Source organism: Actinoplanes sp. NPDC048988, from assembly GCF_043197815.1.
In the GTDB taxonomy this organism is placed as follows: Bacteria; Actinomycetota; Actinomycetes; order Mycobacteriales; family Micromonosporaceae; genus Actinoplanes.
Window position 1 is genome coordinate 597,319 of sequence record NZ_JBICTW010000004.1, and the last position, 112,200, is coordinate 709,518.

The following is a 112,200-nucleotide window of genomic DNA, read 5'->3' on the forward strand; positions in this document are numbered from 1 at the left end:
GCCGGCCACCGTCGCCGAGTAAAGCTCGATCCGCCCGCTCGGCGTGTCCAGCGGCTCGCCGTCCCGGAAATCCGCGAAGAGCACCGTGTCGTCACGCCGCTCCATTTCGCCCGCCGCCCAGAACTCGTCGAAGGACTTCTTCGGCTCGGCCCGCCACCGCCCGTAGAGGTGACGCAGCCACTCCCGACTGGAGCGCCCCTGGGTGAAGGCCTCGGCGTAGCCGGCCCAGAGGGGCTGCTCGCCGAACGGGGCGCGCTGCAGCGACCAGCTCACGGTGATGAACGTGCGGCCGGCGGCCATCCGCCGGGCCAGGGCGAACATCAGCGCCACATCGGTGCCGGGTTTCAGCGGCAGCCACCCGCCCCGGGAAGAGGGCAGGTCGTCGCCCAGCGGTGAGATCGAGACGATCTCACCCCGGGCCGCCGCCACATGACGCTCGACGTCGTGGGTAGCCCGGCCGCCGGCCGTCACGCCGACCAGGTCAAGGGCGAGATCCCAGGAGATTTCCTCGTACGAGTCGTAGCCGCGCCCGGCCGAGCGACGGCGCACCGAGCGACGGCGCACCGAGGGGCGCGCCACCCGGGAGCGATGACGCCGGGCACCCGGGATGTGGCCGAGCAGGGGCGACGGATGGGCGTCACCACGATGCCACTGCCGTACGACAGGAATCGTGGGAGCGGACATGGACCAACCTTGCGGGCCGCAATGCCGCCATGTCAACCATACTCCCTAGGTTTACTAGGATATGAGAACACCATTGACATCACGACAAGGCGGGACGCACGGTGGGGTCATGCGCGTTCGCCATCTCAATCTGTGGACGCGACGTTCTTAGGAGACTTCCGTGACCGTCAGTTCGCTCGTGGACGCCGATCTCTTCCGGGCCCTGCTGCGCCGCCACGCCGCTGCCGTCGTGGTCATCACCGCTCCGGGCGCGCCCGGCCAGGCCCCCGCCGGATTCACCGCCACCTCGTTCACCTCCGTCTCCCTCGACCCGCCGCTGGTCTCGTTCTGCCTCGCCCACAGCGCCTCGGCCTGGCCGGCGATCGCCGCCTCGGCGACGGTCGCCGTGCACGTGCTGACCGAGGAGCAGGAACAGGTCGCGCGAACCTTCTCGACCAAGAACATCGACCGCTTCGCCACCCACGGCGCCTGGGAGCGCGGCCCCGGCGGGGTGCCGCTGCTCGACGGCGTGCTGGCCCGCATCGTCTGCCGCGTCGACCAGCGCGTCGAGGCCGGCGACCACACGATCGTGCTGGCCACGCCCGAACACGGCTGGCATCACGAGGACCACACCGCGGCCCCGCTCGTCTACCACGACGGGCGATACACCCAACTGGGCCGTGCCGCTTGACCACCTCTCGCTAGGAGAATCATGAGTCGCATCGTCGTCGTGTCCGGCAATCCCCGTCCGGGCTCGCGCACCTCGGTGCTCGCCACCGCCGTCGGCGCCGCCCTGGCCGGCACCGGGACGCCGGAAGTCATCGAGGTGGGCGCGCTCGGCCCGGGCCTGCTGACACCCGGGGACGCGGCGACCGCCGCCGCCCTCGACGCCGTCCAGGGCGCCGACGTGCTGGTCATCGCCACCCCGACCTACAAGGGCAGCTACACCGGCGTCCTCAAGGTGCTGCTGGACAACCTGCCGGCGCGGGCCCTGGCCGGCAAGCGGGCCGTGCCGGTGGTCACGGCCGGCGTCGCCCCGCAGGCGGCGGCGGCCGAGGCGCTGCTGCGCCGGCTGCTCACCGAGCTCGGCGCGGACGTCGCGGCCGGCCTGCCGGTGGTCGAGTCGGACCTGCCGGAGACCGCCGCGATCGCCGAGAAGTACGCGGCCACCTTCACCGCGTGAATGATTTTCAGCTTTTACCCAGCTCGGTCCTAGCTTTCTGAGAGCCGGGATCCGTAACCTCGTTATCGGTTCGGCCGAAGGCATCCGCCCCGCCCACGCCGAGCCGGGCAACACACCGCACCCGGCCCCCGTCCCGCTCGTCGATGCCGTGCCCCCGGTCGTCGAGCGGGACGGGCCGGCCTGACCCTCAGGCGACCTCGATGGTGTAGGTGCGGATCACCCTGTTGCCCCAGCCGTCCGCGAAGGCCGCCGTGAAGGTTCCGGCGCCCGCGACCGCCGGCACACCCTCGATGACACCGTTCGCGCGCAGCGTCAGTCCCTCCGGCAGCGAACCCGCGGTCACCGACCACGACCCGGCACGCCCGTCGGCGACGCTGAGCGCCGCCTCGAAGCCGGCGCCCACGACGCCCTGGGGCATCGCGACCGGGTTGATGACCGGCACGGTGTTGCGGATCGTCACCGCGAGGGTGCGCGTGACCGCGTACGGAACGAAATCGGTGAATTTGACGGTGACCTTCGCCGTGCCCCGGCCCGTCGGCGTGCCGGTGATGACGCCGCCGGCGGAGAGCTTGAGGCCGGTCGGCAGGCGGCCCGCGGTGAGGCTCCACGTGCCCTTGCGGCTCGCCGACAGCGTGATCTTCGCGGCGCGGTTGGCGGCGACCACGACGGCGGCCGACCTGATGACCGGCTTGGCCGGCGGCCCGGGCACGAAGAGCAGCCGGTTGGGCGAGCCGTGGGCGTCCTTGACCTTGTTCTTGGTGGAGTAGGTGACCAGGTAGTTGCGGACCTGGGCCGGGCTCATCCCCGGGTTGGCGTCCAGGGCCAGCGCGGCCGCGCCGGCCACGTGCGGCGAGGCCATCGAGGTGCCGTCCATGACCGCGGAGGCGGAATTGCTCCAGGCGTACGCGGAACGGATGCCCACGCCCGGCGCGAACAGGTCGAGCGACGCCCCGAAGTTGGAGAAGCCCGCCCGGCGGTCCCTGCCGTCGGTGGCGCCCACGGTGATCGCGGCCGGCAGTCCGGCCGGGCTCGTGTTGGTGGCGTTGGCGTCCTCGTTGCCGGCGGCCACCACGTAGGTGACACCCGCGTTGATGGATTTCTGGATGCTGGCCTCGAGCGCCGGGCTGAACGCGCCGCCCATGCTCATGTTGGCCACGGCCGGCTTGACCGCGTTGGCCGTGACCCAGTTGACGCCGGCGATGACCTGCGACAGCGAGCCCTCGCCGGCGCAGTCGAGGACCCGGACGGCGACCAGGCGCACCCGCTTGGCGACGCCGAAGCGGGTGCCGCCGATGGTGCCGGCCACGTGCGTACCGTGCCCGTTGCAGTCGGCGGCGAAGCCGTCGCCGTCGACCGCGTCGTAGCCGTAGGTGGCCCGGCCGCCCGCGAACTCGGCATGGGTGATCCGGATACCGGTGTCGATGACGTACGCGTGGACGGCGCTGCCGTCGTCGGTCGGCGTGAACGACTTGGACAGCTTGACCGGCCGCTGGTCGATGCGGTCGAGGTTCCAGCTCGGGTTGCGCTGAGTTCCTTCCAGGCGCAGCCGGCGGTCCTGCTCGATGGAGCGGACCTCGGGGTCGGCGGCGAGGCGGCGGGCCTGTTTCGCGCTCATCTCGGCCACGAAGACGCCGTCGCCACCGGCGGCCATCGCCGCGACGTCACCCTTGGGGGCGTGCTCGTCGAGCGTGACGATGTAGCGCCCGGGAATCGCGCCGGGCGCGCCGGCCCCGATGACCGTCCCTTCGCCGGTCGCGCCCAAGGCGGGAACGGCCGTACCGGACACGGCGACAACGGCGGCGGTGACCAGGGTCCCGAGGGTTCGCTTGCGCATGCCCGTCGGATCGGCCGCCGCGCGGCCCCACCTGATGCCCGCCCGATGATCACTCCGAGACCGCAACCAGCAGCCCGGACCGATCGGTCCGAATTCCTCGCCCGTACGGAAATAGGGGGCTCACCAGTGGCGTTACCTCCATTGCGTCTGGCGAACCGCAAGCCGGCGCGGAAAGAGGGAGATCCCATGAAGGTCCGCAACTCGCTGCGTTCGCTGAAGAGCAAGCCGGGCAGCGTCGTCACCCGTCGCCGCGGCCGCCAGGTGGTCATCAACAAGAAGAACCCCCGCTGGAACGGCCGCCAGGGCTGACCGGCGCGCTGGCGCGACAGCGTTGCAGTGATCGTATAGCTTGACAGCCGCAGGGCCGGAGATCCGCCGCCACGGATCTCCGGCCTTTCGATGTTTTCAAGCCTGGTGAGCGGTCAGCGCCAGCCGTACGCGGTTGGGACTGTTCGTCTTCGTCATCAGCGCCGTGATGTGCGTCTTCACGGTGGTCACCCCGATGTGCAGCCGCTCGGCGATCTCCGCGTTGGACAGCCCCTCACCGACCAGCCCCAGAACGTCGCGCTCCCGCGCGGTGAGCCCGTCGACCGGCCGCCGGCGCTCACTGCCGGCCCCGACCGCCCGCCGCACGAGCCGCCGCAGGACATCCTGACTGAACGGGCTGTCCCCGGCCGCGACCCGCCTGATCCCGTCCAGCAACTCGGACGGCGGCGCGTCCTTGAGCAGGAACCCGGCCGCACCCGCGGTGAGCGCCGGGTAGAGGTGGTCGTCGTCCCCGAACGTGGTCAGCACCAGCACCCGCGTGGCGGGCCGCCCCGCGAGGATGCGGCTGGTCGCACTGATCCCGTCCACCCCCGGCATGCGCAGATCCATCACCACGACATCGGGCCGGAGCCGCTCGGCCAGAGCGATCGCCTCCCGCCCGTCCCCGGCCTCCCCCACCACTTCGAGGTCACCCTCGGCCTCACACAGCATCCGCAGCCCCGCCCTAATGAGCTGCTGGTCGTCCACGAGAAGCACCCGAATCACACGCCCACCCCCACGCCGCCATCCGCCCGGCCGGGCCATTCCCGCCTCACGCTGTCGCCCCCTCCGCCGCGCCGTTGTGCGCGGGTAGCACTGCCGAAACCCGCCAGCCCGAGCCGGCGGGGCCGGCGGTCAGTTCACCGCCGAGGACGGCGACCCGCTCGTGCATGCCGGTCAGGCCGTGGCCGCCGCCGGGTGGGGCGGACGCCGGTGGAGCGCCGCCCTCATCGGCGACCTCCCACCACACGTTCTCCTCCTCGACGCTCACGCGCAGCCGGGCCACGGCGGCCGGGCCGGCGTGTTTGGCCACGTTGGTCAGTGCCTCCTGGGTCAGGCGGAGAACAGCCATCGCCCGTACGGCATCCAAACCGCCGACCGCCTCGTCGATGTCGGCTTCCACGGTGAGGCCGGTCATGCGGGCCCGCTCCACGGCCGCTCCGAGCGCGGCCGGCAGCGCGCCCGGCTCGATCGCGGTGAAAGCGGCGTCACCGCGTACGGCGGAAGGGTCTCGCAGAGCCGCGACCAAGCGACGGAGATCAGCCAGCGCGGTCGTGCCCGTGCCGTGGACGTCGTCGAGCACCGCGGAGATCCGAGGATCGAGGCCCGGCACGACATGGCGGGCGACACCCACCCGCAACACCATCGAGGCGACATGATGCGCCACGACGTCGTGCAACTCCCGGGCGATCGCGCTGCGCTCGTCGGCCCGGTCGGCCCGCGCCTCCGACTCCCGGCGGCGCGCCTCCTCGGCCTCGCGGCGGCGCCGCTGCTCGCCCAGCTCGTGGTTCGTGCGCACGACCAGGCCGAGCAGGAGCGGCAGCCCCACCGGCAGCAGCAGCTCGACGGGCCGCTCGGCCCCCAGCACGACATGCACCGCCAGCAGCAGCACCGTGCCGGACCAGTAGACGACCGGGCGGGCCGCCCACGCCACCAGTTCGGCCAGCATCCAGCTCGAGCCGACCACGTTGATCGTCGGGTCGTCGACCAGCAGGAGCGCCAGCACGAGCAGGGCGGTCTGCACGAGCAGGCTGACCAGCGGCCACCGGATCAGGGCGAGGATCGCGACGAAGGCGCCGAGCGCGAGGATCAGCTGCGGCGGGGACGGTCTGGTGGGCTCGTTGAGGTACAGGTAGCCGAGGCCGCTGAGGTCGAGCAGCACGAGACGCAGCCACGCGTCGCGGCGATCGAACAGACGCTCTACCCAGCCCATGCCCGCCAGCCTAGGCCGCGAACGGAGCCGCTTCGGTCATCCAACTCGCGCACTCCGCACGATCAGGGTGCCGGCGATGAGCGTGGCCACCACGACAGCACCGGCCGCCGCCAGCGTCGCGGCGTCGGGCGCCAGCAAGGGCTGACCACGCAGCGCCTGCCACGTGACGATCGCGACCGTCGCCGCGTAGGCGGACGCGGCCGTCAGCAGCAGACGCGTGCTCTGGCTCGTGCCGAGGCGGGTGCGGGTGAGCAGGAACGCCAGCAGCGGCAGCGCCTGCAGGCCGTGCATGCCGATGAAGTGGCCGACGCGCAGGTCGCCGCCGGTGGTGCTCCATCCGGTCAGGGGCAGGCCGGGGCCGCCGTCAGGCACGCCGACCGCGTGGGCGCCGCTGATGCCGTCGATGCCGGTGTCAGTCGACATGACCATCGGTATGGCGGCCAGGAAGCCGAGCAGGGCCAGGAGCAGGCCGAGGCGGATTCCGTACGCCGCGACCCGGTCGGGGAGGCGCTGCCTCAGGGCCACCACCGCGACCACGAGGTGGGCCACGAACAGCACCATGATCGAGGCGCCCATGATCGACCAGAGGCGGCTGTCGAAGGGAGTCGTGTCGTTGTAGTGACTGCGGTGGCCGCGGGCCGCCTGGAACGTGATGATCGCGACCTCGACGACGGAGACCGCGACGATCACGGTGGACGACCATTCGGCGAGGCGGCTGCGGCGGGGCAGCACCGACAGGATCCAGGCCAGCGTGAAGCCGTACACCGCGAAGCTGACGGCGAACTTGAACGGCTTGAGCCAGACGTTCGCGCCGAGCAGGGTCCGGTCGTCGACGGCGAGCCCGGCCGCGGTGACGAGCGCCAGCACGGCCATCGCGGCGGTGAGCGTCAGCAGCGGCCGATGCCGGCGTTGCCGGCCGGTGCGGGCAGTCGTGGTTGTCATGTCTGGCAGCGTCGCGTCGTTCGACGGCCGTCTCTTCCTGCCGCCGGCCCGGACGGCGGCCCCGGGTCGGAGGCGGCCTCCTACCGGGGTAGGAGAGGATGTCGCCCGTGATCACGTTTCCCGCCGGCGCGTCCGGCCGTCCGAGCAGTTCGGCCTTCGGGCGGTCGGTGGTCGCGGACGCCCTGCGCGCCGTCTCGCCGGAGGCGGCCGGTGCCGCGGCCGCGGAGCCGGATTGGCGGCGCGGCTATCCACGGCACTTCCGGCAGTTGATCGCGACGGCGAAGACCGGCTACGAGGTGGCCGCCGCCGGGCTGGCCTCGGTCCACGAGCGGATGCCGGTGCCGATCACCGCGCCCGGGAAGCCGCTGGAGACGGTCACGGTCGAGGGTGGCGAGAAGCCGTCGCGCGAGGTCGCTCTACCGTACGGAAAAGAACTTCTCCGAGGCGCGGCACTCGATCGCCGGCTCGACAAATGGGTCGAGGCCGGCGTGATCGAGGAGTCGTGCGCCACCGCGGTGCGGGCCGTGCGGGACAACCCGGACTGGCTCGATCTGAGCGACCAGCAGCTGGTCGTGCTCGGTGCCGGGGCCGAGATGGGCCCTCTTCCGGCGGTGCTCGAGTGGGGTGCGACTGTCATCGGCGTCGACCTGCCCCGTGTGGAGGACCGGATCTCGGCGCTGGCCGCTCGGTCGGCCGGGCGGTTGATCGTGCCGCGGGGTGTCGACCTGCTCGAGGACGTCGGCGGGCTCGCGCACTGGCTGGCCGACCGGCCGGAGGGGCGCCTGACGCTGGGCAACTACGTCTACGCGCCCGGCGCCGCGTACACCAAGCTTTCGGTGACCGTGGACGCGCTCGCGGCGTACCTCAAGAAGGTCCGTGACGATGTCGCCCTGGCCTTTCTCGCCACGCCGACGGACGTCTTCGCCGTGCCGTCCTCGGCCGTCGCGCAGTCGGCCGAACGTTTCCGCGCGCGGTCGCGCCTGGCCCGGGTGACCGGCGCGCTCTCCGGTGGGCGGCTTCTGCAGCCGAACTACCCGGACGGCACTGAGCCGGGCATCAACGACAGTCTGGTTCCGCAGCAGGGTCCCAACTACGCGCTGGCCAAACGCATTCAGCGCTGGCGGGCCAGCCTGGCCCGGCGGGACGGCGCGGTCAGTTTCTCGGTGGCGCCTCCGGCCCGGACCAGATCGGTCGTCTCCCACCGGATCCTGGCCGCGGCCTACGCCGGCGCGCACCGCTTCGACGTCGAGATCTTCGAACCGGCGACCGCGAACCGCCTGATGGCCGTGCTGATGGTCCACCAGCTGCGCAATCCGCGCCCGGCGGCGGCCGAGGCGTGGCGCGACGAGGCGGTCGAGGCGGCGCACGGCGGGCTGTGGCGGACGGCCTATCACCCGCGTACGGCGCTGGGGCTGGCCGCGGTCAGAGGTTTTCTGGGCTGAGGCCGTGGATGCGGCCGGCGGTGGTGGTGAGCCGGGCGCCCGAGCCGCCCCAGCGCAGGGCGACGATCTCGGCGGCGATGCTGACCGCGGTCTCCTCCGGCGTGCGGGCGCCCAGGTCGAGCCCGACCGGTGACGCCAGGCGGGTCGTCTCGTCGCCGGTCAGGCCGGTCTCCTCGAGCCGTTTGAGCCGGTCGTCGTGGGTACGCCGGGAGCCCATCGCGCCCACGTAGGCGACCGGCAGCCGCAACGCGACCTCCAGCACCGGCACGTCGAACTTGGGGTCGTGGGTCAGGACACAGAGGACGGTACGCCCGTCGACGCGCCCGGCCTCGGCCTCGGCGGCCAGGTAGCGGTGCGGCCAGTCGACCACGACCTCGTCGGCCGACGGGAAACGCTTCCTGGTGGCGAAGACCGGCCGGGCGTCGCACACGGTCACGTGGTAGCCGAGGAACGACCCGATGCGGGCGGTCGCCGCCGCGTGGTCGGTGGCGCCGAAGACCAGCATCCGGGCCGGCGGGGCGAACGAGCCGACCAGCACCGACAGGCCCTCGCCGCGGCGTTCGCCGCTGGGGCCGTAGTGCAGCGTCCCGGTGCGGCCGGCGGCCAGCAGCCCGCGCCCGTCGTCGGTGGCCGCGTCGTCGAGCCGGTCACCGCCGAGCGTGCCGCTCCGCTCGTCGGGGGTGATCAGCAGGTGCCGGGCCGTGGTCTCGTCGAGGCGGGTGAGCAGGGCGACCGGCCGGTTGGCGGTGATCGCCTCGGCCAGCGCCGGCAGCTCCGGGAAGGACTCCCGGTCGACCCGCTCGATGAGCATTTCGATGGTGCCGCCGCAGGTCAGGCCGACCTCGAACGCGTCGTCGTCGCTCACCCCGAACCGGACCGTGCGGGCCTGGCCGGTCTCGGCCACCTCACGGCAGATCTCGTAGACCGCGCCCTCCACGCAGCCGCCGGACACGCTGCCGGCGACCGTGCCGTCCGGTCCGACGGCCATCGCCGCGCCCGGCTGGCGAGGCGCGCTCGACCAGGTGGCGGTCACGGTGGCCAGGCCGGCCGGCTCGCCCGCCGCCCACCAGCGGAGCAGGGGATCCAGTACGTCACGCATGGGGATTCAACTCCGGAACGTCGAGGTCGAGATCATCGGATACGTCGCCCACGGCGACCACCTGGACCAGCCCGGCGTGCGCGCGCAGGTAGTCCCGCGCTCCGGAGTCCCCGGTGGCGGACGCCGCCACACCTGCCCAGTGCTCGCGGCCGAGCAGCACCGGGTGCCCGCGCCGTTTTCCGTACCCGCCCATGACCAGCGCGTCCGCGCTCGCCGAGGCGCTGACCCGGCGGACCGCCTCGGCCGAGACGCCCGGCATGTCGACCAGCAGCACCACGGCCGCCTCGGCCTCGGTCGCCTCGAGGGCGCTCAGCCCCACCTTCAGCGAGGACGCCATGCCCGTCTCCCAGTCCGGGTTGACCACGACGCCGGGAAGATCGGGCATCTGATCGGCGGCGGCTCCCAGCACGACCACGATGGGCGACAACCGCGCCTCACGCAGGGTGTCGACCGCCCGCTCCACCAACAACTTCCCGGAGTATCGGACGAGCGCCTTGGGCATGCCGTACCGCCGCCCCGCACCCGCCGCGAGCACCAACCCGGCCGTCATCCCTGAAGCCTAATAAATGAGTTGGCAGACGGCCCGTACTGACGAAGCATCGATTCCGTTCCTCTCCACCGTTTTTCGAAAGAGCGCCGGTTTTGTCAGCGACGGTTTCTGTCTTCGCGTCCCCCTCCAGCTGGATCGAGTCCAGTGCCGTCGACCAGTGCCACCAGGTGGCCGCCCTCGACGGCATGCTCCACGTGGCCGGCATGCCCGACCTGCACCCCGGCAAGGGCGCCCCGATCGGCGCCGCCATGCTCTCCACGGTTCTCTACCCGTTCCTGGTCGGTTCCGACATCGGCTGCGGCATCGCCGTCTTCCCGATCCGGCTCAAACGCCCGGTCGCGGAGAAGCTGGCCCGCAAGTTCCCCGACCTCGACTACTCCCCCCAACCCGACGACCTTGCTTGGTCGTACGTCGAACCGAGCATCCCGGCCGGCCACAGCGACCACCTCGGCACCGTCGGCCGCGGCAACCACTTCGTCGAGCTGGCCCGCGTCGACGCCGTCCACGCCGAACGCCCCGGCCTGGACCGCGGCGACCTGATCCTCATCGTCCACAGTGGCTCACGGGGCCTCGGCGAGCGCATCCTGCGCGCGCACACCGAGGTGCACGGCGCCGGCCCGGCCGAGGATCCGGCGGCCTACCTGGCCGCCCACGACGACGCGGTGCGCTGGGGTTCGCTCAACCGCCGCCTGATGGCCGCCCGCGTCGCCCTCGCCCTCGGCGCCACCCCCGAGGACCCGATCGTCGACGAGTGCCACAACCTGGTCGAGGTCCGCGACGGCGCCTACCTGCACCGCAAGGGCGCGGCCCGGGGCGACGGCCGCGACGTGCTGGTCGCCGGCACCCGGGGCACCCCGTCCTTTCTCGTGGCGGCCCACGCCGGCGCCGAGGCGAACTACTCGGTGGCGCACGGGGCCGGCCGCAAGATGTCCCGCTCCGACGCGTTGCGCCGGGGCAAGGCCAAACACACGGTCGAGGAGCTTCGCCGTACGCCGGTCGGCTCGATCGTCGTCTGCGGCGACCGGCAACTCCTGTTCGAGGAGGCGCCCACGGCGTACAAACGCATCGAACAGGTCGTCGGCGACCTCACCGCCCACGACCTGGCCACCCCGGTGGCGGTCACCGTCCCGCTGGTCACCTACAAGACGGTGGCCCACTGATGACCAGGCACCTGATGCTGTCGGCCGGTCGCGGGCCGCTCGAGTGCTCGTGGGCCGTGGTCCGCCTGCTCCCGCGCCTGGAGGCCGACGCCCGGCGCCACGGCGTGCGCTGCGAGCGACTGACGACGGTGGCCGGCGACCGCCCGGGCACGCTGCGGTCGGCGGTGGTCCGGCTGGGCGACGACGACTTCGCGGCCTCCTGGACGGGGACGCTGTGCTGGCAGGCGTCCAGCCCGTACCGGTCGACCGGCCGCAAGAACTGGTACGTGACCGCCCAGCCCTGCTCGTTCGACACCGTGGCGACCCCCTTCTCGGCGGACGACGTCGACATCGTCCCCGTCCGCACCGGCGGCCCGGGCGGTCAGCACCGCAACAAGGCGAGCACGGCCGTCCGCGCCACGCACCGCCCGTCCGGCCTGGTCGTGGTGGCCGACACCGAGCGACAGTTCTCCCTCAACCGGGCCGTCGCCCTGCGCCGCCTCCAAGCCCGCCTCCAGGAGGCTGACGAGGCCGCCGCCCGCGCGGTCGAGACGTCCCGCTGGCGGATCCACGACGACCTGGTCCGGGGCGACCCGGTCCGGACGGAGCGGCCGTCAGGTGGCGCGGGCGCGTAGGCGGCGCAGCATCCGGGCGTCGCCGAAACCGACGGCCCGGGCCGCGGCCTCGACCGTGGTGCCGTGGCCGATCAGGTATTCGGCGCGCTCGACGCGCAACTGCTGCTGGTAGCGCAGGGGCGTCTGCCCGGTCGCGGCCTCGAAGAGGCGGGTCAGGGTGCGTTCGCTCACCCCGGCCCCGGCGGCCAGGTCGGCCAGAGGCAGGGGATCGCTGAACGATCCGTCGATGCGGTCCTGCACGCGGTGCACGACGTCGCTGAGGTGGCCGCGGTGGCGCAGCATCGCCGACGCCTGCTGTTCGCCGCCGTTGCGCCGGGCGTAGACCACCATCTCGCGGGCCACCCGGGCCGCCACCGCCGGACCGTGCCGCTGGGCGACCAGGTACAGGGCCAGGTCGATGCCGCTGGCGATGCCGGCCGAGGTGACCACGCGGCCGTCGCTGACGTACAGGACGTCGCGGATCACCGTGGCCCGCGGATGCCGGCGGGCCAGCGTCTCCTGCAGGTCGTGGTGCGTCGTGCAGCGCCGGCCGTCGAGCAGGCCGGCCAGGCCGAGCGCGGAGGCGCCCGAGCAGACGCTGGCCACCGTGCCGCCGGCCTCGTGGTGGGCGGCGATCCGGGCCAGCAGGGCCGGGCCGGGCGGGTCGAAGCCGTCCCGCCAGCCGGGCACCAGCACCAGGTCGTCCGGGGTGAGCTCCGGCCACCCGACGGCGGCCTGCAGCCAGACACCCTGCCAGGTCGGGACCGAGGCGGCCGAGGCCACGTAGTGCAGCGCGTAGCCCGGCGCCGTCCTGAAGACCTGCGCCGGGCCGGCCAGATCGAGCAGATGCAACTGCGGCGTCAGTACGAAGACCACCCGTTGCACGATCCGGTCACTCCCCCAGATAGTCGGCGACCGTTCGGACGGCGGCGAACCGCCCGGCCAGCGCGTACTCGGTGCGGGCCACGACGTCCGCCGCCGCCAGCGTACGCGGGTCGGCCAGCAGCTCCTCGACGCTCTGGCCGGCCGGCGCCATCCAGTGCGGGATCGGGAAGGTGCCGGTGGCGTCGGTGAGGAAGGTGACCTGGTACCCGAAGTCGGAGGCCACCCGGGCCGTCGTCTCCACGCACTGCTCGGTGCGCAGACCGGTCACCGCCACCGAGGTCACCCCGGCGGCCGTCAACAGCTGCTGGAGGTTGGTCGTGGTGAAGGCGTTGTGCGAGGTCTTGGTCACGACGGCCTCGTCCTTGGCCGGCTCCAGTTCCGCCACCACCCGCACGTGGCCGCTCTCGGGGTCGAAGAGCCCGCCGCTGCCCGGCTCGGCGTGCAACACCCAGACGACCTTGTCGCCGGCCGCCCGCGCCGCCTCGACCAGCCGCCGCACGTTGCCGATCAGAGCCGGGTTGTTCAGCGTCGCCCACAGCGGCCGCTCGCGGAACGATTCCTGTACGTCGATCACCAGAAGCGCGTTCGTCATGCCTTGATGATTCGCCGGCGCCGGCCACGCCCGTAAGGCACGTTCACGCCCCACCCCGGACCGATCCGGTCACGGGCGGCAATCCGGCGCGGCTACGTACCGGTCAGCGGCGCGATAATGCCCTCGTGGGGCTTGCATACAACGAGGTCGATGTGGTCCAGCCGCCGCGGCTGCGCGCCGGTGACGAGGTGCGCCTGGTCGCTCCCGGCGGGCCGGCGATCCGCCGGGACGCCGAGGCGATCCGGGCGCGGCTCGAAGGGCTGGGGCTGCGGGTCAGCGCCGGCGCGTACACGTTCCAGGAGAGCGAGACGCACCGGGCAGAGGACCTCAACCGGGCGCTGCGCGACCCCGGGGTGCGGGCACTCGTGGCCGTGCGCGGCGACCGGCGGGAGCACCGGATCGTGAACCGCCTCGACTTCAACACCGCCGCCGCCCACCCGAAGCTGTTCATCGCCGGCGGCGACGGCGCGATCGTGCACCTGGCCCTGTGGGAGCGGGCCGGGCTGGCCGGCCTGCGCGGCGATCCGGCCGGCGCGTTCGGCGCCGAACCGGTCACCCTGGTGTCCGACCCCAAGGCGCCGACCGGGGAGCTGACCACCACCGGGCGGGCCCGGGGCGTGCTCCTCGGCGGCGACCAGGACCAGGTGGCCGCGGCCGCCGGGTGGGTGCTGCCCAGCCTGAGCGGGGCGATCCTGCTGCTCGAGGGGGACGGTCTGGCCGCCGGCCGCATCGACCGGCAGCTCACCATGCTGCGCAACGCGGGCCGGCTCGACGGGCTGCGGGGCGTGGCCGTCGGGCGGTACACCGACTGCGGCCCTGGCGTGCTGGACGTTCTGCACGATTGGTGCGGTGCTCTGTCCGTACCCCTGATCGGGGGCCTGGATGGTGAAAATCTGCCCGTCGGAACCATGGCCGAGCTGGACGCGGACGCCGGAACCCTGACCGTGGACGCGGCGGTTTCGTGAGGTAGTCGATTGCCGGGGAACCCCGTTCGCCGGGGCGGCAGGACCAGCGAAAGGAACCGACATGGCCAGCGACCCCCGACCGGCCGCCGCGTCGCCGGCGGCTTCGCCACCACCCTGCGGGAACCGGGCGTGGCCACCGACGGCCCGTACGCGGAGATCCTCGGCGGCTTCTACCTGATCGAGGCGGGAGACCTCGACGAGGTTCAGGGCTTGGCGGCGCTGCTGCCCGAGGTGCGCGACACGCACAGCGCGGTGGAGATCCGCCCGATGGTCGAACACGGATTACCGACATCGGTGCCGCCCGCGCCGGGCTCGTAGTGCTCTCGCGTGTGGCGGTGGCCACACCACCGCCGCGATTGCCTCAGGAGGCTGGTTACCCACCCGATAGTTGGGGTACAAATAGTTGGCGTGGCAACGATAGGAGGGCGTGAGGGTCATGGCGAAGAACGCTGAAGGCCGCGGCCGGGTGAAGCAGTGGTTCCACGACACGTTCGACGACTGGTGGTTCCGCTCCATCATCGGACCCGCCCAGACCCGCAACGCCGTCCAGGGCTGCGACGAGGGCGCCCGCGAACAGTGGAAACGAGACCTCGAAAACCGCAAGCGCTACACCCGCGAACAGCGCGAACGCAAACGCCTGGCCCGCGAGTCCGCCCAGCGCTCCTGAGCCACCCGGCGGCCCGTCGCCGCCCCGCGCCCGCAGGCCACCCAGCGCTCGCACGGCCGTCCCGCGCTCGTAGGCCACCCAGCGCCCGCGCGGCTGTCCCGCGCTCGTAGGCCACCCAGCGCCCGCGCGGCTGTCCCGCGCTCGTAGGCCACCCGCCCTCGTAGGCCACCCAGCGCCCGCACGGCCGTCCCGCGCTCGTAGGCCGTCCCGCGCTCGTAGGCCGCCCGCGCTCGCAGGCCACCCAGCGCCCGCACGGCCGTCCCGCGCTCGTAGGCCGCCCAACGCGCGCAGGGTCGCTCAGCGTCTCCGAGGCCGGCCTGCGGACTTGAGTCACCCGGCACTGCCGCCGGCCAGTCGCCGCTGAGCGACGGTCCGCCGACCGCCGGCCGGAGACACCTGTCAGCACCAGCCACGCTGGGGCTCGCGGCCGCCGGCCTCACTGCCGGCGCCCTGCCCTTGGACGACCAGGCCATCCCCGGCTTCGTCGCCCGCACTCAACGCCGCGATCCCGCACTACGCGACCGGCAGCGCGGTCGCCAACTCCCTGAGCCTCCTCCTCGTAGTAGTTCCGGCCCGCATAGCCGCCGAACCGCCCTCCTCCGCCTGACTCCCACAGTCGCGGTGACCCTTGGGAGAAAGACGGATCGCGTAGTCCCTTCGTCCATGTGCGGGGGACAAAGGGCGACATGATCAGGCTGGGCTTGCGGCGGGCGGCACTGCCTTCGCGGCCACAGGACCTCGGTTTCGCCGCCTGACAGTCCTATCACCTCCTCGTGGCAACGACCCGTTTTCCACAGTCCCGGAGTTGTCCACAGCCCTCCCCCGCGCTCCTGCGGCGCACGCAATGATGGAGCCATCCCGGAGGCCGGCGGGGGCGGCTTCACGGCTTGGGGGTTTGGAGGGCAGCGAAGGTGTAGGGCTTCAGCGTTATGGCGTCGGACTTTCCGAACTGCTTGGCCAGGAGCTGGCGCATCGGCCAGCGGGACATCGAGCGCATCGATGCGGCCCGGGCGCGGATCATGAGGCGGCTCTTGGGGGCGAAGGCGTGCATGCCGCCGGGCGGCAGGCGGGTGCCCTCGGCCACGTAGGAGGCCATCGCGTTCTGGTAGGCGGGGAAAGCGGCCTCCGGGTCCCCGTGGGTGGCCAGTTCGCCGGCCAGCACGTAGGCGCCGACCAGGCTCATGCTGGTGCCCAGGCCGGCCAGTGGGGAGCCGCAATATCCGGCGTCGCCCAGCAGGACGGTTCGGCCTCGGGACCAGGTGTCGACGTGTACCTGGTCGATCGAGTCGAAGTAGAAGTCGGCGGCGGTCGGCATCGCGGCCAGCAGCGACGGGACCTTCCAGCCGGCGCCTTCCAGGTTGCGCGCGATCAGCCGCTGTTGCTCCTCGCGGCTCAACCGGCCGTACCGGGTCCTGGACAGGAAGTTCAGGGCGGCCATGGCCCGGCCCTCGACGGTGGGGCGGATCAGGGCCACCCGGCCGCCGGGGGCGTTGTACATGTGGGCCCAATGGTTCAGGTCGTCGGGGGCCGGCACGGTGAACAGGGCGCCGTAGCCGCCCAGCGGGCGTACGAAGTCCGGCTCGGGGCCGAACGCCAGGGCGCGCACGCCGGAGTGGACGCCGTCGGCGCCGACGATCACGTCGTATCGGGCGCTGCCTCCGCTCTGGAAGGTCGCCCGGCCGTCCGGGGTCAGGGCGGTGATGCGGTCGCCGAAGCGGTAGTCGGCCATGGTCGCGGTGGCCTCGACGAGGATCCGGGAGAGGTCGCCGCGGGAGATCTCGATCTCGGCGACGATGCCCTCGCCGCCGAACAGGTCGGCCGGCATCTCGGCCAGGCGGCGGCCGCGGTTGTCGACCAGGGCGATGCCCCGCTCGTCGACGCGGCTGGCCCGGATGGCCGGCATCAGGCCCATGTTCTCGACGACGCCGCGAGCCACCCCGCGGACGTCTACCGCCTGGCCGCCGGGGCGCAGGCCGGGCGCCTTCTCGACGATGGTGACGTCGGCGCCGGCCCGGTGCAGCCAGAACGCCAGGGCCGGGCCGGCGATGCCGGCGCCGGAGATGAGTACGCGCATTTCCCGCTCCTCTGCGTACGGTGTACGTTGGTGTACTAGCCGAGCGTAGGAAGCGGACCGGCGACAGGGCAACGTGTACTAGTACGGCGGTGGGTCGACCCAGGAGGTGTACTAGTGCATCCGTACCGGAGGATCGTCGAGGACGTGCGGCGGCGGATCGAGTCGGGCGAGCTGCGGCCGGGTGACCGGGTGCCGTCGGCCCGGGCCCTCACCAAGGAGTGGGGGGTCGCGATCGCCACCGCGACCCGGGCCCACGCGGCCCTGCGCGACGAAGGGCTGACCGTGGCCCGGCCCGGCGTGGGCACCGTGGTCGCGGGTCCGGCGCCGCGCCGGGAGCACGAGCTGACCCGGGAGCGGATCGTGGCCACCGCCATCGACGTGGCCGACCGGCTCGGGCTGGCCGAGCTGACCATGCGCCGGCTCGCGGCCGAGCTCGGGGCGGCCACGATGTCGCTCTACCGCTACGTGCCGAGCCGCGACGACCTGATCGTCGCGATGATCGACAAGGCGCTGGGCGAGATCCGGCTGCCCCGGCGGCATCCGGGCGGCTGGCGGCCGGCGATCGAGCTGGCCGCCCGGCAGGAGTGGGCGGTCTTCCAGCGTCACCCGTGGCTCAGCTCGTCGATGTCGATCACCCGGCCGCAGATCGCGCCGAACGGGCTCCGGCTCAGCGAATGGGTGCTGGCCTGTTTCGACGGCACCGGGCTCGACCTCGAGGAGCGCATGTACGTGCAGATCGTGCTCTTCACCTTCGTCCGCGGCGTGGCCAACGGGCTGGAACCGGAGGCCGAGGCCGTCCGCGAGACCGGGCTGACCAACGAGCAGTGGATGGACACGCAGGCGACCACCCTGACCGAGGTGATGGACACCAACCGGATGAGCCACTTCCAGCAGCTCACCGAGGAGGGCTTCGAGTTCGGGCTCGACCTGGTCTTCGAGTTCGGCCTGGCCCGCATGCTGGACGGGCTCAGCCTGTTCGTACAGGCACGGGGCTGATCGTGGCCAGCCGCAGCTTCGTCTCGTCCTCGCTGCCGGGCACGGCCGTCATGATCACGATCTTCAGCTCGGCGTCGCCGTCGGTCAGGGTGTCGCAGTCGACGGTGATCGGCCCGGCCGACGGATGCTCGATCACCTTGCGGTCCTCCCGGTGGGCGCCGACCGCGCCGGCCGCCCACAGCGCGGCGAACTCGTCGTTGCCCTCGCGCAGCTCACGCACGAGCACCGCCAGCCGCCGGTCGTGCGGGAAGCGGCCGGTGGCCCGCCTCAGGTCGGAGACGATGGCCGCCCTGGTGCCGCCGGGGTCCCGGGTGGTGACCGGCCACCGGGACAGGTGGGGGCCACCGTCACCGACCGGGAAGTTGTCGCGGGCGAAGTTGCGCAGGCCGCGCGGCGACGCCGACGGGTCGCCCAGCAGGCCGGCCCAGCCCCGGTTCCACCACAGCAACTGCCAGTCGGCCGCGAAGACGGCGGCGGCCGTGTCACCGAGCCGGGTCACCACCCGCTGCACGCCGGGCGGGATGTGGTCGGCGATCTGATCGTGCGCCGGCGGGGTGAGCCGGGCCAGCCGGAACAGGTGGTCGCGCTCGTCCGGGGTGAGCTGCAGGGCCCGGGCCAGCGCCGCCGTGACCTGGGCCGACGGCGTGGTGGCCCGGCTCTGCTCGAGGCGGACCACGTAGTCGACCGAGACGCCGGCGAGTTCGGCCAGTTCCTCCCGGCGCAGGCCGGCGGCCCGGCGCCCGTGCCGGGCCGGCAGGCCGGCGGCGGCCGGCGACAACCGTTCCCGCCAGCCCCGGATCGTCGTGCCGAGAGCTGTCATGACGACCATTGTTCCTCCGCCGGCGGCCGCGAAGGTGGTACTGGCTTTCTCTGGAAGACACCCCCGATCAGGCGTTGCATCGACGGCATGACGATCACCTTCATCACCGGGGCCAACAAGGGCCTCGGCTACGAGACCGCCCGCCGCCTCATCGCCCTCGGCCACACCGTCGTCGTCGGCGCCCGCAACCCCGCCCTCGGCGCCGCGGCGGCCGAAGCCCTGGGCGCCCGCTTCGTGCCCATCGACGTCACCGACGACGCCTCGGTGGCCGCCGCCGCCAAGGACGTCCAGGAGCACGAAGGGCTGGTCGACGTGCTCATCAACAACGCGGGCGTATCGGGCCCGATGGGGGATCCGAGCGGGCTCACCGGCGGCGAGGTGCTCGACGTGCTGAACGTCAACGTGGCCGGTGTGGTCCGGGCCACTACCGCGTTCCTGCCGCTGCTGCGCCGCTCGGCCGACCCGGTCATCGTCAACGTGAGCAGCGGGATGGGGTCTCTCGAGCACACGAACGACCCGTCCCGGCCCGAGTCGCACGTCATCGCGCCCGCGTACACCTCGTCCAAGGCGGCCCTGACGATGTTGACGAACCAGTACGCCAAGGCCCTTCCCGACGTACGCGTCAACGCCGCCGACCCGGGTTACACGGCCACCGACTTCAACGGCCACTCCGGACCACAAACCGTCACCGAGGGTACGGACGCCGTGGTCGCCCTGGCCACGGAAGGCCCCGGCCACGGCTCGGGCCGCTTCATCGACCGGCACGACCTCACCCGATGAGCAGGACCACCTTTCCGCCGCTGTGCCGGGACTCCACGGCGGCGTGCGCCTCGGCGATCCGGTCCAGCGGGTACGGGCGCACCTCGATGAGAATCCGGCCCTGAGCCGCCAGGCCGATCACCTCGGCCAGGCGTTTCGGGTCGCGGCCGGCCCGGACCACGCGGGCGCCCACCTCGGCCGCGGCCCGGTCATCGGCGATCGTGCCGATCCGGTCGAGCGGAACGCCCAGCTCAGCCGACTGCGCGAGGGTCTCGCCGCCGGCGGTGTCGAGAGCGACGGTCGGCGCGAGACCGAGGGCACGGACGTCGTCGGCGAGCCCCGGCCCGTACGCGACGGGGACGGCACCGATCTGCCGCAACCAGTCGTGGCGGGCCGGGCTCGCCGTCCCGATCACGGTGGCCCCGGCCAGGCGGGCGAGCTGGGTGGCGACCGTGCCGACGCTGCCCGAGGCGCCGTGCACGAGCAGCACGTCGTCGGGGCCGACGCCCAGCTCCAGCAGCGACCCACTGGCGGTCTGCGCGGCCGCGACCAGGGCGGCCGCGGTGGCGAAGTCCAGGCTTGCCGGCTTGGGCACGACGTCGGCGGCGGGAACCACCACGAACTCGGCGGCGCCGTTCAGCATGGTCGAACCGAGCACGGCGTCCCCCGCCGCGACGCGCTCGACACCCGCACCCACGTGATCGACCTCCCCGGCGTACTCCTGCCCGATGGTCTGCGGAAAAGTGACCTTGGCCCAGGGCATGCGGCCGCGCCGGACGGCCACGTCGAACGGCTGCACCCCGGCCGCGCGCACCCGGACCCGCACCTGCCCCGGGCCGGGCACCGGATCGGGCAGATCGGTGACGCGGAGAACCGACGGCGGACCGAACTCATCGAAGACGGCTGCTCTCATGAGTCGACACTGCAACCTCGACCTACCTTAAGGTCAAGGGAATCACTGAGCGTGACGGATCATCGACGCTGCGCCGTCCCGGATGGCCGGATAGGTGGTAAATCATCGCCGGGCGGTCACGATCCCCGGCCGCCCCGAGCCCGCCGGGCGCGGCGTCGATACCGTTATCGCGTGTCTGAGATCCCGTGGTGGGGGCTGCCCCTCATCGCCGCCGTGTTCGCCCTGGCCGGAGCCGCGACCGTCCAGCTCGTGACCGCCCGCACCACCAGCCTGCGCAGTCGCCGGCGGCGCACCCGGCGGTGGTACGAGGAGCGCAAGGCCGCGTACGTCGCCCTGCTCGCCGTCTTCGAGCGCGACACCTACAGCCTGCGCACCGCCTACGACGCCGGCACCAAGCCGGCCTCGCCGCTGGCCTACGTCGACGAGGTCGGGCCGGCCCTCATGCAGGTGCGGCTGCTCGCCTCCGGGCCGGTGCGCAGCGCCGCGCTCGCCGTGCACCTGCTCCTGCAGCAGCTGCACAGCGACATGAACCCGGCCGCGGTGTCCGGCGTACAACCGCAAATTCATTTCCGTGAATTGCTGACCCAGGTGCCGCTCGTGATGCAGCAGTTCGAGGCGGCGATCCGCGAGGAGCTGCGGATAGAGGCCACGCCGCCGGTCGAGGCCGAGTCGCTCAACGGGCGCGCGCGGTCGCTGCTGCGACGGCAACCACAGACGCAGCCTCTAGAGGGTTCGGCCGATGTCCGGCAGGATCTGAGTCGTGACCGATAGGAGCGAAACCACCGCCGCCGTCATCCGCAGCGGGATCGTCGCGATCCTGCGTGCACCGTCCGCCGACTACTTCTCCGCCGTCGCCGAGGTGCTGGTCGACTCCGGCATCACCGCCATGGAGGTCACGCTGACCTCCCGCGGCGCCGTCGAGGCCATCGCCGGGCTCCGGCGCCAGCTGCCCGCCTCGGTCGCGATCGGCGCCGGCACGGTCCTGACCGCCGACGACGCCAAGGCGGCGGTCGACGCCGGCGCCGAGTTTCTCGTCTCGCCGGTGATCGACGCCGAGCTCGTGGCCGGCTCCGAGGTGCCGTTCTATCCGGGCACGAGCACACCCACGGAGATGTACGCGGCCTACCGCGCCGGCGCCGAGCTCGTGAAGCTCTTCCCGGCCGCCGGCCTCGGCCCGTCCTTCCTGCGTGACGTCCGCGGGCCGCTGCCGCAGATCCCGGTCATGCCCACCGGCGGCATCAAGATCGAGGACATCGCCGACTGGCTGTTCGCCGGGGCCAAGGCGGTCGGCGTCGGATCGCCGCTGATCGGCGACGCCGCCACCGGCGGCAACATGCACGCCCTGGCCGCCCGCGCGCGGCACGCGGTCAGCGCGGTCGCGTTCGCCCGCTCATGACCGGCCCGGGTCTTTTCACCTTCGGTGAAACCATGGGCCTGGTCGCCGCGGACGGCATCGGCCCCTTGACGTACGCCAAGAGCTTCTCCTTCGGCATCGGCGGCGCCGAGAGCAACGTCGCGGTGGGCGTGGCCCGTCTCGGCGGCCAGGCCACCTGGCTCGGGCGGGTCGGGCCGGACGCGACGGGCGCGCTGATCGCCGAGCGTCTGACGGCTTCGGGTGTACGAGCCCTCGCCATCACCGACGAGGCCTTCACCGGCCTGATGGTGCGGCACAAGCGGTCGGCGCAGTTCGCGCAGGTCGACTACCACCGCGCCGGCAGCGCCGGTTCGCGGCTCTCCCCGGCCGACGTGCCCTCGGCCGAGCTGACCTCGGCCGGCGTCGTCCACGTCACCGGCATCACGCCCGCGCTGAGCGAGACGGCCCGGGCCGCCGTCTTCCAGTCGGTCGAGACGGCCCGCGCGGCCGGCGTTCCGGTGTCGGTCGACGTCAACTACCGCTCGAAACTGTGGAGCCGCTTCGACGCCGCCCCGGTCCTGCGAGACCTGGTCTCGCGGGCCGACGTGGTCTTCGCGTCGCCCGAGGAGGCCGAGCTGTTCGTCGACACCGACGACCTGCTGGGCGCCCTGGCCAAGCTGGGACCGTCCGAGGTGGTCGTCAAGGACGGCGCCCGCGGCTGCCGCGCCCTGATCGACGGCGAACGCCACGAGCTGCCGGTCCTGCCGGTCACGGTGGTCGACCCGGTCGGCGCCGGCGACGCCTTCGTCGCCGGCTACCTGGCCGACCGGCTGGCCGGCGCGGCCCCGGCGGCCCGCCTGACCACCGCGATCGCGGCCGGCGCCTTCGCCGTCACCGTCCCGGGCGACTGCGAGGGCGCGCCCACCCGGGCCGACCTGACCGCGCTGACCGGCGACGACGTGCATCGCTGAGAACGCCGGGGGTATTCCACCCCCATGCGCATCGGAAACACGGAAGTCCGGGTCCTGGGCGGCCCGCTCGGCTGCCTCGGCATGATCCTCTTCTCGGTCCTGGCCTCGGTTCTGCTGACTGTCCTGCTCAACGTGGTGCTGTGAGCGGCTACGCGCTGAAGGCCTGCTGGGGTTGCGGGCGGATCCAGTGGGTCAGGTTCTCGGGGCGGTCGGCCTTGCCGTAGAACCAGCCCTGGATCAGGTCGCAGCCCTGGCCGTACAGCCAATCCCGCTGGGCCTGGGTCTCGACGCCCTCGGCGACGACGAGGTGACCCATGGCGTGGGTCATGGCCAGGACGGCCCGGACGATGGGCTCGTCGCCGCCGTCCTCGCCGATGCGGCTGATGAAAGCGCGGTCGATCTTCACGACGCCGACCGGGAGGCGATGCAGGTAACTCAGTGACGAGTAGCCCGTACCGAAATCGTCGATGCACAGCACCACGCCCAGCGCGTGCAGGGCGTTGAGCGTGAGCAGGGCGGTCTCGATGTCCTCCATGACGCCGGACTCGGTGATCTCCAGCCAGAGGCTGGACGGCGTCAGGCCGGTCTCGCGCAGCACGTCGTCGACGACGTTGACCAGGGAGCCGTCGCGCAGCTGCCGGACCGCCACGTTCACCGAGACGTGCAGCCGGCGGTCGCCGGGGCGGCGCAGGGCCTGCCACTCGATGAGCTGCCGGACCGACTCGCGGAGCAGCCACTCACCCATCTCCACGATCATGCCGGTCTCCTCGGCGATCGGGATGAACTCGTCGGGCCGGACGAAGCCGTGCTCGGCCGAGTTCCAGCGCATCAGCGCCTCGAAGCCGTCCAGCTCACCGGAGCGTACGTCGACGATGGGCTGGAAGTGCACGGCCAGCTCGCCGCGCTCACCGGCGCCGCGCAGCGCCTGCTCGAGCTTCACCCGGTCGCGGACCTGATCGCGCAGCGAGGTGTCGAAGAGCGCCACCGCGTTGCGGCCCGACCCCTTGGCCTTGTACATGGCGGTGTCGGCGTCCCGGATCAGTTCCAGGGCGTGCGCGCCGCCGTGCGACTTGGCCACGCCGATCGAGGCCGAGATGACCACCTCGCCCACGGTCAGCCGGAACGGGCGGGCCAGCTCGACCAGCAGCCGTTCGGCCAGCGAGTCGGCCAACCGCAGATGCGACGGGCTGGCCAGCGCGATCACGAACTCGTCGCCGCCGATCCGGGCGACGATGTCCTGCGTACGGACCTGGGCGCTCAACCGGCCGGCGACCTCGCAGAGCAGCTCGTCGCCGACGCCGTGCCCCCAATGGTCGTTGATCATCTTGAAGCGGTCGAGGTCGAGGAAGAGCAGGCTGATCTCCTGCCCCTCGTCGGCCACCCGGCCGGCCCAGCCCGCCACGGTCTCGGCGAGCAGTTCGCGGTTGGGCAGGTCGGTGAGGGCGTCGTGGGTGGCGCGGCGGCGGTTGGCCCGCTCGGCCCGGACCCGCGAGTTGTTGGAGCGGACCACACGTACCAGCACGGCCACCACGACCAGCGCGCACAGCAGTGCCCGGACCAGGTTGTTGGTGAGGCTGCCGAGCGGCATCAGGGTGGCCACCACGGTCGGCACGACCATCACGGTGGCGATCACGGCCAACCGCATGCGGCTCAGATCCCGGACCACGATCTTTTGAGGCTGGGTGAGCGTACGCATGGACGGGTGCAGCGCGGCGGCCGGAATGGCCACGAACATGGCGGCGAACAGGACGTCCACGACATGCTGCGACGCCGAGACCATCTCGGCGTCGCGCAGCGTGAAGAGCAGATCGGCCACGAACATGTCGGCCGAGGCGACGACGAGCATCCACAGCGCCGGCTGGCGGGCGCCGCCGGCCAGCAGGAGCTGGGCGATGAGCACCAGCAGGACCACGTCGATGATCGGGAAGAACGCGTCGACCACCCGCACGACGGTCATCCCGGTGCCGTCGATCGCCGGCGCGATTACGAAGGTCCAGGTCAGGAACGCGCCGGCCAGGCCCACGAGCAGGGCGTCGATGCGGGCGGGATCGTCGTCGGCCGCGCGGCGGCGGCGCAGCATGCCGCTGAAACCGGCGCCGAGCAGGATGTACGCGGGTACGACGAAGGCGTTCGGGATCAGCGCCATCATCGTGGGCGGTGTGGTCATCGTGCTCGGCACGGCGGCCCGGATGACGCTGGCCACGACGAACAGGTACGCCGCGTAACGGATGTACCGCCACGGCGTGCGCTGGTCGGCCGGAAGATGCCGGTGCGGGCCGACGTGCAGGGCGACGACGCCCAGCACCATGATCAACGCCGTGGCCGGGACCTGCGCCCAGACCGGGCCGGCCGCCAGGACCGCGAGCAGCGCGACGCCCAGCACCAGGTGCAGGCGCGCTGCGGACGGTCCGAGACCGCGGGCGTTGGTCATGTCAGTGCCCATCGGCGGGCGAACCCGGTGGTAAAGCGGTTGTGATGTACCGGCCGTTCGGACATTCAGCCCCGAACCCCAGGGGATTTGACCGACTTTTCCGGACAGGCGCGGTACGTCCCCGGCAAGGTGTCACATGGCCGATGAACCAGCACCACAGGGGGACATGTGCACCGGAATCGGACGAACACCCGGGCGGCGACGGCGCTGCTCACGATAGTCGCGGGCACTCTGATCCCGCGTTCCACGGCCGCGGCCGAACCCGCGGCGCCACCGGAACTCCAGACGGTGACCTTGAGCGGTGCGGCCGCCGACCGCCCACAGACCAGCCCGTTCAGCCTGCTCGGGGCAACCTGGTCCGACCCGGCCGCCCGGCTGAACGGCGGGGTCCGGGTGCGAACCCGGGCGATCGCCACGGGCCGATGGTCGCCCTGGCAGACGTTGGAGGCCGACAGCGTCTCCCCGGCCGACCGCCGAGGATCAACCGACCCACTCTGGGTAGGCCCGTCGAACGGCCTCGAGGCCCGCGTGGTCGGCACCCACGGCCCGCTGCCCGCGGACCTCCGCGTCGACCTGTTCAACCCTGACGCCGGCGGAGCCGCGACGTCGCCGCCGACCACATCCGCACCGACCGCACCGATCTCTGCGCGGGCGGCCGTGACGATTCCGGTTCGGCCTGTGCCTCGGATGGTTCTGCGGGGGCAGTGGGGGGCCGACGAGAGCATCGTGCGGGGCAAGCCCGAGTACACGGGGGCTGTTCAGGAGTTCTTCGTGCACCACACGGCCACCGGGAACAACTACTCCTGTTCGCAGTCGGCCTCGATCATTCGCGGGATTCAGGCGTACCACGTCCGCAGCCGGGGCTGGGACGACATCGGGTACAACTTCCTCGTCGACAAGTGCGGGACGATCTTCGAGGGGCGCGGCGGGGGCGTTCAGATGCCCGTTCTCGGCGCGCACACCATGGGCTTCAACACCGATGCCAGCGCTGTCGCCGCCATCGGGACGTACGGCGGGTCGGGCGTCTCGGCCACCGTGCGGCGGGCCATCGCAACCGTCGCCGCGTACAAGCTGGGGGCCGCCGGGAACCTGCCGAGTGGGCGGGTCGTGCTGACCTCCGGGGGCAGCAACCGCTATCCCGCCGGCGCCCGGGTCGAGATGTGGCGGATCTCCGGACACCGTGACGCCGGGCGTACCGACTGTCCGGGCGATGCCCTCTACCGGCAGCTTCCCGCCATCCGGGCCATCGCCGGTGGCGCGCCGGCCGGGTTCCGGCTGCTGGGCATGGGCGGGACCTGGCCGTACGGGGGAATGTGGTTCACCAAGGGCACGATCACCCCGCGCTGGGACACGCGCACCGCCAGCGCGCTGATCAACCGGTTCGAGATCTACGTCGACGGGGTGCTGGCCGCCGCCGTGCCGGGCACGCACCGCACCACCACGCTGACCGTCTCGCCCGGCAAGCACGCCGTCTCCGTCCGTGCCCTGCACCTGTCGGGCCGGGTCGCCGGGATCACCACCACCGTGTACGCGGACGCGGTCGCGCCGGTCTTCGACAAGGAACCCGATCTCGTGCTGCGCCCGGGGACGATCGGCGCCACCGTGCCCGTCCGTCTCGACTGGAAGGCCGGCGACCCGGGCGGCCTGATCTACGTCGGGCTCACCAAGCCCACCCGGACGAACCTGCTCACCACCACGACCAGCCGGAACCTAGCGGTCCGGGCCGGCGTCCCGGCCACCTACGCGATCGTGGCCGGCGACCGGGCCCGCAACACCGTCAACGCCTCGGTCACCCGTACGCCGGTGGTCCTGTCCGAGGCCGCGTCGCAGCGGACCGGCACCTGGCGCCTGCTGAACAACCCCGCCTATCTGGGCGGTACCGCGCTGGGCGCCTCCACCGCGGGAAGCAGTGCGAGCTGGACCTTCAGCGGAAGCTCGGTGGCGCTGGCGTTCAGCCGGGGTTCGAAGGCCGGCCGGGTACGGGTGTTCGTGGACGGCCAGGCGCAGGGCACCGTCGACCTGAAGGCGACCGGGCCGCTCAACCGCCAGGCCGTGTGGTCGCGCTGGTGGGCCGGGAGCAGCGAGCACACCGTACGGGTCGAGGTCGAGGGCACCACCGGACGGCCGGGCGTCGCGATCGACGGCCTGGTTTACCTGAAGTGATAACTGACAGAAGATGTCAGGTACTCGGGGAAGGATCAGGGTCATGAGTGGATTCGCGACGTTGGCAATGATCAACCTGGATGCGGCCGATCCGGCCGGCCTGGCCCGGTTCTACTCCGAGGTGCTGGGCTGGAAGGTGCTGCACAGCCAGGACGAGTACGCGATGATCGGCGACGGTTCGGCCAGCATCGGCTTCGGCCAGGTGCCGGGATACTCCGGGCCGGGCTGGCCCCGGGAGAGCGCGCCCAAGCGCTACCACCTCGACTTCTACGTCGAGGATCTGGACAAGGCCGAGCAGCAGGCGCTCGCGCTGGGCGCCACCAAGCCGGACGAGCAGCCGCAACCGGACCGCTGGCGGGTGCTGCTCGACCCGTCCGGTCAGCCGTTCGACATCTGTATCAAGAGCTAGCCGAGTGATCACGGGCCTGGGTGACCAGGCCCGTGATCATCCAGTCGGCCAGGCGCTCGAAGGTCGGCTCCCGCACCGGCCCGCCCTCGGCGAACGCGGCCGTGAGATGCGGAAACTCCGCGGGCGAGACGGGCTCGGCGACCTGCGGAACGCCGGCCGACAGTTCGGACGTCACGAACGACGCCACGAAGCCCGTCACGAGAGCGATCAACTCCATCCGGGTCGCCCCGCCGAGCCCGGTCGGCGCGAGCGCCGCCAGCCCGCGCTCCAGATAGGCCAGGGTGTTGCGGCCCGTGAGGCGGCGGTTCGGCAGGGCCGACGGCAGCCACGGATGTGCCAACATCAGCGCCCGCTGCGATCCGGCGATGGCCAGCAGATCGGCCCGCCAGTCTCCCGTCAGCTCCACCTGGGCGGCCGTGCCGCCGACCCGGTCCACCATCAGGTCGATGAGGAAATCCCTGGTGGGGACGTACGTGTAGAGCGACATCGCCCCCGCCCCGATCTCGGTGGCGACCCGGCGCATGGTGACCGCCGCCAGCCCTTCCGCGTCGGCGATGGCCACCGCCGCGTCCACCACCTGGTCACGCGTGTGCGACGGCGGTCTTCCGCGAGCCATCGATGCCTCCTACTATTTCTGGTACGACGTACGGAAAAGGGGATCGCCCGATGGAAAGACTGCCACTGTTCCTCCGCCTGCTGCGACGGCGGACCCGCAACGGGCCGCCCGCCCGGTACGACGTCCACCGCGACGTCGGCCTGCCCGTCCCGGCCGCCGACCGGAGCCCGATGCTGACCGACCACTACGCCCCGGTCACCGCCGAGCCCTGCCCGACCGTGCTGATCCGCGCCCCGTACGTGCGAAGCGGCTTCCCCTGGAACTACCTCTACGGCGTCCTCTTCGCCGAACAGGGCTTCCATGTGCTCCTGCAGAGCACCCGCGGCGCCGGCGGCTCGGGTGGCACGTTCCACGCCTGGGTGAACGAGACCGCCGACGGCCGCGCGGCCGTCGAATGGTTGCGCAAACAGGACTGGTTCACCGGTGAGCTCTACACGCTCGGGGCCAGCTACATGGCGTACACCCAATCGGCTCTGGCCCTTGACCCACCGCCCGAATGGCGCGGCGCGGTGCAGCAGGTCGGGCACAACGACCCGCACGACTTCTTCTGGAGAGGCGGGGCGTTCGGCCTGGAACGGGCCCTCGTCGGCGGCCTGGCCCTGTTCCAGTCGTCCGCGCTGACCAGCGGCGACCTGCTGCGGGCGGCGCTGCGCCTGAAGTTCCGGCTCCGCCAGGCCACCCACGACGTGCCACTGATCGACGCCTATCCGCGGGTACTCGGGGGCCGGCGGCCGGCGTTCGAGGAGTGGCTGGCCCACCCGGAGCCCGAGTTCTGGCGCGACGCCGACATGACCGAGGCCGCCGGCGCCATGGAGGTCCCGGTCAGCCTCAGCACCGGCTGGTGGGACCTCTCCATCGACCAGACGCTCGAGCAGTACGCCCGTCTGCGCGCCGCCGGCCGCGACGTCGACCTGCTGATCGGCCCGTGGACCCACACGTCCAGCCTGGAGAAAGGCTGGGCGGAGATCTTCTCCCAGGCTCTGCGCCGGCTGCGCGGCAAACAATCGCCCTATGCCGTACGGGTCCACGTGGGCGGCGCCGGCGAATGGCGCGACCTGCCCTCGTGGCCACCACCGGGAACCCGGGCCGCCCCCCGCTCATTCGTCGACACACCGGTGACCTTCCACTACGACCCCGCCGACCCGACACCGTCGATCGGAGGCCCGCTCCAGTCCCCCACGCAGGGCCAGGTGGACAACGCGGACCTGGAGAAACGCCCGGACGTGCTCGTCCTCACCGAAGAGCCGCTGGCCGAGGCGCTGACCGTGATGGGCCAGGTGACCGCCACAGTGGACGCCACCACCACGGCCGCCAGCGGCGACCTGTTCGTCCGCCTGTGCGACGTCGACCCGGCCGGCCGCTCCCTCAACATCTGCGACGGCCTGACCCGCATCCCCGCCGAAGGCCCCACCCACATCGACCTGGGCCCGACGGCCCACGTCTTCCGCCCCGGCCACCGCCTGCGCCTGCTGGTGGCGGGCGGTGCCCACCCAAGGTTCCTGCGCAACTACGGCACGGGGGAGCCACCGGGGCGGGCGACTGAAATGCGGGCAACCGACACCACGATCCGTACGGCAGCCCTGAACCTGACCTTGGTTTGACGCTCCCGGCCGGTGGGGTATCTCGGCGCCGCCATCCCCACAGATCGAGGAGCATTCATGTCCATCCAGGGCGTTTTCTATCTGATCGCGGTCATCCTGCTCGTGCTGGCCGCCCTGCCCATCAGCACGCGCGGCGTGAGCCTGGCGTTGCTGGGGGCGGCTTTCGCCCTGCTCGGCTACTCCTGGGACACCATCACCGGCTGACGCCGGCACGGTCGGCGGCCGTCAGCGCCGCCGGCCCGCACGCCGATGGGCGTGGTGCACCTCCGACGACCGCCTGACCCGCTTGCCCTCAGAATCAAGAGTCGTAGCGGTCGCTGTGGAGGGGTCGGGCGGAAGAGGTCCGGCACAGTGCAACTTCGACTCGCGGTCCTCGGCCAGTAGCCGAGCACCCACCGGCACCGCCGCCCGCTCGGCCATCCACACCAGGCAAGCCACCGGCAACCGGCGGCGCGAACCAGTATCGGACACCGGCGCGCACCGCGACAGGCTGCCGCCATCCGGGTTCGAAAGGCGGCCGCAGTCCCGCGCTACGGGCGGAACTGCGGCTCGGTGAATCGGCGTCGGCGCTACACGGTTCGGCGGTAGATCACGGACTGCCAGGGGGCCAGGGTCAGGCCGGACGGGGCCGGCAGGTTGGTCAGTACCAGTTCGGCGTCGGACCAGCCGTCGATGTCCGCTGTCACCGAGTCGCCGGAGAAGTTGCCGATGACCAGGAGCTCGGTGGAACCCAGGCGGCGGGTGAAGGCGTACAGCCGCTCGTCGTTCGGCAGCAGCATGGTGAAGTCGCCGTCGACCACGGCCGGCTCGTTGTGGCGCAGCTCGATCAGCCGGCGGTAGTAGTGGTAGACCGAGTCCGGGTCGTCGTGCTGGGCCGCCGCGTTGATCTCCGGGTAGTTCGGGTTCGCCGCCAGCCACGGCGTTCCCGTTGTGAAGCCGGCGTTCGCCGAGGAGTTCCACTGCATGGGCGTACGGGCGTTGTCCCGGCCCCGGGCCCGCAGCACGGTCAGCACCTCTTCGGGTGTCCGGCCCTCACGGTCGACCGCCTGCGCGTAGTGGCCCAGCGCCTCGATGTCGCGGAAGTCGGCGATCGTACGGAAGGGATAGTTGGTCATGCCCAGCTCTTCGCCCTGGTAGACGTAGGGCGTTCCGCGGTGCAGGTGCAGCACCGTGCCGATCATCTTGGCCGACGCCACCCGGAACTGGGGGCTGTCGTCGCCGTACCGGGAGACCGCCCGGGGCTGGTCGTGGTTGTTCCAGTACAGGCTGTTCCAGCCCACCTCGGCCAGGCCCGCCTGCCAGCGGTTGAAGATGGCTTTGAGCTTGGTGAGCTGGAGCGGGACGAGCTGCCAGGGGTCGTCGCCGCGGTCGGCCCACACGTGGTCGAACTGGAAGACCATGTCGACCTCGCCGCGCGCCGGGTCGGTGAACAGTTTGGCCTCGTCCACTGTCACGCCGGGCATCTCGCCGACGGTCAGCATGGCGTCGCGGCCGGCGAAGACCTTCGCGTGCATCTCCTGGAGGAACTCATGAATGCGAGGACCATTGATGTACGCCGGTGAGCCGTCCCCGTACGAGGAACCGGCCGTGAGGCGGCCGTCGGGCAGCGAGACGTCCTTGGAGATCATGTTGATGACGTCCATCCGGAAGCCGTCGACGCCCCGGTCGAGCCACCAGTTCATCATGTCGTAGACGGCCGACCGGACCTCGTCGTTCTCCCAGTTGAGGTCGGGCTGCTTCTTCGAGAACAGGTGCAGGTAGTACTCGCCGGTCTTCTCGTCGTACTCCCAGGCGGAGCCGCCGAACGCCGATCCCCAGTTGGTCGGCTCGGCGCCGGGGGTGCCGGGTTCCATGCCCTCGCGGGCCGACCGCCACCAGTACCAGTCGCGTTTGTCGCTGGAGAGCGAGGAGCGGGAGTCGGCGAACCAGGGGTGTTCGTCGGAGCTGTGGTTCACCACCAAGTCCATGATCAGCTTCATGCCGCGGGCGTGGACGCCGGCCAGCAGCTCGTCGAAGATCTCCAGGGTGCCGAAGATCGGCTCGATGTTCTGGTAGTCGCTGATGTCGTAGCCGTTGTCGTCCTGCGGGGACGGATAGATCGGCGAGAGCCAGAGCACGTCGACGCCGAGCCCGGCCAGATGGTCCAGGTGCTCGATGATGCCGCGCAGGTCGCCCATGCCGTCGCCGTCGGCGTCGGCGAAGCTGCGCGGGTAGATCTGGTACACGACCGCGCTCTTCCACCAAAGATCCGTCATGCGAGTTGTCTAACACGAGAACGCGGGCTCAAACCCGTCGGCATACTAAGCACGTGTTAACTACCCGAAAGCGGCTTTTGTCGTGAAGGTCGCCATGCTGGGGCCGATCGCCTGGCGTACGCCGCCGCTGCACTACGGGCCCTGGGAGCTGATCACCAGCCTGATCACCGAGGGGCTGGTGGCCCGCGGCGTCGACGTGACCCTGTTCGCCAGCCTCGACTCGATCACCAAGGCCTCCCTCGACGGCGTCGCGCCGAGCGGTTACGAGGAGAACGCGGAGCTCGACGGGCGCGTCTGGGAGGCCCTGCACGTGGGGCACGCGCTGGCCCGCTCGGGCGAGTTCGATCTGGTGCACAACCACCTGGACTGGCTGCCGCTGGCCTTCTCGCAGCACTGCGCGGCCCCGATGGTCACCACGATCCACGGCTTCTCCGGAGCGAACATCCTGCCGGCGTACCGGCGGGCGCGGTCGCACTTCGTCGCGATCTCGGACAGCGACCGCTCCCCCGACCTCGACTACGTGGCCACCGTGCACCACGGCATCGACCTGGACGGGCTGCCGGAACACACGCCGGGCGGCGAGGACCTGATCCTGTTCGGGCGCATCCACCCGGACAAGGGCACCGATCTGGCCCTCGACATCGCCGAGCGGGCGGGCCGGCGGCTGATCATGTGCGGGATCGTGCAGGATCGGCGCTATTTCGAAGAGAAGGTGGAGCCGCGTATCGACGGCGACCGAGTGGTCTATCGGGGCTCGGTCGGCCCGGACGAGCGGGGCGCCATCCTCGGTTCCGGGCTGGCGCTTCTTCATCCGATTCGGTTCGCCGAGCCGTTCGGTCTCTCGGTGGTGGAGTCGATGGCATGCGGGACGCCCGTCATCGCGTACCGGAAAGGGTCCATGCCCGAGGTCGTCGACGAAGGGGTGACCGGACATCTGGTCGAGAACGTGGACGAAGCGGTCGCCAGAGTGGGCAAAATCGGTGGGCTGGACCGCGCCGCGTGCGCGAAACGGGCGCGGCAGCGCTTCTCGGCCGACCGGATGGTCGAGGACTATCTGACCATTTACCGCAAGATCGTCGGCTGAATGTTAACGTCGAAATGTGAATTTGGCGTTAATCGGGTGTATTTCCTGAAAGGCCTGCCATGCCCGCGAAGTTCGGCTTTTTGAGCACCTACCCGCCAACCCAATGCGGTTTGGCGACCTTCAATGCCGCCTTGGCCACTCATCTGAACACCGGTGGCACCTCCGGCGTCGTCCGGCTGCTCGCCGGCGACAGCGTGAGCGGCGGCATCGAACTCGACCGTGCCGCGCCGCGCGTCGTGCACACCTGGCACACCGGCACCCCGGGCGGCTGGCAGGCCGCCGCCAACGCGCTCAACCGCTTCGACGTGGCGATCATCCAGCACGAGTACGGGATCTATCCCGGCGACGCCGGAGATGAGGTGCTGCCGCTTCTGCGCGCCCTGCGGATCCCGTCGATCGTCGTGCTGCACACGGTGCTCAGCAACCCCGACCCGCTTCAGCGCCGGGTCCTCGAAAGGATCGGCGCCGCGGCCGACGCGCTGGTCACCATGACCGACACCGCGCGGCAGCGGCTGAGCGGCGGGTACGACGTGGACCCGCGCAAGATCTCAGTGATCCCGCACGGCGCCGGCAGCCGGGCCGGCGCCCCGCGCGAGGACCACGACCGGCCGCACCTGCTCACCTGGGGCCTGCTCGGCCCGGGCAAGGGCATCGAGTGGGCCATCCGCGCCCTGGCCCGGCTGGGCGACCTCGAGCCGAAACCGGTCTACACGGTGGCCGGGCGCACCCATCCCAAGGTGCTGGAGCAGTTCGGCGACGTCTACCGCGACTCGCTCAAGGAACTCGCCGCCTCGCTCGGGGTGGCCGACCAGATCGTCTGGGCCGACGCCTACCTGGAGGAGGCCGACCTGACCCGGCTGATCCGCTCGGCCGACGTCGTGCTCCTGCCGTACGACTCGACCGAGCAGGTCACCTCGGGCGTGCTCATCGAGGCGGTCGGGGCCGAGATCCCGGTCGTGGCGACCGAGTTCCCGCACGCGGTGGAGCTGCTGGCCGACGGGCCCGGGCTGCTCGTACCCCACCAGGACCCGGAGGCGATGGCGGTGGCGATCCGCCGCGCGCTGGCCGAACCGCGCATGCCGGGCCGGCTCACCGGCCTGGCCGGCGGGCCGACCCTGCGCTGGCCCGCGGTCGCGGCCCGATACCAGGCCCTGGCCGGCCGCCTGCTGCCCGCGCTCGCCGCGCCGGTTCCGGCATGACGATCGGGCTTCGGCTGGTACCGCCGCCGATCCAGCTCGCCGACGCGCCCCCGCCCGACTGGAATCACGTCGCCCGGCTCTCCGACGACACCGGCCTGCTCGAGCACGCCCGGCACGCGATCGTCCGGCGCGAGCACGGCTACTGCGTGGACGACGTCTCCCGCGGGCTCCTGCTGATCAGCCGGGAACCCCGCCCGACCGGGCAGCTGGTCGGCCTGGCCGAGCGCTACCTGGCGTTCCTCACGCACGCGCAGGGCCCGGACGGCGCGTTTCGCAACCGCATGGCGTACGACCGCCGCTGGACCGACGAGCCGTCGACCGGCGACTGGTGGGGCCGCGCGATGTGGGGCCTGGGCACCGCCGCCGCCCGCTCGAGCGTGCCGTGGATCCGCCGGGAGGCCATGACCGCGTTCCGGCTGGGCCTGCGGCAGCGCTCGCCCTGGTCGCGGGCCATGGCGTACGCGGCCCTGGGCGCGGCCGAGGTGCTGCGCGCCGACCCGCGCGACACCGAGGCGGCCCAGCTGCTGGCCGACGCGGCCACGGTCATCGGGCTGCCGGCGGCCGCCGCTCCCGACTGGTTCTGGCCCGAACCGGAGCTGACCTACGCCAACCCGGCCCTGGCCGAGGTGCTGATCGCGGCCGGCGATCTGCTCGGCGACGAGCCGCTGCTGCGGGCCGGCCTGAAGATGCTGGCCTGGCTGTGCCGGCAGCAGGACAACGACGGGCACCTGTCCACGGTGCCGGTCGGCGGGTGGCGGCCCGGCGTACCCAAGCACCGCTTCGACCAGCAGCCGATCGAGGCGGCGGCCACGGCCGACGCCTGCGCCACTGCGGCGGCGGTGACCGGCGACGACCGCTGGGATGAGCAGCTCTTCCGGGCGATTGCCTGGTTCCTCGGGGACAACGACTCACAAACCGTCATGTACGACCCCCTAACCGGCGGATGTTATGACGGATTGACGGTAGAAGGTCCTAATGTGAACCAAGGAGCCGAATCAACCCTCGCGCTCGTCTCCACGCTGCAGCACGCCCGCAATCTGGTGAGCAGGAGCGCGACCCGACCGTCAGGCGGCCTAGCATGACCGCAGTCATGAACCCTCAGAGCGTGATCACCCGCCACGACATCGTGATGGAGCCGGACGGCCGGCGCGTCGTGATCAAGCTGTTCGTGCCCGGCGAGGACGCCCAGGGCGTGAAGAACCGCACCCAGAGCCTCATCGAGCGCATCCTGCAACTCGACGAGACCGAGATCGCCCGGCTGCTCGACGACGTGCTGACCCGCTTCGCCGGCCGGCACCACGACCTGCTCGGCGTCTTCGGTCACCACTACGAGCTCGTCCAGCACCGGGTGCCCAACGGGCTCGACCTCTCCCCCACCGCCCGGACGCTGATCGGCGCGTACTTCAGCCACGAGTTCGCGGTCGAGGCGGCGGCGCTGTGCAACCCGTCGATGGTGCCGCACCCCGACCAGACCGGTATCGACCCGGGCGAGCTGCGGGTCGCGATCAGCCTGCGGCAGATCGGCGAGGGGCACATCTCGTCGATCGGCTTCTGCTCGGCCGTGCTCGGCCCCGGCGACCGCATCCGGATGGAGGACCGCGACGGTCCCCTGATGATCGGCCACCGGGTCGGCGCCCAGCACTGGCGCAACCAGCTCGAGGCCGCGCTGATCGACGCCGGCATCGACCACGAGGCCGCCGCGTACGTGGTCTGCGCCCTGCCCGAGCGCTACACCGACCAGGACTTCGAGGACGTCATCGGCCACGTGCCGGGCGAGCTGCTGGCCCGGCCCACGTCGCAGGAGACGATCGACCGGATCCGGCACATCGTCACCGACGAGTACGCGGTGCAGTTCCCGCCGGCCGTGCCGCTGCACCAGCGGGTGCTGTGGCCGGCCACCCCGGCCGAGAGCAACGGCATGGAGGACGCCCGCTTCGTCCGCGTCCTCGACCCGGACGGCCGGCACGTCTACCAGGGCACGTACACCGCGTACGACGGACGGCAGATCTCGGGCCGGGTGATCTTCTCGCGCGACCTGCGGCACTTCGAGGTGACCCGGCTGCACGGCCCGGCCGCCCGCAACAAGGGCATGGCCCTGTTCCCGCGCTACATCGGCGGGCGCAAGATGGCGCTGTGCCGCTCCGACGGCGAGACGCTGGGCCTGGCCGTCCGCGACGACCAGCACCGCTGGCAGGCGGCCGAGCCGCTGCTGGTGCCGCACCGGGGCTGGGACCTGATCCAGGTCGGCAACTGCGGCTCACCGATCGAGACGAGCGAGGGCTGGCTGGTGCTGACCCACGGCGTCGGCCCGATGCGCCGCTACGCGATCGGCGCCATGCTGCTCGACCTGGAGAACCCGGCGCGGGTCATCGCCGACCTGCCCGAGGGCCTGATCGACCCGGACGAGATCGAGCGCGAGGGCTACGTGCCCAACGTCGTCTACTCGTGCGGCGGCCTGGTCCACGACGGCAACTTCTGGCTTCCGTACGGCGCGAGCGACGTCCGCATCGGCTTCGCCAGCGTTCCTCTGGAGCAGCTGCTGTCGCGGATGGTTCCCACCGGCTACTGATCCGCGGCGTCGTGCACGACCAGCGCGATCTGCACGCGGTTCGTGCAGGACAACTTCGTGAAGATGCGTGAGACGTACGCCTTGACGGTGGCCGTGCTCATCAGGAGCTCGGAGGCGATCTCCTGGTTGGTGCGGCCCTCGGCGACCAGCCGGGCGACGTCGCTCTCGCCGGCGCTCAGCCGCGCGAGGGCGGCCCGGGCCCGCTGCCGCCGCGGGTCGGCCGGCGCGCCCGCGACCAGCCCGATCATCGTCCGCAGGACCTCGGGCGACATCATCGGCTCGCCCGCGGCCACCCGGCGTACGGCCTCGGCGATCTGCTGGGGTGGGGTGTGTTTGAGCAGGAAACCCCCGGCGCCGGCGCGCAGGGCCCGGAGCACGTGGTCGTCGGTGTCGAAGGTGGTCAGCACGATCACCTCGGGGGCGTCGCGGCGCTGCCGCAGCGACTCGGTGGCGGTCAGGCCGTCCAGGCCCGGCATCCGGATGTCCATCAGCACGACGTCCGGCTGGTGCGTGTTCACCGAGGACGCCACCTCGGTGCCGTCCACGGCCTCACCCACCACCTCGATGTCGTCGAAGGCGGCCAGCATCATCCTCAGCCCGGCCCGGACGAGGGCGTCGTCGTCGACCAGCAGTACCCGGATCACGCCGGACACGGTAACCAGGCCTTGAGGTGGAACTCGCCACCCGGGGTCGGCCCGTGCTCCAGCCGGCCGCCGACCAGCTGCACCCGCTCGCGCAGCCCGGTCAGCCCGGCCCCGGCGCCCGGTATCAGGCTCCCGCTCGCGGCCAGCGGATTGCCCACCTCGACGATGAGGCCGGGCTCGGCCGTGCGGCTGATCGTAACCTCGATGGGCGCGCCCGGCGCGTGCTTGCGGGCGTTCGTCAGCGCCTCCTGCACGATCCGGTAGGCGCTGCGCCCCACCTGCTCGGGCACCCCGTCGGCGCCGTCGAACCGCAGGTCGACCTCGGCCCCGGCCTCGCGGGACTGCTCGACCAGCGCCGGCACGTCGCCCAGGGTCGGCTGCGGCCGGTCCTCGCCCGGCGTCCGCAGCATGCCGATCACGGTGCGCAGGTCCTCCAGAGCGTCGTGGGCCGACTGGCGGATCGTGCCCGCGGCCCGCTGCTCCTCGGGTGACGCGTCCCGCCGTACCTCCAAAGCCCCGGCGTGGACCGCGAGCAGCGAGATGCGATGGGCCAGGACGTCGTGCATCTCGCGGGCGATGCGCTCCCGCTCGGCCGAGCGGGCCTGCTCGACGCGGAGCCGCTGGCCCTCCTCGGCCTGCCGGGCCCGCTCGGCCCACGAGGCGACCAGCTGCCGGTGCGACCGGATGAGCATGCCGATCGCGACCAGGCTGACGTTGAGCAGCACGATGAAGGTGACGCTCTCGTAGAAGACTCGGGTGAGGCCGAGCGCCAGCCCGTAGACGACGGCGACCGACACGGCGTGCAGCGCGGCCAAGGCGACCGCGACCTGCCCGCGACGGTGCAGGGCGACGCTGAACAGCGCGATCGGCAGGGCGCCCATCGGCGCGGCGAAGTAGATCGCGAGCGGGATCAGCCCGAGCGTCAGGGCGACCGGGCGGCCCCGGCGGAACAGGACCAGGCCGCTCACCGCGAGCACGCCGGTCACGGCCTCGAGCTGGACCGGGGCGCCGTCGCCCTCGCCGACCGAGTTGACCGCGAAGAAGACGCCGAGCGCGACCGCGACGGCGGCCAGAGTCAGCTCCACGAGCGGGCGGCGCATCACCGCACCGACGCTACCGGCGGCGCGCGAACGGGGGCAGTCGACTTTGGTCTACGTCGCGTCGCCCTCGGTCGGTATCCCGGGGTTCACCTGACACGCAGACTGACGGCGTGACGACGACTGTGCCCACCCCGTGGTGGCTCCGCACCCTGGTGTGGACCGTGGTTCCCGCGCTCGGCTTCGGCCTGGCCGAGCTGGTCGTCCTGCTGGGCGGCGTCGAGTGGCTGCCGGGGCCGTTCGGACTGATCGAGGAGCTGCCCGAGGTGGTGACGACATACGTCACGCCGGCCCTGGGCGTGGTCCTCGGTCTGGTGCTGGCCGCGCTGGTCGACGCCGAGTCGCTGAAGGTGCGGGTGTCGGCGGCCGAGGTGACACTGACCCGGCCCGGCCACCGGCGGGTCGTGCCGCGGGCCGACATCGCGGTGGTCTTCCCCGACCGCGACAAGCTGGTCCTGCTCGGGCGCACCGGCTCCGAGCTGGCGCGGGAGCCTTTTCTCTGGTCGAAGGACCGGCTGCGGGCCGCCTTCACCGAGCACGGCGTGCCGTGGGCCGACGAGGACCCGTACCTCACTGCCTATCGCCGTTGGGTCCCCGGCCTGCCCGGCCTGCCGCCCGCGGCCGACGCGATCCTGGCCGAGCGGCAGAAGGCCCTGAAGTCGGGCGACGACGACGAGCTGCGCGATCTTCGCGAGGAGCTGGGCCGGCTCGGCATCGTGGTGCGCGACGTCAAGAAGAAACAGTTCTGGCGCCAAGCCTCCTAGACGGCTCCGGTCACCACCCAGATCGTCAGCACGGCCAGGAAATCACCGCGGGCGCCGGCCGCCTCGACATGCGAGAACCACTTCTGCCGTACGCCCGGAGGCGTCGTCCAGGCATCCTCGGGCACACCGGGATTGAGCATCGGCAGCACCACAGCGGCCGACGCCGGATCGGGGAACAGGCAGGTCACCGGGGTGGCGGTCACGTCGCGCAGGCCCTTGCCGACCAGGCGGCGGCGCAGCGTACGGCCCATGTCGGCCCGCCGGGGCGTGAGCCTCCCGTGCATGTCGTCGACGACCGTGCGGGCCAGCGCGGGCGGCACCCCGTCGAAGGCCAGCGAGGTCCAGTCGGTGTCGATCAGGCAGACGCGGCCGCCGGGCCGGGTGACCCGGATCAGCTCGGCGATGACCACGTCGGCGTCGTCGACGTGTTGCAGCACCCGCTCGCACCAGACGCCGTCGACGCTGCCGGCCGGCAGGTCGATCGAGGCGAGGTCACCCACGGCGTACCGCACGGCGCTGCCGTCGTGGCGCTCGACGGCGGCGGCGATGGTCGCGGCCGACACGTCCAGGGCGACAACCTCGCCGCCGGTCTCACCGGCCAGCCGGCGCGCCACGTCGCCGGCCCCGCACCCGGCGTCGAGCAGCCGCCAGCCCGCCTCGGGGCGCAGAGCCTCCCGGGCCGTACGACGGACCCGCCGGATCTCCGGGTGGCGGCCCATCGCCTCGAGCGCGGCCAGCAGCATCGCGGTCAGCTCGCGAGGCTGGCCGTCGAGGTCGGCCCAGGGGGTGCGCTCCATCTGCTTCATGCGGCAAATGTTGACGCATGAAACGCTTCGCCATCGAGCCCCGGTCACTCATCCGACAGGACAGATCACGCACTGCACTCAAGCCGTCGCAGCGACCTAACCGCGCCGGCGTCGCTCCAGCAGAGAAGCTATTTCCAGCTCGAACGGGAACGGCTCCTCACAGACGAGCGCCTGACCGGGGCCGGCGACCATGGCCGGCACGTAATGCGCGCCGGCCAGCCGCTCGAGCCGCAGCTCGACCGAGTCGTCCGGCTGCTCCACCCGGAGATACCAACCGATTCCCGCCGCGGCGTACAGCTGCGGCTTGAGCAACCGATCGGTCCCCGCGTTGCCCGGAGACACCACTTCGACGACGAGCCTGGCCTCGGCCGCCTCGACCGTTCCTCCGGCATCGTCGGTATCGGCCACGACGATGTCGGGTTGAAGGATGCGCCCGCTGACGAGGCGCAGATTGACGTCCTGCCAAACGAGGAGGCCAACGCGCTCGGCCGCGGCGTAGAGGCCCATCGCGAGCAGGAGCGCAATGTGCTGACGGCGCTTGCTAGGCGCGGGGCTCACCCACAGGCTCCCATCGATCAGCTCGATCCGGTTCGTGGTCTCACCGAGCGCGAAGTACTCGTCCTCACTCCACGGATCGGGGTGTTCCAGCATGGCCACGCTCATCGGATCGCCTCACCTCTCGGCGGATGCTCTCGTAAGCGTGCCATGTCAAGCCCCGCCGATGCGACGACTACCACCAAGTCCTTGTCGCAGGACACGATGTCATACGACTAGTAAGAGGTCAAGGCAGGGCCGAACGGACCGCGGACAGAGGGCGGAGGGCGGTGTGGCAGGCTTTCGGGTATGAGTGACGCGGTGCGGTTCGGGCTTGTCGGGTATGGCTCGGGAGGGCGGATCTTTCACGCTCCGCTGATCGCCTCCGCGGGGAACATCGAATTCCTCGGCGTGGTCACCACCAACGAGGAGCGGCGGGCCGAGCTGGGCAAGCAGCATCCCGAGGCGGCGGCGTTCGACTCGATCGCCGACATCGCGGCGGCGGGCGCCGAAGGGGTCACCATCTCGACGCCGGTCGGCACGCACGCGGCGCTCGCGCTCGAGGCGATCTCGCACGGGCTGAACGTGGTGGTCGACAAGCCGTTCGCGCTGGACGCCGGGGCCGCGCGGGAGGTCGTCGACGCGGCGGCCGAGAAGGGTGTGAAACTCAGCGTCTACCAGAACCGGCGCTGGGACTCCGATCTGCTGACGCTGCGCCGGCTCATCGCCGACGGGCAGCTCGGGCAGATCCGGCGGTTCGAGTCGCGCTTCGAGCGCTGGCAGCCGCAGCGCCAGGTCGGCGCGGCCGGCGGCGGCACCCTCATGGACTTCGGCTCCCACCTCGTCGATCAGGCGCTGCTGCTGCATGGCCCGGCGGTTCGGGTGTACGCCGAGATGCGCGGCAGCGGGGAGCTCGACGACGACATGTTCGTGGCACTGCACCACGTGAACGGCGTCGAGTCGCATCTGTGGGGCAGCTGGCGTCAGCCCGCGCCGGGCCCGCGTTTCCGGGTCGTCGGCACCACTGGCGCCTTCATCACCGGCTTCGACGGCCGCATCGACATCCAGGAGGATCTGCTCAAGGCCGGCAAGTCCCCGGCCGAGCTGGGCGACGAGTGGGGCGTCGAGCCGCTGGACGGCAAGGTCTTCCGCGGCGACGAGGGCACGGCGGTGCCGACCGAGCGCGGCCGCTGGGACACGTACTACCCGGCCTTCGCCGCGGCGATCCGGGGTGTGGGTCAGGTTCCGGTCGACCCCGAGGACGCCGTACGGACGATGACCGTCCTCGACGCGGCCCGGCGCAGCGCCCGTAGCGGCGAGGCCGTACGCCTCTAGGTTCTGATGCCGCTCAGCGCGAAACCGAACACCCGGTCGCGCTGGGCGTCGTCGACGAAGGCGCCGCCGGTCAGGCCGGAGATCATGCGCAGGACGTCGTCGAAGCTGGCGTCCGGGCGGACCTCACCGGCCTCCTGGGCTCGGGTGAACAGCGGTTCCCCGGCCGCGTACATGGTGGCGCGGCAGGAGCGGAACATCTCCGATTCGCGGTTGAGCGCCTCGATGACGGCGCGCTTCGTCACGGCGTACCGGACGAATTGCTCCATCCAGGCGCTCAGCGCCTGCCAGGGCGGCAGCGCCGCCACCTTCTCCGCGACCTGGCGCAGCTGGTCGATCTCCTCGACGTAGACCGCCTCGAACAGGTCCTGCCGCGTCGGGAAGTTCCGGTAGAGCGTGCCGATGCCCACTCCGGCCCGGCGGGCGATGTCCTCCAGCGACGCGTCGGTGCCGTTCTCGGCGAACGCGTCGCGCGCGGCGGCGAGCAGCGCGTCGAAGTTGCGCCGCGCGTCCGCACGCTGCGGCCGGCGCACCGCCACAGGCACGTCAGTCATGGAGACCCTCCTCACACCCTCCGGTCATTGCTAACCGGAGGCCTGCCTCCGCTAATCTGGAGGCATGCCTCGACTTTATCAGAGCAAACCGCGAACGACCTTCGCGGTGCTGGCCGCCGCGGCGGCGGCCTTCTCGCTCATGCAGTCGCTGGTGACGCCGGTTCTGCCGACGATCCAGCAGGACCTGCACACGTCCGCCGGCACGGTCACCTGGGTGCTCACCGCCTGGCTGCTGTCCGCCTCGGTGGCCACCCCGCTCATGGGCCGCGTCGCCGACATGCTCGGCAAGGACCGCACGCTGCTGGTCGCGCTGGCCGCGATCGCCGTCGGCTGCCTGGTCGCCGCGATCGCCCCGAACATCACGGTCCTGATCGTGGCCCGCGTCCTGCAGGGCCTCGGCGGTGCCGTCTTCCCGGTCTCGTTCGGCATCATCCGCGACGAGTTCCCGGCCGAGCGCGTCTCCTCGGCCGTCGGCGTCCTCGCGGCCGTCATCGCCACCGGCAGCGGCCTCGGCATCGTCCTGGCCGGCCCGATCGTCGGCGCGCTGGACTGGCGCTGGCTGTTCTGGATCCCGATGGCCGTCGTGACAGTGGTCGGCGTCGCCGCCTGGCGCCTTGTGCCGCCGTCACCGGTACGCACCCCCGGCAAGGTCAACTGGCTCGGCGCCGCCCTGCTCTCGGCCTGGCTGGTCGCCCTGCTGCTGCCGCTGAGCAAGGCCACCAGCTGGGGCTGGACCTCCGGCACGACGCTGGGCCTGCTCGCCGCCGCGGTCGTGCTGTTCGCGGCGTGGCTGCTGGCCGAGGTCCGCTCGGCCAATCCGCTGATCGACATGCGGATGATGCGCCTGCCCGCGGTCTGGACCACCAACCTGGTCGCTCTGCTGTTCGGCGCCGCCATGTTCGGCGTCTTCGCCTTCCTGCCCCAGCTCGTGCAGGTGCCGAAGGCGTCCGGCTACGGCTTCGGCGCCTCGGTCACCGAGGCCGGCCTGATCATGCTGCCGATGCTGGTCATGATGGCCGTCTTCGGCTCGCTCAGCGGCCCGCTGACCCGCTGGCTCAGCGGCAAGGTCCAGCTGCTGATCGGCTCGGCCCTGGGCGCCCTGGCCGCCCTGTCCTTCGCCCTCGAGCACGGCGACCGCTGGTCCCTGTCGATCGCCGGCGCGGTCTTCGGCGTCGCCCTCGGCCTGGTCTACTCCTCGATGATCAACCTGATCGTCCAGGCCGTCCCCCGCCACCAGACCGGCGCCGCCAGCGGCATGAACACCAACATCCGCACCATCGGCGCCTCCATCGGCACGGCGGTCGTCAGCTCCATCGTCACCAGCCACCCCGGCCCGGCCGGCCTGCCCGCCGAGTCCGGCTACACGACGTCCTTCCTGATCCTGGCCGTCGTCGCCGCGGCCGCCTTCCTGGTCGCCCTGCTGGTACCGACGGCCCGTCCGGCCGCCACCGAACAGAAGCGGGAGCCGGAGGTGCTGCCCGAGCTGTCCCCGGTCGAGGTCTGACCGCCCCCACGCCGGAGGGCGCCCGCGCTGATGTGCCGCGGTGCGCCCTCTCGCCGTAGCCGAGGCCGAGGTCCCGCCGTCGCGGCGCGTGACCTTCATCCGCGAGGTCGGCTGGCTGGCGCGGCGGCGTTCTGCGGCTGTGGCAGCTTCCGGCCCGGGTCACCGGCGGGGTCGACGGGCAGCTCGATCTCTGGTGAGGTAGGCGGATGGATCTCCACGGATGGATCGCCGAGGCGGCCGAGCGGCACGCCGTTCCCGGCGTGGCGGTGGCCGTCGGTCACCGGGGTGAGCTGTTCGAGGCGGCCACCGGCGTGGTCAATGTGGACACCGGCGTGGCCACCACGCCGGACACCGTCTTTCAGATCGGGTCCGTCACCAAGGTGTGGACCGCTGTTCTGGTGATGCAGCTGGTCGAGGACGGGCTCGTCGATCTCGACCAGCCGGTGCGGCGCTACCTTCCGGAGTTCGCCGTGGTCGACCCCGCGGCCACCGCGACCGTCACCGTGCGGCAGCTGCTTCTGCACACCGGCGGCTTCGAGGGCGATCTCTTCGAGGACACCGGTCGCGGTGACGACGCGCTCGGCCGCTACCTGGCCCATCTCGGCGAGAACGCGGAACAGATCGCCTCGCCGGGCGCGCTGTACTCGTACTGCAACTCCGGTTTCAGCGTGCTCGGGGCGATGGTCGCCCGGTTACGCGGCGGAACCTGGGAATCCGTGCTGCGTGACCGCCTTCTCGAGCCCCGGGGCCTGCGTCACGTGGCGCTCTTCCCCGAGGAGGCGATCCTCTTCCGTGCCGCGGCCGGTCACATCGGGGGCGCGGTGACCCCACGCTGGCAACTGCCCCGGTCGATCGGGCCGGCCGGCGCCTCGCCCTGCGCCGCGCCCCGGGAGCTGGTCCGGTTCGGGCGGATGTTCCTCGACGGCGGGCCGGCGGCGATGACCACCGCGCAGCTCGACCTGCCCGGCGTCCCCGAGCGGGGCGCCCGGCATCGAGGGCTCGGCCCCGTCCTGTACGACTGGGACGGCACGACGGCGATCGGCCACGACGGCGACACCATGGGCCAGGCCACCCAGTGGCGGGTCGTCCCCGACCACGAACTGGTCGTCGCGATCTGCGCCAACAGCGCCTCCTACCGCGGCCTCTTCGACGAGGTGCTCGACCGGATCGTCCATGAGCTCACCGGCCTGCGGATCCCGGCCCGGCCGGTGCCCCCGGCCACGCCGCCGCGGCCCGGTCCGGAGCGGTTCGCCGGCCGCTACCGCTTCCCGCTCGCCACGTACGACGTGGTGGCCACCGATGACGGCTTCGACGTGACGTCCACCCCTCGCGGGCTGTCCGCGGAGCTCGGTGAGGGCAAGACCACCGAGAGGTACGTCGGTCTCGATGGGGACACCTTCATCACCGCCGAGCCGGTGGACGGCGATCACTCGACGCTCACATTTCTCGACGGCGGCCGTTACCTCTACGGCGGCCGGGTGGCCGTCCGGGAGCCGGGGTCAGGAGTTGCTGTGGGCGAGCAGGCTCTCGACCACGGCGTCGATGCCGGCCAGTAGGGAGAGGTGGCCCTCGGCGGGCAGGAGGTGAGCCTCGGCGCCGGGAACGTGGGTGGCCAGCCACTGGCCGTGTGCCGGTGGGACCATGCGGTCCTCGGCGCCCTGCCAGACGGCGACCGGGACCTTGACGTCCTCGACCTTGAAGCCCCAGTCGGCCAGGAAGGCCAGGTCGTCCTCGCGCCAGCCGGCGACGCCGGCCGAGACCGCGTAGCGCGACGACTCGGCCAGGTAGTCGGCGAACTCGCCGGTCAGCGCTTGTTTGTCGACGCCGGACAGCAGGTCGCCGAACGCCTCGGCCACGTCGGCGCCGGTCACCCGGGCCAGGCCTTCGGCCATCCGGGTCAAAAGCTGATCCAATTGCGGTACGCCCTGAGCGGCCGCCCCGAACTCGGCGATGTTCTCCTCACCCATGCCGGCCAGCCAGTCGAGCCCCGGCGCCCGGTAGGGCGCCACGCCGGCGATCAGGGCCGCGCCCAGGCACCGGCCCGGCAGCCGGGCCGCGCAGGCCAGCGCGTGGGGACCGCCCCCGGACCAGCCGATGGTGACGAAGTGGGCCGCCTCGAGCCCGTCGAGCAGCGCGGCCACGTCGGCCGCGACGTCGGCCACCCGGCGGCCCGGGTGCGGCGTCGACCCGGCGTACCCGGCCCGGCTCGGCATGATGATCCGCAGGCCGTGCCGGACCGCCGAGGCGAAGACCGGCTCGTAGCGCACCGCCCCCGACGGCGTGCCGTGGTGGAAGACCAGCGGCAGCCCGCCGGTCGGCCCCTCGACGAGGTATTCCATCGTGCGCCCGTCCGGCAGGTCGATTCGCTCCACAACCCGAACATACGCATCAAACCGCCGGAATGGGGCCCGCGGGGGACGGATCGCGGGCCCCACAGGGAGAGGGTCAGTTCCGGATGATGGTGAAGGTGCTGGTGGGGTTCTCGATGTCCCGGTAGTTGTTGCTCAACTGGAGGTTGGTGAAGGTGGCCGAGCCGACCGCCGGGCCCTGGCCGGCCTCGGGCATCGGGTTGGCCCAGATGCCGTACCCGGACTTGGCGTCGTAGGCGTCACCGCTGCGCTGGGCGCCGCTGATGGTGACGTTGGTGAAGACGGTGTCCTGCACGATGTTCTGCGGCTGGCCGCCCACGTAGTTGGTCTGGAACATGATTCCCGAGTACGTGGGGTCGACGATGTCGACGTTCGAGACCCGGATGCCCTGGAAGACCTTCGACGCGCTGAACACCCAGATGGCCGGGAAGACCTGCGCGCCCCAGAAGTGGCCGCCGGCCCGGACGATCGAGATGTTGTCGAAGACCGTCGGCGGGTTGGCCCCGAACCCGTTCATCGGGTAGCCGAAGTCGAGCGAGCTGATCGTGATGCCCGAGTAGACCAGGGTGTCGGCGATGTAGATGTTCTTGAACGTGTTGGCGTAGCCGCCGTAGACCGCGATGCCGGCCGCGCGCCACGTCAGGATCGACGTGAGGTTCGAGTACACGTTGTTGATCTCGTCGGCGCCGCCGGCGTCGATCGCCGAGAACAGCGCGAAGCTGTCGTCGCCGGTGGCCCGGGCCTCGTTGTTGTCGACCAGGTTGCCGGTGCTGCCGTTGGTCATGTTGACGCCGTCGGCGAACGTGTTCCGGATCCGGGAGTTCTTGATGACCATGTTGTCGGTGTTGGCGCCCCAGTAGAGGCACACCACGTGCTCGGTCCAGATGTTGTCGATGGTGATGTTGGCCGTGTTGGCGAAGTCGAAGACCTTGCCCGGCCCGTCGATCCGGATCGTGTAGTTGCCGAAGAACGCGAAGTCGGCGAACGTCGACCCGTTGGCCGTGCTGTCGGCCCGGAAGCCGGCGTCGGTCTCGGACTGCGTGGACGGCGTGGAGAAGCGGGTGTACCAGGGTCCGGCCCCGACCACGCGGACCGACTTGCCGTACACCTGGAACTTGTTGGAGGTCTGGTAGTCACCGGCCGGCAGGTAGACGCCGAGCTTCGACGAGTCCTGGCGGGCGGTGTCCAGGGCGTTCTGCACCGACTGCTGGTCGAAGCCGGCCGGCACCACGTACCTGGCGGCGTCCGGGTTGGCCTTGGGCGCGACCTGTTCCAGGTTGATGAAGTCGATCGCGATGTTCCCGCTGTTGCCCGAGTCCTTCTGCAGCTTGATCGTGCTGCCGGCCGGGAACGAGCCGGTGAGCAGGGTGTTGGCCTCGTCGTAGATGTGCCGCGGGCCGGTGCCGGAGTTCTGCGGCGCGGTCTCGTTGCCGTAGAGCCAGGCGTACTTGGAGGTCAGCGGCAGCGTCTTGTTGAGCGTGCCGTTCACGTAGACGTTTACCGAGCTGGTGGTGCCGTCCGGGATGGAGAACCGGGCGACGATCGTGTTGGTGGCCGCGCGGGTGGTCCATTGCACGTACGACCCGGTCTGGTTGAGGGTCACGGCCTTGCGGCCCGACGCCTCACCGGCGAGGTCGCCGACGGTCCGGTTGGGGCCGACGACCGCCGCGCCGCCACCGGTCTGGCCGTCCTCGGCCTCGTAGTAGTCGTAGGGCATGTTGGCGCCGCGACCGACGAAGAACGACTTCTCGCTGGTGTTGTTGGCCTGCTTGACCGGCAGCTCGTTGCCGTCGTTGGCGATGACGGTACGGACGGTGTAGCGCCCGTTCACCGCGGTCCACGTGCCGAGGTTGATCGCCGGCGAGGACGCGCCGGCCGCGAGGGTGCCGCTCCACGATCCGGTGAGGGTCTTCACCACGGACGAGCCGTTCAGGATCGTGACGGTGACACCGTGGGCGCCGCCGGCCGAGGCCGCCGAACCCTGGTTCTTGAGGGTGACCGAGAAGGTGGTCGTCTGCCCGGCCGTCGGGTTGCCCGGCGACCAGGAGACCGCCGAGGCGACCAGGTCCGAGCTGCTGACCGGCGTGACGGTCAGCGATCCGGTGGCCGAGTTGTTGGCCTCGTTGGTCTCGAAGACGGTGTTGGCCTCGTCGACCTTGGCGACGATCTGGTACGTACCGGCGTCGCGGGCGCCGATCGACGCCGTGACGGTCGCCGACGCGCCGCCCGCGAGGGCGCCCACGGTGGCGGTGCCGACCTTGGCCGTACCCAGGTAGAAGTTGACGTTGGTGGCTCCGCTGGAGACCGTGCCCGCGTTGCGCACGGTCGCCGACAGGGTGACCGCGTCGGTCTCGACCGGGGAGGCGGGCGAGGCCGAGGTGGCCGTGACCGTGAGGTCCGGGTTCGGCGCCGCGGTGCCGATGACCTGGAGCTCGGCGACCTGGCCGCTCGGCGCGCCGGTGTTGGCGGTGAAGGAGAGACGCAGATCGGCGGTGGTCGCGCTGACCGGGATGGTCACGCTGTTGCCGGAGGCGGGATTGAAGGTGTACGAGGCCGGGCCCACGATCGTCGTGTACGACGACGAGCTCTGCTCGCGCCCGAGCACGGCGAACGTCTGCTGCCGGGTGCCCCACGAGCTGTCCGGGTTGAGCTTGACCACCACCGACGAGACGGCCGCGTTCGCGCCGAGCTTGACCGTCAGCGTGGCCGGGTAGGCGCTGCCCTCCCAGTAGGTGGCGGTGTTGTCGTCGTTGGCGTTGGTGGCCACGAACGTGTGCACGACCGAGGACGCCTCGATCGGCTTGCCCAGGGCCAGGTTGCCGCCCGGCGTGGACGTGCCGTTGCGGGTCACCGTGTTGCTGGCGGCCGACACGTTGCCCGCCGCGTCCTTGGCCCGCACCTGATACGAGACGGTCGCGCCGGCCGGCTGGGTGTCGGTGTAGGTCAGGACGTTGCCGGCGACGCTGGTGCGCAGCACGCCGTTGGCGTACACGTCGTAGCCGGTGACGCCGACGTTGTCGGACGACGCGCCCCAGGTGAGCCGGATCTGGTCGGCGGCCGGGGACGTGTAGGCGAGGTTGCCCGGCGCGGACGGCGCCTGCGTGTCGGTACCGGACACCGGCCCGTACACCTCGAGCTCGGAGATCTGACCGGCCGACCAGCCGGTGTTGCCGGTGATGGCGAGCCGGACGAAGCGGGCCGCGGCCGCGGTGAAGTCGATGGTCACGGTGTTGCCGGTGGCCGGGTTGAAGGTGTAGCCGGCACTGGCCTTCAGCGTGCTGAACGAGGAACCGTCGGTGCTGCCCTGGACGGTCAGGGTCTGGGTACGGGTCGCCCAGGCGGCCGCCGGGGGCAGCTTGAGCACGGCCTGGTTGACCTGGACGGCCGTGCCGAGGTCGACCTGGAGCCACTGCGGGAAGGCGTTGTTGTTGCTCTCCCAGTACGAGCTGGCGTTGCCGTCGCCGGCGTTGCCCGCCGGGTAGACGTCGGTGTAGCTGCTGGCGCTGAAGGTCTTGCCGGCGGCCAGGTTGGGACCGGCGGCGTTGGCGGGGGAAGGTGCGATGAGGACGGTGACGACGAGGCCGGTCGCCGCTAAGGCGGCCAGGAGCCGTTTCTTCATCTCGGGAGCGAACCTTTCATCCGTGAAAGGCCCCCTTCTTCTGCTCGCCGGTGGCCGCCGAGGGGGGTGGATCCCCCCGGCGGCCGACCGCCGGGGATTAGCGCAGGCGCAGCCAGACGGCGGTATCCGGGGGGAGGCGGTCACCGTCGAGAGGGCCACTGGCGAGCAGAAGGGTCTCGTGGTCCGGCAGGGCGATCGGGGCGCCGGACATGTTGACGACGCAGGCGAACCTGTCGCCGCGGGTGTAGGCGAGCACGTCGTCGCCCGCCTCGAGCCAGGTCATGGCCGGCTGGTGCAGGCCGGTCTCGGTGCGGCGCCGGGCGATCGCCGACCGGTAGAGCTCCAGCATCGAGCTCGGGTCGCCGGTCTGCGCCTGGACGGTCCGGTCCTTCCACTCGGCGGGCTGGGGAAGCCACGGGGTGCCGGTGGTGAAACCGAACGGCTCGGTGTCGCCCGACCAGGGCAGCGGGACCCGGCAGCCGTCACGGCTGTGTCCGCGCCGGCCCCACATCGGGTCCTGGAACTGCTCGGGCGGGATGTTCTCGTTCTCCCAGAGGCCGAGCTCCTCGCCCTGGTAGATGTAGGTGGCGCCGGGCAGCGAAAGGGACAGCAGGGCGGCCGCCCGGGCCCGGCGGGTGCCCAGCTCGAGGTCGACCGGGGTGCCGTCGAGGTTGTTGTCGAAGCTGAAGGTGGTGTCCTGGCGTCCGTACCGGGTCACGTGCCGGGTGACGTCGTGATTGGACAGCACCCAGGTGGCGGGGGCGCCGATCGCCTCGTGGGCGTGCAGGGTGCGGTCGACGCACTCGCGCATGAGGGCCGGATCCCAGGCGCAGCCGAGAAAGTCGAAGTTGAACGCGGCGTGCAGCTCGTCGGGGCGCAGGTAGTTGGCGAACCGCTCGACCTCCGGCATCCACACCTCGCCGATCAGGGCGCGGTCGCCGCCGTACTCGTCGGCGACGCGGCGCCAGGACCGGTAGACGTCGTGCACGCCGTCGAGGTCGTGGAACGGGTGGGGCTCGCCGTCGCGTACCTCGGGAAGGCTCTTGTCCTTGAGAAGAAGGGCCGCGGAATCGATGCGGATGCCGTCGACGCCACGGTCGAACCAGAACCGCAGAATGCTCTCGAACTCGGCCCGCACGTCCGGGTGGTCCCAGTTGAGGTCGACCTGCTGCGGGGCGAACAGGTGCAGGTACCACTGGCCGTCGGGGACGCGGGTCCAGGTCGTGCCGCCGAACTCGCCGACCCAGTCGGTGGGCATCTGATCGCCGTTCGGCCCCCGCCCCGGACGGAACCAGAAGTAGTCGCGCTCCGGGGCGCCGGGCGAGGCCAGCGCCGCCTTGAACCAGGGGTGTTCGCTCGAGACGTGGTTCGGCACGATGTCGACGATCATCCGGATGCCGGCCGCGTGCGCCTCCTCGACGAGCGCTTCGGCCTCGGCCAGCGTGCCGAAGGCGGGGTCGATGTCGCGGAAGTCGGCCACGTCGTAGCCGGCGTCGGCCATCGGCGACGGGTACCAGGGGCTCATCCAGATCGCGTCGACGCCCAGGTCGGCCAGGTGTCCCAGGTGGGCGCGGATGCCGGCGATGTCGCCCACACCGTCGCCGTCCGCGTCGGCGTAGCTGCGCGGATAGACCTGATAGATCACCGCGTCGCGCCACCACTGGGAATCTTGGTGAGACACTTTTGCCCGCTTTCTGTGCACGCTGAGGCTGACGGTTTTTTCCAAACCGCCCGTTTTACGTGGATTTTCAGCCCTTGAGGCTACCGGTGGTCAAACCGGACATGATGTTGCGCTGGAAGATCAGGAAGATGATCACGGTCGGGATCGCGGCGATGACCGAGGCGGCGATCACCACGTTCTGCGGGGTGCCGCCGGCGAAGGCGTAGATGCCGACGCTGAGCGTGCGCGTCTCCGGTGACGGCATGACCAGCTTGGGCCAGAGGAAGTCCTTCCAGACCGCGGTCACCGCGAAGATCGACACCACGCCCAGGATGGGCCGCGACATCGGCAGGATGATCGACCACAGGGTGCGCAGCGGCGACGCGCCGTCGACCTGGGCGGCGGCGATCAGGTCCTCGGGGATCGAGTCGAAGAACCGCTTGAGCAGGAAGATGTTGAACGCGTTGGCGACCAGCGGCAACCAGATCGCCCACGGCGAGTCGAGCAGGTTGACGTGGATGATCGGCAGGTCGATCGCCGTCACGTACTGCGGGACGATCAGGACCATGGCCGGGATCATCAGCGTGGCCAGCATCGCGGCCAGGATGACGTTGCCGAACGCGGGACGCAGCTTCGACAGGGCGTACGCGGCGGCGGTGTCGAACACGAGCTGGAAGAAGACCGCCCCGGCCGCGTAGTAGAAGGTGTTGAACATGAGCTTGGCCAGCTCGAGGTTGTTCCAGGCGTCGGCGTAGTTCCGCACCTCGGGATCGCGCGGCCACAACGTCGGCGGCGTCTGCGCGATCTCCTGACCGGACTTGAAGGCGCCGGTGACCATCCAGTACAGCGGCCCGAGGAAGACCAGGGTGAACCCGAGGACCACGACGGCCAGGACCGCCCAGTAGATCAACCGGCCGCGACCGCGCCGGAGCTGCGCCTGCGAGATGAGGGTACGGGTCATCGTCAGTCCTGTTTCGTGGTCAGTCGCACGTAGACCGCGCTGAAGGCGCCCAGCACCAGCAGCATGATCACGCCGAGCGCCGCGGCGCCGTTGAGATCGTTCTGGAAGAAGCCGTGCTGGTAGATCAGGTAGGCCACCGAGGTCGCCGAGTCCTGCGTGCCGGCGCCGTTGGCCAGGATCAGCGGCTCGATGAACAGCTGCATGGTGGCGACGATCTGCAGCATCGCCAGCAGGGCCAGGATGAGCCGGGTCTGCGGGATCGTCACGTTCCAGATGCGGCGCGCGATGCCCGCCCCGTCCAGCTCCGCGGCCTCGTACAACTCGCCCGGAATGTTCTGCAGGGAGGCGAGATAGATCAGCACCGCGCCGCCCATGTTCATCCAGGTCGAGGCGATGACCATGGCCGGGATGGTCATGCCGGGCGACTGCATCCACTCGGACGTGGGCAGGTGGAGGAACTTGAGGATCGCGTTGAACAGGCCGGCTTCGCTCGGGTCGTACGCGTAGTACTTGAACAGGAAGAGCGCGGAGGCCGGCGGCAGCATCACCGGCAGGTAGACCAGGACCCGCAGGTATCCCTTGAAGTGCCGGAACTCGTTGAGCAGGATCGCCACGAAGAACGGCAGCAGATAGCCCAGGACCAGCGCCAGCAGGGTGAAGACGAAGGTGTTCTTCCAGGCGATCCAGAAGCTGGGGTCGGCGATGATCCGGGTGTAGTTGTCCCAGCCGACCCAGGTCGTCTCGCCGCGGCGGGTGCGCTGGAAGCTCATCACGACGCCGCGGATCATCGGGAACCACATGAAGAGGGCGAAGCAGACGACCGCCCCGATCAGGAAGGCGTGGCCGGTGAGGTTGTCTCGGAGTTTGCGGCCTCGTTTGGTCCTCTGGATGGGCGCGGGCGCGGCGGGCTGCTTCGTGATCTGCGGCGCAACGATCGTCAAGGGGACTCCTTTGTACCGGCGCGGGGGCCTCTCGACCCCCGCGCCCGGGTGAATCAGCTACCGGCGGCCTGGAGCTGGTTGACCTTGGTCTCGGCCGTCTTGAGCAGCTCGTCGATGTTGGCGTTCGGGTTGGTCAGCACACCCGACATCGCCGAGTCGAGCACCGCGTAGATGGCCTGCGCGTTGCGCGGCTCACCCTTGATCGGAACCGGGTTCTGCTCGAACGGCGCGAAGTTGGCCGTGTCGAGGTTCGCGTTGGCCTTGCGCAGGTCGAGCTCCTGCTTCTGGGCGTCGCTGCCGTTGGTGAACAGCAGCGGCTGGGGCAGGCCGACCGGGTAGTTCTGCGGCTTGGCCCGCGCGTAGTCGAACTGGCCCTTGCCCGGGGTGAGCTTCTGGTACGCGAGCCACTTCAGACCGGCCTTGACCTGGTCGTCGGTGAGGCCCTTCTTGAAGAAGTAGCCCTCGCCACCGCCGAGGGTCGCCTTGGCCGGGCCGTCCTGGCCGGGCATCGGGCCCATCGCCCAGTCCTCGTACTTGCCCTGGAACTGGCTGACGATGGCCTGGGTGGCGTCGGGCGCGCCGATGAACATGCCGACCTTGCCGGCGCCGGCGTTGGTCAGCAGGTCGCCCCACTGCAGCAGCTGGCGGCTGCCCATGCTGTTGTCGCCGTACCGCATGTCCTTGAGGTTCTGCAGGACCTGCTTGCCCTGGGCGTTGTTGAAGTCGGCCTTCTTGCCGTCCTCGCTGAGAACCTGGCCGCCCTGCGAGTAGATCTCGGCGGTGAAGTGCCAGCCGCCGGTGTTGCCGGCGCTGTACTCGGAGAAGCCGGCGATGCCGCCGCCGAGGGCGGAGATCTTCTTGGCCGCCGTACGGACCTCGGCCCACGTCTTGGGCGGAGCCGCCGGGTCGAGACCCGCCTTCTTGAACAGCGCCTTGTTGTAGACCAGGCCCATCGAGTAGTTCTTGACCGGTACGGCGTACAGCTTGCCGCCGTCGGTGAAGACCTCCTTGAGCGCGGGGTCGACGCTGTCCCAGGTGGGGATGGTGTCCTTGTTCGCCAGCGAGGTGATCTCCATGGCCTGACCGGAGTCCAGCACCTGCGACAGGTCGGTCATGTAGCCGTAGAAGACGTCGGTCATCGTGCCGCCGGCCAGGCGGGCGGTGAAGTCCGGCGGGTTGTTGCACTGCTCGCCGACGCTGACGCTCTTGATGGTGATGTCGGGGTTGTCCTTCTCGAACGCCGCGACATCCGCGTTCCAGTTGGCCAGCAGCTCCTTCTGCGCGCCGACGGGCTGGCAGTCGACGGTGATCGTGGTCTTGCCGGCGGCGTCGGTCCCGGAGTCGTCGTCGCTCTTCGTGGAGCAGCCCACCAGGCTGCTGAGCCCCAGGCCGGTCGCGAGCGCCAGGGCCGCGACCTTCCGGTACTGCGGTGTGGACATCTGTCCATCCCTTCAGGAACGGGTGTATCCGTGGCTATCGATAAGTTGCGTGTGCTGGAAGTGAGTGGAGTCACTGTAACGAGACCGACCTGTTTCGGCAAGGTTTCGATCGTTCGCTGAAAAAACACGACTGCAATACCGGCAGATGTCGAGATTGTGAGCCCAGACACTTCCGGGCATACAAAAAGGGCGAGCCCTCACGGGCTCGCCCTTTTTGTTCCGTCCGCTTGCTACCGCTTCGCCGGCGCCGTCGATCCCCGGACCACCAGCTCCGGCTCGAACAGCAGCTCGTCCGGCTCGACGCCGCTGCCCTCGATCTGATTGACCAGCAGGTCGACGGCGGCCTGCCCCATCATCTCGATCGGCTGCCGCACCGTCGTGAGCGGCGGATCGGTGCAGGTCATCAGCGCCGAGTCGTCGAAGCCGACCACCGACACGTCGGCCGGCACGTCGAGCCCGAGCCGGCGGGCGGCCCGGATCGAACCGAGCGCGAGCACGTCGCTCGCGCAGATCATGCCGGTCACGCCACGCTCGATCAGCTTGGCCGCGGCCAGGCGGGCGCTCTCCATCGAGAAGTTGGTCCGCTCGACGAACCAGTCGTCACCCTCCGGCCCGGCGATCTTCACCAGCGCCCCCAGCTTGCGGCGTGAGGGCATGTGGTCCTCCGGCCCCATCACCATGCCCACCCGCTCGTGCCCGAGAGACTTGAGATGTCCGTACGCCTGCTCGACCGCCACCGCGTCATCGGTGGAGATGTGCGGAAACCCCAGGTCGTTGACGCCGGCATTGACCATGACCACGGGCATCCGCCGGTCGGTGAGCGCCTTGTAGTGCCCGTGCTCGGCCTCGGCCAGCGCGTAGGAGCCGCCGGCGAACACGACACCGGAGACCTGGTGGTCGAGAAGCATCTCGATGTAGTCGCGCTCCGGCACACCGCCGATGGTCCGCGCACAGAGAGCCGGCGTGAACCCGCGCTGCGCGAGCGAGGCGGTCACCACCTCGGCCAGCGCCGGAAAGATCGGGTTCTGCAACTCGGGCAGCACCAGCCCCACGAGCCGCCCGCGCTCCCCGCGCAGCTTGGTGGGCCGCTCATACCCGAGGACATCGAGAGCGGTCAGCACCGACGCGCGCGTGGCCTCGGAGACGCCACTGCGCCCGTTGAGCACCCGGCTGACGGTCGCCTCACTGACGCCCGCCTTCTTGGCCACTTCGGCCAGACGTTTGGTCACGCCCGACAGCCTACGGCAGGAAGCTGCAATTTTCGAACGGCTGCTTGCAGATCTTTCGGAACTCTTTCAGATGCTGTCATCCCATGCGTCGATCATGTTTCGCCATTGTTGCGCCGCGTATCCATCGCTCCCGCCATGAAGCGGTTAAGTGATCGCTCTGCGCGACGATTCGCCAGTCATCTCTTGCGCCAAGATTGCACCAGGCGCGTCGCTCGAGGCGCGCCGGCTCTGGGCTCGGCCGCTCCGTCGCGAGCCGTGACGCCGCCCCTTTCATGCCCTTACCGCCCGCGCCGTATCGCCGCCGAGCCACGATGAGGCGCACGCGGGGCGATGTGGGGCCGCTGACGGACGACTCGGTGGCGGGTCGGGGCGACAACCGCGCGGAAAGTTCCTCAATCGCGGGGAATCGGCTGCGAGAGGGCGCCGCCGGTGGGACCGTGAAAGCCGCAAGGGGAGGCGCGATGACCGATGCGGATCAGCGGCTCGCCGAGGAACTGGCGAGCGCCACGGAGGCGGCGGCGCGTGCTGCGCGAGCCGCCGCCTCGGTGATCGAACGGCTGGCCGCCGGCAGCGCCGAGATCGAGCAGGTCGTGCAGCTCATCGCCGTGATCGCCAAGCAGACCAACCTGCTCGCCCTCAACGCCACCATCGAGGCCGCCCGAGCCGGCGAGGCCGGTAAGGGCTTCGCCGTGGTCGCCGGTGAGGTGCAGAAGCTGGCCGCCCAGACCGCCACCGCCACCCAGCGCATCGACTCCGAGGTCGACGGCATCCGCACCGGCACCGCCAGCGCCGTCGAGGCGGTCGGCAAGACGATCGCCGAGCTGGAACGTTGTCAAAGAATGATCAGCGGTTAAATGGAGCCATGGCGAAGAAGACGACCACCGCGTGCCCGTGCGGGCGCGGCCTGCCGTACGCGGAATGCTGCGAGCCGATCCACCGGGGCGGGAAGCCGGCCACGGCCGAGGCGCTGATGCGGTCACGGTTCTCCGCCTTCGCGCGCGACGACGACGCGTACGTCCTGCGGTCCTGGCATCCGAAGACCCGCCCGGCGAGCATCGAACCCGACCGGCACCTGCGCTGGACCGGCCTGGAGATCCTCGAGACCGAGCGCGGCGGCATGTTCGACACCGAGGGCGTCGTCGAGTTCCGGGCCCACTACACCGATCGCGGCAAGCCGGGCGACATGGTCGAGCGCAGCCGCTTCGTGCGCCACGACGGTCAGTGGGTCTACTGGGGTCCGATCCTTACCAACGGGTCACTCGCCAATGTCTGAGGTCGTGTGATTCCCTTCAGGGATGGCACCTGACCAGCGACCGATGGAGGACGGCATCGTCCGTGACTTCAAGGTCAACCTTTCGTACGGCCGCTATCTGCACCTGGACGAGATCCTCGGCGCCCAGCACCCGGTCAGCGTCCCCGAGCACCACGACGAGCTGCTGTTCATCCTGCAGCACCAGACCTCGGAGCTCTGGCTCAAGCTGGTGCTGCACGAGCTGCGCGCCGTCCAGCGGTACCTGGCCAAGGACGACCTGCGCCCGGCGCTGAAGGGCCTGGCCCGGGTCAAACACATCCAGCGCACCCTCACCGAGCAGTGGTCGGTGCTGGCCACGCTCACCCCGAGCGAGTACTCGGAGTTCCGCAGCTTCCTCGGTACCTCGTCGGGCTTCCAGTCGTACCAGTACCGGGCGGTCGAGTTCATGCTCGGCAACAAGGACCGCCGCATGCTGTCGCTCTTCGACGACGATCAGGCGGCCCGCGAGCTGCTCGTCGAGGCCCTCGAAACCCCGAGTGTGTACGACGAGTTCCTGCGCTACCTGAGCCGGCACGGCCACGACATCCCGGCCGAGCAGCTGCACCGCGACGTCGCCGAGCCGCACCACTTCGACGAGGACCTGGTGCCGGTCTTCGTGCGGATCTACAGCGACCCGGAGCGGTTCTGGGAGGCGTACGAGGCCTGCGAGGAACTGGTCGACCTGGAGGAGAACTTCCAGCTCTGGCGCTTCCGGCACCTCAAGACCGTGGAGCGCACGATCGGCTTCAAACGGGGCACGGGCGGGTCCAGCGGCGTCGATTTCCTGCGCAAGGCGCTTGACCTGACGTTCTTTCCCGAGCTGTACGCCGTACGCACTGAGATCGGAGCCACGAGTTGACCGACCCGCACGCCCTGGACGCGGCCGACCCGCTGGCGCCCTTCCGCGACCGCTTCCTGACGGCCGACGGCGTCGCCTCCTATCTGGACGGCAACTCGCTCGGCCGTCCGCTGAAGGCCACCGCCGACCTGATGGACGAGTTCATCCGTACGCAATGGGCGAATCGTTTGATCCAGGGCTGGACCGACGGCTGGCTGGAGTGGCCGATCACGCTGGGCGACCGGCTCGGCAAGATCGCCCTGGGCGCGGCCCCCGGCCAGGTGGTGGTGGCCGACTCCACCACCGTGCTGATCTACAAGCTGGCCCGGGCCGCCGTGGACGCCCGCCCCGGCCGCCGCCGCGTGGTCCTGGACACCGACAACTTCCCCACCGACCGGTACGTGCTGGAGGGCATCGCCGCCGAACGCGGCCTCGAACTGGTGTGGATCTCCACCGATCCCGTCTCCGGTGTCGAGCCGGCCCAGGTGGCCGAGGTCGTCGACGAGCGCACGGCCCTGGTCCTGTTCAGCCACGTCGCGTACCGCTCGGGCTGGCTGGCCGACGTCGCCGAGATCAACCGGATCGCCCACGAGGCCGGCGCCCTGACCATGTGGGACCTGTGCCATTCGGCCGGCTCGGTACCGATCGAGCTGGACGCGTGGGGCGTCGACCTGGCCGTCGGCTGCACCTACAAGTACCTCAACGGCGGCCCCGGAGCGCCGGCGTTCGCCTACCTGCGCGGCGGCCTCCAGGAGGAGCTGCGCCAGCCGATCCAGGGCTGGATGGGCCACCGGGCGTCGTTCGAGATGGGCCCCGGCTACGAGCCGGCGAAGGGTTCACGGGCGCTGCTCAGCGGCACCCCGCCGATCCTGGCCATGGTCCCGCTGCACGCCAACCTGGACGTCCTGCAGGAGGCGACGATCGAGGCCGTACGGGAAAAGTCCCTGCGCCTGACCTCGTACGTGCTGGACCTGGCCGACGAGTGGCTGGTGCCCCGCGGCGTCGAGGTGGTCAGCCCCCGCACCCCGGCCCGCCGAGGCGGCCACATCACGCTGAAGCGCCCCGGTTTCGAACAGCTCCTGGAGCCCCTCTGGTCGGCCGGCGTGATCCCCGACTACCGCCGCCCCGACGGCCTGCGCATCGGCCCGGCCCCCTTGAGCACCAGCTTCGCCGAGGTCCACCACGGCTTGTCCACCTTGCGCGACCTGCTGTGACCCTCCCCCTGACCGCCGACTCAATCTGGTGGGCGGGCCGCCTCCACACAGGTGCCGCCCTCCACCCCACCACTGCCCTTCACCATCCCCACACCGCCCCCCTCTCACACCCCGGCACCGCCGCCCTCGACCAGCCCAACACCGCGCCCCTCCCTCAGCCCGGCACCGCCGCCCTCCACCAGCCCAACACCGCACCCCTCCCTCAGCCCGGCACCGCCGCCCTCCACCAAACCCACGCCGCTGCACTCCCACAGCCCGGCACCGCCGCCCTCCACCAATCCAACGCCGCCACCTCCCACCAACACGACGCCGCCGTCCAGCCCGACGACGCCGCCCTCCAGCCCCATTCCGCCGCCGTCACCCATCCGGACATTTACGATTTCTCCCTCGCGACGGATTTTTCCGGTGAGGCGACGCGCCTGCCCGGGACGCTGTTGCCGGGCCTCGTCGACGCGCACGTGCACTCCGCGCTGGTCGACCTCGCGACCGTGCGGGCCGGCGGCATCTCCGGTGTGTGGGACCTCGGCGGTGAGCCCTCCACAGTGGCCGCGCTCGCCAAGGACCACCAGCGGCGCAAAATGCCGTACATCCGATATGCCGGCCCCTTCCTGACGGCACCCGGCGGCTACCCGAGCGACCGCGCCTGGGCCCCCGCCGGCAGTTGGCGGGAGCTCCGCTCCCCCGCCGACGCCGTCGAGGCGGTGGCCGAAGCGAAAGCTCACGGCGCCACCCTCATCAAGGTCACCGCCAACGCCGGCGGCCCGCTGCTCTCCCCCGCGATCATGGCCGCGGTCGCCGGGCAGGGGCTCCCGGTGGTCGTCCACGCCGAAGGTCCCGGCACTGTCCGCCTCGCCCTCGAATCGGGCGCCGCCTACCTCGCGCACACCCCCTGGACCGAGCCCCTCGACCCCGGCCTCGCCCGCGACTGCGCCGCCCGCATGACGTGGATCAGCACCCTCGACATCCACGGCTGGGGCGAGCCGACCCCCGAGTCGGTCACGGCCGTCGCCAACTTGCGGCTTTTCCGGTCGTACGGCGGTCAGGTCCGCTACGGCACCGACCTCGGCAACGGCCCTCTCCCACCCGCCGTCAACCCCCGGGAGGTACGCCTGCTGCAGTCGGCCGGCCTGACCCCGAACGAGATCCTGCAGGCGATGACCGGCGACGGCCTGTCGTGGATTCCCGGTGGTCTCGACCTCGACCCGGCCCGGTTCGCCGACTCGCTGGCCACCGCGCGGGTGCTCGACGAGTCCGTACACCCTGCGGTTTTCCCCAGGTAAGCCCGGCGGCCGTCCTCATGGTCCGGTGATCGCCCGATTTCTACTGTCGATCACATGACTTCCTTCGTCACCGACCTGGTGGAACGTTTCGGCGGCCCCGGCGCGGGCCTGGCCGTAGCCCTGGAGAACCTGTTCCCGCCGATCCCGAGCGAGGTGATCCTGCCGCTGGCCGGTTTCACGGCCGGCCAGGGCCGGATGAACCTGATCGCCGCGATCGCCTGGACCACGCTCGGCTCGGTGGTGGGCGCGGTCGCGCTCTACTACATAGGCGCCGCCCTCGGCCGCGACCGGGTGCGGGCGATCGCCGCCCGGCTGCCGCTGGTCAAGGTCAGCGACCTCGACCGTACGGAGGCCTGGTTCGCCCGCCACGGCACCAAGGCCGTCTTCTTCGGCCGCATGATCCCGATCTTCCGCAGCCTGATCTCGGTACCGGCCGGCGTCGAACGGATGCGGCTCACCACGTTCCTGCTGTGCACCACCCTCGGCAGCCTCATCTGGAACGCGACCTTCGTGCTGGCCGGCTACGCGCTCGGCGCCAACTGGACGGCCGTCGAGTCCTATGTGGGCGTACTGCAGAACGTGGTGATCGCCGCCTGCGCCCTGCTGATCGCTTATTTCGTCGGCAGTCGATTGTTGCGCGGGCAGAATGGCTGAGGTGACCGCCGAACGACCACCGAACCGGCCGCGGCACCCGCACGGCCGGAACGGCGGACAGCCAGCGTCAAGCCCAGCCTCGGCACCGGGGCAGCCGGAACCAGCGCAACCGCAACCACCGCAACCGGAACCGGCGCGGCTGGAACTGGCGCGACCAGATCTGGGCCGGCCGGAACCGGGGCGGCCGGAACCAGCGCGACCGGAACCAGCGCGACCAGATGCGGAGTGGCCGGAACTGGGGCGGTGGGATCTCAGGCGGCGGGCTCTGGGACGGCTGATCGGGGCTCTCGTGGCCGGGACGGTGAGTGGTGTCGTCGAGGCGCTGTTTCTCGTGGTGGCGGTGATTTCGGCGTTCCGGCCGGGCCTGTATCCGTACGCGCGAAGGCTTGCCGAATTTGAACGTCGCCGGCTCGGGGTCGAGCCGGTGCGCTTCGATGAGCGGCGGGCCTTCCGGTATCTGGCGGCGCGGCTGCTGCCGGCGTTTCTCGGTCTGCTGACCGTCGGGATGCTGCTGGTCGGCGTGGTGCTGGCCGGCATCGTGGTGCGGTCGGTGGCCACCGGGGCGATGTCGGTCGCGGGGTTGCTGGAGCAGGTGCTGTTCGGCTCGGCGCTGCTGCTGCTCGATCTTCAGGCGATGGCCAGCACGCTCGCGCTGGACCGGCGGCTGCTGCGGGCGCTGCTCGCCTCGGGGACGCGTTCCGAGTTGGAGCGGCGCATCACCGAACTGACAGTCAGCCGGGCCGGTGTGATCGCCGCGGTCGACGCCGAGCGGCGGCGGATCGAGCGGGACCTGCACGACGGACTGCAGCAGCGGCTGGTCGCGCTGGGCATGCTTCTGGGGCGGGCCCGACGCTCGCCGGACCGGGCCGGCGAACTGCTCGCGCAAGCCCACGAGGACGCCCAGCGGGCCATCGACGAGCTGCGCGAAGTGGCGTGGCGAGTCTATCCGTCCGCTTTGGACCATGGCACGCTCGACGACGTGCTGACCATGGTGGCCCAGCGCTCCCCGGTGCCCGTCCGAGTGACGTACGAACTGGTGGAACGCCCCCCGCGACCGATCGAGACCGTCCTCTACTTCGTCGCCTGCGAGGCCATCACCAACACCGCCAAGCACGCCGGCGCTACGGTGATCACCGTGCGGCTGACCCCGGGAGTGGAGATGGTGATCAGCGACGACGGCGCCGGCGGCGCCACCCTCGACGGGCCGGGGCTGCACGGCCTGGCCGACCGGGTGGCCGCCCTGGACGGGCGTTTCGAGCTGGACAGCCCGGCCGGCGGCGGCACCACGATCCGGGTCTCGTTGCCGTGCGGATAGTGCTCGCCGAGGACTCCACGCTGCTCCGCGAAGGGCTGGTCCGCCTCCTGGCCGACGAGGGCCACGACGTCGTGGCCGCCGTCGCCGACGCCCCGGCGCTGATCGACTCCGTGGCCGAAAATCGACCGGACGTCGTCGTGACCGACGTCCGTATGCCGCCGACCAGCACCGACGACGGGCTGCGGGCCGCCCTGGAGATCCGGCGGCGATGGCCGTCGACCGGTGTACTAGTACTTTCGCAGTACGTCGAGAAGCGCTACGCCTCCCAGTTGCTGGCCGACCGTTCCGACGGTGTCGGATATGTGCTGAAGGACCGGGTGGCCCAGGTCGAGGATTTCCTGGACGCCCTCGACCGGGTCGCGGCCGGGTCGACGGCGCTCGACCCCGAGGTCGTACGGCAATTGATGTCCGGCACTTCGGGTTTGACCCGCCTCACCCCGCGCGAGAACGACGTGCTGCGCCTGATGGCCTCCGGCTACACGAACGTGGCGGTGGCCGAGCGCCTGTTCGTGTCGCTGAGCGCCGTCGAGAAACACGTGAACGCCATCTTCGACAAGCTCGACCTGGCCGCCGCCTCCGACTACAACCGCCGGGTCCTGGCCATCCTGCACTACCTGGACTCGTAGGCTGGCCTCATGATCGTGGTGACGGGCGCGACCGGGCGCCTTGGTGGACGAATTCTGCAACGCCTGGACGCTTCCCCGCGCCTGCTGGTCCGGGACGCTTCCCGGGCGCCGGCCGGCTACGAGGTGGCGGTCGCCACCTACGACGACGGCGACGCCGTTCGGCGGGCGCTGACCGGCGCCGGCACGGTCCTGATGGTGTCGGCCGCCGAGGCCCCCGACCGCGTCGCCGAGCACACCAGCTTCGTCGACGCCGCGGCTGCGGCCGGCATCGGCCATCTCGTGTACATCTCGTTCGCCGGGGCCTCGCCCACCGCGACCTTCACCCTGGCCCGCGACCACTGGGCCACCGAGCAGCACATCCGGGCCAGCGGCCTGCCCTTCACCTTCCTGCGCGACAGCCTCTACGCCGACTTCCTCCCGTTCATGGTCGGCGACGACGGCGTCATCCGCGGCCCGGCCGCCGACGGCCGCGCCGCCTTCGTGGCCCAGGACGACATCGCCGACGCCGCCGCGGCGGTCCTGCGCGACCCGGCCCCGCACGCCGGCCGCACCTACACCCTGACCGGCCCCGAGGCCCTGACCATGTCCGAGGCCGCCGCCGCCCTGACCGCCGCCGGCCACCCGGCCCGCTTCCACAACGAGACCCTGGAAGAGGCCTACGAGTCGAGGCGCAAATACAACGCCCCCGACTGGCAGCTCGACGCCTGGGTCAGCACGTACACCGCGATCGCGGCCGGCGAGCTGGCCGAGATCACCTCGGACATCCCCACCCTGACCGGCCACCCCGCAACACCCCTGGCCGCCCTCCTGCACAGGAACAAGCCCTGACCAGGGCCGTCTACTAGTAGTGGTATCGAGGTCGTTCCGCAGGATTTCCGGTTTGCCGATTCCTTGGCCTTCTGGGTCTCGTGTGATGTCAGCGACCAGCCCGCCACTGCTCGACGCTCTCCGCCAGCCGTTTGGCGTTGGCCGGCGATCGGATCTCGACGGGCGTGTGATCCGCGTTCACCCGTTCGATCAGCGGAAGCAGGGGCTTTCGTGCCTGGCCGGCGTCGATCGCGGCAGTCACGGAGCCTCCGCGAGCGGTGTGCTGAAGACGGTACCGCTGGGCGGGCCGGGCGTCGGCCGAAAGTCGTAGTGGGCGTGAGGGGTTTCCGGCTCTGAGCGGATGTGCGCGGTGGGGGTGGTGCGGGACTCTCGAACACGATCACGGAGAGAGAGGGTCACGATGACCATCGACGACGACAATCTGCCCAGCCGTAGCCGGGTGGTGCTGACGGGGATCAGTTCGCGGGCCTGGGAGCATCCGGCCGATCGGGGGGCTCTGACGGCTCTTCGGGAGCTTCGGGGCTTCGACGACGTGGTTCGTGGGCTGTTCGGCATGTGGAACGAGCGCGGGTTCCGCCTGTCGTATCTGGCCGGGGCCATCCGGGTCGGGCAGGGGCAGTACCCGCGGGTGCACCGGCTCTTCGGGGAGGCGGCCGCTTCGCTCGACGTGGCGGAGCTGCCCGAGGTGTACGTCAGCCAGTCACCGGTCATCACGAGCAAGGCGATCGGGATGGACCGGCCGTTCGTCGTGATCAGCACGGCCGCCGTGGAGAAGCTCGACGATGACGAGCTGAGGACGCTGCTCGGGCGTGAGATCGGGCACGTGCGCAGCGGGCACGCCGTCTACCAGACCATCATGACCGTGCTGACCCGGTGGGTGACCAGCGTGAGCTGGCTGCCGGTGGGTGCCCTCGCCCTGCGGGCGATCATCGCGGCCATGTACGAGTGGTGGCGCAAGGCGGAGCTGTCGGCCGACCGGGCGGCGCTGCTGGCGGCGCAGGATCCGGGGGCGTCGCTGCGGCTGTTCATGAAGCAGGCCGGTGGCGGCGACCTGTCGCAGATCGACACCGCGGCGTTCCTGGCCCAGGCTGCCGAGTACGAAGGGGGCGGCGACCTGCGGGACAGCATCCACAAGATCGGCATGACCGCGTTCAGCTCCGAGCCGGTGCCGGTGGCCCGGGCCGCCGAGCTGCAGAAGTGGGTCGACTCGGGGGACTACGCGCGCATCCTGGGTGGCGACTACCCGCGCCGCGACGACGACCGGGACGCCTCGGTGACCGCCGACGTCAAGGCCGCCGCGGCCAGTTACCGGGACAGCTTCCGCGACTCCAGCGATCCGCTCGTCAGCTTCGCCCGCAAGGCCGCGGGCGGGGCCGCCGACCTGGTCGGCTCGGCCGCTCGCGGCGCACGCGGCTGGGCCCGGGGCAGCGACAACAGCAACAACTGATCTTCCGGGCGGCGCGGAATCGAGGCCGCGCCGCCCGGAATCTCACGCCAGGTGCTGAAGAAGCCAGTCGACCGTCTCGCGCAGGTAGTCGGCCCGGGACGAGCGGTGCAGCAGCTCATGGCCCTCGTCGGGGAAGAGCAGGAACTTGTGGGGTACGCCCCGGGCGGCCAGCGCGGCCACGACCTGCTCCGCCTCGATGAGGGGGACGTTGCTGTCGTTCTCGCCGTGCACGACCATCAGCGGGGTGCGCAGCCGGTCGATCCGGGTGATCGGCGACAGGTCGGCCAGCAGGTCGCGGTCGGTCACCGGGTCGCCGTACTTGCTGACGGCGGCCGCGGCGATCCACGGCTCGGTGTGTTCGTAGAAGGTGGCGAAGTTCGACATGCCGCACACGTCGATGCCGGCGTCGAACAGGTCGGGGAACGTCACCAGCGCGGCCAGGGTCAGATAGCCGCCGTACGAACGGCCCATGATCCCCAGGCGCGAGGCGATGCCGTTGTCGAGCAGGTAGGACGCGCACGTGCGTACGTCCGCAATCGCGTCGTGGCGAAGCCCGAGGTTGTCGGCGTTGACGAAGCTGCGCCCGAACCCGGACGAGCCGCGCACGTTGGGCGCGAAGACCGCGATGCCGCGCGCGGCCAGCGACTGGAAGAGCGGCCCGTGTCCGGGCCGCTCCTGGGCTTCGGGACCGCCGTGGAACCACAGGACTGTGGGATGCGGCCCCGGGCCGGCCGGGCGGAACAGCCAGCCGGTCAGCGTCAGGCCGTCGTGGGCCGGGAAGGTCTCCAGGGTGGGCCGTACGGCGCCCGGCTCGGCGGGCTCGGCCGAGACCGGCACCACGCCGGTGCCGTTGAAGACCCACACCCCGTGCGGCTGGCCGGGCCCCTCCGCGGTGAAGGCGAGCGCCGACCCGTCGTGGCTCCAGGCGAGCCCGCTGACCACGGAGCCGGGCAGCGGAGCCAGCCGCTGCCACGATATTTCCGACAAATTAACCAACGAGACCTCGGACTCGCCGCCTCGGACGTTCCACAGCACCGCCGCGCGGCCGCCGTCGGCGGTGATCGTGAACGACTCCGCCTCGGCGTTCTCGGAGGTGGCGACCACCTCGACCGAGCCGTCGACGACCCGGATCAGCACCGGGAACTCGCCGGTCTCGCTGCGCGCGTAGATCGTCGTGCCGTCCGGCCCGAAGACCGCCTGCTCCCCCGCCGTCACGTAGGAGTCGACGCCGGTGGCCAGGTCGCGGACCGCGATGTGCCGGCTGCCGCGCGGGCCGACCCGCAGCAGCGCGCGACCCTCGGCGACGTCGAGGAGCGAGATCAGCTCGCCCGTGCCGACGACCGTCCGGTCGCCGGTGACCGGGTCGATCAGCAGGGCGGTGGTCAGGTTCTCGGTGAGCGCCAGCAGCGACCGCCCCGGCAGCCAGCGCATGTTGTCCGCCGTGTCCGCCCCGAAGCCGGCCACCTGGTGCAGCTGGGAGCCGTCCGGCCGGACCAGCCACACCTCGTGCCGGGGCGCCCCGCCGGGCGCGACCGAGCAGGCCAGCCAGCCGCCGCCGGTCGACCACTGGACCGCCGCGACCGGCGCCTCGCCGGTGTCGACGAGGAACGCCAGGTCGCTGCCGACCGGCTGGACCCACACCTGCGGGCGGCCGCCGCGGTCCGAGACGTACGCGCAGTGCCGCCCGTCCGGCGACAGCGTGGGTGACCAGCTTCCGGAGACTTCCGAGGGGAACGGTTTCGTGAGGGGGGAAAACCCTACGGGCAGCACAGTGACGTCGACACGGTTGAGCTGACCGGTCATACGGTTCCTCCCTCGAATGGCTAGATTCCCTTGTCCTGCAGCCACATCTCCAGCAATGCGAGCTGCCACAGCTGGTTCGCGCCGAGCGTCGTACGCGGGGTGTTCGGGTCGGCCAGCAGGGAGTCGACGTAGTCCTGGCGGAACAACGCCCGCTCCCGGGCAGCCGGCGCGGTGAGCGCGTCGCGGACCTTCTCCAGCATCGCTCCCTCGAGGTGCCGGATGCCCGGTACCGGGAAGTATCCCTTTGTCCGGTCGATCACCTCGTCGGGCACGACCCCGCGGGCCGCCTCCTTGAGCACCCCCTTGCCCCCGTGCGCCAGTTTCAGTCCGGGCGGGCAGGCCGCGGCCAGCTCGACCAACTCGTGGTCGAGGAACGGTACGCGAGCTTCCAGCCCCCACGCCATAGTCATGTTGTCGACCCGTTTGACCGGATCGTCGACCAGCATCACCTGAGAGTCGAGCCGCAACGCCGCGTCGACCGCCGTCTCGGCTCCGGGCCGCCCGAAACTCGCCGCCACGAACTCGCGGCTCACGTCCTCGCCGATCAGCCAGTCCGGGTTGAGCTGCTGGGCCAGGCGGCTGTGGGGACGATCGAAGAATTCCTTGGCGTACGCGTCGACGGCCCGCTCGAGGGGCACGTCCGCGAGTGGCGGATACCAGCTGTAGCCGGCCAGGATCTCGTCCGCGCCCTGCCCCGATTGTACGACTTTGACGTGTTTCGACACATCTTCGCTGAGCAGGTTGAACGCGACGCAGTCGTGGCTCACCATCGGCTCGGCCATCGCCGCCACGGTCCGGTCGACAGCGGGCAGGAACCTGTCCCGGCCGATGCGGATCTGGTGGTGCTCGGTGTCGAACTGCTTGGCGATGATGTCGGAGTAGGCGAACTCGTCGCCGGTCTCGCCGCCCGCCGCCTCGAACCCGATGCTGAACGTGGTCAGGCCGCGCTGACCCTGCTCGGCCAGCAGGGCCACGATGTAGCTGGAGTCGATGCCGCCCGAGAGCAGCACGCCGACCGGCACGTCGGCCACCATCCGGCGCTCCACCGCCACCTTGAGCTTCTCGTGGATCAGCTCCGGCCACTCGCCGTCGGTGATGCCGGACAGCCGCGTGTGCGACGCCTCCCAGTACACCCGGTCGGTCGACGACCCGTCGGCGCGGATGACGCGCACGGTGGCCGGCGGGAGTTTCCGTACCCCCGCGACAATGGTCCGGGGGGCCGGCACCACCGAGTGGAACGTCATGTAGTGCTGGAGCGCGACCTTGTCGATCGACGTGTCGACGTCGCCCGCGGCCAGCAGCGCCGGCAACGTCGACGCGAAGCGCACCCGGCCCGGCTTCTCGGCCAGGTAGAGCGGCTTGATCCCGAGCCGGTCGCGGGCCAGCGTCACGGTCCCCGAGTCGTGCTCGACGATCGCGAAGGCGAACATGCCGAGGAAGCGGGTCACACAGTCGGCGCCCCAGCGGTGGTACGCCTTGATGATCACCTCGGTGTCCGAGGTGGAGAAGAACTTGTAGCCGTGTCCGCGCAGCTCCTCACGGAGCTGCCGGTAGTTGTAGACGCAGCCGTTGAAGACCAGGGTCAGGCCCAGGTCCTCGTCGGTCATCGGCTGGGCACCGGCCTCGGACAGGTCGATGATCTTCAGGCGGCGATGGCCGAACGCCACCGGCCCCCGGGCCCACAGTCCCTCGCCGTCCGGACCGCGCGACTCCAGGCACGGCAACATCCGCCGGACGGCTTCCACCTCGGCCGCCCGGCCGTCGTACCGGAGTTCACCGGCGATCCCACACATACAGAACCTCCCCTGTCGTTTAGCTGAGCAGCCACGTGTCCTTGGAGCCGCCGCCGCGCGAGGAATTGACGATCATGCTGCCCGCGGGCGCCACCCGGGTCAGCGCGGCCGGGGCGACCACCGACTCGCGGCCGGTGAAGATGAAGGCGCGCAGGTCGACGTGGCGCGGGGCGAGCTGGTGGCCGTCGAAGACCGGGTGCGTCGAGAGCTGCACGACCTCCTGGGCCACCCATCGGTGCGGGGCGGTGCGGATCTGACGCCGTACGGCCGCCAGATCCTCCGCTTTCGCATGGGGACCGATCACGATGCGGTCGCCGCCGTAGCCGTCCACCGGCTTGCAGACCAGCTGATCGAGCCGGTCCAGGACCTCGGCCCGCTGCTCCGGGATGCCGCACAGATAGGTCGGCACGTCGGCCAGCAGCGGCTTCTCGCCCAGGTAGTACTCGATCAGCTTGGGCACGTACGCGTACACGGCCTTGTCGTCGCCGATGCCGTTGCCGAGCGCGTTGGCCAGCACCACGGTGTCCGCGTGCAGCGCCGTGATCAGGCTCGGCCCGAGCGGCATCCCGTCCGCGCCCGGCGAGTGCACCAGGCTGTCCTCGCCCATCCGCAGGTAGATGACGTCGACCCGGCGCCGCTTGCCGTCGCGCATCCGGTAGACGACGCCCTCGTCCACGAACAGCTCCGTGCTGCGCACCACCGGCACGCCCATCTCCTCGGCCAGCATCCGGTGCTCGAACCAGGCCGAGTCGTCCGGGCCCTGGCTCAGCACCACGACCTTGGGGTCGTCGCCCGCGGCCGGGCGGGCCGACTCGATCAGCGCCCGTTTGAGCAGCGCCGGGGTGTCCTCGACCGAGATCAGGCCGGACGGCTCGGGCAGCTCCGGGAGCACGCTGTGGGTGAGACGGCGGTTCTGCATGGCGTACGCGATGCCGGACGGCACCCGCAGGTTGTCCTCCAGCACGCACCACTCGCCGGTCTCGTTCCGGACCAGGTCGACGCCGGCCACCTGGGCCCGCACCCCCGCGTGGGCGACCAGGGCGCCGCTGGGCCGCAGCTCCGGCGACCCGTCGATCACCCACTCGGGCACGACACCGTCGCGGACCACTTCCCGGTCCCCGTACACGTCCTGAATGAAAAGGTCGAGGGCACGCACCCGCTGGACCAGGCCGCCGCGCAGGGCGCTCCAGTCCTCGGCCGGCACGATCCGCGGCACCAGGTCGAACGGGAACAGCCGGGTCGCCGCCTCGCCGGCCACGCTGAACGTGATGCCCCGCTGGCGCTGCTCGTCGTCGCGCGCGTCCTCCCGGCGGCGCAGACCGGCCGAGCCGAGAGCTTTCAGAACATTCACCACTCCCGCGTACGCCGGTGTGGGCTCGCCACTGGCGAAAGCCTCGTCACCGGTACGCGCGTACGGGAAGAGCCCCGCCGGAACCGACTGGCCCACCGGGCCGATGCCCGTGGCCCCGCCCCGCGTGTCGGCCACCAGCAGGTCGACCACGTCGGAGATCCGCCCGCGCCTGGTCATGGCCCGGCGCTGACGGGTGGCCGAGCTGCCCCGGCTGAGCGCCCGCACCGACAGGTCGAAGACCTGCTCCCAGTCGCCCAGCCGCTCCAGCTCCGGGCGCAGCTCGCCGACCAGCCGCTCCACCGCGAGCGCGGCCGGAACCGGCTCCGGCCCGCGGCGCAGGTCGAGCAGGTCGCCCTCCAGCCCGGAGCGGGCGGACCGCCACATGGCGGCCCGGTGCAGTGGCGGCTGTACTCGCTTCACGGGATGGCCGGCGCGGTAGTCCTCGCGGGCGCGCAGCACCAGCGCCCGGAACAACCCGGCCAGCAGCACGACGGTGTCCACGTCCGGGCTGGAGTCGGTGACGCGCAGCTCCACGGTCGGCACGTGCGCCGACGGGCGGACGTCGAAGTACACCATCTTGGGGTCGGTGATGGTGCCCGAGGCGATCAGGTCGGCCACCAGCTGGTCGTGCTCGGCGGCCGAGTTCAGCACGCCGGGGTCGCCGGCGGTCGGCCAGCGCAGCCACACCAGCGAGCGCACGCTGGCATAACCCGAGTCCTCACCCATCCAGTACGGCGAACTGGCCGACAACGCGAGCAGCGTGGGCAGCGCCGAGGTGACCCGCTGGGCGACGGCTACCGCCTCGTCCCGGTCGGGCACGCCCACGTGCACCTGCGCACCGCAGATCAGCTGCTCCCGGGCCAGCAGCTGATAGTCGTCCAGCATCCGCCGGTAGCGCGACGTCGGCGTCACGGGCAGTGACTCCAGGTCGACCAGCGGGACCGTTCCCGCGGCGACCAGGCCCAGCCCGAGCGACTCGGCGACCGTGATCGCCTCCCGCCGGCGGCCCGCGATGCCCTCGCGCAGATCGTCCAGAGTGTCGCTGACCGGGGTGTTCGTCTCGACCACGGAGCGATGCAGCTCGGCCGAGAACTTCGACGGGTCGAGCTGGTCGAGCACCTCCTGCGCCCGCGGCACCAGCTCCCGGGTGACCAGGTCGACGACGTGCAGCTCCTCCTCGACACCGAGGGTGAGCTCCTGAGAGCGGTGTGCCTCGCTCGCCGTGACGCTCAGAGATTCTGTCATGAGACCGCCTTGTTCCTAGCCCGACTTGACCCCGAGCCTCGCCATCACATGTGCCGATCCTGTTCCGTGCCCATTTCCAGCTCGCGCCGAACATCCCCCCGGGCGGTGGCCCTCGGTGATGCGCACACCTGTAACCTCGGCCCCGTTCTCACACCGGGAGGTTTTGATGAGCAATGTCGTCGTGGTGACCGGCTCCGCCGGCCTGATCGGCTCCGAGTCCGTCCGGCACTTCGCCGGTCTCGGCATGGACGTGGTCGGCATCGACAACGACATGCGGCAGTACTTCTTCGGCACCGACGGCTCCACCCGGTGGAACCTCGACCGCCTGGTCAAAGAGGTCGGCGAGCGCTACACGCACCACAACATCGACATCCGCGACCGGGACGGCATCGCCGCCCTGCTGGCCCGCTACGGCAAGAGCGTCGGCCTGGTGATCCACGCGGCCGCCCAGCCGAGCCACGACTGGGCCGCCAAGGAGCCGTTCACCGACTTCGACGTCAACGCCGGCGGCACCCTGAACATGCTCGAGGCCGTACGCCAGCACGCGCCGAACGCCTCGTTCATCTTCACCTCGACCAACAAGGTGTACGGGGACACCCCCAACCGCCTGCCGCTGGTCGAGGAAGCCTCCCGTTACGAGCTCCCGGCCGGTCACGAGTTCTACGACGGCATCACCGAAGAGATGTCGATCGACCAGACCCTGCACTCGGTCTTCGGCGCGTCGAAGGTCGCGGCCGACGTCATGGTCCAGGAGTACGGCCGCTACTTCGACATGCCGACCGCCATCTTCCGCGGCGGCACGCTGACCGGCCCCGGCCACTCGGCGGCCGAACTGCACGGCTTCCTGGCGTACGTGATGCGCTGCGTCATGGAGCAGCGGACGTACCACATCTACGGCTACAAGGGGAAGATGGTCCGCGACGCCATCCACTCCCACGACCTGGTCACGGCGTTCGAGGCGTTCCACAAGGCCCCGCGGGTGGCCGAGGTCTACAACATGGGCGGCGGCCGCTTCTCGAACTGCAGCCACATCGAGGCCTTCCAGATCGCCTCCGAGATCACCGGCCTGGAGGCGAAGACCGACTACGTCGACCAGGCCCGCACCGGCGACCACCAGTGGTGGATCAGCAGCACGGCCCGTTTCGAACAGCACTACCCGGACTGGAAGCTCACCTACGACGTCCCCGCCATCCTCCGCGAGATGTACGAGGCCAACCAGGACGTCTGGAAGCCCACCGCGTGAGCTGAGTGGAGCCGGGCAATTGCCTGTGGCTTACCTGTAGGTGCTCGTGCCGTAACGGACGGTTAACCGACGCTCGGTACATTTCCGGCATGTCCGTCTTGAAGGTAATCCGTCATGACGTGCCGGCGTCGATCGTGGTCTTTCTGATCGCAATCCCGCTGTCTCTCGGTATCGCCGCGGCCTCTGGGGCTCCTCTGCTCGCCGGGCTGGTGGCCGCCGTGGTCGGCGGGGTCGTCGTGGGGGCCCTCGGTGGGGCGCCGTTGCAGGTCAGCGGGCCCGCCGCCGGGCTCACCGTGATCGTCGCGGGCACCATCGCGAACTACGGGTTCGCGGCCACCGCCACCATCGTGGCGCTGGCCGGAGGCGTACAGGTGCTGCTGGGCCTGGCCCGTCTCGGACGTGCCGCCCTGGCCCTGTCGCCGGCCGTGGTGCACGGCATGCTCGCCGGCATCGGGCTGGTCATCGCGCTCAGCCAGATCCACGTGGTCCTCGGCGGGGCGCCGCAGAGCGACGCGTGGCACAACCTGCGGGAGCTGCCCGCCCAGATCCTGGGGATACACGGCGTCTCGGTGCTGCTCGGCCTGCTCACCATCGGCCTGCTGCTGCTCTGGCCGCGCCTGGTCCGCACGTCACTGCTGCCCGCCGCCCTGGTCGCGGTCGTCGTCACCACCGTGGTGTCGGCGCTGATCGGCGCCGACGTGCAGCGGGTCGACCTGCCCGAGAACCCGCTGTCCGAGCTGGTGGTTCCACGCTGGCCCGACGCCGGAGCCGGCGAGATCGCCCTGGCCGTGCTGACCATCGCCCTGGTCGCCAGCGTCGAATCCCTGCTCTCGGCCGTGGCCGTCGACCGCATGCACGACGGTCCGCGGGCCGACCTCAACCGGGAACTGGTCGCCCAGGGCGCCGGCAACACCGTCTCCGGCCTGCTCGGCGGGCTGCCGATCACCGGCGTCATCGTCCGCAGCTCGACGAACGTCGGCGCCGGCGCCCGCACCCGCGCCTCGGCCATCCTGCACGGCGTGTGGGTCGCCGGCTGCGTGCTCCTGCTGGCCGGCCTGCTCGAGAAGATCCCGATGGCCGCGCTGGCCGCCGTGCTGGTCGTGGTCGGGCTTCGGCTGATCAGTCTGGCCCAGATCAAAATTTATGTACGCCATCGCGAGCTCCCGACCTACCTGATCACCGCGGTCGGCGTGGTCGCGACCGACCTGCTGACCGGGGTGGCGCTGGGCCTGGCCGCCGCCGTCGTCGTGATGTTGTGGCGGGTCGCGCGGTGCGACATCCGGACGGCCGAGCCCGGCCCCGGCGAAACGGTCGTCACGATCACCGGCACGCTGGCCTTCGTCGGCTCGGGCCGGGTGGCGCGGGCGCTGGCGGCGATCCCCGCCGGCCGGTCGGTGGCGGTGGAACTGCACCTGGACTACCTGGACCACGGCGCGTTCCAGGTCATCGACGACTGGCGGGAGGCGTACGAGAAAGCAGGCGGAACCGTCACGGTCAGAGAAACCCACGACGGTTGGTTCCACCGGGCCACAAGCGGCCGGCTGGGCGCCGGGAAGACGACGCCGCGGCGCTTCGGATCGTGGTCGCAGTGGCAGAACCTGGACCGCCAGAAGCGCGACGCCATGGCCGCCGGCATCCAGGAGTTCGAGCGCAGCGTGGCCCCGCTCGTACGCCCGCACCTGGCCGGCCTGGCCCGCGACGGCCAGGCTCCGGAACAGCTGTTCATCACGTGCGCCGACTCCCGGCTGGTCCCCAACCTGATCACCACCAGCGGTCCGGGCGACCTGTTCTGCGTCCGCAATGTCGGAAATATCGTGCCTCAGTACGGCACGGGGGATTCGTCGGTGGGGGCGTCCATCGAGTTCGCGGTGGAGGTGCTGCGGGTCAGCACGATCACAGTCTGCGGCCATTCCGGCTGCGGCGCCGTCCGCGCGCTGATGACCGGCGGCTACACCCCCGACCGCCCCTTGGGCCGCTGGCTCAGCCAGTCCGGCGTCGACTTCACCGACTGCGGCGACGAGGAAGGCTGCGTCACCGCGAACGTCGCCCAGCAGCTGGCCAACCTGCGCACCTACCCGGTGGTCCGCGAGGCCGAGGCCGCCGGCCGCCTGACCTTGACCGGCCTCTACTTCAACTTGGCCGAGGCCCGCATGTACACAGTCGACGAGTCCAACGGCACCCGCACCCCACTGCCACCACCGGTCCCGCTACCCGCCGCAAGCTGACCCCACGGGCGAAAGGGCCCCGCACCCGTCATACCGAACCCCCGCGACACGCGACGTGACCCGCCGACGGGGAGGACTCGCGAGGTGACCCCGCCGATGCGGAAGGCCCGTCCGGTCACCACCGCCAAGTGAGCCCGCGGCGCGGAGGGTCCCACCCTGGGGCCTTCCGCGTTCGGGCAGGGCCGAGTCGGAGTACTCCTCCCCTCCCAAAACCGCTCCGCGTCCGCGTCGGGGATCAGCGACTTGTCGGCCGCCTGACGGAACGCCCCGAGCCGAACTCCGGCCAGGCACCCACCAGCTCCTAATGCCGCCGGTGCAGCTCGTTCTCGCAGCGCCGGAACGTGCCCCGGCACTCAAGTGCCCGCGCCACTGACGGCGGCACGAAAGCCTGCGACGGCGGAGGCGAAGTCCCGCCGCAGAGGCGAAGTCCCGCCGCAGAGGCGAAGTCCCGCCGCAGAGGCGAAGTCCCGCCGCAGAGGCGAAGTCCCGCCGCAGAGGCGAGGCCGCTTCTTCTACGCCGCGCGGCGGCTGATCGGCGTATCGGTCTGCCGGGCGGTCATGACGCTCGGCTGGACTGCCAGCCGTCGGGGTTGGACGCGGACTCGCGGGAGATGCCGGAGCCGGTGTCGGGGAAGTCGCCGAAGCGTTCGTTGTGCAGGTGGGCGAAGAAGTACGGCATCGACTCGCACTCGGCGTCCACGATCGCCTTCGTGGGGTCGGCGTCGACGGCCTCGTAGAAGTCGCGGCCGGCGGCGAGGATGAAGCCCCGGCAGTAGAGGAAGCCGTCGTCGGAGCCGTCGGTGTGCTCGTGGATCTCCTCACGGTCGATGCGGAACATCAGGCGCTCGGCCACACGGTCGAGGGCGGCGAGTTCCGCGCTTGAGAAGCCGGCGCTCAGCGAGCGCAAGTGAGCCAGGAACTCGTCGAGCCACGCGAGGAGGGCGTAGTCGTCGGCGGGGGTGGCTCGGGTGAGGAGAGCCTGGCGGGCGCGGGCGGCGTCGGGGCCGCACGCCGCCCAGGCCGACTCGAGCAGTTGCCAGAAACGGGTCTCTTCGGCGTCGATGTTCACGGGCGGCACGTTAGCGGGAGGCTACGACAAAGTTCTTCAGCTGCTGGTAGAGAACCTTGTCGGAGACGGTGCTGGCGATCGTGGGGGCGGTGCCGACGGGTACGGCGTTGGGGCAGGTGGTGGCGTCGCCGTACAGCTGCTTCTTCAGGAGGCGGCGGCCGGTGGCCACCTCGTACAGGGAAAGGGTGTAGACGCCCCGGGCCAGCTGGTGGGTGTCGCATTTCCTGATCGGGGTGCCGCTCTTGGTCAGGGTCACGCAGGCGACCAGCTGGGACTTCGCGGGGTCGCTGGGCAGCCAGGCGTCGCGGAGGGGCTTGGCCAGGCTGTACGGGATGTCGAGCGCGGCCCGGATCCGGCGATGCGGGCCGGTGAGGGAGTCGGTGACGCCGATGCTGATCTGGTGGGGTGCGCGGCCGGTGTAGCGGGGGGACTTCGGGTAGAAGACGCCCTCGCAGACCTGGGCGAGGTCGTCCGCCCGCTTCACCGGGGCGGCGCTGGGCCGCGGCGCGAGGGGCGCGGAGGCGGAAGGCGCGATCGAGGGGCTGTTCCACGCGGCGGGCGGCGTCCCGCCACTGCCGGCGCCGCCGAGCACCTGGTAGCCGGCGAGGACCGCCACCAGCACGACGGCGACCGACACGGCCGGGATGATCCAGCGTGGCGGGTGGGCCCACAGCCGTGCCGCCCCCTGCGCGAACGATGTGGACGCCCACCGGCGCCCGGCCTCCCGCGCGGCACCGCTGACCGCCGCCCACCAGTCCCGCACGCCGGCCGCAGAGGCGCCCGAGTCCGGCCCGCCGGCAACGGAGGAATCGGGAGTCCGCGCGCCCACCCCCGCGGACGCACCCGGAGCCGACGCCACGGACGGGGCCGCAGACGGGGCCGGGGCGGGTGCCACGGGCCGGGGCGCAGACGGGGCCGAGGTGGGTGCCACGGGCCGGGGCGCAGACGGGGCCGGGGTGGGCGCGCCGGCCGCCGCCGGGGTGGCCGGCGGCGGCGTCTGCTTGTCGGTCATGGCGCGGTCCCCGTCCCTGGTTACTAGCGAGTAGGACGGTGACTGTACCTAATTCAGTGACGCACGTCTCAGAACGGGGTCAGGGTGATGGCCGCCTGGCGCGGGTCGCCGTCGTGGACCAGGGACTCCTGGTTCTGCACGTCGTCGAAGGCGAACGCGTAGGCCTTGCCGTCGACCATGTTCTGGTGGATCACCTTGGCGTACAGGTTGGCCGGAGCGCCCTGGTAGAAGTCGGCCGCCGTACCGCTGGGCTGGGTGTCGAGACGGCCCAGCGTGGTACGGGTGAGCGCCGCGCACAGGGTCCGGGCGATCGGGCCCACGACCTGGTCGTTCGGGGCGGCCAGGGCGCCGTCGCAACCCCACACGTTCGCCGTCGACGGCTTGGTGAACGAGGCGACCGTCTTGCCCGAGCTGTCGGTGAAGTTCATGACGTTGCCACTGGTCCGGCCGGTGAAGCGCACCGACGGCTGGTCGGTGAAGGGCACCACGGTCAAGTTCTTTCCCGCGTACGCCGCCCAAGCGCCCGAGATGTACGAGTCCAGGTAGTTCGGGCTCATCAGGCCGGCGTCGGCGGCCTTGCCGGGCGCGAGCACGCGCAGGACGGTGCCGTCGGCGCGGGTGACCACGCTCTTGGCGAAGTCGGGGGACGCCTTGACCGCGTTGATCACCGCCTGCCGGCCGCCGGTCTTCAGCTCGCCGGTGGACGAGACCTTGCCGCTGCCGCCGGTGACGCTGACGATGTGCGGTACGGCGAACATGTCCACCTGGGAACTGTTCAGCCACAGGCCGGAGTCGTCGAGGGTGAACTCGCTCCAGTCGAACAGGATGTCGCGGTTGGGGTCGCCGCCGGCCCACGGCGCCGGCTGGACCAGCCCGTCGGTGGTGAGCCGGAAGTCGAGCTTCCGCCCGAACGACATGTACAGCCGCCCCGACAGATTCTTCGGAACCTTGATCGTCGTGCTGGCGCCGTTGCCCGGCCCGGCGATGGCCACATCCGGCGCCGGCGCCGGAACGGCCCCTCCCCCGGTCCAGGCGGTGAAGGCACCCGCGCTGTCGACGTAGCCGAGCTTCCCCGTGGTCAGGTTCACCCCGAGGACGTAGAGGAACACGGAGTCACCGCGCCCGGTCTTGTTGCTCACCGTCACCGGCAGCAGGTTCCCCGCCGGAGGCACAGCAGCCGTTCCACCCGTGGTGGGCACGGCGGGCGCACCGGTCGCCGCGCCCACCGCCGGGCTGCCACCCGCCGAGTCAGCATTTGTCGGGTTTTCCGCGGAAGGAGTAGCGGCGGTGGCAGCCGGGCCGGTGGCGGCAGGGCCGGTGACGGCAGGGCCAGTAGCGCTGGGGCCGGTGGCGGCGGGGGTGGTGGCGGTGGGGCCGGTGGCGGCGCCGCCGCACGGGAGGCCGTTCAGCTTGCAGTTGAAGGGCTTGCCGCCTGAGCCCACGAAACCGAACGTCACCTTGGCGCCGACCGGGACGCCGGCGTTCCAGGAGCGGTTCGTGAAGGTGTGGTGGGTTCCGGCGGAGGCCAGGGAAGCGTCCCAGAAGCTGCCGATCGTGGCGCCGGCCGGTAGATCGAACTCGACCTTCCACGCCGACATGGCGGACGTCCCCGTGTTGTCGACGGTCACCTCGCTCTGCCAGCCGGTGCCCCAGTCGGACACCGTCCGCACCGAGGCCGTGGGGGCGGCCGCCGAGGCGGGCAGGGCGAACCAGGCCGTCGCCGTGGCCGCCACCACGGCGACGGTGGTCAGGATCAACGTTCTCGTGCGGCGCATCGTCGGCTTTGCCTCCGGGGTCGGCGGGTGGGAACGAAGCCCATCCTCGGAAGCGGTGCCGTGATCCGCCCGCACGGCCAGGATCTTTATGGTTCCGTTAAGGGTCTTCTGCCCTTTTTTCGGGAGGAGGTTACCCGCGACGCCACTTCTGGTTGGCGCCGCCCGTGCAGCCCCAGAGGATCAGCCGGGCGCCGTCGTCGGCGTTCCACGCGTCGATGTCCACGCACTTGTTGGCCTGCGGGTTGACCAGGTCACCGGCGGCGGACAGGACGAACTGCTGGGCCGCGTTGCCGCTGCAGTTGGCGATCTGGATGACCGCGCCGTTCGCCGTCGAGCCCCACGCCACGTCCAGGCACTTGTTGTTCGACGTCTGGAGGGTGCCGTTCACGAAGTTCCACTTCTGGGCCGCCGTGCCGTTGCAACCCCACATCTGCACGGGTACGCCGTCGGAGAAGTTCGAGTTCGGCACGTCCAGGCACTTGTTGTTGAGGCTGCTGATCAGCGACGACCCGGAGCCGCCGCCGGTGGTCGTCAGGGTCAGGCCGTACACCGAAAGAATCTCGTTGACCGGCTGGAACCACATCGTGCCGCCGCTGGAGCAGTTGCCCGTGCCGCCCGAGGTGACGCCCTGGGCCTGGTTGCCCGAGATCCACGAGCCGCCGGAGTCGCCCGGCTCGGCGCACGCGTTGCTGCGGGCCAGCCCGGAGACGGCGCCCTGGGCGTACACAATCGTCTCGTCCCGGCCGAGGATGGTGCCGCAGCGCCAGCCGGTCGTCCGGCCCGAGCGGCAGACCGAGCTGCCGGTGGCCGCCTCCTGGGAGCCGGCCACCGTCACGTTGCCGCCGGAGTAGTTGTTCACCCACGGCTGCGACGTCCAGTTCCCGTTCGTCCGGATCCAGGAGTAGTCGTTGCCCGGGAAGGACGAGCCGGCGAACGTGCCCTGGGCGACGTTGTTGTAGCCGAGCGTGGGGCTGCCCGTGCCGCCGCAGTGCCCGGCGCTGACGAAGCCGCCGGTGACCGCGAAGCCGACCGAGCACAGGGTGTTGCCGTTGATCACGTACTGGTCGCCGCCACGGGTGTCGTAGAGCGGTTTCGGCTGTTCGGCCTCGATGATCGTGACGGGGCCGGCACCGCTGTCGGCGGCGAACTTCGCCGCGGCCGGGGAAGCGCCGGGCGCCGCCATCACGACGACCCGGTTCGCTGTCGTGTCGACGTACCAGCCGCGCACCGACGAGGCCGCGGCCGCCGGCGCGTGCCGGTTCAGAGCGTCGCGTGAGCCGGCGAGGTCGGCGGCGCCGCGGGTGACGAGCGCCGGGGTCGCGCCCTCCGCCCGTACCGCCGAAAAAGCGGAAGAATCGGTCACCGCGACTGTCAGCCGGGTTGCCCCGGCCGGGATCCAGGCGCCCGCGAAGGCCGAGCCGAGCCGGGACTGGAGCCGGCGCTGCACGACCGGCGCCGCCGCCTCCGTGCGCAGGCGGGCGGCGATCTGGGCGTCGTCGAGCTGGAGATCCCGCTTCATCGCGGCGACCATGCCCGGCGGCAGGTCCGGGCTGTCGCCGGGTCCGGCCTGGGGTGCGGCCTGGGCCGGTACGGGGGTGAGCAGCGTGATCGCCGAGGCGGCCACGGCGAGCCAGCGTTTACGCATCGGGGGTGTCCTTTCGGGTGGGGATTAAATCGGAGGCTGTCGATGCCTGACAACGCTGTCAAGAAACAATGAAGAAACCTGCCCGTATGAACCACGTGGCCTCCGTCGCCTCCTCTCGCCGACTTCGCCCCCGGCGTGCAAGGCTGTGTTCTTCAAGTCGTTCGCAGCAGACGGGGTGTACGGGCAAATGGGCATGGTCAAGGTGGTCGGCCTGGTGCTGCACCCGCGTCGCGACTGCGGCTCCGCGATCGACGCGATCACGCGATGGGCGCAGCGGCGCGACGTTCAGGTCCTGGGCCTGCACGAGGAGATCGACCGGATCGACTGCCAGGCCGAGGCGGTCAGCCCCGAGGAGATGGTCGAGCGGGCCGGGCTGCTGGTCAGCCTGGGCGGCGACGGCACCATGCTGCGCACGATGCGGCTGGTCGAGGGGCGCAAGACGCCGGTGCTCGGTGTGAACGTGGGCCGGCTGGGCTTCCTGGCCGAGGTCGACCTGCCCGATCTGCCCGAGGCGCTGTCGGCGATCGACGAGCACCGGTTCACCATCGAGTCGCGCACCGCGGTGCGCACCGTGCTGCCCGACGGCAAGGCCGTGTCGGCGTTCAACGACATCGCGATGGTCCGGGTGCCCGGCGACGGCCTGGCCGCGATCGGCATCTCGGTCGAGGGCAAGAACTTCGTCAACTACCAGGCCGACGCCGTCATCGTCTCCACGCCGACCGGCTCCACGGCGTACAGCTTCTCGGCCGGCGGCCCGATCGTCTCGCCGAACGTCGAGGGCCTGATCGTCACCGCGGCCGCCGCGCACTCCTCGTTCAACCGCCCGCTGATGCTCGCCCTCACCGAGCGGCTCGAGCTCGACGTGCTGGCCACCAGCGGCCGGCTGGCCATCGAGGTCGACGGCATCATCGAGGGCTACGCCCGCCCCGACGACAAGCTGGCGATCGAGCCCGTGCCGTCGGCGGCCAACGTGATCCGCCTCGGCGGCACCTCGTTCTACGAGCGGGCCCGGCGCAAGCTGCGGGTCGAGGGCAGCGCCCAGGTCGGCGTGCCCGACTCGGCCGACGCCGTCGTGGTCGACAGCTTCGAGCGCCAGCGCTACGAGGTGCTGCTCGGCGGCGAGGTGGCCGGCGTGCTCAACTACCGCCGCCACGGCGACAAGATCGAACTGATGCACACCGAGATCGAGCAGACGTTCTCCGGGCGGGGGCTGGCCAGCCGGCTCGCCTCGGCCGCGTTGGAGGACGCGCGCGGCCGCGCCACCCCGGTCGTCGTCTCCTGCCCGTTCGTCATCGGATATCTGGACCGTCACCCCGAATACGCCGACCTGCTGAGCCAGAGCTGAGGTATTGACCCATGGGCCATCCCGCGATCCTCACCGTCGACGACGACCCCTCGGTCTCCCGGGCCATCGCCCGCGACCTGCGCCGCCGCTACGGCGACCAGTACCGAATCCTGCGCGCCTCGTCGGCCGCCGACGCCCTGGACGCGCTCAAGGAGCTCAAGCTGCGCGGCGGCCGGGTCGCCGTGATGCTCGCCGACTACCGGATGCCGCAGATCAACGGCATCGAGTTCCTGGAACAGGCCATGGACCTGTTCCCGAACGCCCGCCGGGCGCTGCTGACCGCGTACGCGGACACGGACGCCGCCATCTCGGCCATCAACGTCGTCGACGTCGACCACTACCTGCTCAAGCCGTGGGATCCGCCGGAGGAGAAGCTCTACCCGGTGATCGACGCGCTGCTCGACGCGTGGCAGGCCACCGGCGACCGCGAGGTCGAGGACATCCGGGTCGTCGGCCACCGCTGGAGCGAGCCGTCGTACCAGATCCGCGACTTCCTGGCCCGCAACCTGGTGCCCTACAAGTGGTACGGGGCCGACGAGGCCGAGGGCCGCCGCCTGCTCGAGGCGGCCGGGGTCGGCCCCGAGTCGATCCCGCTGGTGGTGACCACCGACGGGCGGGCGCTGGCCCAGCCCAGCACGACCGAGGTGGCCGAGGCGGCCGGCCTGTCCACCGCGCCCAACCGCGACTTCTACGACCTGATCATCGTGGGCGGCGGGCCGGCCGGGCTCGGCGCCGCGGTCTACGGCGCCTCCGAGGGCCTGCGGACGCTGATGGTCGAGCGTCAGGCCGTCGGCGGCCAGGCCGGCCAGAGCTCGCGCATCGAGAACTACCTCGGCTTCCCCGACGGCATCTCCGGCGCCCAGCTCACCGACCGGGCCCGCCGCCAGGCCGGCAAGTTCTCGGCCGAGGTGCTGAACACCCGCGAGGTCACCGGCCTGCGGGCGGACGGCTCGGCCCGCACGCTGACCTTCGCCGACGGCGGCGAGGTCTCGGCCCACTCGATCGTGCTCGCCACCGGCGTCGCCTACCGGCCGCTGGTGGCCGACGGCATCGCCGAGTTCACCGGTTCCGGCGTCTACTACGGCTCGGCCTCGACCGAGGGCCCGTCCTGCGCCGGCAGCGACGTCTACATCGTCGGCGGGGCCAACTCCGCCGGGCAGGCGGCGCTGTTCTTCTCCCGGTACGCCCGTTCGGTGACCCTGCTGGTCCGCGGCGACTCGCTCGAGTCGTCGATGTCGTACTACCTGATCCAGCAGCTCAACCAGGTGGAGAACATCAGGGTCCGCACTCGCTCCGAGGTGATCGGGGCGCAGGGCAACGGCCACCTCCAGGCCATCACGATCTGCGACAGCAAAGAGGGCCTGAGCACCACCGTCGAGTGCGGCTACCTGTTCGTCTTCATCGGCGCCGAGCCGCGTACCGACTGGCTCGGCACGGCCGTCGCCCGCGACGAGAAGGGCTTCGTCTACACCGGGCCGGATCTGCTCTCAAACGGGTCCCGCCCGAAGGGATGGGATCGGGACCGCGATCCGTTCTACCTTGAGTGCAGTGTTCCCGGCATCTTCGCCGCCGGCGACGTCCGGGCCAACTCGGTCAAGCGGGTGGCCTCGGCGGTCGGCGAGGGCGCGATGGCCGTCACGCTGGTCCATCGCTACCTGGAGGCGCAGTGAGATGACCGACCCCGTTCTCGTGCCCTGCGATCCCGGCGCCCTCACGCCGGCCGAGCTTCGCACCCTCTTCCTGTTCGAGAAACTGACCGACGATCAGCTTCAGTGGATCGCCGACCACGGGTGCACCATGCACATGCCCGCGGGTGGCACGGTGATCCGCGAGGGCGATCCGGCCGAGCAGTTCCTGGTTCTGCTCAGCGGCACCATCGCCATGACCCGGCAGGTCGGCCAGGACGACGTACGGGTCAACCGCACCGAGCAGCGCGGCGTCTACATGGGCGCCACCAACTCCTACCTGCGCGACGACGGCATCCCGCGCCGGTACATGGCGAGCATCCGCGCGCTGGACGACTCCGACTTCTTCGTGATGAGCGCCGAGGACTTCGGCCACATCATGCGCGAGTGGTTCCCGATGGCCGTACACCTGCTCGAGGGCCTGACCCTGGGTCTGCAGAGCTCCCAGGCGGCGATCAGCGAGCGGCAGCGGCTGACCGCTCTCGGCGCGCTCTCGGCCGGCCTCATGCACGAGCTCAACAACCCGGCCGCGGCCGCCTCGCGGGCCACCGCCGCGCTGCGCCAGCGGGTCGCCGGCATGCGCCACAAGCTGGGCATGCTGGCCGCCGGCAAGGTGCCGCCGGACCGCCTGGTGGAGCTGGTCGCGCTCCAGGAAGACGTGATCGAGCGGGCCGCCAAGGCGCCCGCGCTGACCGCCATGCAGGTCGCCGACCGCGAGGACGAGCTCGGCGAGTGGATGGACGAGCGCAACGTGACCGGCGGGTGGGACCTGGCCGCGGTCTTCGCCCAGGGCGGCCTCGACCTCGACTGCCTCACCGACATGGAGGCCCGGGTCGGCTCGCCCGAGCTGCTTGACCAGGCCATCCACTGGATCGGGTACGCGCTCGAGACCGAGCAGCTGATGACCGACATCGAGGACGCCACGAGCCGCGTGTCGTCGCTGGTGGCCTCGGCCAAGCAGTACTCGCAGATGGACCGGGCCGCCCACCAGTGGATCGACGTGCACACCGGCCTCGACAGCACGCTGGTGATGCTCACCCACAAGATCGGTACGGGGGTGAAGGTGGTCAAGGACTACGACCGCTCGCTCCCCCAGATCCCGGCCCACCCGGCCGAGCTCAACCAGGTCTGGACCAACCTGATCGACAACGCGGTGCAGGCCATGAACGGCGCCGGCACCCTGACGATCAAGACCTACCGCGAGGACGACCACGTGATCGTCGCGGTCGGCGACACCGGGCCGGGCGTGCCCGACGAGCTGAAGAAGCGGGTCTTCGAGCCGTTCTTCACCACCAAGCCGGTGGGCGAGGGCACGGGCCTGGGCCTGGACATCTCGTACCGGATCGTGGTCAACGGCCACGGCGGTGACATCAAGCTCGACTCGAAGCCGGGCGACACCAAGTTCAAGGTCCGCCTGCCGCTGAACGAGCCGGCCTCGGCGTGACGCTCAGCCGGGATAGCGCAGGCCGTTGACGGTCAGATCGATGATCGCCGCGGCCTGCGCCTCCCGGCCCGCCGCGTCGCTGGCGAGGCTGATGCCGCTCAGCGCGGTGGCCAGCACGGCCGCCTCGACCCGGGTGGCGAAGATCCCGTCCCGGTATCCGGCGTCGAGGAACTTCTGCAGCGCGGTGTAGACCTCGTCGTGGGCGGCGGCGAGCCCTTCGGCGTCGGTGGCCTTCACGATCGACTTGAGAGCCATGGCCAGGCCGGGCCGGCCCTGCGCGTTCCCGATGAATCGCCGCATCCAGGTCTTCATGGCCTCATCGGCGGGCAGGCCGGCCAGCAGCTCGTCGGCCCCGGCGCAGAGCCGCCCGATCTCGTGCAGATAGGCCCCGGTGATCAGCGCCTCACGCGTCGGAAAATGCCGGTAGAGCGTCGCGATACCCACGTCGGCCCGGCGCGCCACCTCGTCGAGCGCGATGTCGACACCACGCTCCTCGAACACCTCGACGGCGGCCGCGATGATCGCCTCGCGCTTGCGGCGCGCGTCCGCCCGCATCGGCTTCTCCGGCATCGGTTCCTTCTGCATCGGTTCCTTCTGCATCGGTTCCTTTGGCTTCGTTTCCTTCAGCGTCGCTGAGAGGGCTCTCAGGCGATCTTGCGAAATGGAGGATTCCTCCATATCTTAGGTGGAGTAATCCTCCACTTACCCTAGCAGGCAGGTCGCGATGTCTTTGCTGTCGGAATTTCTCCGTCGCCCGTGGGAAGTCGGCGCCATCGCGCCGAGCGGGGCCGCCCTGTCCGAACTCGCCGTCGCGCCGATCCCCAGCACGGGCGAGCCGGTCGTCGTCGAGCTCGGCCCCGGCACCGGGCCGTTCACCGAGGCCATTCAGCGCCGGCTGGGCGGCCGCGGGCGGCACCTCGCCATCGAGATCAACCCGCGCCTGGCCGAGCAGCTCGCCGCCCGTCACCCCAAGGTCGAGGTGATCACGGCCGACGCCGCCGCCCTGCCCGAGTTGCTGGCCGAGCGGGGCCTGGCCGGGGCCGACGTCATCGTCAGCGGGCTGCCGTGGGCCGCCTTCACTCCCGACCGTCAGCGCGACATCCTGGCCTCCGCCGTCCGCGCCCTGGCCCCGGGGGGCGCTTTCACCACGTTCGCCTACGTGCACCTGCGCCGGGCGGCGCCGGCGCGCCGCCTGCGGGGCGCGCTCGACAGCTGGTTCGACGAGGTCCTGCTCGGCCGCACCGTCTGGGCCAACCTGCCGCCCGCCCTCGTCTACTACTGCCGCCGCCCGGCGCTCGCCCCGGTCCTCCGCTCGGCGCCCCCAGCCCGTCGCCGCTGCCACCAGCTCACCCCGCTCGGCGCCTGACAACCAACCCCGCCGGGCCACAGACCAGCCGCCGCCCGCCCCGATCAGCGCCTCACAGCCGAGCTCAGCCGCCGCGAAAGGCCGCAGCCTGAACAGCCGCAGCCCGAGACAACTGTCGCGCGGCCGATCACGCCGTACGGCCGATCAGTCGCCGGTACGGCGATGGGCCGCGCGGCTGTCAGCGCCGCACGGCCCATCGGAGAGCCGCGCGAATGGCGGCCCGGGCTTCGGGGAGCGGGTCAGAGCAGGCCGCGGACGTAAGCGGCCTGGCCCGCGTGCTGGGCGTCGTCGTCGTAGACGCTGACCAGGCGTACACCCAGGGTGACCGGCGGGTCCCAGCGTTCGTCGACCACCCGGTCGAGGTCGGCCTCGGAGAGGCCGGCCAGGTAGGCGATCGTGCGCTCGTGCACGGCGGTGTAGTAGTCCACCAGCGCCTGGGCGCTTTCCGGAGCCACCGCCGCCACCTGGGCCGCGTCGTGGCCGTAGCCGGTCTCGGTGGCGTCCTTCAGGCCGAAGCGCGAGGCCCAGTCGCCGGTGGCGTAGATCTGGTCGGCGCCCATCACCTCGGCCACGTGGTCATCCTGAACGCGGGTCAGATGCCAGATCAGCCAGCCGATCGAGTTGGCCTCGCCGGCCGGGCGGTGGCGCAGCTGGTCGGGGGTGAGGCCGTCGACGGCCGTGTGCACCAGCTCGGGCAGGCGCCCGAAAGCCTCGGTGAGGATGTCCTTGGCGTCCATTACTCTCCCGCCTTCGTGCTGTCGCCGGTCGGCTGCTGCTGGGGCTGGCCGACCTGGTCCTGGGTCTGGCCGTCCGGTTGAGTCTCCCCGTCCTGCGGCTGATCGTCACCCGGGGCCGGGGCGTCGGTCGTCGGCGCGTCGGTGGTCGGCTCGTCAGTGGGACCGTCGGTCGTGCCGGCCGGTGCCGGCGACTCCGTGGGCTGCGCCGAGCGGTCTTCGGCCGGCGATTCGGAGGGTGCGGGCGACTCCTGATCCGTCGTGGCCGACTCGGACGGCGTCGGCTTCACAGCCGGCTTATCGGAGTTGTCAGACTTGTGGGAGCGCAGCGGGAACCCGACGGTCGAGCTCTTGCTGGCCCTGTCGTGCACGAGGTCGGCCGCGCTCCGCCCGGCGACCACCTCGACGGCGGTCAGGGAGCCGATCGCCAGTACGAAGAACGCGCCCGCGATCATGGCCACCCGCTGCCAGCGGATCTTCGGAGAAGGCCCGGACGGGCTCTCCTCGACCGCGGCGGCGACCTCCGGCGTGCCGATCGCGGCGGGGGCGGTGACGAAGGTCGACTTGATCTTCTCGGTGCCCCGGTTGAGCCAGCGCTGATAGAGCTCCGTTCCCACCGAGCCGACGATGCTGGCCACCGCGGCGCCGATCAGAGTGCCGGCCACGCCCAGGAACGATCCCAGGAAGGCCGCCGAAACGGCGGCCAATGTGCCGGCGATGGTCTTGGTGATGTCGATGCCGGACCGATGGCCCGGTGCTTGCTCGGTCATGTCCTCCTCAGTCCGTCACTCACGTGTCTGCAAGGTCTTCGCCTTTACCTGACGGCCGATTGCTAAACCCCGGCGCTCGGCTATCACCTGACGGAGCGGGCGGACCACGATGCCCTCCTCGGCCATCCGCAGGCGGGCCAGCCGGCGTGTGCGCAGGATGCCGGCCAGGCCGACGGCGATGAACACGTACTGCACCGCCATGGCGATTTTGAAGTCGGTGATGTCGTAGTCGGCGGAGCCGCCCGTCCGGGCGTCCAGGATCAGGCCGATCAGCTCGATCGAGAGCAGCGAGGCGACGAAGCCGCCGACGTTCACCACACCGGTCGCGGTGCCGAGGCGGTGCGGCGGGTTGAACGTACGGGCGTAATCGAACCCGATCATCGAACCCGGGCCGCCGATGCCCAGCGCGACGATCAGCAGCACCAGCACGGCCATCGGCGCGTGCCCGGGCCAGGCCAGCACGAGTCCCCAGCCGGCCGCGTTGGCGAACACGATGCCGAGCACGAGGTAGGACCGGCGCAGCGGGTAGCGCTGGACGAGCACGCCCAGCAACGGACCGGCGGCCATGCCGACCAGCACGAAGAGCGTGAGCAGCGTGCTCGCCGTCTCCCGGGCCAGGCCCTGACCGGCGATCAGGAACGGGAAGCCCCACATGAGGGCGAAGACCGTACCGGTGAACTGGGTCGTGAAGTGGGTCCAGAGCCCGAGCCGGGTGCCCGGGTGCCGCCAGGCGCTGCTCAGATCGGAGCGCAACTGGCCCAGGGTGAGCGCCTCGCCGCTGCTGATCTTGCGCTCGGGGGTGTCCTGCAGCGCCGCGAAGGCGACCACCGCGACGAAGATCCCGAGCCCGGCCGCCGACAGGAACGCGGTGCCCCAGCCGGGCCCGGCCAGCAGGGCGGCCAGCGGCACGGCCGAGAGCACCTGGCCGGCCTGCCCGACGATGCCGGTGAGCTGGGTGACCACCGGCACGCGCCGCGCCGGGAACCACTGCGGGACCAGGCGCAGCACGCTGATGAAGGTCATCGCGTCGCCGGCGCCGACCAGGACGCGGGCCGCGATGGCGCCGCCCACGCTGTCGGTGGTGGCCATCAGGGCCTGACCGGCCGCCATCAGCACGCCGCCGGTGACGATCAGCCGCAGCGAGCCGAAGCGGTCGAGCAGCAGGCCGACCGGCACCTGGAGGCCGGCGTAGACGAGAAGCTGGAGCACGGCGAACGAGGCGAGCGCGCCGGCGCCGATGTGGAAGCGGTCCTGCGCGTCGAGCCCGGCGACACCGAGCGACGTGCGGTTGAGGACCGCGAGAACGTACGCGGCGAGGCCGACGGCCCACACCGCCCAGGCCCGGGCTCCGGGACGCAGGGCCATGGTCCGCCTTTCACTCGCTGATTGCACGCAACGCCCTCAAGACAACTCCGCCCGGGCGGCATCGACAACGTGTGACCGGTCACTACCAGCACGAACGTCAAATGCATTTCCACCATTCGGTGAATCTGTGAGGACTGTTACGACCCGGAAGAATCTGTGCCGCGGACAACTTGTCACTAGTCATGCAATCTCCTGGTGATCTCCTGCCCGCCGGCCGCAGGCTCCGGATCGTTCTCGTTCTCGGATTCCTGTCCGCGCTCGGGCCGCTGACCATCGACATGTACCTGCCGTCGCTCCCGACGATCACCACCGACCTGCACACCACCGAGGCCGCCGTGCAGCTCACGCTCACCGGCACGCTGGCCGGCCTGGCCCTCGGGCAGCTGCTCGTGGGACCGCTCTCCGACGCCGTGGGCCGCCGCCTGCCGCTGCTGGCCGGCGTCGGCGTGCACATCCTGGCCTCGGTGCTCTGCGTGATCGCGCCCAACCTGGCCGTCCTGGGCACGCTGCGCGTCCTGCAGGGCCTGGGCGCCGCGGCCGCCGCCGTGATCGGCATGGCGATCGTGCGCGACCTGTTCACCGGCCTGGCCGCGGCCAAGCTCTTCTCCCGCCTGATGCTCGTGATCGGCGTGGCGCCCATCCTGGCGCCGACCATCGGCGGCACGGTCCTCAACTGGACCTCGTGGCGGGGTGTCTTCGTCGTGCTCACCTTGGCCGGCGCGGCCATCATGACGGCCACCGCGCTGGTGCTGCCCGAGACCCTGCCGGCCGAGCGCCGCCGCAACGGCGGCCTGACCGGCACGCTGCGCGACTACGGCCGGCTCTTCACCGACCGGGCGTACGTCGGTCTCATCCTCGTCGCCGGGCTCGCGTTCTCCGCGCTCTTCGCGTACGTCAGTGGCTCCTCCTTCGTCTTCCAGGAGGAGTACGGCATGAGCGAGCAGCAGTTCGCGTACGTGTTCGCCGGGGGCGCGATCGGCCTGATCGGCGCCACCCAGCTCAACGTCCGGCTGCTCCGGCGGTGGCAGCCGGCCCAGATCCTGAGCTTCGCGCTGGCCGTCGGTGTGGTCGGCGGCGTGGTGCTGCTGGCCGTGGCCGAGACCGGCTTCGGCGGCCTGTGGGGGCTGCTCGTCCCGCTCTGGATCGTGCTGGCCGCGGTCGGCCTGGCCATGCCGAACGCGCCGGCGCTGGCACTGTCGCGGCACGGCGAGGCCGCGGGCACGGCGGCCGCGCTGCTCGGCGCGGTCCAGTTCGGCGTGGGCGCGCTGGCCGCGCCGCTGGTCGGCGTGCTCGGCAACGGATCGACCGGCATGGCGATCGTCGTCTTCGGCGGGATGGCCGCCGCCAACGTGGTGCTGTGGCTGGTCGTACGGCCGATGTCGCTGCCCGTGGACGAGGGCGAGCCGGTTCTGGTCGCGGTTCACTGATGCGACGCGCGTCGCTTTTCCGTGACGTGATCTAGACGCTCGGGTACCACGCCCACCATGCGCGATCTCTCCCGCCGGTGGGCGTGGCTAGGCGTCCTAGTCATCGGTCTGGCCCTCTACGTCATTGTGCTGCGGACCCTCGTACACACGCAGAACCCGAACCTCGTGCCGGCCCTCCTGCTGCTCGGCGCGACGGTCGTACCCCTGTCGTTCCTGACCTTCGCCCAGGCCCGGACGGGCCGCTGGCAGGTGCCCACCTCGGCGCTGGTCGTCGCCGCGTTCTTCGGCGGCGTGATCGGCATCGTGGTCGCCGGCACCCTCGAGTACAACACCCTGCGCGGCCTCGGCGTCCTGCCGCTGGCGCTGGTCGCGGTCATCGAGGAGTCGGCGAAACTGATCGTCCCGCTGATCCTGATGATCACCATCCTGGCCCGTCACCAGCGGCGCCTGCCCTCGGACGGCCTGATCATCGGCGTCGCCTCCGGCATGGGCTTCGCCGCCCTCGAAACCATGGGGTACGCGTTCACCGCACTGCTCTCCTCGGGCGGCAACATCGGCAGCGTCGAAGAGACCCTGTTCGTCCGCGGCCTCACCTCGCCCGCCGGTCACACGGCGTGGACCGGTCTCACCGCCGGCGCCCTGTGGGCCCTGATGGCCACCCCGAACCTCAAGCACGTGCTCGAGTTCATCGGCACCTTCGTCGGCGCGGTCATCCTGCACACCTGCTGGGACTCGTTCGGCGGCACCCTGACGTACATCATCCTGGCCGTCATCAGCCTCACCTGGCTGTTCCTGGCCCTGTGGCGCTACCGGGTCTTCGCCGAGCACCGCACGGCCCCGCAGCTGGCCACACCGCTGACCGTATGAGCGCTAGCCTGCCCTGATGCGCAGCCCCACGCAGCTGGATCTGACGTCCGCCGACATCGCCGTCATCGTCCGGGAGGCTCTCGGCGCCTCCCTGGACACGGCCTCCGAGCTGGGCGGGGGCGGTTTCGCCGCCGTCTGGCTGGCTTCGCTCACCGACGGGCGCCGGGTGGTGGTCAAGGTGGCGCCGCCGGCGTCGGCGCGCTTGCTGTCGTACGAACGTGAGCTCATCCCGGCCGAGGCCGCGTACTTCCGCCTGGTCGCCGGCCTGGCCCCGGTGCCGTCGGTGCTGGCGGTGTCCCCCCGCTGGATCATCACGACGCTGCTGCCGGGCAAGCCCCTGACCGCGGGGGACTCGCCGCGGGCCCGCTCCGCCCTGGGCGCGGCGGTTCGCCGGGTCCACACCGTGGCCGGAAGCCACTTCGGCTACCCGGGCGACCGCCCCTCCGGCCCCGACTGGGCCACCGCCTTCACCGCGATGATGGCGTCCCTGCGTACGGACGCCGCCTCGTGGAATGTCAGCCTGCCGCCGGCGCTGGACGGCGCGGTCGAGCGCCACACCCCGGCCCTGACGGCGGTGACCACGCCCGCCCTGCTGCACTTCGACCTGTGGGACGGCAACGTCCTCGTCGCCGGCGACGGCTCGCTGAGCGGCCTGGTCGACGGCGAGCGCTACCTGTACGGCGACCCGCTGCTCGACCTGGTCTCCCCCGCCCTGTTCCGCCGCATCGAGGACGAGCCCGGCCACCCGTTCCTGACCGGATACGCCCCGGGGCCGTTCGACCGGGCGGCGCTGATCCGCCTGGCGCTGTACCGCGTCCACCTGTACACACTGATGCTCACCGAGGGCCCGAGCCGGGGCATCCCGGCCACCGACGGCCGGCAGACCCACGTGACGGCCCTGCTCGAGGCCGAGCTGAACCATCTCGATGCCCTCTGACATCGCCCGGCCCACGGCCGGCCAGTTGGCCCCGCTCTTCGACGAGTACCGCGCCCACTACGGCGAGTCCACGTCCCCGCGCGGCTCGAAGAGCAGCTGACTTCGGGCTCACACATTTTCGTCACGGTGACGGTGCAGCCCGCTTCCCTGCGCCTGGCCACGGCCTGGATGATCCGGAACCTCTACTTACGCCCGGCGCACCGCCGCCGGGGCACGGCCCGTGCCCTGCTGCGTCACGTCATCGGCGAGGCCCGCGCGGCCGGGGCGCTGAGCGTCTCCCTGCAGACCGAGACGGAGTACGCCGGGGCCCTGTCGCTCTACGCTTCGCTCGGATTCCGCCCGGTCACCGGCCTGGAACTGCTCAACCTCACGTTGGACAAGCCTTAGCCGTACCGTCCCGTCCCACCCGCCGTCTCGTGCGCGCGGGTTGCGCCTCACGTGGGGTGAGGCCACATAGTCGGTGGCGTGGAAGAGCACCTGACCGTGGGGCGGGTGGCCGAGCTGGCCGGCGTCACCGTGCGCACGCTGCATCACTACGACGAGATCGGCCTTTTGCGACCGTCGGCGCGGACCGTGGGCGGCTACCGGGCCTACGCCGCCGGCGACGTGGAGCGGCTGCGGGAAGTGCTCGCCTACCGGCGGCTGGGGTTCGGGTTGCGTGAGATCGCCGATCTGGTCGACGACCCGGACACCGACGCGGTCGCGCATCTGTGCCGGCTGCGCGGCCTGCTGGTGGAGCAACGGGACCGTTCGGCCGCCATGGTGACGGCCATTGACCGGGAGTTGGAGGCACGGGCGATGGGAATTCCGACGACGCCGGAGGAGCAGCTGAGGGTCTTCGGGCCTCGGTTGTACGACGCGATCGGGTCGGCCTATCCGGCGACGCGCCGCACCGAGCCGCGGATCGCCGCGCGCATCCACCAGGCGCTGGGTGACGCGCGGACGGTCCTGAACGTGGGGGCCGGGACCGGTTCCTACGAGCCACTGGATCGGGAGGTCACAGCCGTGGAGCCGTCGGCGGTCATGCGGGCGCAGCGGCCGGCCGGGGCGGCGCCGTGCGTGGCCGCCGCCGCCGAGAGCCTGCCGTTCGAGGACCAGTCGTTCGACGCGGCCATGGCGGTCAGCACCGTTCACCACTGGCCCGACCCGGTCGCCGGGTTGCGGGAGATGTGCCGCGTCGCCCGGCGGGTGGTGGTGTTCACGTACGACGCCGACGACACCGGCTGGCGGCGGCGGTTCTGGCTCACCCGCGACTACCTGCCCGAGTTCGCCCAGCTGCTGGTCGGCTGGCCGTCGCTGGCCGACCTGACCCGCGCGATCGGCGGGCGGGCCGAGCCGGTGCTCGTGCCGTGGGACTGCGCCGACGGCTTCTTCGAGGCGCACTGGCGCCGGCCCGAGGCCTACCTGGACGAGCGCGTCCGCCGCGCGGTCTCGGTGTGGACCCGGGTCGGGCCGGAGGCCGAGCGGCGGGCCGTCACCCGGCTCGGCGACGACCTGGCGTCGGGGCGGTGGGCCGAGCGCAACCGCGACCTGGTCGCCCTCGACGCGGCCGAGCTGGGGCTGCGGCTGCTGATCAGTGGTACGTGACCGTCGATCTAGGACTCGGCCGAGACGATCAGCCACTCGTGCGCGGGCACAGTCCGCTGCTGCGAGTCGATCTCGAAGGTGTACGGGTCGTCGCCCACGTTGAGCAGCGTCACCAGCCGGTTATCGCCGTGGGTGGAGGCCAGCGCGACCGCCGTGTTCGTCAGGTGCACGGCCGTCGTGCGGGCGTGGGCGAGCCACGCGTGCCGCCGGCGGATGCCGATGAGCCGTTCGTGCAGGCGATAGACCGGCCAGCCGTACGGGGCCAGGTCGCCCGGCAGCGCCGGATAGGGCGGCCGGATCTCGTCGTCGCCACCGGCCCGCTCCTGTTTGACGCCGCGATAGCCCTGCTCGTCGCCGTAGTAGATGCTCGGCGAGCCGCCGACGGTGAACAGCACGGCCAGCGCGTGGCCCAGATGCCTCTCGTCGGTGAGCTTGCTGGCGATGCGGGTGACGTCGTGGTTGCCGACGAACGTCAGCGGCAGCCCCGCCCCGAGAACGTCGTCGTGCCGGTCGAGAGCCCACGCGAGCTCGTAGAAGTTCCCGTCGTTGAGGCTGCTCCAGATCGCCTTCCAGAGTTCGTACTGGGTGAGCGAGTCGAGACCGCTGTCGCGCAGGTAGCCCACGTAGTCGCCCTGGATCACCTCGCCCACGAACCACGACGACGGGTGGTTCTTCCGGACCTCGTCGAGCACCGCGCGCCAGAAGCGGGGCGGCACCGCGTAGGCCGCGTCCAGCCGCCAGCCGTCGGCGCCGCGATCCAGCCAGTGGTTCATCACGCGTACGACGTACTCCCGCACCTCGGGCGAGTCGTGGTTCAGCTCGACGAGTCCCGAATGCCCCTCGAAGACGGTCCCCCGGAGGAAGGACGGCGACGGCGCCACGAACCCCCGCCCCACGTGGTTGAACACGCCGTCCAGCAGCACGCGCACACCCCGCGCCTGGCAGGCCGCGACCAGGGCGTCGAAATCCTCCTCGGACCCCAGCCGCGGATCGATCCGGAAGTGGTCGAGAGTGTCGTAACCGTGCGACTCCGACGCGAAGACCGGCCCGAGCTGCAGCCCGTTCACGCCCAGCTCGACCGCGTAGTCCAGCCACTTCTCGATCTTGTCGAGGCGCCCGAAGCCGAGCGGATAGACGTGCCACCAGATCGCATGATCAACCCACTCGCGCATGCGCCCCACTATCCGCCACGCGCCGTACGTCCGCACCTCGGTCACCTCGACGCCGACCCGGGCGGCTCCTCCGGCGCGGATGTTGCCCCCGTCACAGATCCACATGCATGCTGGGTGCGTGCCTGAAAGGATTGCCGAGGTCACCGCGTTCCTGGCGGACGTCCTCGCACCCCGAGCCCCACTGACCGTGATCGTCGACGGCGGCGACCACGGCGCCGCCGCCACCTTCGCCACTCGCCTGGCCGCGGCCTTCCCACCTTCGGCCCGCGCCTGGAACGTCGACGCCGTACTCGGCCTGACCGGCCCGTCCGGCAGCGTGCAGGACTCCGCCCTGAACGTTCTGGAACCCGCCGCCGACCGCGTCATCGTCTACCTGCGCACCACCCGCGGCGCCGGCACCGGCCAGGGCGAACGCCGGGCCCAGATCGTCATCGACCACCACGACCCCCAGTGGCCGGTGATCCGCCACGTCCACCCGCGCCTGGCCGACCCGGCCCAGTGGTACCTGTCCGAAAGCCAGGCCTTCTTCGCCCCCAAGGCCGCCGGCTGGGACAAACGCTTCGGCGACGACCTGCCCGCCTACGCCGCCGCGGTCGCCGCCGCCGACCCACGCCCCGGCGACCTGGCCCTCGACGTGGGCTGCGGCACCGGCCGGGCCCTGCCCGCCCTGGCCGCCGCCGTGGGCCCCACCGGCCGCGTCATCGGCCTGGACTGCACCACCGAGATGCTCACCGAGGCCCGCACCCGAGGCCCGGCCGCCCTGATCCAGGCCGACGCGCTCCGCCTGCCCCTGGCCCCGGCCCGGGTCGCCGTCGTCTTCGCCGCCGGCCTGGTCCATCACCTCCCCGACCCGGCGGCCGGCCTGGCCGAACTGGCCCGGGTGACCCACCCCGGCGGCCGCCTGGCCCTGTTCCACCCGAGCGGGCGCAGGGCCCTGGCCGCCCGCCACGGCCGTACCCTGTCCCGCGACGAGCCCATGAACGAGGACATCCTGACCACCCTGCTGACCAAGACCGGCTGGACCCTGACCCGCTACGAGGACCCGGACGACCACTTCCTGGCCCTCGCTGTGCGAATCTCCTAGCCCTGCACCTCGCCTGTGCCTCGCTGTGCGGTCGGTGACCGGTCAGCGGAGGGTGAGGCTCCAGGTCTGCCCGGTCACCGGGTATCCGAAGCCGGGGTGGGGCGCCTCGGAGCGCAGGGTGAAGCCGTGTGCCTGGTAGATGCGGCGGGCCGAGGCGCATTCGTCGACCGTCCACAGGTCGACCCGGTGATATCCGGCCTCGCGGGCGAAGGCCAGGCATTCGGTGACCAGTTTGCCGCCCAGGCCCAGGCCGCGGGCGGCCTCGGTGACCAGCAGCACGCGCAGCTGGGCGACGCCGGGCTGGTCGGTGGCGACGAGCATGACGCAGCCGGCGCGTTCGCCGGCGGGGCTCTCGGCGATCCAGGCGGTTTCGGTGTCCGGGTCGTGGCCGCCGGCGTAGTCGGCGACGACCTGGGCCACCAGCGACTCGAAGGACGTGTCCCAGCCGAACTGGCGCTCGTAGACCTCGCCGTGCGCCATCACGATCCAGCCCAGGTCGCCCGGCCGGTCGGCCCTGCGTAGCGATGTCATCGGTTTCCCCCAACCCACTGAAACGACTGTTTCAGTCGAGGATACGATAGCGCCATGACCGCACGGCGCGACGAGCTCCTCGAGGCCGCCTACCGCTACGCCCTCGACAACGGGCTGGCCGACCTGTCGCTGCGGCCGCTGGCGGCGGCCATCGGCTCCAGCCCGCGGGTCCTGCTCTTCCTCTTCGGCAGCAAGGACGGGCTGGTCCGCGCTCTCCTGGAACGGGCCCGGGCCGACGAACTGCCCCTGGTGAGCGAGACCGGCGATCTCGCCGAGGCGGCCGAGCGGATCTGGCGGTGGCTGGCCGCCGCGGAACACCGGCCGCTGCTGCGGTTGTGGACCGAGTCGTACGCCCGATCGCTCACCGAACCGGACGGCCCCTGGGCCGGCTTCGCCCGGACGACCGTGGACGACTGGCTGGCTCTGCTGTCCGCCGCCCAGCCGCCGGCCGAGCGGGACACCGCCGAGGGCGCCGCGCGCCGCACGCTGGTTCTGGCCGTCCTGCGCGGCGCCATGCTCGACCTGTTGGCCACAGGCGACGAACCCCGCGTGACAGCGGCCGTCCGGCTCCAGCTCGGACTCCCGGCCCAGCCGAGATAACTCGGTTGTCCCGAAGCGGGCCGCCGGGCCAGCATGGTCGGCATGGCGCGGGTTCTCCAGGGCGGGCTGCTGCCGGCGCAGACGCGGCCGGGGGCCGTCGTGGAGATCGCCTGTGACGAGTCCGGCTTCTCCGGCACCAATCTGCTCGACCCGGCCAGCCCGGTCATCACGCACGCGAGCGTCGACCTGAGCGCCGGCGAGGCGGTCGAGCTGATCGACGAGTTGCGCGGGCGGTTCGCGTTCGCCCCGTACGAGCTCAAGTCCGGAAAGTTCCTTCGACGTCCGCGAGCGCTGGAGTGGTTCCTGGCCGCGCTCGGCGGCCGCGCCCACGTGCACGCCGTCGACAAGGAGTTCTTTCTGGTCACCCGGATCGTCGATCTGCTGCTCGGCGAGCCGTCGTACGCGGCCGGCACGCGCCTGGCCCAAGCTCACCGGCCGGCCGCGCGGGCCCTGTACGAGGCCGGCCGGGCCGCCGGGGACGACTGGACCGCGTTCCTGGCCGCCTTCGTCGAGCTGGCCCGGGAGAAGCACCGGCGGCCGGTGGAGCAGTTCCTCCGGGCCCGGGACGCGCTGCCCGCTCATCCGGTGCTGGCCGAGCTCACCGACGATCGCGTGTGGACGCTGACCGCGCGGCTCGACGACGATGACCGTTCGCTTCCGCCGCCGCTCGAGCCGCTGCTGCCGGCCCTGGCCGAGACCGTGCTGTTCTGGAGCGGCGGCCGGCGCCGGGTGCTGGTGACCCACGACGAACAGAGCGCCCTCACCGCCGGCCGGCTGGCCCGCCTGCAAGAGGCGCTGGCCGACGGTGGCCACCCCTCACCGCTGGCCGGCCTGACCATGGCCGACTCGCGTCACGACCCGAGAGTTCAGGTCGCCGACCTGCTGGCCGGATCAGCCCGCCGCGCAGGTTCACCCGAAAGGAGAACCGCTTCATAGGCCGTACGGGCGAGGGGCGCACCCCACCGCGAGCGCGGCCCGCCGTAGGCCGCCACCGGACCGTTGGGTGGACAGAGGACGGTGACCGCGTCGGTGGCCGTGCCGGTCGCGTCCAGGCCCAGGTCCCGGATCGCCTGCGTTTTGGCCTCGGTGACCGTGGCGACCGCGTTGACCAGCGCGCCCTCGCTGAGCCGCCGCGGCACCCAGACCACGAAGTTGACAGTGCCGACGCGCTCGGCCAGGGCGGGAGCCGGAGGCGGGGCCGCGGCCTGGATCGGCGTGCCGAGCCCGACCGTCGCCCACAGCCGCACCCCGTCCTCGGTCACGTGCACCACCTCGGACACGTCGACCCCGGTCAGCAGGCCGACGCCGGGACCACGCAAGCCCAGGCCGGCGGCCAGCGAGCGCAGGTGCGCGGCCGGGTCGCGACGGTCGTACGACATCGGGACCGTCGCGTTCACCACCCAGTCGCACCGGCCCAGGCCGCCGCCGAGCACGGCCGACGAGATCGCCCTCGCCGGTTTCGGCAGGCGCCAGACGAGCAGCGGCAGGGATCGGCCGTCCTCGTCGCGGTGGGTCAGTTCGGGCTCGTCCACGCGGGTGGTTTCCAGTCCGGGGCCAGCACCGCCCAGATCTCCGTGTCGTGACGGACGCCCTTCCACGGGTAGTTGGAGCGCAGCGTGCCTTCGAGGGTCATGCCGAGCCGGCGGGCCACGTTGGAGCTGGCCACGTTGTCGGGGCGGCAGTGCCACTCGACCCGGTGCAGGCCGCGCTCGGTGAACGCCCAGTCGATGATCACACCGGTGGCCCGGGTGATCAGGCCGCGCCCGGTGCCGGCCGGTTCGAGCCAGCAGCCGGCCTCGGCCACGCCCGACCCGGCGTCGAAGGCCACGAACATCGTGCCGCCGACGAGCACGCCGTCGAGCCAGATGCCCCAGATGCCGCCGGTGTCGGCGGCGCGCTTGTCCGCGTACCTCTGAAGGGTCCTGCGGGCCGACGGGAGATCGGCGCTGCCGCTGGCCCAGGGAATCCACGGATCGACGGTCGCGCGGGCGCGTTCCATGTGGGCGAAGAACTCGTCAGCCTGCCACGGCTCCAGCGGGCGCAGCTCGGCGCCACCACCCAGATCGACCTTGAACACCCCCAGAAGAGTAGTCGCCCGGCAACTTCGCCGTCGCCCACCGGCCACCCGAACCCCTTTACATAGACGTGTGTCTATGAAAGGAAGAAGCATGCGCACGATGGCTCTCGGACTGGCGGGCGTGCTCGCCGCGGCCGGCCTGGCCGCACCGGCCCACGCCGCCCCGTCCCGGGCGGAGGTGGCGCTGCGCTGGGCGCCCATCCACTACCAGGACGTCGACGCGACGGGCGGCCACGCGCTGGGCGGAAAATCCGACTACATCACGCGATACGACTTCGACGGAAATCTGAACGGCCGGGACAACTGGGACAACGCCGGGCGGAACACTGACGCCGCGGTCTACTACTCGGTGCTCGAGACGTCGACGCACTACTACCTGACGTACTTCTTCTTCCACCCGCGCGACTGGATCGACCACCCGTTCTTCGAGACCGAGCACGAGAACGACGGCGAGGGCCTGCTCGAGATCGTCGAGAAGGACGGGTCGGACTACGGCTCGCTCCGGGTCGCGGTCACGGTCGCGCACAGCGACTTCTTCTCGTACGCCCCGAGCGGCAGCACCTGGAAGAACGGCGGCGAGACGATCGACGGGACACTGCAACTCCAGTCCTCGCCGCACGACTCGTTCCAGCATCCGGTGACCGCGCAGGAGCGCGGCGGGCACGGCCTGAAGGCGTACCCGCAATACACGATCGACGGCGACGGCATCGTCTACTACCCGTCGGCGTCCGTCTCCGAGTCGCCGAGCAGCACCAACGACCGCGACGTGCGCTACCAGCTGATCGACATCTTCGGCGGCGGCGGGCTCTGGCAGCAGCGGGCCAACACCGACCTGTTCGCCTCGCTCGGCACCTTCGCCGGCGACCAGACGGGCGGGTGCGGCACCGGCACGTACGGCTGCAACACCAACTCGGCCAACGCACCCTGGGGCTGGGACGACGGCAACGACGTCCCGGCCCGCGGCGAGATCGCGACCGACCCGGCCAAGCTGGCCGCCGCGTACTTCACCATCCCCGGCACCCCGTCCCGGACCTACACCTACAACCCGTACGCCGGTGCCGCGGCCGCGCTGAAAGCGGCTCAGTCCCTGCCCCGGACGATCGACTGAGAGCCGGGGGGCGAGCGCCGGTCCCGGGCGCTCGTCCCCCTTGATGAATGAGGCGCCTTTCATCCCTCCTGTCCGACTAGGGTGGTGATGTGGCGCTGAAGGTGAAAGTGAACAAGCGGGTGATCACCGTGGCCGCCATCGCGGCTCTGGTGATCATCGCGCTGGTGGTCAGCCGCGGCCGTGGGGGCGACGACGGGCCGGGCACGCTCGACTCAGCCGCCACGCAGGCGTGCAGCGACTTCAACGCCGGATACGCCAAGGCCAAGAGCGAAAGTACGCGGCTCGCGCTGGCCGACAAGGTCAGCGCGTCCACGATGAAGACCGGCAACAAAGCGATCTCGGACGCCGCCCTGAAGGTCGGGGACGCCGCCAACGAGACCGGCGCCGAGTGGAAATCAGCCGGCGACGCGCTGCTCAAGGCGTGTCGCGACGCCGGCTGGAACAGTTAGTGCGGCTCTCCCGGCGGGCTGTACGCGGTCAGGAACCGGTCGCGGAACTCGTTCATCGGCCACACCGGCGCCTCCGGTGAGGGCTTCAGGCCGTCCGTCCACCCCCAGCTGGTGATCCGCTGCAGCACCTTCGGGTCCTTGGCCACGATCGAGATCGGCACGTCCTTGCTCGCGGTCGAGCCGACCACGTTGGTGCTGGGCTGGTGGTCGCCGAGCATCACCAGCACCGTGTTCTCGTCGCCGTACTTCTCGACGTACGAGGTCAGGCTGTCGACCGCGTAGGCGATCGTCTTGGCGTACGACTGCCGGACCCGCTTGGAGTCCTTGAACAGGCTCTGCGCACTCTCCGAGTTCGCGAGCAGCGGCCCGTAGACCGTGCCGTCGCCGATCTGATCCCACGGCAGCGTCGGCGGCACCGGCGTCCACGGCGTGTGGCTGGAGGTCAGCGTGACCTCCATCAGCAGCGGCGGCCGGGTGGTCTTGCCGTGCTCGTACTCCTGGACCTGCTTCATCACGAACTGGTCGGGCATCGTCGACCAGCTCGGCGGCGGTCCCTGGTAGCCGAGCGTGTGCGAGTCGTAGACCTGGTCGTAGCCGTAGAAGTCGCCCTCCGGCCAGGCGTAGGTGACGCCCGGCTCGAAGCCGACCGCGCGATGCCCGGAACGCTTGAAGGCGCTGGTCAGCGTGAGCCGGTCGGTGGCGACCAGGCTGCGGTAGCGGTTCTGGTTGTCGATCCAGAGCCCGGACAGGAAGGTCGAGTGGGCCAGCCAGCTGCCGCCGCCGAAGGTGGGCGAGGTCAGGAAGCCGCTCCGCGCCTGGAAGCCCTTGGCCGCCAGGCCCTTCCGATCGGTGGCGAGCTGATCCAGTACGGGCTGGTTGAACTCGGTGTTCTCGACGGCGTCGCGGCCGTAGCTCTCCACGAAACCGATGATCACGTCCTTGCCGCGCAGCGCGGACAACAGCTGGTCCTGCGGCAGGTCGCGGAACGCGTCGACCCGTACCTCCCGGTCGAAGGCCTTGCGGTCGGCGATGTCCTTGGGCACCGCCAGCACCGTGTCGCGGGCCAGCTCGGACGCGCTCGCCGAGGCGACCTGAATGCCGCCGACCAGCTGGTAGCTCATGCCGGCCAGCGCCACCCAGGCAGTCGCGGCCACCGCCACGCCGGCTTTCACGAAGGCCGGCCGCTTCGGCAGGGCACGGCTGACACGCCGTACGGAAAAGGTCATCAGCGCGAGCGAGACGACCGCCGCGACCACCGCCAGGACGGCCACCCCGACGGCGCCGGCCGAACCGATCGCGCCCTTGAGGAACCGGTAGCCGTCGGCGAACAGCACCCAGTCGAGAACCGGGTCGAACTGGCGGGCCAGCACGGCGAAGAAACCGATGTCGATGATCTTCAGGACGGTCAGCACGCCGAGGACCACGCCGAGCACGGTCGCGGTGATCCGCCGCGCCCGGTCCGGCAGGGCCAGCAGCACCGCGACCGCCAGCAGCCCCTCGATCGGCACCCGCAGCAGCGCGGTGCCCCAGAAGTTGCCCGGTGGCAGCCGGGTGATCTGGTCCGGGAGGACCAGGGCCAGGAACACGAGAAGAACGGCCAGCGCGGTGAGCGCTGTGCCGCCGACCCGGCGCGCGTGCTTCATGAGATTCCTTACCGCCGTAACGTACCTGCTTCCGGGTACACGGCGGCTGACCGGGATCGGTTCAAGCGGCCAGATCAGCCGCCCGGGTGAGCAGGGACACGATATCGCCGGCCTCGGCCGGGCGGCCGAACAGATAGCCCTGACCGTGGTCGATGCCGAGCTTGCGCAGGGTGGCCCACTGGGCGTCGGTCTCGATGCCCTCGGCCACGGTCTTCATCTTCAGCGCCTGCCCGAGCCCGGCCACCGCGTCGACCAGCGCCACGTCGTCGGCGTCGACGTCCACCTCGTCCACGAACGTCTTGTCGATCTTGATGACGTCGACCGGGAGCTGCTTGAGGTAGCTCAGCGACGAGTACCCCGTACCGAAATCGTCGATCGCCAGCCGCACCCCCAGGTCCCGCAGCGCGTGCAGGGTCTGCTTGGCGCTCTCGATGTCGGCCATCAGCATCGACTCGGTGATCTCCAGGGTGAGGCTGGCCGGGTCGAGACCGGCGTCGGCCAGCGCGCTGGAGACGTCGTCGACCAGACCCGCGTACTGGAACTGGCGGGCGCTGAGGTTGACGTTGACGTGCAGCCCGGCCGCCTCGGGCGCCTGGCGGCGCCAGCTCGCCAGCTGCGCGCAGGCCTGCCGCAGCACCCAGCGCCCCAACGGCACGATCAGGCCGTTCGCCTCGGCGTCGGCGATGAAGTGGTACGGGCCGAGCAGCCCGTCGCGGGGATGCTGCCACCGCACGAGCGCCTCGACCGAGGTCAGCCGCTGCGTCTGCATGTCGACCACCGGCTGGTACAGCACGACGAACTCCTCATGCTCCAGCGCGTGCTCGATGTCGGCCCGCAGCTGCGCCTCCTGGAGCACGGACATGGTCATCGTCGAGTCGAAGACCGCGAAACCGTTGCGGCCGGCCCGCTTGGCCGCGTACATGGCCAGGTCGGCGTTGCCGAGCAACTGCTCGGCGTCGGCGCCCTCGGTGGCGATGCCGATGCTCAACGAGCAGGTCACGTCACGGCTTCCCAGCCGTACGGGTTCCCGCACCACCCCGAGGAGCCGTTCGGCCAGCGCCGCCACGTCCTCGGCGGGCACGTCCCGCAGCAGGATGGCGAACTCGTCCCCGCCGAGCCGGGCCAGCAGGTCGTCCGGCCGGACCTGCCGCCGCAGCCGCCCGGCGATGGTGCCGAGCAGCTCGTCGCCGGCGCTGTGCCCGAGATTGTCGTTGACGAGCTTGAAATCATCGAGATCGAGCAGCAGTACGGTGACCCGCTGCCCGCGCGTCACGGCCTCACCCAGGCATTCCCGGAACCGGGCCCGGTTCGGCATGCCGGTCAGCGAATCCGTGTACGCCTGCCGGCTGAGCTGCCGCTCCAGCTCCCGCCGGGCGCTGATGTCGCGCACGCTGATCACGACGGCCTGCAGGTCCGGGCTGTTCATCCAGTTGGTGGCGATGATGTCGATGTCGATCCCGCCGGCACTGGCCTCGGTGCGCACACTCTGCCCGGTCGGCAGCTCGGCCACCTCGGCGAAGAACACCCGCGACCGGGTACGCCGCTCGGCCGACATGACATCGTCGAGGCGACGGCCGAGCAGATCAGCGGGCTTGAACCCGAGCAGCTGCTCCACGGAGGGGCTGACGTACTTGACGTGCCCGTCCCGCCCGACGGCGAGCACCGCGTCGGCCGAGGCGGCCAGCAGCGTCTCGGCCCGCCGCTCGGCGGTCCGGCGCCGGGCGTCGAACCGCCGCCGGCTCTGCGCGCCGACGGCGGTGAGCCCGACGACGCAGCCCATCATGGCGACGAGAAGCGAGGTGGTCCCGGTGTCGGCGTCACCTTTGACGGGAAGGAGAAGGGCGTAGCCGGCGACGGAGAGCACGCCGAGCCAGATGACCACCTTGGGCGACCAGAGCGCCATCCCGGTGATCAGCAGAAGGACGGCGGCGGGCACGTAGAGCAGCCACCCGTCCGGATCGGCCATCCCGAACAGCAGCAGAACGGGCAACTGCCCGAACCACCAGGCCAGCAGCCGGCGCCGCTTGAGGTCGTCCCGCACGATCCGCCCCCAGGGCACCCAGAAGGCCGCCACCTGAAGAACGACGACGGCGGCGACCGGAATCAGCCACCATCGGCTCCCCGGCGCCCAGGCCAGAGCAATCCGAAGCCCGCCGATAGCGGTGACGACCACAGCGATGCCGGCCCCGATGCGCAGCTGCCGCACCCAGTACTCAGCCGTGTGGTCATCCATCTCGATCCGTCGCACGGGCGCACCGATCGTCAACCCACCCCGCAACCTGAGAGAAACCTCAACCCTTCCCCCACCGGCGAGCAGTTAGAAGCCCGATCTTCTCGACAGGCGGCAGACCATCGGACCTGCTTCCCCGCCAGATCGACATCGGCGTCGGGCAGCTCTTCCGGGTCGGACCACCGGACTGGGGTGCCGGCCGGGCGAGATGCCGGCCTCGCAAAGTTCGGTGGCTGCGCGTGGCGCTGGTCCGCCGCCGGCTCCAGAGCGTGGTAGTGGTCGCTCCGCCCGAATCGCACGACGAGCTGGGGCGCGGTGACCGGCACCCAGTAGTTCTTGGCGTCGGGGTGATGGAGCCCGCCCTGTTCGAGCGCGATCGCGGCGAGCTGAGGCGCCATGGCGGGGACCCATGACAAATGTCAGTGGATGAGTGAGTGCTCGCTCAGTAAGGTGGCCGGGTGGAGGCCAGACGACGACGGGTGCCGGCGATGGCGCCTGAGGAGCGGCGGGCCGCGCTGATCGCGGCTACCATTCCGCTGCTTCATGAGCATGGTGTGGATGTGAGCACCCGGCAGATCGCGCAGGCGGCGGGGGTGGCCGAGGGGACGATCTTCGGGGTGTTCGAGACCAAGACCTCGCTGGTCGTGTGTTCGGTGATCAAGGCGTTGGATCCGGAGCCGACGCTGGCGGCGCTGGGCGCTATCGACCCGGGCGCTCCGCTGCGGGAGCGGCTGGCGGCGGCGGCCGATCTGGTGCACGCGCGGTTCGCCAAGAACGCGCAGCTGATGACGGCCGCGCGCAAGCTGGTGATCTCGGCGCAGGACCCGGAGACGGTCAAGCGGATGACGGCCGGGCGGGAGGCGCTGCACGCGGCGATCGTCGCTGTCGTCGAGCCCGACGCCGATCAGCTGCGCCGGCCGCCGGCCGCCGTCGCCACGCTGCTCCTGATGTTCTGCGGGGCCAACACGTACGGGCCGTTCGGCGACCCGATGAACTTCAGCGGGGCGGAGACGGTTTCGCTCCTGCTCGACGGATTACTCACACGGGGGGCTCAGTAGTAGTGCTGATCCAACTGCTCCGCGGTCATTTACGGCCGTACAGGGGCGCCATCGGGCTGGTGGTGCTCTTCCAGTTCGTACAGACGCTCGCGACTCTCTATCTGCCGACCCTCAACGCCGACATCATCGACAACGGGGTGGTCAAGGGCGACACCGGCTATGTGATGCGCATCGGCGGGTGGATGCTCGTGGTCACGCTCGCGCAGATCGCCGCCCAGATCGTCGCGGTCTACTTCGGCGCCCGTACGGCCATGGCCGTGGGCCGGGACGTGCGAGCCTCCATCTTCGGGCGGGTGCAGGAGTTCTCCGCCCGTGAGGTGGGCCAGTTCGGGGCGCCGTCGCTCATCACGCGCACCACCAACGACGTACAGCAAATCCAGATGCTGGTGTTGTTGACCTTCACCTTGATGGTGTCGGCGCCGATCATGTGCGTGGGTGGCATCGTGCTCGCGCTCAAGCAGGACGTGCCGCTGTCGGCCATGCTGCTGGTGATCGTGCCGATCCTGGTCTCCGTGGTCGCGGTGATCATCGTGCGGATGCGGCCGCTGTTCCGGTCGATGCAGGTGAAGATCGACCGGGTCAACACCGTGATGCGCGAGCAGATCACCGGCATCCGGGTGATCCGCGCCTTCGTCCGCGACGAGCGCGAACGCGACCGCTACGAGGTCTCGAACGACGAGCTCACCGACGTGTCGCTCAAGGCCGGCAAGCTGATGGCGCTGATGTTCCCGACCGTCATGCTGATCGTGAACATGTCGAGCGTGGCCGTGCTGTGGTTCGGCGGGCACCGGATCGACTCGGGCGCCATGGAGGTCGGCGCGCTGACCGCGTTCCTCAGCTACCTCATGCAGATCCTGATGTCGATCATGATGGCGACGTTCATGTTCGTCATGATTCCGCGGGCCGAGGTGTGCGCCGAGCGGATCGAGGAGGTCCTGGGCACCGAGTCCAGCGTCAAGCTTCCACCGGCCCCGGTCACCGAGCTCAGCCGGCACGGCTACCTCGAACTGGAGAACGTCGACTTCCACTACCCGGGCGCGGAGGCGGCCGTGCTCAGCGGCGTCGCCCTCACCGCGCGGCCGCGGGAGGTCACGGCGGTCATCGGCAGCACCGGCAGCGGCAAGACGACACTGCTCAACCTGGTCCCCCGGCTGTTCGACGCCACCGGCGGCCGGGTGCTGGTCGACGGGGTCGACGTGCGTGATCTCGACCCGAAGCTGCTGGCCCGGACCGTCGGGCTCGTACCGCAGAAGCCTTATCTGTTCTCCGGGACGATCGGATCCAATTTGCGGTACGGGAATCCGGACGCCACCGACGAGCAGTTGTGGGAGGCCCTGGAGGTCGCGCAGGCCCGCGACTTCGTCGAGCGGATGGAGGGTGGCCTGGACGCGCCGATCGCGCAGGGCGGCACGAACGTCTCCGGCGGCCAGCGGCAGCGGCTGGCCATCGCCCGGGTGCTGGTGCACCGGCCGGAGATCTACCTGTTCGACGACTCGTTCTCGGCGCTCGACTACGCGACCGACGCCGCGCTGCGGTCCGCGCTCACCGGCCACATCGCCGACGCCACGGTGGTCATCGTCGCCCAGCGGGTGAGCACCATCCGCGACGCCGACCGGATCATCGTGCTCGACGACGGCCGCGTGGTCGGCACGGGCACCCACACCGAACTCATGGACAGCAACCCCACGTACCGGGAAATCGTCTTGTCGCAGTTGACCGAGCAGGAGGCCGCGGCATGACCGAGCGCAGCGACGTCATGATCGCGCTCTTTGTCTCTTATTGGTTGGGAGGCACAGCGTGACCGCTCCCGTTAGAAGGCCCGGTCCTCCGATGGGAGGACCCGCCGCAAGGATGATGGCGGGCGGCGCGCCGCCCGAGAAACTGCAGGACTTCAAGGGCTCCACCAAGCGCCTCCTCGGGCTGCTCAAACCGCAGCGGGCGCTCGTCGGCCTCGTGCTGCTGTTCGGCGCGTGCAGTGTCGTGCTCTCCGTCCTCGGCCCGTACCTGCTGGGCAAGGGCACCGACATCATCTTCTCCGGCTTCATCGGCCAGTCGATCCATGGTGTCGCCACCAAAGAGGAGGCGATCGCGGCCATGCGCGCCGCGGGCAACGACACCCAGGCCGACCTGCTCGCCGCCGTCGACTTCGTGCCCGGCCAGGGCATCGACTTCGACAAACTGTTCCACCTGCTGACCTGGGTCGCCGTCGTCTACGTGTGCGCATGGCTGTTCGGCGTCTTCCAGGGCCGGATCACCGCGCACGTCGTGCAGACCGCCGTCTACCGGCTGCGCAACCAGGTCGAGGCCAAGCTGTCCCGGCTGCCCCTGTCCTACTTCGACCAGCAGCCGCGCGGTGAGGTGCTGAGCCGGGCCACCAACGACACCGACAACATCGCGCAGACCCTCCAGCAGACGTTCGCCCAGCTCGTGACCGCCCTGCTCATGGTCGTGGGCGTGCTGGTGGCGATGTTCTGGATCTCGTGGATCCTGGCCCTGATCGCGCTGATCACGGTGCCCGTCTCGATCCTGGTCACCACGGCCATCGGCAAGCGCTCGCAGCCCAACTTCGTCGCCCAGTGGGCCACCACCGGCCGGCTCAACGGCCACATCGAGGAGATGTTCACCGGCCACTCGCTGGTCAAGGTGTTCGGCCGCGAGGACGAGGCCCGCAAGACCTTCGAGGAGCACAACGACAAGTTGTACGCCTCGTCGTTCAAGGCGCAGTTCATGTCGGGGCTCATCCAGCCCGCCATGATGTTCATCAGCAACCTGAACTATGTGCTGGTGGCGGTCGTCGGCGGCCTGCGGGTCGCCTCCGGCGCGCTGACCCTGGGCGAGGTGCAGGCCTTCATCCAGTACTCGCGGCAGTTCAGCCAGCCGCTCACCCAGATCGCCAGCATGGCCAACCTCGTGCAGTCCGGCGTGGCCTCCGCCGAGCGGGTGTTCGCCCTGCTCGACGCGCCCGAGCAGAGCCCCGACCCGCGGCCGGTCGACCTGGGCCGGGTCCGCGGCGAGATCGCCTTCGAGAAGGTCTCGTTCCGCTACCTGCCGGACAAACCCCTGATCGAAGACCTTTCCCTTGCCGTACGCCCGGGGCAGACCGTCGCCATCGTCGGCCCGACCGGGGCCGGCAAGACGACGCTGGTGAACCTGCTGATGAGGTTCTACGACGTGACGTCGGGCCGGATCACCCTCGACGGCGTGGACATCGCGACCATGCCACGCGAGCAGCTGCGCGAACACATGGGCATGGTCCTGCAGGACACGTGGCTGTTCGGCGGCACCATCGCCGAGAACATCGCCTACGGGGCCGACTCGTTCGACATGGACGCGGTCCGGGAGGCGGCCGAGGCGGCCCACGTCGACCAGTTCGTCCGGATGCTGCCCGACGGCTACGACACGGTGATCGACGAGGAGGGCTCGAACGTCAGCGCCGGCCAGAAGCAGCTGATCACGATCGCCCGCGCCTTCCTGGCCGAGCCGAGCATCCTGATCCTGGACGAGGCGACCAGCTCGGTCGACACCCGCACCGAGGTGCTGATCCAGCGGGCCATGGCCACGCTGCGTGAAGGCCGTACGAGCTTCGTCATCGCGCACCGCCTGTCGACGATCCGCGACGCCGACGTGATCCTGGTAATGGAGAACGGCTCGATCGTCGAACAGGGCACCCACGACGAGCTGATCGCGGCCGACGCGGCGTACGCCCGGCTCTACTCGGCCCAGTTCGCCCAGGCCGTCGCCGAAGTGGATTGACAGAGGGGGCGGCCGGCCGGCCGCCCCCTCACTCACTGCTGGTGCTTACTTGATGGTCGGCCGGACGATCGGCGACCAGCCGGTGACGATGCCGCTGTCGGCGTCACCCTCGACCCAGGCCCGCAGCGCGACAGCACCGGAAGGCACGGTCGTGGTGGCGGCGTAGGCGCCGTTCACGTTGGCCTTGCTCACCAGGATGTTGGTCCAGGTGTTGGGGCCGGTCCAGCGCTGAACCACGACCTTGCGGCCGGCGGCGTTCGGAGCGCTCTTGACGGTCACCGCGACGCGTCCCTTCGACGGCGACGACGCCGTCAGGGTGACGCCGACGGTCACCATGACCTTCACCTCGTCCGAGTTGACCTTCTGGGACTGCGTCATGAAACGCATGCCCTCCGAGATCGTCCGCGTGAAGGAGTAGTTGCCCATCGGACCGGCCTTGGCGTTGGCGATCCACTCGAGCTCGCCACCACCGATCGGCGCGCCCCACAGCTCGACGGTGGCGTCCTTGGCGACCTTACCGGTGATGGTCACCGGCCCCGATCCGGTACGTCCCATCGCCATGATGGTCGGCTTGGGCGCCTCGCCCGGCTCGTTCGGCGTCGAGCCCTCACTGGCCGCGATCGTGACGACGCCGTCGGTCACCGTGCCGACGTTGCCCAGGCCGACGCCGGAGCCGACGATCGTCTCGGCCGGTTCCGCCGTCTTGTCCTCGAGCAGCGGCAGGCTGGCCACCGGGACGATGGCACCGGAGACCGTGCCGGCCGGAATCGTGACGACCTTGGCACCCGGGTTGGTGAAGTCCTTCTCGTCGGCCGCCTTGCTGCCCTTGATCGAGCCGCCCGCGAAGGTCACCGTCAGCAGGGTGTTGGTGTCCGAGCTACCGGTGACCGTGCCGGTCACGTTGACGGTCTCGCCCTCCTTGCCGCCGACGCTGTTGATCTCCAGGTCCGGAGCGTCGTCGTCGTTGGTGAGGGTCAGCGTGGCCGCGTCGAGCGCCGCGGTGGCGAGCCAGGCGGCGCCGCCGGTGGTGGCGTTCGGCGTGGCGGTGAGGTTCACCGTCTCGTCGGACTCCCGCATCTTGTCGCCGAAGACCAGCACGGCGGCGTAGCCCATGGAGGTCTCGGGCGCGATGGCCACCGCGGTGTTCAGCAGGGCGTAGTCGTGGTCACCGAGCGTGGTGCCGATGGTGGCCTTCGCCGTGCCGGTGCCCGCGTTGGCGACCGTCAGGTTGATGCTCTGATCGCTCGAACCGGTGAGCTTGATCGGGAGCAGGACGACGTGGTCGTCGTTGCCCTCCTTGACCGAGGAGTCGTCGAAGGTCCACGACGGCGCGGCGTCGTCGTCGGTGATCGTGATGGCGGTGTTCCCGTATCCGGTCAGGGTCGGCGAGACCTCACCGGCGACGCCGCTGGTGGTGACGTTGAACGTCTCACCACCGGCCGTGCTGCTGGTGCGGTTGCCCGGCCCCTCGTCGATCGTGTCGCCGATGATCTCGACAGCGAAGGTCTGCGTCGTCGTGCCCGGCGCGAACGTCAGGGTGCCGGTGTTCGAGACGAAGTCCTTGCCCGCCACCGCGGACCCGACACCGGGAGCCGTCTCGCCGGTCGCCCAGTTGGCCTTGACCGTCTTTCCGGACTTGGCGCTGAGGGTGGCCGTGAAGCTCTGGTACTTGCGGCCCGAGTCGCCCTCGGCCACCGCCGCCGGCGTGATGGACATCGTCGGCGCGGTGTCGCCATCGGTGATCGTGCCCGCCGCCTTGGTGGTGGCGCCGAGAACGGCGTTGGTCGGGTTGGACAGCTGGATGGCGTAGTCCTCGTCCGGCTCGTCCACGCC

At 71.0% G+C, this 112,200-nt stretch carries 102 protein-coding genes (2 of these 102 cut by a window edge); 55 read left to right on the top strand and 47 right to left on the bottom strand.

All coding sequences use genetic code 11. The features are described from left to right. A protein-coding gene (locus tag ACGFJ7_RS17160; protein ID WP_360240454.1) for a winged helix-turn-helix domain-containing protein crosses the window boundary here: on the bottom strand, positions 1-684 show its beginning. It extends 876 nt beyond the left edge of the window; the window shows 684 of its 1,560 coding nt (coding positions 1-684); it begins with the start codon at positions 682-684; its stop codon lies off the left edge, out of view. A gap of 160 nt (positions 685-844) precedes the next feature. Here ACGFJ7_RS17160 and ACGFJ7_RS17165 point away from each other — a divergent pair, with 160 nt between their 5' ends. Both ACGFJ7_RS17165 and ACGFJ7_RS17170 read left to right on the top strand, forming a co-directional pair. Then, positions 845-1,354 carry a flavin reductase family protein gene (locus ACGFJ7_RS17165; protein ID WP_360240457.1) on the top strand — a complete coding sequence of 170 codons (510 nt, stop codon included), beginning with the start codon at positions 845-847 and terminating at the stop codon, positions 1,352-1,354. A 21-nt stretch (positions 1,355-1,375) separates the two neighbouring features. Beyond that, entirely contained in the window at positions 1,376-1,846 is a 471-nt protein-coding gene (locus ACGFJ7_RS17170) for an NAD(P)H-dependent oxidoreductase (RefSeq protein ID WP_360240460.1), read from the top strand. Between the two features lie 187 nt (positions 1,847-2,033). Here ACGFJ7_RS17170 and ACGFJ7_RS17175 read toward each other — a convergent pair whose 3' ends face one another. Then, a complete protein-coding gene (locus ACGFJ7_RS17175) occupies positions 2,034-3,680 on the bottom strand; it encodes a S8 family serine peptidase (protein ID WP_392642668.1) in 1,647 nt (548 codons plus the stop codon). Positions 3,681-3,866: 186 nt separating this feature from the next. On the opposite strand from ACGFJ7_RS17175, the gene ACGFJ7_RS17180 reads away from it, so the two are divergent. Then, on the top strand, positions 3,867-3,989 hold the full coding sequence (locus tag ACGFJ7_RS17180) for a ribosomal protein bL36 (protein WP_127501833.1): 123 nt from the start codon (positions 3,867-3,869) through the stop codon (positions 3,987-3,989). Between the two features lie 96 nt (positions 3,990-4,085). Here the strand turns inward: ACGFJ7_RS17180 and ACGFJ7_RS17185 are convergent, their stop codons facing one another. The 3 genes from ACGFJ7_RS17185 to ACGFJ7_RS17195 are packed head-to-tail and all read right to left on the bottom strand — an operon-like array spanning position 4,086 to position 6,861. Further along, a complete protein-coding gene (locus tag ACGFJ7_RS17185; protein WP_392642669.1) occupies positions 4,086-4,712 on the bottom strand; it encodes a response regulator in 627 nt (208 codons plus the stop codon). 46 nt (positions 4,713-4,758) lie between these two features. Next, positions 4,759-5,919: a sensor histidine kinase gene (locus tag ACGFJ7_RS17190; RefSeq protein ID WP_392642670.1), complete on the bottom strand. Its 1,161-nt coding sequence runs from the start codon at positions 5,917-5,919 to the stop codon at positions 4,759-4,761. A gap of 36 nt (positions 5,920-5,955) precedes the next feature. After that, positions 5,956-6,861: a hypothetical protein gene (locus tag ACGFJ7_RS17195; protein WP_392642671.1), complete on the bottom strand. Its 906-nt coding sequence runs from the start codon at positions 6,859-6,861 to the stop codon at positions 5,956-5,958. Between the two features lie 98 nt (positions 6,862-6,959). Between ACGFJ7_RS17195 and ACGFJ7_RS17200 the strand changes: the two genes are divergently transcribed. Further along, entirely contained in the window at positions 6,960-8,303 is a 1,344-nt protein-coding gene (locus tag ACGFJ7_RS17200; protein WP_360240475.1) for a hypothetical protein, read from the top strand. Here the strand turns inward: ACGFJ7_RS17200 and ACGFJ7_RS17205 are convergent. Then, positions 8,284-9,402 carry an XdhC family protein gene (locus ACGFJ7_RS17205; protein WP_360240478.1) on the bottom strand — a complete coding sequence of 373 codons (1,119 nt, stop codon included), beginning with the start codon at positions 9,400-9,402 and terminating at the stop codon, positions 8,284-8,286. The two genes, ACGFJ7_RS17200 and ACGFJ7_RS17205, sit on opposite strands and share 20 nt — an antisense overlap. Further along, positions 9,395-9,952, bottom strand: a complete 558-nt coding sequence (locus ACGFJ7_RS17210; protein ID WP_360240481.1) for a nucleotidyltransferase family protein — start codon at positions 9,950-9,952, stop codon at positions 9,395-9,397. Before ACGFJ7_RS17210 ends, ACGFJ7_RS17205 begins: the two co-directional genes overlap by 8 nt. Positions 9,953-10,044: 92 nt before the next feature. Here ACGFJ7_RS17210 and ACGFJ7_RS17215 point away from each other — a divergent pair, with 92 nt between their 5' ends. Together ACGFJ7_RS17215 and prfH are read left to right on the top strand one after the other, a co-directional pair. Continuing rightward, complete coding sequence (locus ACGFJ7_RS17215) at positions 10,045-11,112, top strand: RNA ligase RtcB family protein (RefSeq protein WP_392642672.1); 1,068 nt, start codon at positions 10,045-10,047, stop codon at positions 11,110-11,112. After that, the gene (gene prfH / locus ACGFJ7_RS17220) at positions 11,112-11,726 is read left to right on the top strand and encodes a peptide chain release factor H (protein WP_392642673.1); all 615 of its coding nucleotides are present in this window, start codon (positions 11,112-11,114) and stop codon (positions 11,724-11,726) included. Before ACGFJ7_RS17215 ends, prfH begins: the two co-directional genes overlap by 1 nt. On the opposite strand, the gene ACGFJ7_RS17225 is transcribed toward prfH, so the two are convergent. Beyond that, positions 11,706-12,590: a GlxA family transcriptional regulator gene (locus tag ACGFJ7_RS17225; RefSeq protein WP_392642674.1), complete on the bottom strand. Its 885-nt coding sequence runs from the start codon at positions 12,588-12,590 to the stop codon at positions 11,706-11,708. The genes prfH and ACGFJ7_RS17225 overlap by 21 nt on opposite strands. Positions 12,591-12,597: 7 nt before the next feature. Next, positions 12,598-13,182 carry a cysteine hydrolase family protein gene (locus tag ACGFJ7_RS17230; RefSeq protein WP_392642675.1) on the bottom strand — a complete coding sequence of 195 codons (585 nt, stop codon included), beginning with the start codon at positions 13,180-13,182 and terminating at the stop codon, positions 12,598-12,600. 125 nt (positions 13,183-13,307) lie between these two features. Between ACGFJ7_RS17230 and ACGFJ7_RS17235 the strand changes: the two genes are divergently transcribed. From ACGFJ7_RS17235 to ACGFJ7_RS17245, 3 genes are all read left to right on the top strand, one after another. Further along, complete coding sequence (locus ACGFJ7_RS17235; protein ID WP_392642676.1) at positions 13,308-14,147, top strand: LD-carboxypeptidase; 840 nt, start codon at positions 13,308-13,310, stop codon at positions 14,145-14,147. Between the two features lie 129 nt (positions 14,148-14,276). Beyond that, entirely contained in the window at positions 14,277-14,465 is a 189-nt protein-coding gene (locus tag ACGFJ7_RS17240) for a YciI family protein (protein WP_392642677.1), read from the top strand. Positions 14,466-14,583: 118 nt separating this feature from the next. Then, a complete protein-coding gene (locus ACGFJ7_RS17245) occupies positions 14,584-14,814 on the top strand; it encodes a hypothetical protein (RefSeq protein ID WP_360240502.1) in 231 nt (76 codons plus the stop codon). 880 nt (positions 14,815-15,694) lie between these two features. Here ACGFJ7_RS17245 and ACGFJ7_RS17250 read toward each other — a convergent pair. After that, a complete protein-coding gene (locus ACGFJ7_RS17250; RefSeq protein ID WP_392642678.1) occupies positions 15,695-16,888 on the bottom strand; it encodes an FAD-dependent monooxygenase in 1,194 nt (397 codons plus the stop codon). A 114-nt stretch (positions 16,889-17,002) separates the two neighbouring features. Between ACGFJ7_RS17250 and ACGFJ7_RS17255 the strand changes: the two genes are divergently transcribed. Next, positions 17,003-17,884 (top strand): TetR/AcrR family transcriptional regulator C-terminal domain-containing protein, encoded by an 882-nt coding sequence (locus ACGFJ7_RS17255; protein ID WP_392642679.1) that lies wholly within the window; start codon positions 17,003-17,005, stop codon positions 17,882-17,884. Here ACGFJ7_RS17255 and ACGFJ7_RS17260 read toward each other — a convergent pair. Beyond that, on the bottom strand, positions 17,856-18,704 hold the full coding sequence (locus tag ACGFJ7_RS17260) for a helix-turn-helix transcriptional regulator (RefSeq protein WP_360240512.1): 849 nt from the start codon (positions 18,702-18,704) through the stop codon (positions 17,856-17,858). The two genes, ACGFJ7_RS17255 and ACGFJ7_RS17260, sit on opposite strands and share 29 nt — an antisense overlap. An 87-nt stretch (positions 18,705-18,791) precedes the next feature. Between ACGFJ7_RS17260 and ACGFJ7_RS17265 the strand changes: the two genes are divergently transcribed. Next, positions 18,792-19,484 (top strand): SDR family NAD(P)-dependent oxidoreductase, encoded by a 693-nt coding sequence (locus ACGFJ7_RS17265; protein WP_360240515.1) that lies wholly within the window; start codon positions 18,792-18,794, stop codon positions 19,482-19,484. Here the strand turns inward: ACGFJ7_RS17265 and ACGFJ7_RS17270 are convergent. Continuing rightward, positions 19,474-20,376, bottom strand: a complete 903-nt coding sequence (locus tag ACGFJ7_RS17270) for an NADP-dependent oxidoreductase (RefSeq protein ID WP_360240518.1) — start codon at positions 20,374-20,376, stop codon at positions 19,474-19,476. The genes ACGFJ7_RS17265 and ACGFJ7_RS17270 overlap by 11 nt on opposite strands. A 171-nt stretch (positions 20,377-20,547) precedes the next feature. On the opposite strand from ACGFJ7_RS17270, the gene ACGFJ7_RS17275 reads away from it, so the two are divergent. Genes ACGFJ7_RS17275 through ACGFJ7_RS17285 form a run of 3 tightly spaced genes read left to right on the top strand, consistent with a single transcriptional unit; the run spans position 20,548 to position 22,701 of the window. Further along, positions 20,548-21,147: a hypothetical protein gene (locus tag ACGFJ7_RS17275; RefSeq protein ID WP_360240521.1), complete on the top strand. Its 600-nt coding sequence runs from the start codon at positions 20,548-20,550 to the stop codon at positions 21,145-21,147. After that, positions 21,137-21,772, top strand: coding sequence for a bifunctional 4-hydroxy-2-oxoglutarate aldolase/2-dehydro-3-deoxy-phosphogluconate aldolase (locus ACGFJ7_RS17280; protein ID WP_392642680.1), 636 nt, complete (start codon positions 21,137-21,139; stop codon positions 21,770-21,772). The genes ACGFJ7_RS17275 and ACGFJ7_RS17280 overlap by 11 nt, the downstream gene beginning before the upstream one ends. Then, on the top strand, positions 21,769-22,701 hold the full coding sequence (locus ACGFJ7_RS17285) for a sugar kinase (RefSeq protein ID WP_392642681.1): 933 nt from the start codon (positions 21,769-21,771) through the stop codon (positions 22,699-22,701). Before ACGFJ7_RS17280 ends, ACGFJ7_RS17285 begins: the two co-directional genes overlap by 4 nt. A gap of 148 nt (positions 22,702-22,849) precedes the next feature. On the opposite strand, the gene ACGFJ7_RS17290 is transcribed toward ACGFJ7_RS17285, so the two are convergent. Further along, positions 22,850-25,132, bottom strand: a complete 2,283-nt coding sequence (locus ACGFJ7_RS17290; RefSeq protein WP_392642682.1) for a putative bifunctional diguanylate cyclase/phosphodiesterase — start codon at positions 25,130-25,132, stop codon at positions 22,850-22,852. 168 nt (positions 25,133-25,300) lie between these two features. Between ACGFJ7_RS17290 and ACGFJ7_RS17295 the strand changes: the two genes are divergently transcribed. Continuing rightward, on the top strand, positions 25,301-27,295 hold the full coding sequence (locus tag ACGFJ7_RS17295) for a peptidoglycan recognition protein (protein WP_392642683.1): 1,995 nt from the start codon (positions 25,301-25,303) through the stop codon (positions 27,293-27,295). Between the two features lie 43 nt (positions 27,296-27,338). After that, entirely contained in the window at positions 27,339-27,704 is a 366-nt protein-coding gene (locus tag ACGFJ7_RS17300; RefSeq protein ID WP_360240536.1) for a VOC family protein, read from the top strand. On the opposite strand, the gene ACGFJ7_RS17305 is transcribed toward ACGFJ7_RS17300, so the two are convergent. After that, positions 27,694-28,320 (bottom strand): TetR/AcrR family transcriptional regulator C-terminal domain-containing protein, encoded by a 627-nt coding sequence (locus tag ACGFJ7_RS17305; RefSeq protein ID WP_360240539.1) that lies wholly within the window; start codon positions 28,318-28,320, stop codon positions 27,694-27,696. The genes ACGFJ7_RS17300 and ACGFJ7_RS17305 overlap by 11 nt on opposite strands. A gap of 50 nt (positions 28,321-28,370) precedes the next feature. Here ACGFJ7_RS17305 and ACGFJ7_RS17310 point away from each other — a divergent pair, with 50 nt between their 5' ends. Together ACGFJ7_RS17310 and ACGFJ7_RS17315 are read left to right on the top strand one after the other, a co-directional pair. Then, entirely contained in the window at positions 28,371-29,921 is a 1,551-nt protein-coding gene (locus ACGFJ7_RS17310) for a CocE/NonD family hydrolase (protein WP_392642684.1), read from the top strand. A 57-nt stretch (positions 29,922-29,978) separates the two neighbouring features. Then, the gene (locus ACGFJ7_RS17315; RefSeq protein WP_360240545.1) at positions 29,979-30,125 is read left to right on the top strand and encodes a hypothetical protein; all 147 of its coding nucleotides are present in this window, start codon (positions 29,979-29,981) and stop codon (positions 30,123-30,125) included. 365 nt (positions 30,126-30,490) lie between these two features. Here ACGFJ7_RS17315 and ACGFJ7_RS17320 read toward each other — a convergent pair whose 3' ends face one another. Next, positions 30,491-32,176: an alpha-glucosidase gene (locus ACGFJ7_RS17320; protein WP_392642685.1), complete on the bottom strand. Its 1,686-nt coding sequence runs from the start codon at positions 32,174-32,176 to the stop codon at positions 30,491-30,493. Between the two features lie 94 nt (positions 32,177-32,270). On the opposite strand from ACGFJ7_RS17320, the gene ACGFJ7_RS17325 reads away from it, so the two are divergent. From ACGFJ7_RS17325 to ACGFJ7_RS17340, 4 genes are read left to right on the top strand one after another with little or no spacing between them, the layout of a single operon-like run. Next, complete coding sequence (locus ACGFJ7_RS17325) at positions 32,271-33,260, top strand: glycosyltransferase family 4 protein (protein WP_392642686.1); 990 nt, start codon at positions 32,271-32,273, stop codon at positions 33,258-33,260. A gap of 59 nt (positions 33,261-33,319) precedes the next feature. Next, positions 33,320-34,459 carry a glycosyltransferase gene (locus ACGFJ7_RS17330; RefSeq protein WP_392642687.1) on the top strand — a complete coding sequence of 380 codons (1,140 nt, stop codon included), beginning with the start codon at positions 33,320-33,322 and terminating at the stop codon, positions 34,457-34,459. Next, positions 34,456-35,541 (top strand): glycosyltransferase, encoded by a 1,086-nt coding sequence (locus ACGFJ7_RS17335; RefSeq protein ID WP_392642688.1) that lies wholly within the window; start codon positions 34,456-34,458, stop codon positions 35,539-35,541. The genes ACGFJ7_RS17330 and ACGFJ7_RS17335 overlap by 4 nt, the downstream gene beginning before the upstream one ends. 8 nt (positions 35,542-35,549) lie before the next feature. After that, on the top strand, positions 35,550-37,028 hold the full coding sequence (locus tag ACGFJ7_RS17340) for a glycoside hydrolase family 130 protein (RefSeq protein WP_360240560.1): 1,479 nt from the start codon (positions 35,550-35,552) through the stop codon (positions 37,026-37,028). Here ACGFJ7_RS17340 and ACGFJ7_RS17345 read toward each other — a convergent pair. Together ACGFJ7_RS17345 and ACGFJ7_RS17350 are read right to left on the bottom strand one after the other, a co-directional pair. Then, the gene (locus tag ACGFJ7_RS17345; RefSeq protein ID WP_392642689.1) at positions 37,022-37,681 is read right to left on the bottom strand and encodes a response regulator; all 660 of its coding nucleotides are present in this window, start codon (positions 37,679-37,681) and stop codon (positions 37,022-37,024) included. The genes ACGFJ7_RS17340 and ACGFJ7_RS17345 overlap by 7 nt on opposite strands. After that, positions 37,669-38,772 carry a sensor histidine kinase gene (locus tag ACGFJ7_RS17350; RefSeq protein WP_392642740.1) on the bottom strand — a complete coding sequence of 368 codons (1,104 nt, stop codon included), beginning with the start codon at positions 38,770-38,772 and terminating at the stop codon, positions 37,669-37,671. The genes ACGFJ7_RS17345 and ACGFJ7_RS17350 overlap by 13 nt, the downstream gene beginning before the upstream one ends. A 110-nt stretch (positions 38,773-38,882) precedes the next feature. On the opposite strand from ACGFJ7_RS17350, the gene ACGFJ7_RS17355 reads away from it, so the two are divergent. Further along, entirely contained in the window at positions 38,883-39,533 is a 651-nt protein-coding gene (locus ACGFJ7_RS17355) for a hypothetical protein (RefSeq protein ID WP_360240563.1), read from the top strand. Here the strand turns inward: ACGFJ7_RS17355 and ACGFJ7_RS17360 are convergent. Together ACGFJ7_RS17360 and ACGFJ7_RS17365 are read right to left on the bottom strand one after the other, a co-directional pair. Then, positions 39,530-40,339, bottom strand: coding sequence for a methyltransferase domain-containing protein (locus ACGFJ7_RS17360; RefSeq protein WP_392642690.1), 810 nt, complete (start codon positions 40,337-40,339; stop codon positions 39,530-39,532). The genes ACGFJ7_RS17355 and ACGFJ7_RS17360 overlap by 4 nt on opposite strands. Before the next feature lie 96 nt (positions 40,340-40,435). Continuing rightward, positions 40,436-41,002, bottom strand: a complete 567-nt coding sequence (locus ACGFJ7_RS17365; RefSeq protein ID WP_392642691.1) for a Uma2 family endonuclease — start codon at positions 41,000-41,002, stop codon at positions 40,436-40,438. Between the two features lie 180 nt (positions 41,003-41,182). Here ACGFJ7_RS17365 and ACGFJ7_RS17370 point away from each other — a divergent pair, with 180 nt between their 5' ends. After that, the gene (locus ACGFJ7_RS17370) at positions 41,183-42,208 is read left to right on the top strand and encodes a Gfo/Idh/MocA family oxidoreductase (RefSeq protein WP_392642692.1); all 1,026 of its coding nucleotides are present in this window, start codon (positions 41,183-41,185) and stop codon (positions 42,206-42,208) included. Here ACGFJ7_RS17370 and ACGFJ7_RS17375 read toward each other — a convergent pair. Beyond that, positions 42,205-42,759: a TetR/AcrR family transcriptional regulator gene (locus tag ACGFJ7_RS17375; protein WP_360240575.1), complete on the bottom strand. Its 555-nt coding sequence runs from the start codon at positions 42,757-42,759 to the stop codon at positions 42,205-42,207. The two genes, ACGFJ7_RS17370 and ACGFJ7_RS17375, sit on opposite strands and share 4 nt — an antisense overlap. 64 nt (positions 42,760-42,823) lie before the next feature. Between ACGFJ7_RS17375 and ACGFJ7_RS17380 the strand changes: the two genes are divergently transcribed. Together ACGFJ7_RS17380 and ACGFJ7_RS17385 are read left to right on the top strand one after the other, a co-directional pair. Beyond that, a complete protein-coding gene (locus tag ACGFJ7_RS17380) occupies positions 42,824-44,263 on the top strand; it encodes an MFS transporter (protein ID WP_360240578.1) in 1,440 nt (479 codons plus the stop codon). Between the two features lie 206 nt (positions 44,264-44,469). Next, positions 44,470-45,819: a serine hydrolase domain-containing protein gene (locus tag ACGFJ7_RS17385; protein WP_392642693.1), complete on the top strand. Its 1,350-nt coding sequence runs from the start codon at positions 44,470-44,472 to the stop codon at positions 45,817-45,819. Here ACGFJ7_RS17385 and ACGFJ7_RS17390 read toward each other — a convergent pair. The 7 genes from ACGFJ7_RS17390 to ACGFJ7_RS17420 all read right to left on the bottom strand — a co-directional run bounded on the left by ACGFJ7_RS17390 (position 45,763) and on the right by ACGFJ7_RS17420 (position 56,481). Then, on the bottom strand, positions 45,763-46,635 hold the full coding sequence (locus ACGFJ7_RS17390; RefSeq protein WP_360240584.1) for an alpha/beta hydrolase: 873 nt from the start codon (positions 46,633-46,635) through the stop codon (positions 45,763-45,765). The genes ACGFJ7_RS17385 and ACGFJ7_RS17390 overlap by 57 nt on opposite strands. A gap of 73 nt (positions 46,636-46,708) precedes the next feature. After that, on the bottom strand, positions 46,709-50,251 hold the full coding sequence (locus tag ACGFJ7_RS17395) for a discoidin domain-containing protein (RefSeq protein WP_392642694.1): 3,543 nt from the start codon (positions 50,249-50,251) through the stop codon (positions 46,709-46,711). Between the two features lie 97 nt (positions 50,252-50,348). After that, positions 50,349-51,932 (bottom strand): alpha-amylase family glycosyl hydrolase, encoded by a 1,584-nt coding sequence (locus tag ACGFJ7_RS17400; RefSeq protein ID WP_360240590.1) that lies wholly within the window; start codon positions 51,930-51,932, stop codon positions 50,349-50,351. 67 nt (positions 51,933-51,999) lie between these two features. Further along, the gene (locus ACGFJ7_RS17405; protein WP_360240593.1) at positions 52,000-52,872 is read right to left on the bottom strand and encodes a carbohydrate ABC transporter permease; all 873 of its coding nucleotides are present in this window, start codon (positions 52,870-52,872) and stop codon (positions 52,000-52,002) included. Between the two features lie 2 nt (positions 52,873-52,874). After that, entirely contained in the window at positions 52,875-53,813 is a 939-nt protein-coding gene (locus ACGFJ7_RS17410) for a sugar ABC transporter permease (RefSeq protein WP_360240596.1), read from the bottom strand. Between the two features lie 53 nt (positions 53,814-53,866). After that, positions 53,867-55,252: a sugar ABC transporter substrate-binding protein gene (locus ACGFJ7_RS17415; protein WP_360240599.1), complete on the bottom strand. Its 1,386-nt coding sequence runs from the start codon at positions 55,250-55,252 to the stop codon at positions 53,867-53,869. 230 nt (positions 55,253-55,482) lie between these two features. Then, complete coding sequence (locus ACGFJ7_RS17420) at positions 55,483-56,481, bottom strand: LacI family DNA-binding transcriptional regulator (RefSeq protein ID WP_360240602.1); 999 nt, start codon at positions 56,479-56,481, stop codon at positions 55,483-55,485. Between the two features lie 461 nt (positions 56,482-56,942). Here ACGFJ7_RS17420 and ACGFJ7_RS17425 point away from each other — a divergent pair, with 461 nt between their 5' ends. Genes ACGFJ7_RS17425 through kynU form a run of 4 tightly spaced genes read left to right on the top strand, consistent with a single transcriptional unit; the run spans position 56,943 to position 59,824 of the window. Beyond that, entirely contained in the window at positions 56,943-57,335 is a 393-nt protein-coding gene (locus ACGFJ7_RS17425; protein ID WP_360240605.1) for a methyl-accepting chemotaxis protein, read from the top strand. 8 nt (positions 57,336-57,343) lie between these two features. Next, the gene (locus ACGFJ7_RS17430; RefSeq protein WP_360240608.1) at positions 57,344-57,754 is read left to right on the top strand and encodes a YchJ family metal-binding protein; all 411 of its coding nucleotides are present in this window, start codon (positions 57,344-57,346) and stop codon (positions 57,752-57,754) included. A gap of 22 nt (positions 57,755-57,776) precedes the next feature. Further along, entirely contained in the window at positions 57,777-58,631 is an 855-nt protein-coding gene (locus ACGFJ7_RS17435) for a tryptophan 2,3-dioxygenase family protein (protein WP_360240611.1), read from the top strand. Further along, entirely contained in the window at positions 58,628-59,824 is a 1,197-nt protein-coding gene (gene kynU / locus ACGFJ7_RS17440) for a kynureninase (protein WP_392642695.1), read from the top strand. Before ACGFJ7_RS17435 ends, kynU begins: the two co-directional genes overlap by 4 nt. Before the next feature lie 104 nt (positions 59,825-59,928). On the opposite strand, the gene ACGFJ7_RS17445 is transcribed toward kynU, so the two are convergent. Then, entirely contained in the window at positions 59,929-60,282 is a 354-nt protein-coding gene (locus ACGFJ7_RS17445; protein WP_392642696.1) for a hypothetical protein, read from the bottom strand. Here ACGFJ7_RS17445 and ACGFJ7_RS17450 point away from each other — a divergent pair, their 5' ends adjacent. From ACGFJ7_RS17450 to ACGFJ7_RS17470, 5 genes are all read left to right on the top strand, one after another. Beyond that, positions 60,283-61,104, top strand: coding sequence for an amidohydrolase (locus ACGFJ7_RS17450; RefSeq protein ID WP_392642697.1), 822 nt, complete (start codon positions 60,283-60,285; stop codon positions 61,102-61,104). A 54-nt stretch (positions 61,105-61,158) separates the two neighbouring features. Beyond that, positions 61,159-61,758 carry a DedA family protein gene (locus ACGFJ7_RS17455; RefSeq protein ID WP_360240620.1) on the top strand — a complete coding sequence of 200 codons (600 nt, stop codon included), beginning with the start codon at positions 61,159-61,161 and terminating at the stop codon, positions 61,756-61,758. Positions 61,759-62,047: 289 nt separating this feature from the next. Continuing rightward, a complete protein-coding gene (locus tag ACGFJ7_RS17460) occupies positions 62,048-63,073 on the top strand; it encodes a histidine kinase (protein WP_360240623.1) in 1,026 nt (341 codons plus the stop codon). Continuing rightward, positions 63,064-63,699 (top strand): response regulator transcription factor, encoded by a 636-nt coding sequence (locus ACGFJ7_RS17465; RefSeq protein WP_360240626.1) that lies wholly within the window; start codon positions 63,064-63,066, stop codon positions 63,697-63,699. Before ACGFJ7_RS17460 ends, ACGFJ7_RS17465 begins: the two co-directional genes overlap by 10 nt. A 9-nt stretch (positions 63,700-63,708) precedes the next feature. Then, a complete protein-coding gene (locus tag ACGFJ7_RS17470) occupies positions 63,709-64,527 on the top strand; it encodes an SDR family oxidoreductase (RefSeq protein ID WP_360240634.1) in 819 nt (272 codons plus the stop codon). Positions 64,528-64,615: 88 nt separating this feature from the next. On the opposite strand, the gene ACGFJ7_RS17475 is transcribed toward ACGFJ7_RS17470, so the two are convergent. Further along, the gene (locus tag ACGFJ7_RS17475) at positions 64,616-64,768 is read right to left on the bottom strand and encodes a hypothetical protein (protein ID WP_360240637.1); all 153 of its coding nucleotides are present in this window, start codon (positions 64,766-64,768) and stop codon (positions 64,616-64,618) included. 159 nt (positions 64,769-64,927) lie between these two features. Between ACGFJ7_RS17475 and ACGFJ7_RS17480 the strand changes: the two genes are divergently transcribed. Further along, entirely contained in the window at positions 64,928-65,974 is a 1,047-nt protein-coding gene (locus tag ACGFJ7_RS17480) for a M48 family metallopeptidase (RefSeq protein ID WP_360240640.1), read from the top strand. Between the two features lie 42 nt (positions 65,975-66,016). On the opposite strand, the gene ACGFJ7_RS17485 is transcribed toward ACGFJ7_RS17480, so the two are convergent. From ACGFJ7_RS17485 to ACGFJ7_RS17495, 3 genes are read right to left on the bottom strand one after another with little or no spacing between them, the layout of a single operon-like run. After that, positions 66,017-67,777, bottom strand: coding sequence for a S9 family peptidase (locus ACGFJ7_RS17485; RefSeq protein ID WP_360240643.1), 1,761 nt, complete (start codon positions 67,775-67,777; stop codon positions 66,017-66,019). A gap of 20 nt (positions 67,778-67,797) precedes the next feature. Continuing rightward, positions 67,798-69,570 carry an N-acetylglutaminylglutamine amidotransferase gene (locus ACGFJ7_RS17490; protein ID WP_360240645.1) on the bottom strand — a complete coding sequence of 591 codons (1,773 nt, stop codon included), beginning with the start codon at positions 69,568-69,570 and terminating at the stop codon, positions 67,798-67,800. A 19-nt stretch (positions 69,571-69,589) separates the two neighbouring features. Further along, positions 69,590-72,166, bottom strand: coding sequence for a carboxylate--amine ligase/circularly permuted type 2 ATP-grasp protein (locus tag ACGFJ7_RS17495; protein ID WP_360240648.1), 2,577 nt, complete (start codon positions 72,164-72,166; stop codon positions 69,590-69,592). Positions 72,167-72,332: 166 nt separating this feature from the next. Between ACGFJ7_RS17495 and ACGFJ7_RS17500 the strand changes: the two genes are divergently transcribed. Beyond that, positions 72,333-73,409 (top strand): NAD-dependent epimerase/dehydratase family protein, encoded by a 1,077-nt coding sequence (locus ACGFJ7_RS17500; protein ID WP_360240651.1) that lies wholly within the window; start codon positions 72,333-72,335, stop codon positions 73,407-73,409. 89 nt (positions 73,410-73,498) lie between these two features. Beyond that, positions 73,499-75,634 (top strand): SulP family inorganic anion transporter, encoded by a 2,136-nt coding sequence (locus ACGFJ7_RS17505; RefSeq protein ID WP_392642698.1) that lies wholly within the window; start codon positions 73,499-73,501, stop codon positions 75,632-75,634. Positions 75,635-76,190: 556 nt separating this feature from the next. Here ACGFJ7_RS17505 and ACGFJ7_RS17510 read toward each other — a convergent pair. The 4 genes from ACGFJ7_RS17510 to ACGFJ7_RS17525 form a co-directional block, all read right to left on the bottom strand. Next, positions 76,191-76,703, bottom strand: coding sequence for a DUF4240 domain-containing protein (locus ACGFJ7_RS17510; protein WP_360240657.1), 513 nt, complete (start codon positions 76,701-76,703; stop codon positions 76,191-76,193). 10 nt (positions 76,704-76,713) lie between these two features. Beyond that, complete coding sequence (locus tag ACGFJ7_RS17515) at positions 76,714-77,715, bottom strand: hypothetical protein (RefSeq protein ID WP_392642699.1); 1,002 nt, start codon at positions 77,713-77,715, stop codon at positions 76,714-76,716. Between the two features lie 68 nt (positions 77,716-77,783). Further along, on the bottom strand, positions 77,784-79,490 hold the full coding sequence (locus tag ACGFJ7_RS17520) for a beta-1,3-glucanase family protein (RefSeq protein ID WP_360240663.1): 1,707 nt from the start codon (positions 79,488-79,490) through the stop codon (positions 77,784-77,786). A 130-nt stretch (positions 79,491-79,620) separates the two neighbouring features. Further along, complete coding sequence (locus tag ACGFJ7_RS17525; protein WP_392642700.1) at positions 79,621-81,135, bottom strand: ricin-type beta-trefoil lectin domain protein; 1,515 nt, start codon at positions 81,133-81,135, stop codon at positions 79,621-79,623. A gap of 187 nt (positions 81,136-81,322) precedes the next feature. Here ACGFJ7_RS17525 and ACGFJ7_RS17530 point away from each other — a divergent pair, with 187 nt between their 5' ends. From ACGFJ7_RS17530 to ACGFJ7_RS17540, 3 genes are read left to right on the top strand one after another with little or no spacing between them, the layout of a single operon-like run. Beyond that, positions 81,323-82,480, top strand: a complete 1,158-nt coding sequence (locus ACGFJ7_RS17530) for an NAD(+)/NADH kinase (protein WP_360240669.1) — start codon at positions 81,323-81,325, stop codon at positions 82,478-82,480. Positions 82,481-82,491: 11 nt separating this feature from the next. Then, positions 82,492-84,150 (top strand): FAD-dependent oxidoreductase, encoded by a 1,659-nt coding sequence (locus tag ACGFJ7_RS17535; RefSeq protein ID WP_360240672.1) that lies wholly within the window; start codon positions 82,492-82,494, stop codon positions 84,148-84,150. Between the two features lies 1 nt (position 84,151). Further along, entirely contained in the window at positions 84,152-85,609 is a 1,458-nt protein-coding gene (locus ACGFJ7_RS17540; RefSeq protein ID WP_360240675.1) for an ATP-binding protein, read from the top strand. A gap of 3 nt (positions 85,610-85,612) precedes the next feature. Here ACGFJ7_RS17540 and ACGFJ7_RS17545 read toward each other — a convergent pair whose 3' ends face one another. Beyond that, positions 85,613-86,194: a TetR/AcrR family transcriptional regulator gene (locus ACGFJ7_RS17545; protein ID WP_392642702.1), complete on the bottom strand. Its 582-nt coding sequence runs from the start codon at positions 86,192-86,194 to the stop codon at positions 85,613-85,615. Between the two features lie 139 nt (positions 86,195-86,333). On the opposite strand from ACGFJ7_RS17545, the gene ACGFJ7_RS17550 reads away from it, so the two are divergent. Continuing rightward, positions 86,334-86,975 (top strand): methyltransferase domain-containing protein, encoded by a 642-nt coding sequence (locus ACGFJ7_RS17550; RefSeq protein WP_360240681.1) that lies wholly within the window; start codon positions 86,334-86,336, stop codon positions 86,973-86,975. A 239-nt stretch (positions 86,976-87,214) separates the two neighbouring features. Here ACGFJ7_RS17550 and ACGFJ7_RS17555 read toward each other — a convergent pair whose 3' ends face one another. Genes ACGFJ7_RS17555 through ACGFJ7_RS17565 form a run of 3 tightly spaced genes read right to left on the bottom strand, consistent with a single transcriptional unit; the run spans position 87,215 to position 89,844 of the window. Then, complete coding sequence (locus ACGFJ7_RS17555) at positions 87,215-87,712, bottom strand: DinB family protein (protein ID WP_360240684.1); 498 nt, start codon at positions 87,710-87,712, stop codon at positions 87,215-87,217. Next, positions 87,712-88,479 carry a hypothetical protein gene (locus ACGFJ7_RS17560; protein ID WP_360240687.1) on the bottom strand — a complete coding sequence of 256 codons (768 nt, stop codon included), beginning with the start codon at positions 88,477-88,479 and terminating at the stop codon, positions 87,712-87,714. The genes ACGFJ7_RS17555 and ACGFJ7_RS17560 overlap by 1 nt, the downstream gene beginning before the upstream one ends. A gap of 15 nt (positions 88,480-88,494) precedes the next feature. After that, positions 88,495-89,844 carry an MFS transporter gene (locus ACGFJ7_RS17565; protein WP_360240690.1) on the bottom strand — a complete coding sequence of 450 codons (1,350 nt, stop codon included), beginning with the start codon at positions 89,842-89,844 and terminating at the stop codon, positions 88,495-88,497. A gap of 182 nt (positions 89,845-90,026) precedes the next feature. Here ACGFJ7_RS17565 and ACGFJ7_RS17570 point away from each other — a divergent pair, with 182 nt between their 5' ends. The 5 genes from ACGFJ7_RS17570 (at position 90,027) to ACGFJ7_RS17590 (ending at position 94,662) form a co-directional block, all read left to right on the top strand. Continuing rightward, entirely contained in the window at positions 90,027-91,271 is a 1,245-nt protein-coding gene (locus ACGFJ7_RS17570; protein WP_360240693.1) for a multidrug effflux MFS transporter, read from the top strand. A 57-nt stretch (positions 91,272-91,328) separates the two neighbouring features. Next, positions 91,329-92,138: a PrsW family intramembrane metalloprotease gene (locus ACGFJ7_RS17575; protein WP_360240696.1), complete on the top strand. Its 810-nt coding sequence runs from the start codon at positions 91,329-91,331 to the stop codon at positions 92,136-92,138. Between the two features lie 16 nt (positions 92,139-92,154). Next, positions 92,155-93,075 (top strand): phosphotransferase family protein, encoded by a 921-nt coding sequence (locus tag ACGFJ7_RS17580; protein WP_392642703.1) that lies wholly within the window; start codon positions 92,155-92,157, stop codon positions 93,073-93,075. 126 nt (positions 93,076-93,201) lie between these two features. Then, the gene (locus ACGFJ7_RS17585) at positions 93,202-93,462 is read left to right on the top strand and encodes a GNAT family N-acetyltransferase (protein ID WP_392642704.1); all 261 of its coding nucleotides are present in this window, start codon (positions 93,202-93,204) and stop codon (positions 93,460-93,462) included. A 78-nt stretch (positions 93,463-93,540) separates the two neighbouring features. Beyond that, a complete protein-coding gene (locus tag ACGFJ7_RS17590) occupies positions 93,541-94,662 on the top strand; it encodes a MerR family transcriptional regulator (protein ID WP_392642705.1) in 1,122 nt (373 codons plus the stop codon). A gap of 8 nt (positions 94,663-94,670) precedes the next feature. Here the strand turns inward: ACGFJ7_RS17590 and ACGFJ7_RS17595 are convergent, their stop codons facing one another. Beyond that, positions 94,671-95,939, bottom strand: a complete 1,269-nt coding sequence (locus ACGFJ7_RS17595; RefSeq protein ID WP_360240708.1) for an alpha-amylase family protein — start codon at positions 95,937-95,939, stop codon at positions 94,671-94,673. 13 nt (positions 95,940-95,952) lie between these two features. On the opposite strand from ACGFJ7_RS17595, the gene ACGFJ7_RS17600 reads away from it, so the two are divergent. Beyond that, positions 95,953-96,918: a methyltransferase domain-containing protein gene (locus ACGFJ7_RS17600; protein ID WP_392642706.1), complete on the top strand. Its 966-nt coding sequence runs from the start codon at positions 95,953-95,955 to the stop codon at positions 96,916-96,918. 42 nt (positions 96,919-96,960) lie between these two features. Here ACGFJ7_RS17600 and ACGFJ7_RS17605 read toward each other — a convergent pair whose 3' ends face one another. Beyond that, a complete protein-coding gene (locus ACGFJ7_RS17605) occupies positions 96,961-97,449 on the bottom strand; it encodes a GNAT family N-acetyltransferase (protein ID WP_392642707.1) in 489 nt (162 codons plus the stop codon). Between the two features lie 54 nt (positions 97,450-97,503). Here ACGFJ7_RS17605 and ACGFJ7_RS17610 point away from each other — a divergent pair, with 54 nt between their 5' ends. Next, positions 97,504-98,049, top strand: coding sequence for a TetR family transcriptional regulator (locus tag ACGFJ7_RS17610; protein WP_360240717.1), 546 nt, complete (start codon positions 97,504-97,506; stop codon positions 98,047-98,049). A gap of 42 nt (positions 98,050-98,091) precedes the next feature. After that, positions 98,092-98,985 carry a DUF3800 domain-containing protein gene (locus tag ACGFJ7_RS17615; RefSeq protein WP_392642708.1) on the top strand — a complete coding sequence of 298 codons (894 nt, stop codon included), beginning with the start codon at positions 98,092-98,094 and terminating at the stop codon, positions 98,983-98,985. Here ACGFJ7_RS17615 and ACGFJ7_RS17620 read toward each other — a convergent pair. Together ACGFJ7_RS17620 and ACGFJ7_RS17625 are read right to left on the bottom strand one after the other, a co-directional pair. After that, positions 98,916-99,581, bottom strand: coding sequence for an adenosylcobinamide amidohydrolase (locus ACGFJ7_RS17620; protein ID WP_392642709.1), 666 nt, complete (start codon positions 99,579-99,581; stop codon positions 98,916-98,918). The two genes, ACGFJ7_RS17615 and ACGFJ7_RS17620, sit on opposite strands and share 70 nt — an antisense overlap. Further along, positions 99,563-100,126 (bottom strand): GNAT family N-acetyltransferase, encoded by a 564-nt coding sequence (locus ACGFJ7_RS17625; RefSeq protein ID WP_392642710.1) that lies wholly within the window; start codon positions 100,124-100,126, stop codon positions 99,563-99,565. The genes ACGFJ7_RS17620 and ACGFJ7_RS17625 overlap by 19 nt, the downstream gene beginning before the upstream one ends. Before the next feature lie 91 nt (positions 100,127-100,217). On the opposite strand from ACGFJ7_RS17625, the gene ACGFJ7_RS17630 reads away from it, so the two are divergent. Continuing rightward, entirely contained in the window at positions 100,218-101,234 is a 1,017-nt protein-coding gene (locus tag ACGFJ7_RS17630) for a hypothetical protein (protein WP_392642711.1), read from the top strand. A gap of 89 nt (positions 101,235-101,323) precedes the next feature. Next, positions 101,324-101,683: a hypothetical protein gene (locus ACGFJ7_RS17635; RefSeq protein WP_392642712.1), complete on the top strand. Its 360-nt coding sequence runs from the start codon at positions 101,324-101,326 to the stop codon at positions 101,681-101,683. Here ACGFJ7_RS17635 and ACGFJ7_RS17640 read toward each other — a convergent pair. Together ACGFJ7_RS17640 and ACGFJ7_RS17645 are read right to left on the bottom strand one after the other, a co-directional pair. Beyond that, positions 101,680-103,326 carry a sulfatase-like hydrolase/transferase gene (locus ACGFJ7_RS17640; RefSeq protein WP_360240735.1) on the bottom strand — a complete coding sequence of 549 codons (1,647 nt, stop codon included), beginning with the start codon at positions 103,324-103,326 and terminating at the stop codon, positions 101,680-101,682. The two genes, ACGFJ7_RS17635 and ACGFJ7_RS17640, sit on opposite strands and share 4 nt — an antisense overlap. Before the next feature lie 61 nt (positions 103,327-103,387). Beyond that, positions 103,388-105,574, bottom strand: a complete 2,187-nt coding sequence (locus ACGFJ7_RS17645; RefSeq protein ID WP_360240738.1) for an EAL domain-containing protein — start codon at positions 105,572-105,574, stop codon at positions 103,388-103,390. Between the two features lie 440 nt (positions 105,575-106,014). Between ACGFJ7_RS17645 and ACGFJ7_RS17650 the strand changes: the two genes are divergently transcribed. The 3 genes from ACGFJ7_RS17650 to ACGFJ7_RS17660 all read left to right on the top strand — a co-directional run bounded on the left by ACGFJ7_RS17650 (position 106,015) and on the right by ACGFJ7_RS17660 (position 110,367). After that, on the top strand, positions 106,015-106,614 hold the full coding sequence (locus ACGFJ7_RS17650; protein WP_392642713.1) for a TetR/AcrR family transcriptional regulator: 600 nt from the start codon (positions 106,015-106,017) through the stop codon (positions 106,612-106,614). 2 nt (positions 106,615-106,616) lie between these two features. Further along, positions 106,617-108,353: an ABC transporter ATP-binding protein gene (locus ACGFJ7_RS17655; protein WP_360240741.1), complete on the top strand. Its 1,737-nt coding sequence runs from the start codon at positions 106,617-106,619 to the stop codon at positions 108,351-108,353. A 115-nt stretch (positions 108,354-108,468) separates the two neighbouring features. Then, complete coding sequence (locus ACGFJ7_RS17660) at positions 108,469-110,367, top strand: ABC transporter ATP-binding protein (RefSeq protein WP_392642741.1); 1,899 nt, start codon at positions 108,469-108,471, stop codon at positions 110,365-110,367. 45 nt (positions 110,368-110,412) lie between these two features. Here ACGFJ7_RS17660 and ACGFJ7_RS17665 read toward each other — a convergent pair whose 3' ends face one another. Then, positions 110,413-112,200, bottom strand: the 3' portion of a protein-coding gene (locus ACGFJ7_RS17665; RefSeq protein ID WP_360240747.1) for a Calx-beta domain-containing protein. 987 nt of this gene lie beyond the right edge of the window; the window shows 1,788 of its 2,775 coding nt (coding positions 988-2,775); the start codon falls outside the window, past its right edge — the gene reads right to left on this strand; the stop codon is at positions 110,413-110,415.

What these genes read in the sequence shown, in the direction of transcription:
- ACGFJ7_RS17285 (WP_392642681.1), top strand. Translation starts at nt 21,769, where the DNA reads ATGACCGGCCCGGGTCTTTTCACCTTCGGTGAAACCATGGGCCTGGTC.
- ACGFJ7_RS17415 (WP_360240599.1), bottom strand. Translation starts at nt 55,252, where the DNA reads ATGTCCACACCGCAGTACCGGAAGGTCGCGGCCCTGGCGCTCGCGACC.
- ACGFJ7_RS17575 (WP_360240696.1), top strand. Translation starts at nt 91,329, where the DNA reads ATGCGCGATCTCTCCCGCCGGTGGGCGTGGCTAGGCGTCCTAGTCATC.
- ACGFJ7_RS17210 (WP_360240481.1), bottom strand. Translation starts at nt 9,952, where the DNA reads ATGACGGCCGGGTTGGTGCTCGCGGCGGGTGCGGGGCGGCGGTACGGC.
- ACGFJ7_RS17660 (WP_392642741.1), top strand. Translation starts at nt 108,469, where the DNA reads ATGGCGGGCGGCGCGCCGCCCGAGAAACTGCAGGACTTCAAGGGCTCC.
- ACGFJ7_RS17310 (WP_392642684.1), top strand. Translation starts at nt 28,371, where the DNA reads ATGGAAAGACTGCCACTGTTCCTCCGCCTGCTGCGACGGCGGACCCGC.
- ACGFJ7_RS17640 (WP_360240735.1), bottom strand. Translation starts at nt 103,326, where the DNA reads ATGAAGCACGCGCGCCGGGTCGGCGGCACAGCGCTCACCGCGCTGGCC.
- ACGFJ7_RS17395 (WP_392642694.1), bottom strand. Translation starts at nt 50,251, where the DNA reads ATGAAGAAACGGCTCCTGGCCGCCTTAGCGGCGACCGGCCTCGTCGTC.
- ACGFJ7_RS17200 (WP_360240475.1), top strand. Translation starts at nt 6,960, where the DNA reads ATGTCGCCCGTGATCACGTTTCCCGCCGGCGCGTCCGGCCGTCCGAGC.
- ACGFJ7_RS17530 (WP_360240669.1), top strand. Translation starts at nt 81,323, where the DNA reads ATGGGCATGGTCAAGGTGGTCGGCCTGGTGCTGCACCCGCGTCGCGAC.
- ACGFJ7_RS17515 (WP_392642699.1), bottom strand. Translation starts at nt 77,715, where the DNA reads ATGACCGACAAGCAGACGCCGCCGCCGGCCACCCCGGCGGCGGCCGGC.
- ACGFJ7_RS17485 (WP_360240643.1), bottom strand. Translation starts at nt 67,777, where the DNA reads ATGACCGGTCAGCTCAACCGTGTCGACGTCACTGTGCTGCCCGTAGGG.
- ACGFJ7_RS17175 (WP_392642668.1), bottom strand. Translation starts at nt 3,680, where the DNA reads ATGCGCAAGCGAACCCTCGGGACCCTGGTCACCGCCGCCGTTGTCGCC.
- ACGFJ7_RS17315 (WP_360240545.1), top strand. Translation starts at nt 29,979, where the DNA reads ATGTCCATCCAGGGCGTTTTCTATCTGATCGCGGTCATCCTGCTCGTG.
- ACGFJ7_RS17500 (WP_360240651.1), top strand. Translation starts at nt 72,333, where the DNA reads ATGAGCAATGTCGTCGTGGTGACCGGCTCCGCCGGCCTGATCGGCTCC.
- ACGFJ7_RS17230 (WP_392642675.1), bottom strand. Translation starts at nt 13,182, where the DNA reads ATGACGAACGCGCTTCTGGTGATCGACGTACAGGAATCGTTCCGCGAG.
- ACGFJ7_RS17360 (WP_392642690.1), bottom strand. Translation starts at nt 40,339, where the DNA reads ATGAAGCAGATGGAGCGCACCCCCTGGGCCGACCTCGACGGCCAGCCT.
- ACGFJ7_RS17300 (WP_360240536.1), top strand. Translation starts at nt 27,339, where the DNA reads ATGAGTGGATTCGCGACGTTGGCAATGATCAACCTGGATGCGGCCGAT.
- ACGFJ7_RS17520 (WP_360240663.1), bottom strand. Translation starts at nt 79,490, where the DNA reads ATGCGCCGCACGAGAACGTTGATCCTGACCACCGTCGCCGTGGTGGCG.
- ACGFJ7_RS17470 (WP_360240634.1), top strand. Translation starts at nt 63,709, where the DNA reads ATGATCGTGGTGACGGGCGCGACCGGGCGCCTTGGTGGACGAATTCTG.
- ACGFJ7_RS17370 (WP_392642692.1), top strand. Translation starts at nt 41,183, where the DNA reads ATGAGTGACGCGGTGCGGTTCGGGCTTGTCGGGTATGGCTCGGGAGGG.
- ACGFJ7_RS17455 (WP_360240620.1), top strand. Translation starts at nt 61,159, where the DNA reads ATGACTTCCTTCGTCACCGACCTGGTGGAACGTTTCGGCGGCCCCGGC.
- ACGFJ7_RS17335 (WP_392642688.1), top strand. Translation starts at nt 34,456, where the DNA reads ATGACGATCGGGCTTCGGCTGGTACCGCCGCCGATCCAGCTCGCCGAC.
- ACGFJ7_RS17325 (WP_392642686.1), top strand. Translation starts at nt 32,271, where the DNA reads ATGCTGGGGCCGATCGCCTGGCGTACGCCGCCGCTGCACTACGGGCCC.
- ACGFJ7_RS17545 (WP_392642702.1), bottom strand. Translation starts at nt 86,194, where the DNA reads ATGCAGAAGGAACCGATGCCGGAGAAGCCGATGCGGGCGGACGCGCGC.
- ACGFJ7_RS17260 (WP_360240512.1), bottom strand. Translation starts at nt 18,704, where the DNA reads ATGACAGCTCTCGGCACGACGATCCGGGGCTGGCGGGAACGGTTGTCG.
- ACGFJ7_RS17605 (WP_392642707.1), bottom strand. Translation starts at nt 97,449, where the DNA reads ATGACATCGCTACGCAGGGCCGACCGGCCGGGCGACCTGGGCTGGATC.
- ACGFJ7_RS17320 (WP_392642685.1), bottom strand. Translation starts at nt 32,176, where the DNA reads ATGACGGATCTTTGGTGGAAGAGCGCGGTCGTGTACCAGATCTACCCG.
- ACGFJ7_RS17615 (WP_392642708.1), top strand. Translation starts at nt 98,092, where the DNA reads ATGGCGCGGGTTCTCCAGGGCGGGCTGCTGCCGGCGCAGACGCGGCCG.
- ACGFJ7_RS17490 (WP_360240645.1), bottom strand. Translation starts at nt 69,570, where the DNA reads ATGTGTGGGATCGCCGGTGAACTCCGGTACGACGGCCGGGCGGCCGAG.
- ACGFJ7_RS17570 (WP_360240693.1), top strand. Translation starts at nt 90,027, where the DNA reads ATGCAATCTCCTGGTGATCTCCTGCCCGCCGGCCGCAGGCTCCGGATC.
- ACGFJ7_RS17375 (WP_360240575.1), bottom strand. Translation starts at nt 42,759, where the DNA reads ATGACTGACGTGCCTGTGGCGGTGCGCCGGCCGCAGCGTGCGGACGCG.
- ACGFJ7_RS17495 (WP_360240648.1), bottom strand. Translation starts at nt 72,166, where the DNA reads ATGACAGAATCTCTGAGCGTCACGGCGAGCGAGGCACACCGCTCTCAG.
- ACGFJ7_RS17525 (WP_392642700.1), bottom strand. Translation starts at nt 81,135, where the DNA reads ATGCGTAAACGCTGGCTCGCCGTGGCCGCCTCGGCGATCACGCTGCTC.
- ACGFJ7_RS17330 (WP_392642687.1), top strand. Translation starts at nt 33,320, where the DNA reads ATGCCCGCGAAGTTCGGCTTTTTGAGCACCTACCCGCCAACCCAATGC.
- prfH (WP_392642673.1), top strand. Translation starts at nt 11,112, where the DNA reads ATGACCAGGCACCTGATGCTGTCGGCCGGTCGCGGGCCGCTCGAGTGC.
- ACGFJ7_RS17180 (WP_127501833.1), top strand. Translation starts at nt 3,867, where the DNA reads ATGAAGGTCCGCAACTCGCTGCGTTCGCTGAAGAGCAAGCCGGGCAGC.
- ACGFJ7_RS17340 (WP_360240560.1), top strand. Translation starts at nt 35,550, where the DNA reads ATGAACCCTCAGAGCGTGATCACCCGCCACGACATCGTGATGGAGCCG.
- ACGFJ7_RS17560 (WP_360240687.1), bottom strand. Translation starts at nt 88,479, where the DNA reads ATGACCGAGCAAGCACCGGGCCATCGGTCCGGCATCGACATCACCAAG.
- ACGFJ7_RS17580 (WP_392642703.1), top strand. Translation starts at nt 92,155, where the DNA reads ATGCGCAGCCCCACGCAGCTGGATCTGACGTCCGCCGACATCGCCGTC.
- ACGFJ7_RS17270 (WP_360240518.1), bottom strand. Translation starts at nt 20,376, where the DNA reads ATGAGAGCAGCCGTCTTCGATGAGTTCGGTCCGCCGTCGGTTCTCCGC.
- ACGFJ7_RS17305 (WP_360240539.1), bottom strand. Translation starts at nt 28,320, where the DNA reads ATGGCTCGCGGAAGACCGCCGTCGCACACGCGTGACCAGGTGGTGGAC.
- ACGFJ7_RS17430 (WP_360240608.1), top strand. Translation starts at nt 57,344, where the DNA reads ATGGCGAAGAAGACGACCACCGCGTGCCCGTGCGGGCGCGGCCTGCCG.
- ACGFJ7_RS17550 (WP_360240681.1), top strand. Translation starts at nt 86,334, where the DNA reads ATGTCTTTGCTGTCGGAATTTCTCCGTCGCCCGTGGGAAGTCGGCGCC.
- ACGFJ7_RS17535 (WP_360240672.1), top strand. Translation starts at nt 82,492, where the DNA reads ATGGGCCATCCCGCGATCCTCACCGTCGACGACGACCCCTCGGTCTCC.
- ACGFJ7_RS17245 (WP_360240502.1), top strand. Translation starts at nt 14,584, where the DNA reads ATGGCGAAGAACGCTGAAGGCCGCGGCCGGGTGAAGCAGTGGTTCCAC.
- ACGFJ7_RS17290 (WP_392642682.1), bottom strand. Translation starts at nt 25,132, where the DNA reads ATGACCAACGCCCGCGGTCTCGGACCGTCCGCAGCGCGCCTGCACCTG.
- ACGFJ7_RS17610 (WP_360240717.1), top strand. Translation starts at nt 97,504, where the DNA reads ATGACCGCACGGCGCGACGAGCTCCTCGAGGCCGCCTACCGCTACGCC.
- ACGFJ7_RS17380 (WP_360240578.1), top strand. Translation starts at nt 42,824, where the DNA reads ATGCCTCGACTTTATCAGAGCAAACCGCGAACGACCTTCGCGGTGCTG.
- ACGFJ7_RS17505 (WP_392642698.1), top strand. Translation starts at nt 73,499, where the DNA reads ATGTCCGTCTTGAAGGTAATCCGTCATGACGTGCCGGCGTCGATCGTG.
- ACGFJ7_RS17365 (WP_392642691.1), bottom strand. Translation starts at nt 41,002, where the DNA reads ATGAGCGTGGCCATGCTGGAACACCCCGATCCGTGGAGTGAGGACGAG.
- ACGFJ7_RS17630 (WP_392642711.1), top strand. Translation starts at nt 100,218, where the DNA reads ATGCGCACGATGGCTCTCGGACTGGCGGGCGTGCTCGCCGCGGCCGGC.
- ACGFJ7_RS17555 (WP_360240684.1), bottom strand. Translation starts at nt 87,712, where the DNA reads ATGGACGCCAAGGACATCCTCACCGAGGCTTTCGGGCGCCTGCCCGAG.
- ACGFJ7_RS17350 (WP_392642740.1), bottom strand. Translation starts at nt 38,772, where the DNA reads ATGCGCCGCCCGCTCGTGGAGCTGACTCTGGCCGCCGTCGCGGTCGCG.
- ACGFJ7_RS17595 (WP_360240708.1), bottom strand. Translation starts at nt 95,939, where the DNA reads ATGTGGATCTGTGACGGGGGCAACATCCGCGCCGGAGGAGCCGCCCGG.
- ACGFJ7_RS17425 (WP_360240605.1), top strand. Translation starts at nt 56,943, where the DNA reads ATGACCGATGCGGATCAGCGGCTCGCCGAGGAACTGGCGAGCGCCACG.
- ACGFJ7_RS17250 (WP_392642678.1), bottom strand. Translation starts at nt 16,888, where the DNA reads ATGCGCGTACTCATCTCCGGCGCCGGCATCGCCGGCCCGGCCCTGGCG.
- ACGFJ7_RS17265 (WP_360240515.1), top strand. Translation starts at nt 18,792, where the DNA reads ATGACGATCACCTTCATCACCGGGGCCAACAAGGGCCTCGGCTACGAG.
- ACGFJ7_RS17170 (WP_360240460.1), top strand. Translation starts at nt 1,376, where the DNA reads ATGAGTCGCATCGTCGTCGTGTCCGGCAATCCCCGTCCGGGCTCGCGC.
- ACGFJ7_RS17540 (WP_360240675.1), top strand. Translation starts at nt 84,152, where the DNA reads ATGACCGACCCCGTTCTCGTGCCCTGCGATCCCGGCGCCCTCACGCCG.
- ACGFJ7_RS17565 (WP_360240690.1), bottom strand. Translation starts at nt 89,844, where the DNA reads ATGGCCCTGCGTCCCGGAGCCCGGGCCTGGGCGGTGTGGGCCGTCGGC.
- ACGFJ7_RS17190 (WP_392642670.1), bottom strand. Translation starts at nt 5,919, where the DNA reads ATGGGCTGGGTAGAGCGTCTGTTCGATCGCCGCGACGCGTGGCTGCGT.
- ACGFJ7_RS17405 (WP_360240593.1), bottom strand. Translation starts at nt 52,872, where the DNA reads ATGACCCGTACCCTCATCTCGCAGGCGCAGCTCCGGCGCGGTCGCGGC.
- ACGFJ7_RS17205 (WP_360240478.1), bottom strand. Translation starts at nt 9,402, where the DNA reads ATGCGTGACGTACTGGATCCCCTGCTCCGCTGGTGGGCGGCGGGCGAG.
- ACGFJ7_RS17385 (WP_392642693.1), top strand. Translation starts at nt 44,470, where the DNA reads ATGGATCTCCACGGATGGATCGCCGAGGCGGCCGAGCGGCACGCCGTT.
- ACGFJ7_RS17435 (WP_360240611.1), top strand. Translation starts at nt 57,777, where the DNA reads ATGGCACCTGACCAGCGACCGATGGAGGACGGCATCGTCCGTGACTTC.
- ACGFJ7_RS17480 (WP_360240640.1), top strand. Translation starts at nt 64,928, where the DNA reads ATGACCATCGACGACGACAATCTGCCCAGCCGTAGCCGGGTGGTGCTG.
- ACGFJ7_RS17195 (WP_392642671.1), bottom strand. Translation starts at nt 6,861, where the DNA reads ATGACAACCACGACTGCCCGCACCGGCCGGCAACGCCGGCATCGGCCG.